The 94,955-nt window shown below is 67.9% G+C and carries 85 protein-coding genes, 1 tRNA gene and 2 pseudogenes (1 of these 88 running past the window's edge); 44 read left to right on the top strand and 44 right to left on the bottom strand.

Annotated elements, in window-relative coordinates; genetic code table 11:
* The coding region (locus tag ACYVF6_RS32990) for a hypothetical protein (protein WP_460526893.1) at nucleotides 1–267 on the top strand (267 nt) is incomplete at its 5' end.
* Here ACYVF6_RS32990 and ACYVF6_RS32985 read toward each other — a convergent pair.
* Nucleotides 262–873, bottom strand: coding sequence for a hypothetical protein (locus tag ACYVF6_RS32985; protein WP_460526891.1), 612 nt, complete (start codon nucleotides 871–873; stop codon nucleotides 262–264). The genes ACYVF6_RS32990 and ACYVF6_RS32985 overlap by 6 nt on opposite strands.
* A 118-nt stretch (nucleotides 874–991) precedes the next feature.
* Between ACYVF6_RS32985 and ACYVF6_RS32980 the strand changes: the two genes are divergently transcribed.
* The gene (locus ACYVF6_RS32980) at nucleotides 992–1,909 is read left to right on the top strand and encodes an expansin family protein (RefSeq protein WP_460526889.1); all 918 of its coding nucleotides are present in this window, start codon (nucleotides 992–994) and stop codon (nucleotides 1,907–1,909) included.
* Here ACYVF6_RS32980 and ACYVF6_RS32975 read toward each other — a convergent pair.
* The gene (locus ACYVF6_RS32975; RefSeq protein ID WP_460526887.1) at nucleotides 1,896–3,014 is read right to left on the bottom strand and encodes a zinc metalloprotease; all 1,119 of its coding nucleotides are present in this window, start codon (nucleotides 3,012–3,014) and stop codon (nucleotides 1,896–1,898) included. The genes ACYVF6_RS32980 and ACYVF6_RS32975 overlap by 14 nt on opposite strands.
* A gap of 81 nt (nucleotides 3,015–3,095) precedes the next feature.
* Here ACYVF6_RS32975 and ACYVF6_RS32970 point away from each other — a divergent pair, with 81 nt between their 5' ends.
* Both ACYVF6_RS32970 and ACYVF6_RS32965 read left to right on the top strand, forming a co-directional pair.
* Nucleotides 3,096–3,824: a PIG-L deacetylase family protein gene (locus ACYVF6_RS32970; RefSeq protein WP_460526885.1), complete on the top strand. Its 729-nt coding sequence runs from the start codon at nucleotides 3,096–3,098 to the stop codon at nucleotides 3,822–3,824.
* A gap of 59 nt (nucleotides 3,825–3,883) precedes the next feature.
* Nucleotides 3,884–4,717 carry an aminoglycoside phosphotransferase family protein gene (locus tag ACYVF6_RS32965; protein ID WP_460526883.1) on the top strand — a complete coding sequence of 278 codons (834 nt, stop codon included), beginning with the start codon at nucleotides 3,884–3,886 and terminating at the stop codon, nucleotides 4,715–4,717.
* On the opposite strand, the gene ACYVF6_RS32960 is transcribed toward ACYVF6_RS32965, so the two are convergent.
* Together ACYVF6_RS32960 and ACYVF6_RS32955 are read right to left on the bottom strand one after the other, a co-directional pair.
* On the bottom strand, nucleotides 4,714–5,694 hold the full coding sequence (locus ACYVF6_RS32960; protein ID WP_460526881.1) for an LLM class flavin-dependent oxidoreductase: 981 nt from the start codon (nucleotides 5,692–5,694) through the stop codon (nucleotides 4,714–4,716). The genes ACYVF6_RS32965 and ACYVF6_RS32960 overlap by 4 nt on opposite strands.
* A gap of 36 nt (nucleotides 5,695–5,730) precedes the next feature.
* The gene (locus ACYVF6_RS32955; RefSeq protein WP_460526879.1) at nucleotides 5,731–6,129 is read right to left on the bottom strand and encodes an SCO5389 family protein; all 399 of its coding nucleotides are present in this window, start codon (nucleotides 6,127–6,129) and stop codon (nucleotides 5,731–5,733) included.
* Between the two features lie 165 nt (nucleotides 6,130–6,294).
* Here ACYVF6_RS32955 and ACYVF6_RS32950 point away from each other — a divergent pair.
* The 4 genes and pseudogenes from ACYVF6_RS32950 to ACYVF6_RS32935 all read left to right on the top strand — a co-directional run bounded on the left by ACYVF6_RS32950 (nucleotide 6,295) and on the right by ACYVF6_RS32935 (nucleotide 10,418).
* Nucleotides 6,295–6,987: pseudogene (locus tag ACYVF6_RS32950) on the top strand (ThuA domain-containing protein).
* Nucleotides 6,988–7,156: 169 nt separating this feature from the next.
* Complete coding sequence (locus ACYVF6_RS32945; protein ID WP_460526876.1) at nucleotides 7,157–8,065, top strand: carbohydrate ABC transporter permease; 909 nt, start codon at nucleotides 7,157–7,159, stop codon at nucleotides 8,063–8,065.
* Nucleotides 8,066–8,124: 59 nt separating this feature from the next.
* Nucleotides 8,125–9,033, top strand: coding sequence for a carbohydrate ABC transporter permease (locus ACYVF6_RS32940; protein WP_460526873.1), 909 nt, complete (start codon nucleotides 8,125–8,127; stop codon nucleotides 9,031–9,033).
* Nucleotides 9,030–10,418 (top strand): ABC transporter substrate-binding protein, encoded by a 1,389-nt coding sequence (locus tag ACYVF6_RS32935; RefSeq protein ID WP_460526871.1) that lies wholly within the window; start codon nucleotides 9,030–9,032, stop codon nucleotides 10,416–10,418. Before ACYVF6_RS32940 ends, ACYVF6_RS32935 begins: the two co-directional genes overlap by 4 nt.
* Before the next feature lie 124 nt (nucleotides 10,419–10,542).
* Here ACYVF6_RS32935 and cpt read toward each other — a convergent pair whose 3' ends face one another.
* The 5 genes from cpt to ACYVF6_RS32910 all read right to left on the bottom strand — a co-directional run bounded on the left by cpt (nucleotide 10,543) and on the right by ACYVF6_RS32910 (nucleotide 14,304).
* Complete coding sequence (gene cpt, locus ACYVF6_RS32930; RefSeq protein WP_460526869.1) at nucleotides 10,543–11,076, bottom strand: chloramphenicol phosphotransferase CPT; 534 nt, start codon at nucleotides 11,074–11,076, stop codon at nucleotides 10,543–10,545.
* 383 nt (nucleotides 11,077–11,459) lie between these two features.
* A complete protein-coding gene (locus ACYVF6_RS32925) occupies nucleotides 11,460–12,281 on the bottom strand; it encodes a class I SAM-dependent methyltransferase (RefSeq protein WP_460526867.1) in 822 nt (273 codons plus the stop codon).
* 111 nt (nucleotides 12,282–12,392) lie between these two features.
* On the bottom strand, nucleotides 12,393–13,181 hold the full coding sequence (locus ACYVF6_RS32920; RefSeq protein WP_460526865.1) for a hypothetical protein: 789 nt from the start codon (nucleotides 13,179–13,181) through the stop codon (nucleotides 12,393–12,395).
* Nucleotides 13,178–13,516 carry a PadR family transcriptional regulator gene (locus ACYVF6_RS32915; protein WP_460526863.1) on the bottom strand — a complete coding sequence of 113 codons (339 nt, stop codon included), beginning with the start codon at nucleotides 13,514–13,516 and terminating at the stop codon, nucleotides 13,178–13,180. The genes ACYVF6_RS32920 and ACYVF6_RS32915 overlap by 4 nt, the downstream gene beginning before the upstream one ends.
* Nucleotides 13,517–13,518: 2 nt before the next feature.
* Entirely contained in the window at nucleotides 13,519–14,304 is a 786-nt protein-coding gene (locus ACYVF6_RS32910) for a CPBP family intramembrane glutamic endopeptidase (protein ID WP_460526861.1), read from the bottom strand.
* A gap of 166 nt (nucleotides 14,305–14,470) precedes the next feature.
* On the opposite strand from ACYVF6_RS32910, the gene ACYVF6_RS32905 reads away from it, so the two are divergent.
* On the top strand, nucleotides 14,471–15,079 hold the full coding sequence (locus tag ACYVF6_RS32905) for a hypothetical protein (protein WP_460526859.1): 609 nt from the start codon (nucleotides 14,471–14,473) through the stop codon (nucleotides 15,077–15,079).
* 19 nt (nucleotides 15,080–15,098) lie between these two features.
* Here the strand turns inward: ACYVF6_RS32905 and ACYVF6_RS32900 are convergent, their stop codons facing one another.
* A complete protein-coding gene (locus ACYVF6_RS32900) occupies nucleotides 15,099–15,617 on the bottom strand; it encodes an NUDIX hydrolase (protein ID WP_460526857.1) in 519 nt (172 codons plus the stop codon).
* Between the two features lie 115 nt (nucleotides 15,618–15,732).
* On the opposite strand from ACYVF6_RS32900, the gene ACYVF6_RS32895 reads away from it, so the two are divergent.
* Nucleotides 15,733–17,073: an outer membrane protein assembly factor BamB family protein gene (locus ACYVF6_RS32895; RefSeq protein ID WP_460526855.1), complete on the top strand. Its 1,341-nt coding sequence runs from the start codon at nucleotides 15,733–15,735 to the stop codon at nucleotides 17,071–17,073.
* A 25-nt stretch (nucleotides 17,074–17,098) separates the two neighbouring features.
* Here the strand turns inward: ACYVF6_RS32895 and ACYVF6_RS32890 are convergent, their stop codons facing one another.
* Nucleotides 17,099–17,791 carry a transcriptional regulator gene (locus tag ACYVF6_RS32890; protein ID WP_460526853.1) on the bottom strand — a complete coding sequence of 231 codons (693 nt, stop codon included), beginning with the start codon at nucleotides 17,789–17,791 and terminating at the stop codon, nucleotides 17,099–17,101.
* Complete coding sequence (locus ACYVF6_RS32885) at nucleotides 17,788–18,930, bottom strand: sensor histidine kinase (RefSeq protein WP_460526851.1); 1,143 nt, start codon at nucleotides 18,928–18,930, stop codon at nucleotides 17,788–17,790. Before ACYVF6_RS32885 ends, ACYVF6_RS32890 begins: the two co-directional genes overlap by 4 nt.
* Before the next feature lie 185 nt (nucleotides 18,931–19,115).
* Here ACYVF6_RS32885 and ACYVF6_RS32880 point away from each other — a divergent pair, with 185 nt between their 5' ends.
* On the top strand, nucleotides 19,116–19,946 hold the full coding sequence (locus ACYVF6_RS32880) for a hypothetical protein (protein WP_460526849.1): 831 nt from the start codon (nucleotides 19,116–19,118) through the stop codon (nucleotides 19,944–19,946).
* A 12-nt stretch (nucleotides 19,947–19,958) separates the two neighbouring features.
* Nucleotides 19,959–20,312: a HEAT repeat domain-containing protein gene (locus ACYVF6_RS32875; RefSeq protein ID WP_460526847.1), complete on the top strand. Its 354-nt coding sequence runs from the start codon at nucleotides 19,959–19,961 to the stop codon at nucleotides 20,310–20,312.
* Between the two features lie 31 nt (nucleotides 20,313–20,343).
* Here the strand turns inward: ACYVF6_RS32875 and ACYVF6_RS32870 are convergent, their stop codons facing one another.
* From ACYVF6_RS32870 to ACYVF6_RS32855, 4 genes are all read right to left on the bottom strand, one after another.
* Nucleotides 20,344–21,108, bottom strand: coding sequence for an isocitrate lyase/PEP mutase family protein (locus ACYVF6_RS32870; protein WP_460526845.1), 765 nt, complete (start codon nucleotides 21,106–21,108; stop codon nucleotides 20,344–20,346).
* Nucleotides 21,109–21,146: 38 nt separating this feature from the next.
* Entirely contained in the window at nucleotides 21,147–21,395 is a 249-nt protein-coding gene (locus ACYVF6_RS32865; protein WP_460526843.1) for a hypothetical protein, read from the bottom strand.
* 104 nt (nucleotides 21,396–21,499) lie between these two features.
* A complete protein-coding gene (locus ACYVF6_RS32860) occupies nucleotides 21,500–22,258 on the bottom strand; it encodes a DUF899 domain-containing protein (RefSeq protein ID WP_460526841.1) in 759 nt (252 codons plus the stop codon).
* A 104-nt stretch (nucleotides 22,259–22,362) separates the two neighbouring features.
* The gene (locus ACYVF6_RS32855; RefSeq protein ID WP_460526840.1) at nucleotides 22,363–23,382 is read right to left on the bottom strand and encodes a sigma-70 family RNA polymerase sigma factor; all 1,020 of its coding nucleotides are present in this window, start codon (nucleotides 23,380–23,382) and stop codon (nucleotides 22,363–22,365) included.
* A gap of 150 nt (nucleotides 23,383–23,532) precedes the next feature.
* Between ACYVF6_RS32855 and ACYVF6_RS32850 the strand changes: the two genes are divergently transcribed.
* From ACYVF6_RS32850 to ACYVF6_RS32820, 7 genes are all read left to right on the top strand, one after another.
* On the top strand, nucleotides 23,533–24,495 hold the full coding sequence (locus ACYVF6_RS32850; RefSeq protein WP_460526838.1) for a class I SAM-dependent methyltransferase: 963 nt from the start codon (nucleotides 23,533–23,535) through the stop codon (nucleotides 24,493–24,495).
* A gap of 187 nt (nucleotides 24,496–24,682) precedes the next feature.
* Nucleotides 24,683–24,758, top strand: a tRNA-Lys gene (locus ACYVF6_RS32845).
* A 331-nt stretch (nucleotides 24,759–25,089) separates the two neighbouring features.
* Nucleotides 25,090–25,548 (top strand): hypothetical protein, encoded by a 459-nt coding sequence (locus tag ACYVF6_RS32840; protein ID WP_460526835.1) that lies wholly within the window; start codon nucleotides 25,090–25,092, stop codon nucleotides 25,546–25,548.
* A 220-nt stretch (nucleotides 25,549–25,768) separates the two neighbouring features.
* Nucleotides 25,769–26,236, top strand: a complete 468-nt coding sequence (locus ACYVF6_RS32835; protein ID WP_460526833.1) for a MarR family winged helix-turn-helix transcriptional regulator — start codon at nucleotides 25,769–25,771, stop codon at nucleotides 26,234–26,236.
* Nucleotides 26,237–26,397: 161 nt separating this feature from the next.
* Nucleotides 26,398–27,582 (top strand): Rossmann-fold NAD(P)-binding domain-containing protein, encoded by a 1,185-nt coding sequence (locus ACYVF6_RS32830; protein WP_460526831.1) that lies wholly within the window; start codon nucleotides 26,398–26,400, stop codon nucleotides 27,580–27,582.
* Nucleotides 27,579–28,130, top strand: coding sequence for an STAS domain-containing protein (locus tag ACYVF6_RS32825; protein WP_460526829.1), 552 nt, complete (start codon nucleotides 27,579–27,581; stop codon nucleotides 28,128–28,130). Before ACYVF6_RS32830 ends, ACYVF6_RS32825 begins: the two co-directional genes overlap by 4 nt.
* A gap of 359 nt (nucleotides 28,131–28,489) precedes the next feature.
* Complete coding sequence (locus ACYVF6_RS32820) at nucleotides 28,490–29,614, top strand: hypothetical protein (protein WP_460526827.1); 1,125 nt, start codon at nucleotides 28,490–28,492, stop codon at nucleotides 29,612–29,614.
* Between the two features lie 293 nt (nucleotides 29,615–29,907).
* On the opposite strand, the gene ACYVF6_RS32815 is transcribed toward ACYVF6_RS32820, so the two are convergent.
* Entirely contained in the window at nucleotides 29,908–31,488 is a 1,581-nt protein-coding gene (locus tag ACYVF6_RS32815) for a hypothetical protein (RefSeq protein WP_460526825.1), read from the bottom strand.
* Nucleotides 31,489–31,764: 276 nt separating this feature from the next.
* Here ACYVF6_RS32815 and ACYVF6_RS32810 point away from each other — a divergent pair, with 276 nt between their 5' ends.
* Nucleotides 31,765–32,562 (top strand): NADPH-dependent F420 reductase, encoded by a 798-nt coding sequence (locus ACYVF6_RS32810; protein WP_460527207.1) that lies wholly within the window; start codon nucleotides 31,765–31,767, stop codon nucleotides 32,560–32,562.
* Between the two features lie 150 nt (nucleotides 32,563–32,712).
* Here ACYVF6_RS32810 and ACYVF6_RS32805 read toward each other — a convergent pair whose 3' ends face one another.
* The 4 genes from ACYVF6_RS32805 to ACYVF6_RS32790 are packed head-to-tail and all read right to left on the bottom strand — an operon-like array spanning nucleotide 32,713 to nucleotide 36,387.
* Nucleotides 32,713–33,876: an ABC transporter permease gene (locus ACYVF6_RS32805; protein ID WP_460526823.1), complete on the bottom strand. Its 1,164-nt coding sequence runs from the start codon at nucleotides 33,874–33,876 to the stop codon at nucleotides 32,713–32,715.
* Nucleotides 33,877–33,926: 50 nt separating this feature from the next.
* Nucleotides 33,927–34,676 (bottom strand): ABC transporter ATP-binding protein, encoded by a 750-nt coding sequence (locus tag ACYVF6_RS32800; protein ID WP_460526821.1) that lies wholly within the window; start codon nucleotides 34,674–34,676, stop codon nucleotides 33,927–33,929.
* A complete protein-coding gene (locus ACYVF6_RS32795) occupies nucleotides 34,673–35,887 on the bottom strand; it encodes an efflux RND transporter periplasmic adaptor subunit (RefSeq protein ID WP_460526819.1) in 1,215 nt (404 codons plus the stop codon). Before ACYVF6_RS32795 ends, ACYVF6_RS32800 begins: the two co-directional genes overlap by 4 nt.
* On the bottom strand, nucleotides 35,884–36,387 hold the full coding sequence (locus ACYVF6_RS32790) for a hypothetical protein (RefSeq protein WP_460526817.1): 504 nt from the start codon (nucleotides 36,385–36,387) through the stop codon (nucleotides 35,884–35,886). Before ACYVF6_RS32790 ends, ACYVF6_RS32795 begins: the two co-directional genes overlap by 4 nt.
* Nucleotides 36,388–36,476: 89 nt before the next feature.
* On the opposite strand from ACYVF6_RS32790, the gene ACYVF6_RS32785 reads away from it, so the two are divergent.
* Together ACYVF6_RS32785 and ACYVF6_RS32780 are read left to right on the top strand one after the other, a co-directional pair.
* The gene (locus tag ACYVF6_RS32785) at nucleotides 36,477–37,130 is read left to right on the top strand and encodes a response regulator transcription factor (protein ID WP_460526815.1); all 654 of its coding nucleotides are present in this window, start codon (nucleotides 36,477–36,479) and stop codon (nucleotides 37,128–37,130) included.
* A 1-nt stretch (nucleotide 37,131) separates the two neighbouring features.
* On the top strand, nucleotides 37,132–38,334 hold the full coding sequence (locus ACYVF6_RS32780) for a sensor histidine kinase (RefSeq protein ID WP_460526813.1): 1,203 nt from the start codon (nucleotides 37,132–37,134) through the stop codon (nucleotides 38,332–38,334).
* Here the strand turns inward: ACYVF6_RS32780 and ACYVF6_RS32775 are convergent.
* The 3 genes from ACYVF6_RS32775 to ACYVF6_RS32765 form a co-directional block, all read right to left on the bottom strand.
* Nucleotides 38,306–39,736: an aspartyl protease family protein gene (locus ACYVF6_RS32775; protein WP_460526811.1), complete on the bottom strand. Its 1,431-nt coding sequence runs from the start codon at nucleotides 39,734–39,736 to the stop codon at nucleotides 38,306–38,308. The genes ACYVF6_RS32780 and ACYVF6_RS32775 overlap by 29 nt on opposite strands.
* Nucleotides 39,737–39,860: 124 nt before the next feature.
* Entirely contained in the window at nucleotides 39,861–41,684 is a 1,824-nt protein-coding gene (locus ACYVF6_RS32770) for an ABC transporter ATP-binding protein (protein ID WP_460526809.1), read from the bottom strand.
* Between the two features lie 50 nt (nucleotides 41,685–41,734).
* Nucleotides 41,735–42,259 carry a thioredoxin domain-containing protein gene (locus tag ACYVF6_RS32765; RefSeq protein ID WP_460526806.1) on the bottom strand — a complete coding sequence of 175 codons (525 nt, stop codon included), beginning with the start codon at nucleotides 42,257–42,259 and terminating at the stop codon, nucleotides 41,735–41,737.
* Nucleotides 42,260–43,028: 769 nt separating this feature from the next.
* On the opposite strand from ACYVF6_RS32765, the gene ACYVF6_RS32760 reads away from it, so the two are divergent.
* The 4 genes from ACYVF6_RS32760 to ACYVF6_RS32745 all read left to right on the top strand — a co-directional run bounded on the left by ACYVF6_RS32760 (nucleotide 43,029) and on the right by ACYVF6_RS32745 (nucleotide 48,047).
* Nucleotides 43,029–43,556 carry a S26 family signal peptidase gene (locus ACYVF6_RS32760; RefSeq protein ID WP_460527205.1) on the top strand — a complete coding sequence of 176 codons (528 nt, stop codon included), beginning with the start codon at nucleotides 43,029–43,031 and terminating at the stop codon, nucleotides 43,554–43,556.
* A gap of 137 nt (nucleotides 43,557–43,693) precedes the next feature.
* Nucleotides 43,694–44,245, top strand: coding sequence for a MauE/DoxX family redox-associated membrane protein (locus ACYVF6_RS32755; RefSeq protein WP_460526804.1), 552 nt, complete (start codon nucleotides 43,694–43,696; stop codon nucleotides 44,243–44,245).
* A gap of 96 nt (nucleotides 44,246–44,341) precedes the next feature.
* Nucleotides 44,342–47,488: an AfsR/SARP family transcriptional regulator gene (locus ACYVF6_RS32750; protein ID WP_460526802.1), complete on the top strand. Its 3,147-nt coding sequence runs from the start codon at nucleotides 44,342–44,344 to the stop codon at nucleotides 47,486–47,488.
* Nucleotides 47,489–47,723: 235 nt separating this feature from the next.
* Nucleotides 47,724–48,047 (top strand): hypothetical protein, encoded by a 324-nt coding sequence (locus tag ACYVF6_RS32745; protein WP_460526800.1) that lies wholly within the window; start codon nucleotides 47,724–47,726, stop codon nucleotides 48,045–48,047.
* Between the two features lie 115 nt (nucleotides 48,048–48,162).
* On the opposite strand, the gene ACYVF6_RS32740 is transcribed toward ACYVF6_RS32745, so the two are convergent.
* The 3 genes and pseudogenes from ACYVF6_RS32740 to ACYVF6_RS32730 all read right to left on the bottom strand — a co-directional run.
* The gene (locus tag ACYVF6_RS32740; protein WP_460526798.1) at nucleotides 48,163–48,414 is read right to left on the bottom strand and encodes a hypothetical protein; all 252 of its coding nucleotides are present in this window, start codon (nucleotides 48,412–48,414) and stop codon (nucleotides 48,163–48,165) included.
* A 34-nt stretch (nucleotides 48,415–48,448) separates the two neighbouring features.
* Nucleotides 48,449–48,838, bottom strand: a complete 390-nt coding sequence (locus ACYVF6_RS32735) for a RidA family protein (RefSeq protein WP_460526796.1) — start codon at nucleotides 48,836–48,838, stop codon at nucleotides 48,449–48,451.
* Between the two features lie 179 nt (nucleotides 48,839–49,017).
* A pseudogene (locus ACYVF6_RS32730) lies at nucleotides 49,018–49,143 on the bottom strand (hypothetical protein); the annotation flags it as partial.
* A 363-nt stretch (nucleotides 49,144–49,506) separates the two neighbouring features.
* On the opposite strand from ACYVF6_RS32730, the gene ACYVF6_RS32725 reads away from it, so the two are divergent.
* Complete coding sequence (locus tag ACYVF6_RS32725) at nucleotides 49,507–50,826, top strand: hypothetical protein (RefSeq protein WP_460526794.1); 1,320 nt, start codon at nucleotides 49,507–49,509, stop codon at nucleotides 50,824–50,826.
* Here ACYVF6_RS32725 and ACYVF6_RS32720 read toward each other — a convergent pair.
* On the bottom strand, nucleotides 50,823–51,401 hold the full coding sequence (locus ACYVF6_RS32720) for a hypothetical protein (protein WP_460526792.1): 579 nt from the start codon (nucleotides 51,399–51,401) through the stop codon (nucleotides 50,823–50,825). The two genes, ACYVF6_RS32725 and ACYVF6_RS32720, sit on opposite strands and share 4 nt — an antisense overlap.
* A gap of 174 nt (nucleotides 51,402–51,575) precedes the next feature.
* On the opposite strand from ACYVF6_RS32720, the gene ACYVF6_RS32715 reads away from it, so the two are divergent.
* On the top strand, nucleotides 51,576–52,016 hold the full coding sequence (locus tag ACYVF6_RS32715; RefSeq protein WP_460526790.1) for a helix-turn-helix transcriptional regulator: 441 nt from the start codon (nucleotides 51,576–51,578) through the stop codon (nucleotides 52,014–52,016).
* A 125-nt stretch (nucleotides 52,017–52,141) separates the two neighbouring features.
* Here ACYVF6_RS32715 and ACYVF6_RS32710 read toward each other — a convergent pair whose 3' ends face one another.
* Nucleotides 52,142–53,326, bottom strand: a complete 1,185-nt coding sequence (locus tag ACYVF6_RS32710; protein ID WP_460526788.1) for an MFS transporter — start codon at nucleotides 53,324–53,326, stop codon at nucleotides 52,142–52,144.
* Nucleotides 53,327–53,395: 69 nt separating this feature from the next.
* On the opposite strand from ACYVF6_RS32710, the gene ACYVF6_RS32705 reads away from it, so the two are divergent.
* Entirely contained in the window at nucleotides 53,396–53,980 is a 585-nt protein-coding gene (locus ACYVF6_RS32705) for a CGNR zinc finger domain-containing protein (protein ID WP_460526786.1), read from the top strand.
* Nucleotides 53,981–54,122: 142 nt separating this feature from the next.
* Nucleotides 54,123–54,764, top strand: coding sequence for a fibronectin type III domain-containing protein (locus ACYVF6_RS32700; protein WP_460526784.1), 642 nt, complete (start codon nucleotides 54,123–54,125; stop codon nucleotides 54,762–54,764).
* A gap of 158 nt (nucleotides 54,765–54,922) precedes the next feature.
* On the opposite strand, the gene ACYVF6_RS32695 is transcribed toward ACYVF6_RS32700, so the two are convergent.
* Nucleotides 54,923–55,072, bottom strand: a complete 150-nt coding sequence (locus ACYVF6_RS32695) for a hypothetical protein (protein ID WP_460526782.1) — start codon at nucleotides 55,070–55,072, stop codon at nucleotides 54,923–54,925.
* A 213-nt stretch (nucleotides 55,073–55,285) separates the two neighbouring features.
* Between ACYVF6_RS32695 and ACYVF6_RS32690 the strand changes: the two genes are divergently transcribed.
* Complete coding sequence (locus tag ACYVF6_RS32690) at nucleotides 55,286–55,729, top strand: VOC family protein (protein ID WP_460526780.1); 444 nt, start codon at nucleotides 55,286–55,288, stop codon at nucleotides 55,727–55,729.
* Nucleotides 55,730–55,769: 40 nt separating this feature from the next.
* The gene (locus tag ACYVF6_RS32685; RefSeq protein ID WP_460526778.1) at nucleotides 55,770–56,270 is read left to right on the top strand and encodes a pyridoxamine 5'-phosphate oxidase family protein; all 501 of its coding nucleotides are present in this window, start codon (nucleotides 55,770–55,772) and stop codon (nucleotides 56,268–56,270) included.
* Between the two features lie 12 nt (nucleotides 56,271–56,282).
* Here ACYVF6_RS32685 and ACYVF6_RS32680 read toward each other — a convergent pair whose 3' ends face one another.
* Entirely contained in the window at nucleotides 56,283–57,062 is a 780-nt protein-coding gene (locus ACYVF6_RS32680; protein WP_460526776.1) for a hypothetical protein, read from the bottom strand.
* 31 nt (nucleotides 57,063–57,093) lie between these two features.
* Complete coding sequence (locus tag ACYVF6_RS32675) at nucleotides 57,094–58,614, bottom strand: hypothetical protein (RefSeq protein WP_460526774.1); 1,521 nt, start codon at nucleotides 58,612–58,614, stop codon at nucleotides 57,094–57,096.
* 63 nt (nucleotides 58,615–58,677) lie between these two features.
* On the opposite strand from ACYVF6_RS32675, the gene ACYVF6_RS32670 reads away from it, so the two are divergent.
* Nucleotides 58,678–59,382, top strand: a complete 705-nt coding sequence (locus ACYVF6_RS32670; protein ID WP_460526772.1) for a TetR/AcrR family transcriptional regulator — start codon at nucleotides 58,678–58,680, stop codon at nucleotides 59,380–59,382.
* Nucleotides 59,383–59,390: 8 nt separating this feature from the next.
* Here the strand turns inward: ACYVF6_RS32670 and ACYVF6_RS32665 are convergent, their stop codons facing one another.
* Nucleotides 59,391–60,245 carry an LLM class flavin-dependent oxidoreductase gene (locus ACYVF6_RS32665; protein WP_460526770.1) on the bottom strand — a complete coding sequence of 285 codons (855 nt, stop codon included), beginning with the start codon at nucleotides 60,243–60,245 and terminating at the stop codon, nucleotides 59,391–59,393.
* A gap of 214 nt (nucleotides 60,246–60,459) precedes the next feature.
* On the opposite strand from ACYVF6_RS32665, the gene ACYVF6_RS32660 reads away from it, so the two are divergent.
* The 4 genes from ACYVF6_RS32660 (at nucleotide 60,460) to ACYVF6_RS32645 (ending at nucleotide 74,627) form a co-directional block, all read left to right on the top strand.
* The gene (locus ACYVF6_RS32660; RefSeq protein ID WP_460526768.1) at nucleotides 60,460–60,975 is read left to right on the top strand and encodes a DoxX family membrane protein; all 516 of its coding nucleotides are present in this window, start codon (nucleotides 60,460–60,462) and stop codon (nucleotides 60,973–60,975) included.
* Between the two features lie 64 nt (nucleotides 60,976–61,039).
* Nucleotides 61,040–61,642, top strand: a complete 603-nt coding sequence (locus ACYVF6_RS32655) for a hypothetical protein (protein WP_460526766.1) — start codon at nucleotides 61,040–61,042, stop codon at nucleotides 61,640–61,642.
* Nucleotides 61,643–61,953: 311 nt separating this feature from the next.
* Nucleotides 61,954–70,512 (top strand): RHS repeat-associated core domain-containing protein, encoded by an 8,559-nt coding sequence (locus ACYVF6_RS32650; protein ID WP_460526764.1) that lies wholly within the window; start codon nucleotides 61,954–61,956, stop codon nucleotides 70,510–70,512.
* Nucleotides 70,509–74,627: a LamG-like jellyroll fold domain-containing protein gene (locus tag ACYVF6_RS32645; protein ID WP_460526762.1), complete on the top strand. Its 4,119-nt coding sequence runs from the start codon at nucleotides 70,509–70,511 to the stop codon at nucleotides 74,625–74,627. The genes ACYVF6_RS32650 and ACYVF6_RS32645 overlap by 4 nt, the downstream gene beginning before the upstream one ends.
* Nucleotides 74,628–74,709: 82 nt before the next feature.
* Here the strand turns inward: ACYVF6_RS32645 and ACYVF6_RS32640 are convergent, their stop codons facing one another.
* Nucleotides 74,710–75,738, bottom strand: coding sequence for an aldo/keto reductase (locus ACYVF6_RS32640; RefSeq protein WP_460526760.1), 1,029 nt, complete (start codon nucleotides 75,736–75,738; stop codon nucleotides 74,710–74,712).
* 55 nt (nucleotides 75,739–75,793) lie between these two features.
* Between ACYVF6_RS32640 and ACYVF6_RS32635 the strand changes: the two genes are divergently transcribed.
* Together ACYVF6_RS32635 and ACYVF6_RS32630 are read left to right on the top strand one after the other, a co-directional pair.
* Entirely contained in the window at nucleotides 75,794–76,510 is a 717-nt protein-coding gene (locus tag ACYVF6_RS32635; protein ID WP_460526758.1) for a TetR/AcrR family transcriptional regulator, read from the top strand.
* Nucleotides 76,503–77,180 (top strand): RibD family protein, encoded by a 678-nt coding sequence (locus tag ACYVF6_RS32630; protein ID WP_460526756.1) that lies wholly within the window; start codon nucleotides 76,503–76,505, stop codon nucleotides 77,178–77,180. Before ACYVF6_RS32635 ends, ACYVF6_RS32630 begins: the two co-directional genes overlap by 8 nt.
* On the opposite strand, the gene ACYVF6_RS32625 is transcribed toward ACYVF6_RS32630, so the two are convergent.
* From ACYVF6_RS32625 to ACYVF6_RS32610, 4 genes are read right to left on the bottom strand one after another with little or no spacing between them, the layout of a single operon-like run.
* Nucleotides 77,161–81,078 (bottom strand): glycosyl hydrolase family 28-related protein, encoded by a 3,918-nt coding sequence (locus ACYVF6_RS32625; protein ID WP_460526754.1) that lies wholly within the window; start codon nucleotides 81,076–81,078, stop codon nucleotides 77,161–77,163. The two genes, ACYVF6_RS32630 and ACYVF6_RS32625, sit on opposite strands and share 20 nt — an antisense overlap.
* 10 nt (nucleotides 81,079–81,088) lie before the next feature.
* Nucleotides 81,089–82,024, bottom strand: a complete 936-nt coding sequence (locus ACYVF6_RS32620) for a carbohydrate ABC transporter permease (RefSeq protein ID WP_460526752.1) — start codon at nucleotides 82,022–82,024, stop codon at nucleotides 81,089–81,091.
* A 5-nt stretch (nucleotides 82,025–82,029) separates the two neighbouring features.
* Nucleotides 82,030–82,980 (bottom strand): ABC transporter permease, encoded by a 951-nt coding sequence (locus tag ACYVF6_RS32615; protein ID WP_460526750.1) that lies wholly within the window; start codon nucleotides 82,978–82,980, stop codon nucleotides 82,030–82,032.
* Nucleotides 82,977–84,527 carry a type 2 periplasmic-binding domain-containing protein gene (locus ACYVF6_RS32610; RefSeq protein WP_460526748.1) on the bottom strand — a complete coding sequence of 517 codons (1,551 nt, stop codon included), beginning with the start codon at nucleotides 84,525–84,527 and terminating at the stop codon, nucleotides 82,977–82,979. The genes ACYVF6_RS32615 and ACYVF6_RS32610 overlap by 4 nt, the downstream gene beginning before the upstream one ends.
* 195 nt (nucleotides 84,528–84,722) lie before the next feature.
* On the opposite strand from ACYVF6_RS32610, the gene ACYVF6_RS32605 reads away from it, so the two are divergent.
* Complete coding sequence (locus ACYVF6_RS32605) at nucleotides 84,723–85,850, top strand: GntR family transcriptional regulator (protein ID WP_460526746.1); 1,128 nt, start codon at nucleotides 84,723–84,725, stop codon at nucleotides 85,848–85,850.
* On the opposite strand, the gene ACYVF6_RS32600 is transcribed toward ACYVF6_RS32605, so the two are convergent.
* From ACYVF6_RS32600 to ACYVF6_RS32585, 4 genes are all read right to left on the bottom strand, one after another.
* Nucleotides 85,823–86,464: a hypothetical protein gene (locus ACYVF6_RS32600; RefSeq protein ID WP_460526744.1), complete on the bottom strand. Its 642-nt coding sequence runs from the start codon at nucleotides 86,462–86,464 to the stop codon at nucleotides 85,823–85,825. The two genes, ACYVF6_RS32605 and ACYVF6_RS32600, sit on opposite strands and share 28 nt — an antisense overlap.
* A gap of 33 nt (nucleotides 86,465–86,497) precedes the next feature.
* Complete coding sequence (locus ACYVF6_RS32595) at nucleotides 86,498–87,199, bottom strand: B3/B4 domain-containing protein (RefSeq protein WP_460526742.1); 702 nt, start codon at nucleotides 87,197–87,199, stop codon at nucleotides 86,498–86,500.
* A 118-nt stretch (nucleotides 87,200–87,317) separates the two neighbouring features.
* A complete protein-coding gene (locus ACYVF6_RS32590; RefSeq protein ID WP_460526740.1) occupies nucleotides 87,318–87,743 on the bottom strand; it encodes a VOC family protein in 426 nt (141 codons plus the stop codon).
* Between the two features lie 60 nt (nucleotides 87,744–87,803).
* Nucleotides 87,804–88,322 carry a maleylpyruvate isomerase mycothiol-dependent enzyme family protein gene (locus tag ACYVF6_RS32585; RefSeq protein ID WP_460526738.1) on the bottom strand — a complete coding sequence of 173 codons (519 nt, stop codon included), beginning with the start codon at nucleotides 88,320–88,322 and terminating at the stop codon, nucleotides 87,804–87,806.
* 269 nt (nucleotides 88,323–88,591) lie between these two features.
* Here ACYVF6_RS32585 and dinB point away from each other — a divergent pair, with 269 nt between their 5' ends.
* From dinB to ACYVF6_RS32570, 3 genes are all read left to right on the top strand, one after another.
* A complete protein-coding gene (dinB, locus tag ACYVF6_RS32580; RefSeq protein WP_460526736.1) occupies nucleotides 88,592–89,788 on the top strand; it encodes a DNA polymerase IV in 1,197 nt (398 codons plus the stop codon).
* A gap of 169 nt (nucleotides 89,789–89,957) precedes the next feature.
* Nucleotides 89,958–90,950 carry a phosphotransferase enzyme family protein gene (locus ACYVF6_RS32575; RefSeq protein ID WP_460526734.1) on the top strand — a complete coding sequence of 331 codons (993 nt, stop codon included), beginning with the start codon at nucleotides 89,958–89,960 and terminating at the stop codon, nucleotides 90,948–90,950.
* Between the two features lie 36 nt (nucleotides 90,951–90,986).
* Complete coding sequence (locus ACYVF6_RS32570) at nucleotides 90,987–91,754, top strand: hypothetical protein (protein ID WP_460526732.1); 768 nt, start codon at nucleotides 90,987–90,989, stop codon at nucleotides 91,752–91,754.
* A gap of 169 nt (nucleotides 91,755–91,923) precedes the next feature.
* On the opposite strand, the gene ACYVF6_RS32565 is transcribed toward ACYVF6_RS32570, so the two are convergent.
* Nucleotides 91,924–93,078: an MFS transporter gene (locus ACYVF6_RS32565; protein ID WP_460526729.1), complete on the bottom strand. Its 1,155-nt coding sequence runs from the start codon at nucleotides 93,076–93,078 to the stop codon at nucleotides 91,924–91,926.
* A gap of 149 nt (nucleotides 93,079–93,227) precedes the next feature.
* On the opposite strand from ACYVF6_RS32565, the gene ACYVF6_RS32560 reads away from it, so the two are divergent.
* Nucleotides 93,228–94,100 carry a LysR family transcriptional regulator gene (locus ACYVF6_RS32560; protein WP_460526727.1) on the top strand — a complete coding sequence of 291 codons (873 nt, stop codon included), beginning with the start codon at nucleotides 93,228–93,230 and terminating at the stop codon, nucleotides 94,098–94,100.
* Between the two features lie 160 nt (nucleotides 94,101–94,260).
* Here the strand turns inward: ACYVF6_RS32560 and ACYVF6_RS32555 are convergent, their stop codons facing one another.
* On the bottom strand, nucleotides 94,261–94,955 hold the 3' portion of the coding sequence (locus tag ACYVF6_RS32555) for a response regulator transcription factor (protein WP_460526725.1). Its footprint extends 22 nt past the window's final position; the window shows 695 of its 717 coding nt (coding positions 23–717); its start codon lies beyond the right edge, outside the window — the gene reads right to left on this strand; its stop codon occupies nucleotides 94,261–94,263.

Below are 94,955 nucleotides of genomic sequence, written 5' to 3'. Positions count from 1 at the left end.
AACCTCGTCGACAACCTCGTCGACAACCTCGTCGACAACCTCGTCGACAACCTCGTCGACAACCTCGTCGACAACCTCGTCGACAACCTCGTCGACAACCTCGTGTCGATCGTGGGCTCGGTCGCGCTCGCGCACCGCGGCCGGATCGCGGTCACCGCACGCCCGGCGGCGGCCTCGACATCACCGTCGAGATCCCGGAGTCTCATCAGGATCAGGGCCCTGCGGCAACCGCGAGGCCCTGGTCCGGGAAACCGGGAAGCCCTATGAGATGAGGTCGGACACCAGGGCAGCGAGGATGAGCAGGACGAAGCCGGCCGCGATCACGACTCCGAAGATCCCTCCGGGCCGGCGCAGCAGCGGAGCTCCGGGGTCCATCGGGCGCTCGTAGGGCCCCGCCGGCGGCGGCGACGGAGGCGGCAGGCTGGCCACCTTGCCGTGGCGCGTGAGGTTGAGCAGCACGGTCAGCGGCGTGATGAAGAACGACATGGCACCCCACCATCCGGCGAGGAGCGTCTCGGACGTCATCCGGCGGAAGGTCGAAAGGCCGCAGTCGCGACAGAACGGCCCTTCCGAGGACAGGAACGTCATCAGGATGATCATGCCTCGGTGACCACGGAACTTGGTTTTGGCGGCGGGTACGCAGCCACAGAACCTGCACTGCAGGACCGGCTGGGCCGGCATCGCCTGCTGCGGATACGCCTGCGGGTAAGCCTGCGGCGCCTGCTGATACGACGCCGCGGGGTAAGCCTGCGGGTGCGGCGACTGCTGGTACGGAGCCTGCGAGGCCTGCGGATACGGCTGCGGCGCCGGCGGATACGGCGGCGGGGCCTGCTGATGCTCCTGGCCCGGTTGGAAGGAAGGGGGCATGCTCACCGGTAAACAATGGCAGACCGTCGTAACTCTCGCACTCCGGATCGGATCTGCTTTTCGCAAAGTATCGTGGACGAGGTCGGGCCGGCCGGGCGCCTGCTTCCACGAAAGGAACGCACCCATGCGCCTGCCTCGCCGTAGCGTGCTCGGCGTCGTCTGTTCGCTGCTCGTGGTCCTCGCCCTGACGCCCGCCCCCTCCTCCGCCGATCCCGTCACCGGCAACGCGACGTACTTCGACGGGCTCGGCTCGCCGTACGGCGGTTGTGGCCTGCCGCAGGCCGTCATCGACTCGCAGGACTTCGTGGCGTTGAACGTCTACGACACGCCGGGCGACTACTCCTACTATCCGCGCCCGATCCCACCCGACCAGGCCGCGCGGATCGGCCTGTACGACAACGGCCGCAACTGCGGTCGCTTCGTCGAGGTCACGATCGGGGACTTCTGCACCGGCGTCAACGACGGTGCGCCGAACCAGCCGTTCTGCCGTAACGGCTCGTGGGTTTCCGATACGTACAACGGTGCCAAGCTGACGATGGTCGTCGCCGACAGTTGTGGAGACTCCAACGCCTGGTGCCGCGACGACCGCTACCACCTCGACCTGTCCAAGCCGTCGCTCAACCGGTTCGTCAGCAACGGCGTGCCCGTGGGCAACCTCGACCAGCACTGGAACAACCGGCGGATCAGTTGGCAGTTCGTCCCGGCACCGAACTACACCGGCGACATCCGGATCGGTTTCCTGCAGGGCGCTCAGGTCTGGTGGGGTGCGATCGCGATCTCCCATCTGCCGAACGGCATCCACGGCGTGGAGTACTTCTCGAACGGCAGTTGGCAGCAGGCACAGATGAACTCCGACATGGGCCAGTCGTACATCATCAGTGGCCTCACGACGGCCGGCCGTGACTTCCGGATCCGGGTACGCGACGTCGCGGACCAGCCGCTGTTCGGCGGCCGGGTCTACGACTTCTCGCTCCCAGCGTCCTGCCAGAGCTCGTGCGGCCCGGCCTACACCGAGGTTCCGTACACCGTCACCAGTACATGACGCTGGTCTGCCCCGACGCCCACGAGTAGTACAGCCGGACGCGAACGACGTACTTGCGGCCCTGGAACAGCTTCGCCCTGATCAGCGCGTTGCGGTCCTCGCCACTGTCGTCGTCGCCCGCGACGAAGCGCAGCTCGCCGTTCACCTCTTCGAACAGCGTCAGCAACGTGTCGGCCTCGCCGAACGTGCCGATCTGGTACTTGCGCGTGCCCGGGGGCCGCAGGTTGAAGTCGGCCTGTTCGCCGGCGGCGAGCCCGAGCGACGCCGACTGATGGGGGGTCAGCGTGTCGTTCTGGTCGTCGTCGAGCGGCGGGTACCACTGCAGGATGTACTGCTTGTCGACCGTCGACAGCGTTCCCGGCGGGTCGATGCCGGCGCGGTAGGCCTCCGGCTCCCGGATCAGGCCGGGCGGGAAGCCGTACTCCATGATGGAGTCGGGGTCCCAGGCCGAGCCGTCGACCTCGTTCTTGTCGAGCTTGCGCAGGACGTTGTTGAACGTCGTGTCGCGGTCCCAGTTGTTGGGCGGCCCGCCGAGGTACTCATAGACCTTGTCTTCGTCCCACACGATGCCGGCGAACGGGTTCTGGTGCTCGTGCGGCAGACCGAGCGTGTGCCCGATCTCGTGCAGCGCCGTGGTCTTGCCGTACGGCGTGGTGAGGTCCCAGCCGAAGTTCATCGTCCGGTTGTTCGAGCCCTCCTGGAGCACGTCACGGCCGACGTAGGACCAGGAGCCGTCGAAGTCGTTCAGGAAGCCGATCCGGACCTCCGCTTCGGAGCGGTCCTGGACCTCAGTGAAGTTCAGGCCGATGCCGAGGCTCTTCCACTCGCCGAAGGCTTGGCGCACGGCGTCCTGCTGTTCCTTCGCGCCGACCCAGGAGACGAACCGCGTCGAGCCGTCGGAGAACCGGATCGTCTCGCCGTCGGTGTCCTTGTCGAAGAAGTAATAGTGGAGAACGGTGCCGTTGGCCCACTTGGCGCGGCCGAGCAGGATCGCCCGGGCCCGGCCGAAGTCGAGGCCGGGCGGCAGGACGGGCTCCGGGCGCGGCTGCATCGCGCAGTACTGCAGAGCCGGTCGCTCCGGTGGTTCGTATTCTGGGTTCGACATGCATCCAAGCGTGCGCCGGTGCCGTCACAGCGCCGTCACCGTTTCGGTACAGCACTCTTCCTGTGGATACGATCCGGGCTCATGAGTGAACTGCAGGCGGTTAACGAGGACTGGTCGACGGCGCTGGCGATCGTGGCGCACCCGGATGATCTGGAGTACGGCGCGGCGGCGGCGATCGCGCGCTGGACGGCGCAGGGCAAGCGGATCGTCTACACGCTGGCGACCAGCGGCGAGGCCGGCATCGACGGCATGACGCCGGAGGAGGCCGGGCCACTGCGCGAGCAGGAGGAACGCGACTCCGCGGCGGTGGTCGGGGTTTCCGAGGTCGAGTTCCTCGGGCATCCGGACGGGATGCTGGAGTACGGCCTGCCGCTGCGGCGTTCGATCGCCGGCGCGATCCGCAGGCACCGGCCGGAGGTCGTGATCACCGGGAACATGGACGAACGCTGGGGCAACGGGAACTTCAACCAGGCCGACCACCTTGCCGTCGGCCGTGCGGTGGTCGACGGGATCCGGGACGCGGCGAACCGGTGGGTGTTCCGGGAGCTGCTGTCCGACGGGCTGGAGCCGTGGCAGGGAGTCCGGCAGTTGCTGATCAACTTCTCGCAGGCGAGCAAGCACGGCGTCGACGTGAGCGACTCGTTCACGCTGGGGGTGGAGTCGCTGAAGGCGCACCAGGCGTACCTCGCTGGGCTCGGCGACAACGTGATGGCCGATCCGGCGACGTTCTTGGAGCAGTTCGCCCGGGAGACCGGCGAGCGGATGGGCTGCCGGTACGCCGTCGCGTTCGAGGCGATCGACTTCAGCTGAGCCGGCTACCTGCGAAAAGCAGTTGTGGTGGTGTCGTCTGGGCGGCAGGCTCGTTACACGTGGACGAGCTCGCGCAAAACCTTGGGTTGACCGTCGTACGTCAGCTGACCGGCGGTGAGTGGGGTGCGTTCCTCGCCCGTTCGGGCGCTGGCGAGACCGTCGTACTGAAGGTGATGCCGCGGCACTGGCTGTTCGGCTACGAGCGCGTCGCGACCGCGGTCCGGTTGGCGGCGACCCTCCGTGAGGAGGGCTACCCGATTCCGCGTTACCTCGACGTCGGCACGGTCGGCGCGGACGTCTACACCGTGCAGGAAACGGTCGCCGGCACGGTGCCGGACACCTTGGCACTGGCGCACGTCCGGAGGCTGCTCGAGTTGTGGCAGCGGCACGAGGGCGGTGCGGTTCGGGCCGCGCAGCGCGAGCTGAACTGGGCCGAGCGGCTCGAGGGGGAGCGCCAGGCGGGGAAGGAGCTGCTGGCGTCGGGGGTGCGGCCGGAGCTCCAGCAGCTCGCGGACCGGGCGATCGCGCTGTTGTCATCAGCCGATCCGGGCGTCCTGCGTACGGGCGACGTCGTGCACGGAGACTTCCATCACCGCAACCTGCTGGCGGTCGGTTCCGACGTCACGGCGGTGTTCGACTGGGAGGGCGCCCACGCCGGCGACTCCAGGCACGACCTGCTCCGGCTCGCGTCCGCGGCGATCGCGGCGGGCCAGGTGGAGCCGGCAGGAGCGGCGTGGTTGCGGGCCGAGGTGGAGCGGTGGGTGCCGGCCGAGGTGCGCGCGATCCTCGGCGCGATCCAGGTGCTCGACGACTTCCGCTTCGTGATGACGGTCACCGGGAAGCATCAGGCCTGGACCGTCAGGTGCGCCGAGATCCTGTTGGACGGTCTCTAGCTCCGGGAGATCACCTCCGCTCCGAGGCGTTCGATGTTGGCCCGCGTCCGGCCGGGGTCGCCGGCGCCTTCGACCATCAGCAGGACGCGTTTGACGCCGGTGGTGGCGATGGTGGCGGCGAGGCGTTCGCGGCAGAGCTCGGGTGGGCCGACCGGGTGGATGGACAGCAGGCGGTCGAGGTAGGCGCCGAGGTCGCGCTCGGGCGGCTCGCTGCCGTCGATGCGGACGTACTCGCGCGTCGTTGCCAGCCAGGCGGGCATCGTGGATCGCAGTGCCTGTTCGGCTTCGGCCCGGGTGTCGGCGACGTAGGCGAGGTGGGCGGAGGCGTGGTCGAGCTCGTGCGCGCCGTGCTGGTCGATCAGCGCCCGCTTCTCGGCGTCGGTCGCATGCATGCCGGTGAGCAGCGGCAGCCCGCGTTCGGCCGCGAGCTGTGCCGTTGGCCTGGAGGTCGCCGCGACCCAGACCGGCACCGGGCCGGCCGGGTGCGGCACGACGCGTACCTCCCGGAACGGGAACGTCCCGCCGCACGACACTTCGCCGGCGCCGGAGAGCCAGCGCAACAGCAAGTCCAGCGACTCCGGAAAGCCTTCTGAGTAACGCGGCAAGCCCGTGCCGAACACCTCGAGGTCGACCCACGGACCACCCCGTGCGACACCGAGGTCGAAGCGGCCGCCCGAGAGCTCGTTGAGCAGCACGGCCTCCTCGCCGAGCGCGACCGGGTGCCGCACCGGGAGCACACAGGCCGCCGTACCGACCCGGATGCGGGATGTCCGCCCGAGCACGTGCGCGGCGAACGCGACGGCGGACGGACAGACGCCGTAGGACAGGAAGTGGTGCTCGGCGATCCACACGCCGTGGAAGCCCGCGCGTTCGGCGGTCTCGGCGTACGACAGGGCGTCGCGCAGCGCGTCGCCGTGGCTCGTGCCGGGGAACTGGCCGGCGAGCAGGAACACGTCGAACCGAACGGGAGCCGGCACGCGCCGGCTCCCGTCCTGAACCAGCTCAGTGCCCACTCAGCAGTCGCGAAGCTCGGGCGACTGGTTGAGCAGTTGGCCGCGCGGCGAGATGAACGCCTGGTAGCGCTCACCGCCGACCGCGCCGAGCCGGAACGCCGCGACCCGGTGGCAGTTCTGGAAGGCGAACTTGACGCCGAAGTGCCGCTCCAGGCCACCGCGGATCGCGTCGCTGGCGAGCGCGCGGAGCAGTTGGCCACGTTCGGCCTCGCTGGGCGGCGGTACCTCGTGGTCGGCGAAGTCGGCGTCGCCGGGTGCTTCGGCGAGGTCCTTGGCGACCTGGCTGATGACGGTCCAGGCATAGGGCAGCGAGTCGCGAACGACGGCGACGAACTCGGCGTCGTCGACCTGGCCCTGCTCAGCGCGTTCGAGCAGAGCGGTGGGTACGTCGAGGGACATGGGCTTCCTCTCGTGAGGGGTGGGGATCGGCCGGCTTGTACACCGATCGATAGTTGCAAACAGTTTTCATAGTCGTTTTCACTCCCAGAAGCAAGCCGATCGCGGCGTGTCGCGGGATGCGGTAAGGATGAGGGCGACGGCGCTCGACGAAAGGGAGACTTGCTCGTGACGCGGATCCTGGTTTTCTCCAAGACCACCGGCTATCGGCACCAGTCGATCGAGGCGGGCATCGCGACCGTCCGCGAGCTCGGCAAGGAGCACGGTTTCGGCGTCGACGCGACCGAGGACGCTTCGGTGTTCGCTGCTGACAACCTGCGCGACTACACCGCCCTGCTCTTCCTCAGCAACTCCGGCGACATCTTCGAAGACGAACAGCGTGCGGCGTTCGAGGCGTACATTCGCGGCGGGGGCGGCTACGTCGGCGTGCACGGCGCGTCGACGACGGAGTACGGCTGGCCGTTCTACGGCGAGGTCGTCGGTGCCCGCTTCGATCATCACCCGAAGCCGCAGCCCGCCACCGTCCTCGTCGAGGACGCCGACCACCCGTCGACCGCCCACCTCGACCCGGCCTGGCCACGCTTCGACGAGTGGTACGCCACGCGGCAGCGCCGCAAATAGGAGAGCCAGTCCGACCCGCGCGAGCGTGGTGTCCGGGTGCTGTTGACAGTCGACGAGTCGACGTACGAGGGAGGCCGGATGGGTGAGGGGCATCCGCTGGCGTGGTGCCACGACCTGCCCGGTGGCGGCAAGGCCTTCTACACCGCGCTCGGCCACACCGAGGAGTCCTATACAGAGCCGGCGTTCCGCGCGCACCTGCTCGGCGGCATCACGTCCGTAACCGGCCCGTCGACTGTCTGACAACCGTTGGCCTAAATCGGCTGCCAGACCACCTCAGGTGTCTCGAATGGGACACATGGGAGTAAATTACGCAATTGTTAATGGGCCGTAACTAGCTTGTGGGCGTATCCTCACCGGCGCGTCGGCCACCGTGTGGCGGTCGATGGCGGGCGATGGAGGTCGGGTAGACGTGCCAAGCAAGACGAAGGTCGCGTGGAGTCCTGAGCAGAAAGCCAATCTGCGCAAGGGCTTGCTGTTCATCAGCCCCTGGGTTGTCGGGTTCGTCGCGTTCGTGCTGTACCCCATCATCTATTCCTTCGCGATCAGCCTGACGAAGTACTCCGGCATGCAGACGCCGGAGTGGATCGGCTTCGACAACTACGCGCGGATGTTCAAGGACCCGTTGATGTGGACCTCGGTCTACAACACGTTGTTCTACTCCGGCTGGGCGGTGCCGATCGGTCTCGTCGTCGCGGTGCTGCTGGCGCTGGCGATGAACCGCAGCGTCCGCGAGATCGCGATCTACCGCACGGCGCTCTACCTGCCGTCGCTGGTGCCGATCTTCGCGCTGTCGTTCATCTTCATCGTGCTGGTCAACCCCGGCACGGGCATCTGGAACCAGTTCCTCGGCCTGTTCGGAGCGGAGGCCAAGGACTACCTCTCCGACCCGACGTCGGCGAAGATCGTCATCATCGCGATGGCCCAGCTCGGTGCCGGCAACGCCGCGCTCATCTTCCTCGCGGGTCTCAACAACATCCCGCAGACGCTCTACGAAGCAGCGAAGATCGACGGCGCCAACCCGTTCCAGTCGTTCACGCGCATCACACTTCCCCTGCTCACGCCGGCCATTCTGTTCAACCTGATCACGGGTGTCAGTGCCGGCCTGCAGGTGTTCACCCAGGCGTACGTCATGACCAACGGCGGGCCCAACAACGGCACGTTGTTCTACATGTATTACCTGTATCGCAGTGCGTTCAGCTACGCGCAGCTCGGATACGCGTGTGCGCTGGCCATCATGCTGTTCCTGGCCGGTCTGGTGCTGGCGCTACTCATCTACCAAGTCTCGCGACGATTCGTCAACTACGACGTCGGAGCTTGAGCGGTTCGCGTACTGATCCGGGCTCGATACAAGGACGCTGAAAGCTAAGGACACTCGTCATGGCGACAACCACGACCGGCCCGACCGGGCCAACGACCCGCGGCGGCTTGCACACGCGCCATGTGCAGAGCGCGAGCGGCCGGCGGTGGCGGCAGATCTGGGACCACGTAGGCGTACGCCTGTTCCTGGTCATCGTCTCCGTGCTGTTCGTCATCCCGCTCTACTGGATGATCGCCACGGCGCTGAAGTCGAACGAGGAGCTCGCGCTCACGCCGCCGACGCTGATCCCGCACAGCTGGGCGTGGCACAACTTCATCGACGCGTTCCAGGCGATCCCGTTCGCGACGTACTTCACGAACTCGACCGTCATCACTGTGCTGTCGGTGATCGGCTCGGTCATCTCGAACGTCATCGTGGCCTACGGTTTCTCGTGCATCGAGTGGCGCGGGCGTGACAAGGTCTTCTACCTCGTGCTGGCGACGCTGTTCATTCCGTTCCCGATCGCTATCATCCCGACGTTCGACCTGTTCGCCTGGCTGGGCTGGGTCAACACGATCCTGCCGCTGGTCGTGCCGCACTTCCTCGGCAGCGCGTTCTTCATCTTCCTGCTCCGGCAGTTCCTGCTCCAGGTGCCACGAGAACAGCTCGACGCGGCCCGGATCGACGGTGCCAGCGAGTGGCGGATCCTCTGGCAGATCGTGTTCCCGCTGGCCCGCCCGGCCATCTCGGCCGTCGCCATCTTCGCGGCGGTCGGTGCGTGGAACGACTTCCTCGGCCCGTTGCTCTACCTGCAGGACGGTGCCAAGCAGACCTTGTCGATCGGCCTGCAGGCGTTCCGTACCACCCACGACGTTCAGTTCAACCAGCTGATGGCGGCTTCGGTGATGATCGTGCTGCCGCTGGTGATCCTGTTCTTCCTGTTCCAGCGCACGTTCATTCGCGGCATCACGCTCGGAGGTTTCAGATGAGTCGCCGTACCGGCGGGACCCCTCGCCGCTTGTCGATGTTCCGGCGGGTCGGACTGCTCGCGACCGCGATGCTCGCGCTGGCCGGTGGCGCCGTCGCGTGTACGGGGCAGCGGAGCGACAACCACATCCTCATCTGGACGTCGCTCAGCAGCCAGGACGACGTGTCGTACCAGCAGAAGATCATCGACGCGTTCAAGAAGGAGAACCCCGGCGTCACGGTCGACATCGTGGGCAAGTCGGGCCAGTTCACCGGTGACAACACCGCGCTGATCGCCGCCGTACGCGGTGGCTCCGCGCCGAACGTCTTCATCACCGACCGGTTCACCGTCGCCAACCAGGCGTCGATCGGCTTGCTGACCAATCTGCAACCGTACGTCGACAAGGACCGTGAGGCCACGGGCAAGAGCCTGGTGAGCGAGTACCTCCCGTTCTCGATCGACGAGGCTTCCTACCAGGGCAACCTCTACGCCCTGCCGTTCGACACCGACGCGCGCGGGCTGTTCTACAACAGGAAGGTCCTGCGCGAAGCCGGCATCAGCGACGCCGACATGGAGTTCCTCGACCCGAAGAACGGGCCGCCCACGATCGATCAGGTGATCGCGCTCGGCAAGCGCGTCAACCAGACCGACAAGAAGGGCAACTACACGCGGATGGGCATCATCCCGTGGGACGGCCAGGCCTTCCACGCGACGTGGGGCCTGATCTACGGTGCGAAGTTCTTCAACCAGAAGACCTGCCAGGTGACGCCGCAGGAGCCGGCGTTCAAGGACGCGTTCGGTGACTTCGCGAAGTGGTCGAAGGAGTTCGACTACCAGAAGGTGCAGGCCTACCTCGCGACCTACCGTCCGCCGAACGCCGACCCGGCGACCTCGCCGTTCTACACCGGCCGGCTCGGCATGGCGGTCGACGGCAACTGGTCGCTGGCCAACATCAAGAAGTACGCGCCGAAGCTCGACTACGGCGTGACGTACCTTCCGGTGCCGAAGGCCGGCGACCCGCCGATGACCTGGGCCGGTGGCTTCGGCCTGGTGATGCCGAAGGGCGCGCCGAACCCGGATCTCACGTGGAAGTTCATGAAATTCTACGCCGGTGAGCAGGGCCAGCGGCTCTACATCAAGGCCGCCACGAAGATCCCGACCTGGAAGTCGCTGCTGAACGACAAGAGCGTGACGCAGGGACAGGGCATCTTCCCCGGCATGATGAAGTTCGCGACCAACCGGCCGGCGCTGCCTGTCGGTGCGCAGATCTCCGACGCGATGGACGCGGCGCAGCAGGGTGTCCTGCTGGGTGAGGAGACGCCGGACTCGGCGCTGCAGACGGTCTACGACCGGGTGCAGCCGCAGATGCAGCAGTTCTGTCCGTTCACGCTGAAGCCCGCGACCTAGGCCGGTCCAGACCACGGGGTGGCTGGTTGGAGGTTCACCGGCTTGGTTGCCGGTGGGGCTCCAACCAGCCCGCAGTTCTTCGCTTCGGCCGCCCTCTCTGCTTCAGCCGCCTTCTGTTTCAGCTTCAGGTGACGTGGGTGGCGATGGCTTTGGCGCAACCGAGCGACTCGGCGTGGGTGGTGTCGACCTCGACGTCGTAGACCATGTCCTTGTGGACGATTTCGGCTTGGCTTCTGGCCATGCCCTGGGTGCGGTCGCCTCTGGCCAGCTCGCGGCCGGCGGCGACGTCGGGGTCGCAGTGGACGCCGACCCAGAGGACGTCGAGGCCGTCGAGGGACTTCTGCCAGCGTTGCCGGCCTTCGCCGCCGCCGAGGAAGACCTCGTCGATGATGACTTTCGCACCCGCGCGTGCCATGGCGGCGATGCCCTCGCGCCAGGCGGCGTCGAGGCGTTTGAAGTCGGGGCCGACCGAGATCTCGCCGGTCGGGCTGATCGTGATGCCGGCGTCGGAGCCTTCCATGGCGACGGGCATCGCCTCGACGAACTTGTCGACGCCGGTTGCGAGCCAGGGTTCTGGGAGGATCGCCTGCAGGCAACGGACGATTCCCGACTTGCCGGAGCTGGAACCGCCGTTCAGCACGATTACCTGTGTTGTCACCGCGCAACCCTAGCTGGCGGGGTTCTGTGCTTTGGGTTGCGGTTTGGCTGCGGTTTCGGTTGGGCACTCGGTTGGGCGACTTCGGGTGCGTGGTTCGGCTTTGTACGCGGGGCGTTGCCCTGGTGGGTTGCCTCCGGCGGGCCGGACACTCAGGGCTCGGAACCGGGGGCTTCCCGGCCCCTCACCCGCCGGACGCGCCACCGAAGGTTTAGCCGACGCTGCCCAGGGCCGCAAGGCTGCCCGGCCTCGGCTTGCCATTGTTTTGGCCTTGCAACCCTGGGCATCGCCGGCCAAATGCAAGCATGTCGCGTCCGACGGGTGAGGTTCCGGGAAGCGGGACTCAGACTGTGCTGGCGCACACCCTTTTGCCTTTTGGCTTGGGGTCAGGGTTTGCGGGCCACGGCGCAGTAGCCGAGGCGGCCGCCGTCGGAGTCGGCGAGGCGGGGGTCCTCGGCGCCCCAGAGGCTGACGTAGGTGACTTCGGCCTTCGCGCCTGGGTAGGGCGGCACGATCTGCATGCCGTCGAAGAACTCGGTCACCTCCTCCTTGGATCGCAAGGTCAGCTTGTTGGAGGCCGCGGAGTAGAGCTCCATGCCCTTCTCGACCTTCGCCGGTGCCTGGTGGTCGGCTGTGGCGTGGGAGATGGCGAGGAAGCTCCCCGACGGGATCATGTCGAGGTATCGGTGCAGCAGCCCGATCGGGTCCTCGAACCTCGGCACGAAGTGCAGCAGAGCGACCGCCAGCAGTCCGACCGGGCGCCTGAAGTCGATCAGGGCTCGTACGTCGGGGTTGTTGAGGATCGTCTCCGGCGACTGGAAGTGTGCCTGGACGAAGACGGTGTTGTGGGTGCCTTCCAACAGTGACCTGGCGTGCGCGGCCACCATCGGATCGTTGTCGATGTAGGCGACCCTGGCGTCAGGGTTGACCTTCTGGGCCGCTTCGTGGGTGTTGTTCCTGGTCGGGAGTCCGGCACCGATGTCGAGGAATTGGTCGACGCCGTTTTCGGCCATCCATGCGACGCAACGCTGCAGGAAGCCACGGTTGGCCCACACGGCGTCGGGCAGATCTGGTTCCAACTGAAGAATCGCCTCCGCTGTACGCCGATCGATCTCGTAGTTGTCCGTACCGCCCAGGAAGTAGTCGTATAACCGCCCAGGACTTGGCCTGGTCGGGTCGACGCCCGGTGGGATTTCGGCCTGGCTCATCGTGGGCCTCCTCCCAACGGCCTGCGGTGGCGTAAGCCTAACGATCGTAAGGGACAACGTGGGAGCGGTGTGCACTACCGCCTATCGCGGCCAACGAGAGTGTAGACGCCGTTACTCCCGGTTGGCGCGCGTTTCGGCACGTTTGATCAGCCAGGCGCCTGCGACGACCATCGCGGCGGCGCCGATCATGCCTCCGACCAGGGCACCTGTCGCGAAGTTGCCGCCGACGAGGCGGCCGCCGGTCAGGGCCACCGCGGCGACGACGGCGACCAGCAGGGCGAGTACGCCGAACAGCAGCAGGTAGAACCGCGCGCTGTAGAACGACGTGCGTCCCGGTGTCTGTCGTGGCTGGTCGATCCGTGCTTCGGGGCCGATCGAGGCGGCGCGGGGGCGTTTGAAGTAGGCGTAGCAGACCCACGTGCCGCACGGCTCCCAGCCGTCGGGTGCGAGCTCGGCCTCGAGCGCGGACGTGCTGTGGTGCGGGCGGACCAGCTCGCGGCGGTACTCCCACCGCTGCGGATGCTCGCGGTCGCGGCGGCTGACGAAGCGGCCCGCGCTGTCGACGCGTTCGACCTCCCAACCCTGGTCGCCGTACGTCTCGAGCTTGCGCAGCTCGCCGAACGCGTCGGCCCGCCACACCCACGGCTCGCCGTCATCGGAGGGAGCACCGGCGGCAGCCGGCGCGGCCGGATCCGGCGACGCGTTCGGTTCCGTCCCGGCAGTCGCGGCCGCGGGCAGCAGCTCGCCGGCGAACTCCGCCACCGGACCGAACTCCGCCTCGGGATCCGCGCCGGTCTCGGCGGCGTACGTCGACAGGTCGTCGATCGTCGCGGTCACCTGGTTGTCCGCCACGCCGCCCGCCCGCAGGTGCTCGGCGAGCTGGTCGAAGTAGGCAGTCATCCGATTCCTCCCTTGCCCAGCAGGTGGCGTACGGACGTGTCGAACGCCAGCCAGAGCGTGCCCTGCGCTTCGAGCGTCTGGCGGCCGGCCTTGGTGAGCTGGTAATAGCGCCGGCCGGGCCCGCGTTCGGACACGCGGTATTCCGCGGAGACCAGCCCGGCTTCCTCCAGCCGGTTGAGTACGGGATAGAGCGTGCCGCCGCGGATCTGGCCGAGCCCGGCGCCGTCGAGCGTCTTGGCGATCTCGTAGCCGTAGCTCTCGCCATCGGTGAGTGCCGCGAGTACGAGCAGGTCGAGGACTCCCTTGAGCCAGCTCGCACGCCGGTCGGTTGCCATCTCTAGCTCGCTTTCGCTGCTGCCGGCACGGCTCCGTCGCCGGCCTTCGCCTGGCGCAGGCGAGGCATGACCACCAGGCTCACGAGGTCGCCGGCCGCGTGGATGAGCATCGGAAGGAACAGGCTCCCGGTGCCGAGGTAGAGCCCGGTCATCGCGATGCCGAACACAGTGACCCGGATCATGCCGGACCAGCCCTGATAGAAGTGCGCGATGCCGAACAGCACGACGGCGATGCCACCCGCGAAGTACGGATGCAGGCCGAACGCTCCGACGCCGAACGCGATCAGGAAGCCGCGGTAGATCAGCTCCTCGCAGATCCCGGCCGTGACCGAGACGGCGACGGCGTACCCGCGTTCGGAACGCGTGGCAGGGAGCATCGCTTCGAACGTGCTGAGGCCGGCCCGCCACAGCTCCAGGCCGGAGCCGGCGATCCTGCGGAACACGAACGGGAGAATCGCGCCCGCGACCAGGAGGCCGACCACCGTTCCGGCCAGCTCGGACGGCTCGGCCGGCAGGACATCGAGCGCCCTGCTCGGCAGCACGAGCCCGAAGTCGGAGAGCGCCGAGCCGGGTGACAGCGCGACGATCGCGACAACCACCGCCGCACAAGCCCATTCCGCGCCGATGATCCGCCGGAAGAAGCCGGTCAGCGCCTTGCTGTCGTACGCGCGGCGCTGCTCCAGCCGCTGGTAGAGCCGCTTGCCGAACCACGGGTCGATGGCCAGGACGGCGAGCAGTGGGATCGCCAGAACGATGGCCACGGTCGAGAACTCGGGCGAGATCTGCATTGTTCCCTCCACTGGTTGCCGGTGCGAGCTAGACGTTAGACCTACCTAGTTAGGATTGCAACCTAGATGGCTGAGGAAACCACCTGTGGTCTGCGGTGTGTAACCGATCTTGACGTCAGGCCGACCTTGCCTCCATGCAGGGAATCGAAAGGCCGAAGGGATCGGTATGCCACGCCGACTGACCATGTGGGTGCTGCTGGCGGCACTGGTGCCGGCGTTCACCGCACTCGTCGCGTGGTGGATCCACAGCGCCTCTCCGGAGGCGACCTGGATCACGGCGCTCACCGCGGCCAGCGCGCTGGTCGCCGCGGTCGCCGGCCTGATCGCGGCATCGGCGGGTGCGCGGGCGGCCGAGGCGGCCCGGACCACCGCTGGCCACGCCCGCGACGCGCTCGGCTACTCCATCAAGCCCCAGGTCACGATCGAGGTCGCGCCGTACGGCATCGCCCAGCGGCAGCCGCGGGTGCGGTGCATGACGGGCTTCGGTGCGGTCGACCTGGAGTACGAGTGCCACTACCGCAACGGGCGGATGTTCGTCGCGTCCCGCGACAGCCTCGGCGGTACCTCCGACCCGGCCGGCCTGGAGTGGACGATCAAGGACGTCGGCCAGATGTGGGACCGCCTGAAGGACACGTACGCGGAGGACCTCAACCGTCAGGTCCTGCGTTACTCCGACGAGCGCCGCGTGATGCGCTGGGAGATCGTCGAGCGCTGCGTGCCGCAGGACCACGGCGAGGGTCGCCGGCTCGAGCGGACCGAACGCCGGATCAGCTGACGGGATCAGCTGACGCGGATCAGCCGGCGGGCGAGCCTTCGGCCGGCCGGCACAGCCACGCGAGCGCGCCGTCGATCGGCGCCAGGCCGGGCAGCGGCTCGGCGGGATCCCACCAGATGCTCCGCGACATCTCTTCGTTCGGCGTGAACGGCAACGGCGACTCGATCCGCCCGTGATAGATCGCCAGGTGCTCCAGCCGGTCGTCGGGCGCGACGCGGCTCAGCGCCACGCCGGCCAGGTCGAGCGCGCCGGGTCGCTGGCCGCTCTCCTCCTCGAGCTCGCGGAACGCGGCCTCGCGGGCCGACTCGCCCGGATCCACCATGCCGCCGGGCAGCTCCCAGGCATCGCGGAACCGGTTGAACACCATCAGGCACCTGCCGTCGCACCACAGGACGACCAGCGAGGCGGCCAGGGGTACGGCCGGATCCCGGTGAGCCAGCAGCGCCAGCCCGGCGTCGTCGAGCTGCTCGAACGCCAGCAGCGCGCACCCGTCGGCCTGCTCGACCGGCAGGCTGTACTCGGTCCGGAAACCGCCCATCGCGTAAGACTCCCCACCCTCCTGGTCAACAGCCGGCCACCTTGTGAGCGAGTTGTTAGGACGCCCATGGCAGGGTATGTCGCGCAAAGCCTTTTTGGGCGTAAAAGGGGATCAGATGCGCAAGTTCGGCTGGCTCGGTGTGCTCTTGGTCGTGCTCGCGGGCGCTGCCTGCGGCCCGACGACCGGGGACGACACGAAGAGCTCCGGGAGCTCGGACGACAAGACCTCTTCGAGCAGCAAGCCGGACGACAGCGGAGATGCCGCCGCCACCGCCGATCCGCCGTTGAAGTTCGAGGGCGAGCCCGTACCGTTCAAGCCGTCGGTGGTGACGGAGGTCGCGCCGAAGGCCAGGGAGTCGTTTGCGACCCTGCGCGACAACACGGCCTACATCGTCGGTGGCAAGGGGATCGGCGCCTACGACCTGCCCACCGGCAAGGAGCTTTGGAAGGCACCGGGTCCGGAGTACGTGAGCGGGCTCCCGCTGGAGGACAACCTGCTGCCGAGCTGGCCGTCCGGACCGCTGTCCCCCGCGCTCTCCGAGGACGGGAAGACGGTCGCCGCCGCGTTTCCGTACTACACCGAGGCCGGTGAGTACGTGACCGTCATGGTCGCCGACGCGAACAGCGGCAAGGTCGAGCTGAAGACCGACATCATGCTGCCGATCAGCTACAAGGACAACTGGAACGGCGACACCACGACGGTCTACGCCAAGGTACTTGCCGTCACGGACAAGTCCGTGATCTTCACGGCCGGCCTCAGCTGGGAGGTCAACAACACCAAGTACACCTACTCCATCGACCGCGACACCAAGAAGACGGTCTGGAAGAAGGTGGGCTTCGGCGCCACCGGCCTGTCCGGGTCACAGGTCATCGGTACGTTCAAGACCGAAGACGACCTCCTTTTCCACGTGCAGGCGCTGGACGCCGAGACCGGCAAGCCCACCTGGGACACGCCCCAGACCCTGGGGGTCTACACGGAGCAGCCCGCGGCCGGAACCGTCTTCGTGACGTACAGCAAGACGTCCAAGAGCGGCGGCATGTACTTCCTCGACGCGGCGAACGGCAAGCCGAAGGGTGCGGAGACCATCGCGTCGGCCATCCCCGCTACGGGGCCGTTCCTCCGATGCACCTTCGACCAGAAGGCGACGCTGATCTGCCTACGTTTCGACTTGTCCGGAGATACCGGGAAGACGTGGATCACCGCGTACGACGCCGCCACCGGCAAGCAGCTGTGGCAGCAGAAGAAGCAGGGCGGCGCCGACGATCCGACCGCCGCCGCCTGGCACGGAGCGGTCTATCTCGACAGCGGCAGCGGCGACACGAACATCCTGGACGCGCGTACGGGCAAGCAGAAGGCGAGCTTCCCGGACCAGGTCCCGCCCGACTACGTGAACTCCTACGGCGGGCTGCGCCTGGAGGAGGACTTCTCGATGACGTTCCTGCCGGTGGCCGGCTGAGCTGTTCTCGTTCGCGCTTCCTCGCTTACGAGCCCGGCTGGATCAGACCGGTCTCGTAGGCGAGGATCACCGCGTGTACGCGATCGCGCAGGCCGAGCTTGGCGAGCACGTTGCTGACGTGGGTCTTGACGGTCTGCTCGCCTACCACGAGGGCGCGGGCGATCTCGGCGTTGGACTGGCCGCGGGCCATCAGCTCCAGCACCTCGCGTTCCCGCCGGGTCAGCGAGCCGAGCTCGGCGGGCCGCGTCTGCCGCGGCCTGCGGGCGAACTCCGCCACCAGCCGCTTGGTGATCGCCGGTGCGAGCAACGCCTCGCCGGCCGCGACCACCCGGACCGCGTTCACCAGGTCGTCGCGGCGGAGGTCCTTGAGCAGGAAGCCGCTCGCGCCGATCCGCAACGCCTCGTAGACGTAGTCGTCGAGGTCGAACGTCGTGAGGATCACGATCTTCGGCAGCCGGTCGGTGTCGTTGGCGCCGGCACCGGGGCCTGCCCGGAGGATCTCGCGGCTGGCTTCCAGGCCGTCCATCCGCGGCATCCGGATGTCCATCAGCACGAGGTCCGGCCGGAAGCTGCGGACAGCCGACACCGCGTCGACGCCGTTGGACGCCTCGCCCACGACCTCCAGGTCGGATTGGGCTTCGAGGATCATCCGGAAGCCGTCGCGGACCAGCCCTTGGTCGTCGACGATCAGCACCCTGGTGGGCGCGGGCTCGCTCATCGGGCGTCGCCGATCGGGAGTCGCGCCGAGACCGTGAAGCCGCCGGACGGATCGGGTCCGGCCGACAGGTCTCCGCCGAACAACCGGGCGCGTTCGCCCATGCCGGTCAGGCCGTAGCCTCGCCCGGCCGCCGAGGGGATCGCGGCCGAGTCGTCGTTGTGGACGTCGATCCGCAGCTCCGCCCGGCCGTACTCCAGAGTCACCCGCACCTGTGCACCTTCGGCATGCTTCATGGCGTTGGTCAACGCCTCCTGAACGATCCGGTAGGCCGAGACGTCGGCTCCGGGGTCCAGTTCTACCGGATCGCCTGCCACGGTGTACGAAACCGGCACGCCCGTGCCGCGGACCTGCTCGATCAGCTCCGGCAGGTCGAGGACGCCGGGTTGCGGGCGCAGCGGCTCGGGTGTCTCGTCGTCGTCCCGGAGGACACCGAGCATCCGGCGCATGTCAGCCAGCGCCTGCCGGCCGATGTCGCCGATCCGGTCGAACGTGCCGGCCGCGCGGGCCGGTTCGCGTTCGACGGAGAGTGGCCCGGCCTCGGCCTGCACGACCATCATCGTGACGTGGTGGGCGATCACATCGTGCAGGTCGCGTGCGATCCGGGCCCGCTCGGCCGCGACGGCGTTGCGCGCCTGCTCGGCTGCGTACGCACGGCGGACTCGGGCGCTGTCGCCGAGTACCCACGCGGAGGCGAGCAGCATCGAGGTGAACGAGAAGTCGACGACGTCGGAGTTCGTCTGCGGCAGCAGGGCGACGACGAGCACGCTGATGGCAGTGAGGACGCCGACCGCGACGGAGAACACCCGGCTGCTCCAGGCGACGAGCGTGTACAACGCCAGCACACCGCCGAGCGGTACGGGCGTGACGAGATCCGGGAACGGCGACGCGCCGTAGAGCGCCGAAAGTGCGCCGACGGCGAGGTTGAGCCAGGTGGGGTACCGCCGGCGGAACGCCAGCGGCAGGTTGATCGCGAGGATCAGCACGACCGCCCAGACACCGGGGTCCGGGATCTGCTCCGCGCGGGTTCGTACGCCCAGCGCGAGCAGCGAGACGACCGTCAGCAGAGCGGCGATCGCCGTGTCCAGCAGCAGCTGACGATCGAGGACGCGGAGGGCGTCGAGCGCGCGGCGCAGGTGCATGCGTCGAGTATCCGCCCAGGTCGGCCGGATGTATCTCCCCCTCCTGGGTGAGTTTCCTGGCGTGGTTCACCGAGCCGGGGGAGGCCGGTTTTCGGGATTGCGCGGGATCCGGTGGAGGTGCGTGCGGACCTACGTTCGCCGCAACCACCTTTTTCTGCTTCTGTTCCTCGCACTCGGAGGTCACGATGGCCGCAACGTCCGGACCCGCTCCCGCACTGCTGCCCCAGCTGCAGGCCTCGCTTCGCCGTTACTGGACCCAGGCACCGCGATACGTCCACCTGGCTTACGTTGTGGGCGCTGTGCTGATGCTCGTCGGGCTGGTCCACGCCGGCATCTGGCTGGTCGTCGGTGGTTCGGCGAGCGGGCCGCTGTCGTGGCGCAAGCCGTCGACGTTCGGGTTCTCGTTCGGGCTGGCGACGATCACGCTCGGCTGGGTTGCCACCCAGGTTCGGCTGCCACGGCGGCTGGGCTGGATCGCCGCGATCGTCCTCTGCGTCTCGACGACGTACGAGGTCGCCTGGGTCGTCGTCCAGCACGCTCGAGGTGTGCCGTCCCACTTCAACGACGCGACGCCACTCGACGAGCGCGTCTTCGAGCTCGGCGCGGTGGCGATCGTGGCGACCATCCTCGTGATCGTCGCGCTGACCGTCGTGGCATTCGTCCGGCCGGCGACCACCGCGCCCATGGCGCTGGCGATCCGGGCCGGGCTGGTCGCGCTGCTCGTCGCCCAGGCGACCGGGCTGTGGATGGTCGTGCACGGCCTCTCCGTCCGCGACTCGGGCGTGAGCATGCTGAGCGACTCGCTCACGACGTACGGCGCCGCGGGCGCGATGAAGGTCGCGCACGCCGTACCCATGCACGCGATCCAGGTCTTCTGCGGAGTCGCGTGGCTGCTGAGCTTCAGCCGCCGTCCGGCCCACCGTCAGTTCTGGCTCGTCGCCGCGACGATCGCGGTGTACGCCGGACTGGTCGGCGTCACGATCGTGCGAACGACGTCCGGCCTGGCGCCGTTCTGAGAAAGTTGGGCCATGACGAAGCGGTTCGAGCAGGCGATGCGGCTCATGCGCCGGCACGACCCGCAGGCCAGGGAGGACGGGTTCCAGCTTCTGCTGGCCCACGCTGGTGAGCACGGCGAGGAGCTGCTGGTCGCGTTCGCCCGCGAGCGCGACCACGGCCTGCGCTGCTGGCTGCTCGAGCTGATCGGCGAGGCCCGTTCCCCCTTGGCCCTTCCGCTGCTCACCGAACAGCTCCACAGCACCGACGACTCCCTGCGCGACCGGGCGATCCGCGGCCTGGAACTACTGGACACCAAGCCGGCGCGCGAACAGCTCTGGCGGGCCCGGGCCAACGGCCTGCTCCCGTCCGACCGCCCGGAACGCTGAGGCCGGACCAGCTCGGTATCGGGTACTGGAGTCACTCCTCCAGCAGGCGCTCGACCTTGGCTTTGAAGTCGGCCATGCCCGCGTGGTAGAAGCGGGGTCCGTAGGAGACGCGGGCTATGCCGAGTTGGCGGAGGGTTGTCAGGTCGAGGGTGTGGCTGGTGTTGCCGTTGATCGGGCCGGGGATCTGGGTGACGAGGGCGGTCAGAGTCTGCTTGTCGGCTACGCCGATCGGGTAGACGCAGTCGGCGCCGGCGCTCAGGTAGAGCCGGCCGCGCCGGATCGCTTCGTCGATGCGGTCTGCCTCGGGGATGTGGCTGGAGGGTAGGAAGGTGTCGACGCGGGCGTTGACCACGATCGGGACTCCGGCGTCGTGGGCGGCCGAACAGACGGCGGCCAGCCATTCGGCGTGCGCACCCGCTTCGGTCAGTCCGCCGGCCTGGTGGTCGGTGTCTTCCAGGTTGCAGCCGACCGCGCCGATGTCCAGCAGCCGGTCGACCAGTTCCCGCGGCCGCATGCCATACCCCGCCTCGGCGTCCACGGTGACCGGGACCCCGACCGCGCGGGCGACCCGCCCGGCCGCGGCGAACATCTCCTGCCAGGGCGCGCCCTGGCCATCGGGATAGCCCAGCATCGCCGCCACAGCGTTACTGGCCGTGGCCACCGCGGGAAAACCCGCCCCGGCCACGATCGACGCACTGGTCGCATCCCACACATTCGGCAACACCAGCAGATCCCCACCGTGCAACTCACGAAGCCGCTCGGCACGAGCCTTCAGGTCCGTCGTTTCGGTAGTCATCGATTTCCTCCACGTCACAAGGGTTTACCGGGTCGATCTCAGCATGCCCGGGCGGCTGTCACGAGCGCGCGCCAGCACACGACGAAGGTCGCGGCGACGACCTCGACCGCCGCGAGCGCGGTAGCCAGCGTCATGACAGCCGAGTGATGCGTGTGCGCCAGCACGTGGGTCGCGAGCATCGCGAGGTTCATCAGCGCGACCAGCGCCCACGTGCGCAGCGAGTCGCCCGTCCAGAGGTCGCGTGCGCAGTAGAGGCAGGCGACGGCCATCCCGATCGTCACCAGCATGGCGATCAGGCTGGTGGAGTGGGCGAGCGAGAGGCTGTGCAGCGCCGCGGAACCCGCCGCGAGCGCTGCACAGGCACGCCTCCCGAAGGTGGCAGCCTTCGATGTCACCTCTTGTCGCCGGCCTTGGTGTAGGTCCGCGACGGCCGCTGGTCGTTGGGGTTGTCCGGGTCGGGATCGCCGAACCACCGCGACGGCACGTGCTGGCCGTACTCGTCGTGCCAGTCCCACCACTCGTACGGCACGGTCTGCGGGTAGCCGTCGGGGGAGTCCTCCCAGGTCTCCTGGCGACCGAGCGCGGTCATGTCGAGGTAGCTCCAGTTGGTGCCCAGCGCCTCGTCGCCGCGGTTGTTGATGAAGTACGTGCGATACACGCGCTCGCCGTCCTGGATGAACGCGTTCGTGCCGTGCCACTCGTTCACGCCGAAGTCGACGTCGAAGTCGTCGGTGATGGTGTACCACGGCATCTGCCAGCCCATCCGCGCCTTCACCCGCTCGATGTCGGCCTGGGACGCACGCGAGGCGAAGACCAGCGTGGTGTCGCGGGCGTTCACGTGTGCGAGGTGGCCGACATTGTCGGCCATCATCGAACAACCGGGGCAGGCGTGGTCCGGCCAGCCGTGTACGCCGGGTTCGAAGAACGCGCGGTAGATGATCAGCTGCCGGCGTCCGGCGAACAGGTCGAACAGGCTGGCCTCGCCGTCCGGCCCTTCGAACGTGTAGGGCTTCTCCACTGCCAGCCACGGCATCCGCCGGCGTGATGCGGCCAGCGCGTCGCGGGCGCGGGTCACCTCCTTCTCCTTGACGAGCATCTGCTGGCGCGCGGCTTCCCACTCCTGCTTCGACACGATCGGTGGTGTTTTCATCTGTGGTTACTACCTTCCGGTTTCTCGTCGAGCCGGCCGGTCTGATGAGCGCCCGGCTACTTGTACTGACACCGGGCGATCGGCGAACTGGTCGGTTTCTTCGTTCAGGCGCGTAGCGTGCGGGGGAGTCCGAATCTCGGCAGCAGTGAGTTGTCGTGGAAGCGGGTGAGAGCGGTGATCTGGCTGCCGGTGAGGTCCAGTACGAGCACACCGTGCGCGTGCAGGATCGGTGAGCGGGAGTCGCGTAGGTAGTAGCCGAACGCTGGTTGGCCGTTGGCACGGGTGGGGATCAGTACAGGTTCACCGGTGGGGAACGCGACGGTGGCCAGGAACTGCCCGATGGCGTCCGGTCCGTGGTATTCCACCGGCAGCGGCGGCATGGACAGCCGCGCGTCCTGGGTCAGTAGCGCGACGATCGCGTCGACGTCGGCAGCCTCGAAGGCGCGGGCGAAGTCCTCCACGATCCGGCGTTCCTGGGGCGAGTTCGGCAGCGGAACACTCGCGCGGTCACGGTGTGGATGTTCGCGGGCCAGGGCGGCGCGGGCCCGTTTCAGCGCGTTGGTCACCGAGCTTTCGGTGGTGCCGAGGATGTCGGCGGCCTCGGCGGCCCGAAACCCCAGCACGTCCCGCAGCACCAGCACGGCGCGCTGCTGGGGCGGCAGCTGCTGCAGCGCGGTCAGGAACGCCAGCGACACCGACTCCCTGGCCTCGTACCGTGCCTGCGGCCCGGGCAGGTCGTCGGGCAGCTCCTCCAGCAGCACATCGGGATAGGGCTCCAGCCAGCTCGGCTCCGCCCGGCGATACGAGGGCTCAGGCAACGCGACCTCCGACTGATAGGCCGCCAACTCCTGCGGACGGCGGGCATCGGCGCGCAACGCGTTCAGGCACCGGTTGGTCGCGATCCGATACAGCCAGGTCCGTACCGACGCCCGGCCCTCGAACCCACCGATGCCCCGCCACGCCGCCAGCAACGTCTCCTGCACTACGTCCTCCGCGTCCTGGATCGAGCCGAGGATGCGGTAGCAGTGCACCTGAAGCTCGCGGCGGAACGGCTCGACGAGTGCGCGGAACGCCTCGCCGTCGCCGCTGCGTGCCAGCGCCAGCAGGTCATCGGTCGAACGCATAGCGGCTTCCTTCTCCTCGGGCATCCGGTCTGACACCCCCTGTAGAGGTAGACACAGTCGGCGCCCGAAACTGGTCGGCCGGCCCACAGATCACCGGCGGTAGCATCGGGGCGACTCGGGTGGCTGGGCGGCGGATGACTGGAGGTGCGGATGGCGGCGGGCGACACGGCGGTCCGCCGTTGGCACCTCGGGCTGCCCGAGACCTTCGCGCCGGACGACGGCGTCATCGGGTACTCCCACGACGAGCTGACGTCTGCGGCGCCGCACGTCGCGGAGGTGCGCGGCCTGCACGACGTACTGGCCGACCCGAAGCCGCCGCGGGCGTCGGAGGTGGAGGTGCACCTGCCGTCGTACCGGCCGCGCACGCTGGTGCCGGTGCTCGCCTGGCTGGCGGCGCGGATGGCCGATCCTGGCGGCGAGGTGCGCTGGCCGCTCGGGAAACGGCAGGGGCCCGACTCCGTACTACGGCTGCTGGAGGCCGGTGGCTGGAAGCTCGAGAAGCAGAAGGCCGGCAAGCAGCTCGTCGTCCTGCGGGGGACCGCGCCTGAGGCTGACGGCGTTCCGGAGCCGCCGGAGCCGGCCGGCTTCGAGGCCCAGCTCGGCGCGCGTGAGGTGACCCTGCGCGCCGACTACGGCGTCTTCTCCCCACGCCAGGTCGACGACGGAACGCTGGCCCTGCTCGACGTCGCGCTCCGGCAGCAGCCGGTCGACGTGGTGGCTGACATCGGCATCGGCTACGCCCCACTGGCGATCGGCCTCGTCCTGAACGGCGTGGCGGCCGCCGCAGTCGGCACCGACGTCGACTGCCTGGCGATCTGGCTCGCGCGGGGCAACGCAGCGGCGCTGGACGTCCCCCTCACCCTGACCTGCGACCCGGACCCGCTCTCCGTACCCATGACTCCGCTCACCGTGTGCAACGTCCCGACCCACATCCAAGCCCCCGGCTCCGCGCGGCTGATGGCGGGCCTGGTGGCCCGCGCCCAGCACGGCAAGCTCCTCGCCGTCGTCCACGAGAGCCTGCAGGAGCGCTACGCCCGCTACTTCACGTCCGCCCAGATACCGCTCACCCACCACCGCGGGGAGCACCACGTCATCCTGGAAACAGTCAACTGACTGCCAGGGCGCATCTCCTGACTGTGTCAGAAACGCCGACGTCAATCTGGCCGGTCAGCTGACCGCGTTCAGCCCGGGCCGGCCGCCGCCTCGGTGGGCGTCTGACTGTGCGTAACAGGTCGAGCGCCTGACCGGAGAAACCTCTGTTCCAGCTTTCGCCCGGAGCGGGTAAGCTCTCCACCGTTCCGGGCCGTTAGCTCAACCGGCAGAGCATCGGGCTTTTAACCCGCTGGTTCTGGGTTCGATCCCCAGGCGGCCCACCACCGGACCGAGTGGTCTGTACCCGCCCCACCGGCATCGGGTCTGGTTCCTTCCAGGTCCGAGCTCCACAACGCTTGGTATCCCGGTCCGACCTGCTGACGGGCCGAAGGTCCGGTCGCGTGCACCCGGCGCCGCCCGTTCGAGGGCTATCCGACTCTGAGCAAGCTCGTGGTGCGGCTGGTCCGCGCTGCATCGGCCGCCTCCGTCGCTCGAGTCCGGCTCAACCAAGCCAGACGTGGTAGGTGTCGACCGACGTCGCTGTGAGGACTCCACGTCGATAGCCTGAGCCGTGCTCAACGGGGCGTAGAAAGAGTTCGATCGGGAGGGAGCAGCGTGTCTGACCACGAGCCGGCCGTCCCGGCACAGGCCGCGCGGCCGAACCCTAAGCTCACCGAGTTGACTCAGCGCTTGAGTGGAAAGTGGCGGGTCAAAGGTCCGGGAATCAACGGGAAGGCCGAGTACAGGCCGGTACGGCAAGGTCATCTTCTGGTCATGAACGTCGACTTTGTCGTCAACGGCACCGAAATGAAGGTCATTCAGCACGTCACCTACGATCGAGATACCGACATGCTGCGGGCCCGTTACATGGACACCATGGGCGATGAGTCCACCTACGCATGGGTGCTGGACGGTCAGAATCTCCGCGTCAGCCTAGGTGACGAGAAGTCGGATACGTTTTTCAACGCCAGGTTCAATGACGACAACTCCGAGTACGTCGGCACGTGGCACTATCCGGACGATGGTGACGGTAACGCAGCCGAAGAACAGATCGTATACACCCGAATTGCGTGAAGCGAGCTTCGGCGCCGCCTTGACGTAGGGCAGCCATCGTGCCTCCCTGCCCGCGCCATATCGGCCCAACGGCTTACGGGAGCGGGCGATCCGAAGGATCAGCTCCGCGGCGCCTGTCACCAAAACGGTCGTCGATGTCATCTGACCCTCAACCTGATGCGCGTCAGAACGCAAGATTAATGCTATAGGCAAACAGTGCATGTGTGCAATAATTAGCGACATGCCGCACACATCGACTCCGCCGAGAACGACAGACGCGACCTTCGACGCCATCGTCGAGACCGTCGCCGACGCGAGCCGAACACTGGTCGCGATGACGGCCCGTTCGCTTGCCGGGCTTTCGGAGGACGTCACCCTGCCGCAGTACCGGCTGCTGGTTGTGTTGACCACGCGAGGCCCGCAACGCATCGTGGATCTCGCGGCCGCGCTCGCGGTGAACCCGTCCACCGCGACCCGGATGTGCGACCGGCTCGAACGCAAGGCGCTCGTCGAGCGCCAAGCAGTGCCGGAAGATCGGCGGGTTGTCCAGATCGTGGCCACCAGGGCCGGTCATCGGCTGATGGCCAAGGTAATGAAGCGTCGGCACGTTGAGATCAGCCGGATCCTGTCCAATCTCTCGGATCGGCAACGCACGCAGGTGGCAGTCGGACTGCGCCTGCTCGCAGACGCCGCCGGCGAACTCTCGTGAGCCGTACTCCGCATCCTGCCCACGCCGCGGCCGGCCGCGGCGTGCTGGTGGAGTTTCGCAGTCGGCGCACGGGACGTCGCTCCTGTCCTGCGCAGGATCCTCGGCCAAGCGGCAGGTGGGCCGCGGACCAGGAAAGGCAAGCGAGAGGCAGGTGAGGGGTAATGCAGGTCGTGATCTGTGGGGCGGGTATCGCGGGGTTGACGCTCGCGGCCCGGCTGGACGCGCTCGGCGCCGAGGTCGTCGTACTGGAGAAGGCGCCCGGACCTCGAACACAGGGCTACATGATGGATTTCGCCGGGCCCGGCTACGACGCCGCGGAAGCGCTCAGCATGCTGCCGCGGCTGCGTGAGCTGGCCTACGACATCGGTGAGGCGACGTATGTGGACGAGCGCGGCCGGCGGCGCGCGGGAGTCGACTACACCCAGTTCGCCAGGACTCTGCGCGGGCGGCTGTTGACCATCATGCGTCCCGACCTGGAACAGGCTCTGCGGGAACAGCTTTCGAACCGCGTCGAACTCCGGTTCGCCGTCAGCATCGCCGACATCGACAACCGGCCCGACGGCGTGAACCTCACCTTGACCGATGGGGGCAGCCTGGACGCTGACCTCCTCGTGGGCGCGGACGGCATCCACTCCATCGTCCGCCGGATGGTCTTCGGTGCGGAGGAGGAGTTCCTCCGCTATCTGGGCATGCACACCGCCGCCTACCACTTCGACGATCCGGTGACCCATGCGGAGGTCGAAGGCAGGTTCTGCCTGACCGACACGACGGGCCGGCAGATGGGTGTTTACGGACTGCGCGACGGGAGAGTCGCCGTCTTCGCCGTGCACCGCACGGCCAGCCGAGCACTCCCGGCCGACACGCAGGCAGCCGTCCGGGAGGAGTACGCCTCGCTGGGCTGGCTCGTGCCGCGCGTCCTCGCCCTGTGCCCTCCAGCCGGCGAGGTCTATTACGACCTGGTGGCCCAGGTCGACGTGCCGCACTGGAGCTCTGGCCGGGTCACGTTGGTCGGCGATGCCTGCCAGGCGGTGTCCCTGCTGGCCGGACAGGGCGCCACGCTCGCCATGGCGGCCTCGTACCTGCTGGCGGAGTATCTGGCCGGCTGTAACTCGATCGAGGCCGCACTCCAGCGGTACGAGCAGGACTGGCGTCCCGTCGTGACCGAGAAGCAACAGGCCGGACGTAACGGCGCCCGATGGTTCCTGCCGAAGTCTCGGCTGCAGCTGGGTGTACGCCGAACCGCGTTGAAGCTGATCAAGGTGCCTGGAATCGACCGCTATGTCGCCGGAGCCGTGCTGGGCAAGCCCACCGCACTGATCAGCCAGCTCGCGGAAACCGCACGATGACGAGCGAATCTGGGTGCGAAGAGCTAACCGCCGTCCAGCTTTGTCATCGAATCGCAAACCCGTTGGCCAAGCGGCCGCAACAGCACACCGGAAGAGTGTTCGTGGGCGGTCGAATGGGAGGCGACGGGATGCGATCCGACGGCCATGGGTCGGCACCGGACGACGGCCGGGGCAAGGCGACGATCCACCTCACCGACGAGACGCTCGTCGACGGCATGGCCGGGCTGAGGTGGCAACTTCGAGCCATCCTGGTCGAAGGCGCCCGGCATATCGTCGTGGATGTCAAGCGGGTAAGGCGGATCTCCTCCGCGGTCATCGGTGCTCTGCTCGGGGCGCATCGGGTGTGCCGGGCGCGTGGAGGCGGTGTCGTCCTGCGGAACCCCGACCGCAGGACGGTTGATCTGCTCCTGCGCCACGGCCTGCACTATGTCTTCGCCATCGACGGCGCCAACGCTCGATTGACACGACGTGAGTACGCTGTCCCTCCGCTGCGGGCGAGGAGGCTGGGGGTGTTGAGACTGTCCTGCTGTCAGGTTGCGATCTCATGACAGGACGGCGGGTTGCCCGGATGCCTTGCAAGCGGCGCCGCAGCCCGATCCGCGTCTAAAGGCGCCACGCATCCTGCGAATGACGCCTTGCCCCTACCTTCTCAGCGCCGGTTCGCGTCGATTGGATGCACGTGTCCTGCTGGTGGTGGTGGTGGCGCTGGCGCTGATCCGTCCGATCGAGCTCACGGACCAGCTCGTCTCCCAATAGGACGAATCAGCCCAAATCGTCCTCATCTGACCTGCCGGTCGCGTGACCGGGCGGATGGATAGGGTTCGGACTCCTTTGAACGCTTCCGTCCACCACGAGAATCTGGGGTAGGTGCATGTTCGGTTCAGCGAAGGCGTGCGGGGTTCTGCTCGTGCTGGCACTGACAGGGGGTCTTGCGGCCTGTTCATCGGACGCCGATCAGGCCGACGCGGTACCCGAACGCACTCAGAGTCAAAGTCGGTCCAAGCCAGTGGCCAGGCAAGATTTCTCCCGACGAGACTTGCTTGTCACCGCGGTCTGCACGCCGGGCAACGGCGGCGGCGGAATCGTCTCCGTTGATGGCTGGAGTCCGCAGAACTTGAAGAAGGTGGCACACGCGGAGTTCCAGCTGCCGGACACGGTGGTCACCAAGACTGAGGAGGTCAGGCCCGGCACTGCTGTCGATGACCTGTGCTCGCCGGACGGACTGACCGACAGCAACGACATCCTCGCCGTCGGATCGCTCTTTGATCAGAACTTCACGAAGCTGGCTGTGGTGATTCAGGACCCGAAGAGCATGGCGACTCATGTCGGCTATGTCGACCGTTCGGGCAAGCTCACCGACCTGACCGGACAGGAGGGCTTCGGGAACACCCCGCACGAGGACAACGCGGTCATGGCACCGGATGGCAGCGAGGTGTGGTTCACCCGTGAGGTTGACGAGGAGGAGCGGGTCGCGAGCCGGCCACTTGCCGGAGACCATCAGGTCGTCGATCGACAGCAGGTCGAGTCTGTCGGCGAAAGTCATCTGTTCGTGGTCGGGACACCGGCTACGGCGGTGCTGGGCGGCGGCCCTCGAATCTCTCCAGACGGAAAACGTCTCCTGTCCGGCGGCGGGGTTCTGGAAATCCCGGCGGGTCGCCGTGTCATCGACGAAGATCTGGTCGACCAGGCGACGCCGGTGTCCTGCGGCGAGCCTGATGCTGGTAGCGCGATCAGGTGGATCGACAACGACACGGTGTTGTGTGGCAGCGACCTCATCGGCCAGAGATTCTCAACGCTCGACCTCGCCCCGAACGCGACGCCCAGCGCGCCGATCCTTCCCGGCAACGATCACAAGAACTTCGTGCAGGTCGTCTCGCCGGATGGGAAGCGGTTCCTGTTTCTGTCCGTGAACGAGAACGCACGTGACCACTACCTCTCCGACCTCGAACCAGGCTCCACACCCAAGAAAGCCGAGCCGAGCGGAGAGTTCTCCGCCCTGGGCGTTGCGGTGTTCTTCCTCGACTGGCGCTGAGAGCCGCGCAACCTCGCTCGGTCTCGGGCTCGTATGTACGGGCAGAGGCGGTGGCGATGGATCGCTACGCGGGGTTCGACGAGTTCGTCTCGGCTCGAGGCCAAGCTCTGATGGGCACGGCCTACCTGCTCACGGGTGATCGGCACCTGGCGGAGGATGGTCGCAGTCCTGACGCGGACCGCCGAACTGCGCGGCATTCCAGCGCCGGGCCTGCAACCGCTGCAACAGCGCTGGAGCGCCGATCGCCGCGCATACCTCCAGCTGTCCTCCTGTCTGGAGAGTCGAACGGGTGCTCAGAAGGTCGTGTCGCGGTCACGCATGACGAGCCCTGGAATCGTTGCGAGGATGTCGTACACCTCGTTGTAGACCGAGATGTCGTTCATGAACGCGAGCAACTGCCGGTAGTTCATGCCGACCGTACGGGTGAGCACCTGGTCGTAGAGCTGGCCGGCGGCCTGGCTCTCCTCCTCCGTCGCCCGCAGCGAGAATCCGTACAGGGCAAGGGAGGTGTCGTCGAGGTGCTCCTGCGTGACGACGAACCTGGGATCGTCTGGATCGTCGAGCGCGGCCTCCATGAAGTCGCGGTACTTCGCGTAGAGATCGTTGGCGTAGAACTTCTCGTCGTCGGACGCCTCGACGCCTTCGGTGCGGCTGATCACGGTCTCGGAGTTGAGGTAGAGCACCTGGATGAGCAGCCGGCCGACCAGCGTCAGCGCGAGGAACTCGTCGCGGATCCGGTCGGCGAACGCCGTGGTCGCCGTATCGGGTAGGTCGTACATGTCCGGGATGATCGGGATCACGAAGCACGGCCCGGCCAGGACGTAGACGGGCCGATCGTTGTTGCCGCCCGCGCAGACGACTGACCCTGAGTCGCCGAACCAACCTCCGTTGGCGACCAGGTGGGCTCCGCTGATCCACATCGGGTCTGGGACCCCGGGAAAGCCGTGGGAGACGGGGATTGTGAAGTCGAGCCCGATCACCTCGGTCGCTGTGTAGCGCGTCGCACTGCCGACTTTGTCGACGTGCATGCCAAGCTCCGCGCGCCGGACAGCTTCATCGGCGAGCAGCGTGACGTTGAGCTGGCGAAGCACCTCGCCCATGTCGCAGATCAGAATGTTGGCAGCGGTGTCGCCGGCGAACAGCAACCCGACCGCCGGATGCTGTCGGGAGATCGGCGGCATCAGGCCGAGTGCGACGTTCTTGCTCACCAGTGTCGGATCGATGACCTCCGCGATCGCGCAGTCGACGTTGCCAGGGTTGGCCGGATCGAACCGCAGCGGGATGTAGCGCTTCAGGTTGGCGATGCCGTTCGCGGGGTCGGGCTCGAAGGTCCGGGGCTGGAGAATGAGCCGTCCGGGGAACGCCTGGTTGAGGTTGGCGAGCACGTGGTTGTTGCTCAGCAGGCACAGGGTGCCGTCGGTCCGGTCGCGCACCAGGCAGCCGAACGTTCCAGAACCCACGTTGGCCTCGTTGGCGATCGTGCAGCCCTGCAGAGCTGGCCGGATCCGCTGGTAGATGGGCTCGAGCGGTCGCCAGAACGTGTTCGTGTCGTCACGCACCATGGGTTCACCGTCGGCCGTGGCGGCGGTTGGACCGGTGCGGAACGGGCCGGCCTCGATGATGTCGACGCCGTAACGCGTGCCGTCGATGTCGAGGTGTTGTGGCAGCATGCGCGTCCGGGCGACGTGAGCCTCGGGCCGTTTCTTGGCGACGGCGGCTATCACCACGGGTTCGTCGGTGGGCTCGCCGCCGCGGTACCGGTATCCGACCCCTACCCCTGTGATGTTGCGGTCGGAACGGAACGCGTCCACGAGCCTGTCCCGGCCTCGCCAGAGCGTACTGCGATGGTCGCGGTCGAACTCCTCCTGGCTCATCGCCCTGCCCCTTCTCCGACCTGCCGGCGGACAGCGGCGAGCACCAACGCACAAACCACAAGGCACACGTACGAACGACGTCTCGGTCTACCCCACACGACCCCGTCCCTCCCCACCCGCGGACGACTACTTGTCGACTCGGCGCCTGTTACGGCGGCCTCTGGGACAAGATGACAACTACCGCTGGCGCGCCGCTGGCGCCGGTGTGGCCAGCGCGGACTGTCGACGGCTGACCGATGAGAAAACTCGCTGTCGGCGGTCTACAGAGGGCTTTGAATCAAGCTTGGCTCGGAAATCACTTCTTCTGGACCACGCCAGGACCAACGCTCCAACCATCGACTAGTAAGGAGGAGCAGCCAGATGAACATCGGCGTTATAGGTACAGGACCCGTTGGGGCGACGCTTGCTCGGCGGCTCGCCGAGCTCGGCCACGATCTCTTGATCTCGAACTCGAGAGGCCCGAGCAGTCTGAGCCAGTTGGCCGCCGAGATCGGCGCGAGGCCCGCTTCTGTCTTCGAGGCGGCCAACCTCGCAGACATCGTGATCGTTGCGATTCCAACGAAGGCAGTCACCGAGCTACCCAGAGACCTCTTTGCCAACGTGGACGACCATGTCGTGGTAGTCGACACCTGCAACTATCACCCCGAGCTTCGCGATGGCCGGATCGACCCGATCGATAGCGGCATGCTCGACAGCGAATGGGTGGCGCAACAACTCGGACACCCGGTGATCAAGGCGTTCAACCACATCTTCGCTGACAGCCTGTTCGAGAAGGGCATGCCGGCGGGAACCGAAGGGCGGATTGCTCTCTCCGTCGCCGGGGATCCACTGGAGGCCAGAACGACGATGCTTCGCCTGGTCGACGATCTCGGCTTCGACGCCGTCGACGGAGGTGGGCTGGGTGACTCCTGGCGCCAACAGCCAGGAACACCGGCATACTGTCAGGATCTCCATGCCGCCGACCTTCGGCTCGCACTCGCCGAAGCCGAGCGCAGCCGGATCGCCAACTACCGCCGCGGAGAGGAGGCCCGCATCAAGCGATCCATGGCAGGACAGAGTCCCTCGCGTCCTTGAACGCCGTTCTCAACTGCTTCGCCTTGCAGGAGTGGGCTTGGGTGATCGGCGTGTGGGCCATCGCCTCGATGTGCCCTGTGGCTGCGCGGACCCAGCCGCGCCGTGTCTCGACCGACTCGTCCGATGGCCGGACCTTCTGGGCGATTCAGTTCAGGCTGTGCGTAGGGCCTCGGTTGGTGAGAGCCGCGACGCTTTCATGGCGGGAAGTAGTCCAGCGAGCGCACCAATGACGAGGGTCGCGCCGATGCCACCGGCCCACGCCAGCGTTGGAATAACGATGGCCCAGTGTTTGCCTGCGGCGTAGATAGCGGTGGCGACGATCCCCGCGGCGATACCTACCGCGCCACCGGCGAGGGCGAGCGCAATCGACTCTGACAGAAACTGGCTCCGAATATGGCCACGTGTCGCGCCGAGCGCACGGCGGAGTCCGATCTCCGAGCGGCGTTCGAGCACAGCGATGATCATGATGTTGGCCACCCCGACCGCGCCGACGATGAGGGCGACCACGCCGAGACCGAGGAAGAGGTTGTTGAACGCCCCTTGCGCCTTGGCCCGCGCGGTCAGAGCGGTGGACGGCTGGCTGATGTCGACCTCGTTCGGCGCCTTGGGGTCGGCAGTTTGGGCGAGCACAGATCGCACTGCGGGCACGTGATCGGTCTGGGCGCGTACGTAGATTGTGCTCGGCGGCCCGATCGTCGGTTCGCCGCCGACCATGCTGTGGTAGCCGAGATAGCCCTGCGCCGCCGGATAGCCAACGAGTGCACTGGAGTCGATCTCGGGTGCGAGAACGGCGGGGTCCAGGATTCCGGCGACGTAGAACCACTGGCCGCCTAGCCAGATTCGCTCGCCGGGGTAGACGCGGCTGACCCCGAGCCGACGGGCTGCGTCGGCGCCCAGCACCGCGACTGGTTGGGTCGCTGTGGCCGGGTTGAGCCAGCGGCCCTGCGCCACAGTGGTCGCCACGACCGACGGCAGGTCCAGATCTGCGGCCCTCACCTGGAGCGCGTTGGTGTTGACGGCCGGGACGAGCGGGCTGCGATATACGTTGGCATCCGCGACGGTGCCGGTGTGGGCCACACTTTCGACGGACCCGAGATGAGAGATCCGGTCCGGCGCTTCGAGCGGCAGTTGCGCGCTTTCCCCGGAGAACGTCTGACCGTTGGCAGCGGTCAGCAGGTTCGTACCGAGCCGGTCGATTTCCGCGAGCAACCCGGCCTGTGAGGAGGCCGAGAGCCCGAGCACGGCAACGATGGCTGCCACGCCGATGGAGATGCCGAGCGCGGACAGCGCGGAACGCAACGGCCGGTTGCGCATGCCTACGCTGGCGACCCGCCAACGATCGCTGAGGGTGAGTCGAGCGAAGGTCATGGCCGCCCCCCGTCGTCGGAGATGATCTTGCCGTCGAGGACGTGGACCTGGCGAGGCAGCGAGGACGCCAGGCCGGTGTCATGGGTGATGATCACGATGGTGGCGCCCTCCGCGTTCAACTGATGGAGCAACTCGACGATGGTGGCGCCGGTAGTGCTGTCCAGGTTGCCGGTGGGCTCGTCGGCGAGTACGACAGCGGGTCGCCCGACCAGGGCGCGAGCGATCGCGACCCGCTGCCGCTGACCACCGGACAACTTGGTCGGACGGAACCCCGCGCGGTCGGACAGACCGACCCGGGCAAGGGCCTCGGCGGCCCTGGCCTGCCGTTCGCGTGCCGGCACACCGGCGTACAGCAGACCGTCGGCGACGTTGTCCAGCACTGTCGTGTGCTCCGCCAAGAAGAACTGCTGGAAGACAAACCCGATGTGACGTGCCCGTAGCTCGGACAGCCGGCGGTCGGACAGGCCGGCGATGTCGACTTCATTGATCGCGACGACGCCACTGGTGGGCCGGTCGAGCGTGCCCATCACGTGCAGCAGGGTTGTCTTGCCCGATCCGGACGGCCCGGCAACGGCGACGAGTTCTCCCTGCCTGACCGTGAGGTTCACCCCGCGCAGCGCCAGGACGGGCGGCTGCTCACCGTACGTCTTGGTGACCTCGCGGAGCTCGAGCACAGCAGCGGGCTGCCGATCCGGCGAGTGCCCGTCGTACGGCCGAGGCGGTGCGACTGTGTTCTCTGTGGTCATGTCGCCGGCACCACCACACGGTCGCCGGATGCGAGCGCACCCTTGACCTGGACGAGCCCGTCAGCGTCGTCGAACAATCCGAGCGTGACCGGGACGGTCTTACGGACGCCGTTGCCGGCAACGGTCTCGACCGCGAATCCGCCGCCGGGCCGGCCGATCAGGGCGGTGACCGGCACGATCAGCGCGTGCTCGACTCCACCGGTGGTGACCTGGACCCGGACCGGTGCCTGCTCCAGCGATCCGGCGTCCTTGGGCCGCTCAAGCCGGAAATAGACCGGGATCGCTGTCGCACCCGAGTCCGGGCTCGACGCCGAACTGTCGCCGGAGGATCCCGGCACGTCGGCAGCCGATTCTGCGACCGTACCGATGCGGGCCACTACGGCTGGAGTGGTGGTCTGGTCCGGCAGCGTGACCTGTGCCTTGTCCCCCACGGAGACTCCAGTCTGCTGACTGGCATCGAGGTCGACCTGTACCTCGCGCTGGGTGGACGTCGCGGTCAGCACCTGCTCCGCCGGTTGTGCGCCCGCGCCGGTATGGACGGTCAGCTTGCTGATCCTGATCGGGCCGGGCAGGTATACGAAGTCGCCGAGCGCGATCGCACCCGACTGGGGCACCCCGAGCTTCTTCTGCAGCCTCTTGACCGCCGTGCTTGTCTGCGCGCCGAACGTGTCTGAGTGCGGATCGAGATTCGCCTTGCTTGCGTAGCCGAGCCGGACGAGGTTGTCGTTGAGCTGGGCGATATCAGGACCGGTTTCGTTCTCTACCAGGCTCCGGTACGCCGGCGTGCTCCCGCACAGGAGCACGATCGGCCGGTTGTCCACCAGGTAGAGCACCTGCCCGCACTCGATCACGTCGCCGCCGCTCGGCAGGTCGGTGTAGACGCCGCCGGCCTGGTTAGCCACCGAATACTCTGTGCCGTCGGAGTTGGCCGTATAGGTGAGGGTTCCGTCGGCGTTGATCTGAGAAGACAGCGGCCCTTCCCGTACGGTCGCCGTGGCCGGCGGTGCGGCGGGTGGACCTGCGGCATTGGCTGTACTGGGCCGGATCTTCTCGACCACGCCGTACGGGTCGTACCGCACGATCGCGCCTGCTGACGCGGCGGCCAGCACCAGCGCCGCCACCATCACAAGCGTGCCGCGGCGTCCGAACCCTCGACCAGCTGGCCGGCGGTGGGACTCGTGCTCGGCGGCCGGTGGAGCAGGCGTGCTCACTGACCACCACCGAGCATGCCTGACGGCGCCAGATCCCGGCAGGCCTGCACCGCGGACTGGAACGCCGGGGAGTTCGGGTCGACGTTGCCGCTCATCACCATGCGCCCGCCCTTCGGGTCGGGGAAGTCTGGTACGCCGTTCTTACGCATGCAGGCCGCGAACTTCACCCCCGCCGCCTGCGCATCCGAGCCGGGAGCGGATGTGAACAGGCCGGGCGGCTCCAGCGACTTGCACGCCTGCTGTGCGGACTTGAAGCGCGAGGAGGTCGGATCCAGATCGGTACCTTTGCGTACGGTGAGTTGGATCTCGCCGTTGACCGGGTCGGGAAAGTCGGTGATGCCGTGCTCGCGCATGCATTGGGTGTACTTCACTGCCTGGTCGGAAGCGCTCGTGCTGGTCTGAGCTTTCGGCGTCTGCTCTTCGCCGCTGCAGCCGACCAGGGCCAGTCCGAGTGCGAGGAAAAGTAGTGGACCCGCCAGATGCTTCTTCGTGAACGTCATGAAACGTATGTCTAGGCGACGGACGGTCACAGCCAGGTGCCAGCGGCTGTGACCTGGCTGTAACCACCGCGCTGGGTAGCCTCTGCGATGTGAGAGTGCTGGTGGCCGAGGACCACCGTGAGCTGGCCGAGTCGGTCGCACGGGTGCTACGGCGAGAAGGCATCGCGGTCGACGTTGCCATCGACGGCCTACAGGCACTGGAGGCCACGGCCGTGACCAGCTACGACGTGATCGTCCTCGATCGTGACCTGCCCGAGGTGCACGGCGACGACGTCTGCCAGGCCGTGCTGGCGAGTGGATCGCATGCCAGGGTGCTGATGCTGACCGCCTCGGCCACGATCGCCGACCGGGTGGAAGGCCTGGACCTGGGCGCTGACGACTACCTGCCCAAGCCGTTCGCCTACGCCGAACTTATCGCGCGGATCCGTGCGCTGGGCAGGCGTACAGTCCCGCCCATCCCACCGATCTTGGTGCACGGTGATCTGTCGCTCGACCCAGCGGCGCGGGTCGCCACCCGCGCGGGTCTCCGGCTGGCACTGCGCCCGAAGGAGTTCGCCGTCCTGGAATACCTGCTGGCCGCACAAGGCCGGGCCGTGTCCGCCGAAGAACTGCTCGAACGAGTATGGGACGAGGCGACCGACCCGTTCACCACCACCGTGAAGACGACCATCAACCGGCTGCGTTCCAAACTCGGGGAACCGCCCCTCATCACGACCGTCCCGCGCGGCGGATACCGGATCTGACATGGCGATGCGCCTGCTCGAACGGCTCCCCGCCGGCACCGTACGGTTACGGCTCGCGCTGCTCTACAGCGCGATGTTCGCGTTGTCCGGCGCAGTGCTACTCGCGATCACGTACCTGCTCGTCCAGCGATCAAGCAGCCAGCGAGTCCTGTACCAGAACGGCGGAGGCCCGCCGCAGCTGTATGAAGGCCACGTCGACCTCCCCGAACCGTACACCGCGGCTGCGGCCGCCATGCGAGAGTTCAACGAGCGCCAGCACGCCGCCCAGCTCCACGAGTTGCTCGTCCAGTCCGGGACCGCCCTGGCGATCATGTTCGTGGTCTCACTCGCACTCGGCTGGGTCGTCGCTGGCCGCGTCTTGCATCCGTTGCGGACGATGACCACGACCATTCGCGAGATCTCGGAACGCAACCTGCACGAACGGCTCGGGCTGACCGGCCCGCGCGACGAGCTGACCAACCTTGCCGACACCGTCGATGATCTGCTCACGCGGATGGAGGCCGCGTTCGAGGCCCAGCGGCGGTTTGTCGCCAGCGCGGCTCACGAACTGCGCACACCGCTCACGCTCGAACACGCCCTGCTCGAGGAGACCCTCACCGACCCCGCCGCCGGCCTCGACTCCTGCCGCACGACGTTCCGCAGGCTGCTCGCCAACAGCGAGCAACACACCGATCTGCTCGACGCGCTGCTGACCCTTGCCAGCAGTGAGCGCGGCCTCGAGCGCCGGACACCGGTCGACCTGTCCGAACTCGTCCGCCGGACGCTGAGGCAGGCGAAGCCGGAAATCGATCGGCACGGCGTCACCGTCACCGCCCGACTCGACAACGCCTCGGCCTTGGGCGACGCCGCTCTACTGGAACGCCTCATCGTCAACCTGCTCGACAATGCCGTACGACACAACATCCCCCAGGGCTCATTGGTGGTCTCCACGACCACCGAATCCGGATCGCCGACGCTCGTCGTTGCGAACACGGGGACGGTCATTCCGCCGGATCAGGTGGATCGGCTGCTGGAGCCGTTCCAGCGGCTGGCTGCGTCCCGCACCGCCCACGACGGCGGCCACGGCCTCGGCCTGTCCATCGTTCGTGCCATCGCGACCGCGCATCAGGCGAGCCTCACCGTCACCCCACGCTCAGCGGGCGGACTGACCGTCGAGGTCCGGTTCCCTGAGTTCCTCACACATAGTCGGGGACAGTGGGGGTGACGTAGAGGTTCATGTCGGTGTAGTCGAACGTGACCGCGAACGGTTTGAAGAACTCGTGGGTGACGTTGGCGATGGTCTGGAACCGGAACCCGTCCGGGCCGTCGCCGGGGAGCTGTGCCGTCGCGATGCCTGGGACGTGCCGCCCCACCGCGTCGCCGAGCGAGATCCGGTCTGGCGAGATCGAAGGGTGCAGCCTCCGGCCGAACTCCGTCAGGTGCTCGTAATCGACTTCGATCCCCGCCTGAACGGCGGGTGACGGCACCCACGGCCCGGCGCCCTGGGTGCGGACTGCAACGCCGATTCGAGGGCCGCCGGTATCGCAGGAGACCATTCCCGGACCGAAGTCGTTGAGGCTGCCGAGCGTGCACGGAAAATGGGTGCCTGCAAGCCACAGCGGCAGCGCTTCGGCACCGGCGTGCCTCGCCGCCGCCTGGAACTTTCGTGATCGGGCCTTGCTCTTTCGCCGCAGCACCAGCCCACGGCCCGCGTAGTCGAGTGTGGTCAGGAAGTGGTAGAAGAGCACGCTCCCGATTGAGCCTACGGGCCGCGGACCCTCGGGTGCGGTGGGCAACTTGGCATTGCTCCACTGCACAGGGACGTTACGCAACTCAATCTCGCCGATCCGGAAAGACTCCAGAACCCCATGGAACATGGTGAAGGACTGGCCAGGGGTCCCCGCGGTGATGGCCGCCAGCGGGCGTAGGCCCAACGCGTCGCCCAGGACTTGTGAGAAGCCGATGCTGCCGGCTCCGGTGTCGAAGAGATAGTGCTGCAGTGGCCCGCCGTTCGCCGAGGCTTCGATCATTGGCAGCGGATCCATCTTCACGATGGGCACACGGGTGGTTTCGGCGCCGTGGATTTGGTACGGGATGCCAGTGATGGCGGCGTACTGCTGGGCGGCCGCAGCGTCGGCCGGGTCGCCGGTCTGGCGCAGCAGCGGCACCGCGCGAGCGAGTTGGTCCTGGCGTACGAAACAGTCCGCGAGCTGCCGGCGGGTGAAAGTGTCGGTGGGCGCCAGAATGAGTGCCTGGGACAGGAAGTTCTCGGCGTCGCCGAACCGGTTGGAAAGCAGGGCGATGTAGCCGCGCTGGGCAAGAGCGTGTGCGTTGGCAGGGTCGTGGCGCAGCTGCCGCGCGTAGCCGCGGTCCGCGTCGACGAACCTTGCGGCCGCGAACAGCTGATCCGGGTCACCAGGAACGTCGGACGCAGCGTCGGCCGACGAACCGACCAGCGGAACGACGGCTCCCGCCGCAGCGGCCAGTCCGGCGCGGCGCAGAAACTCCCGCCGCCCGACGGCCTTGGAACCAGTCAAGGTCATGGATCCCTTTCTAGAACCGGTCGGGTCACAGCCGGGTGTCAGAACCTGAGACCCGGCTGTAACCCGACCCCAGCGCGCGATCATCCGCGCTGTGCCTCATACTTCACATCGCGCAGCCTGGCCTGAAAGCGGTCGACGATTGTGGCTGCCTGGCGGACCGGTTTACTCGCCGTCGCCTCGTTTGCTCTTGCCAGGAGTGAGCACTGCTTCACGATTGGGCTTGAAGATGCGACTCCTCCTGGGAGGAGGCCTTGTAGCCGGACGCCTGCAGGGTGAACAACCGGGCATACTCTCCCGCGGTAGCCATCAGCGTTGCGTGGTCGCCTTGCTCGACGATGTGGCCGTCTGAGATGACGGCGATACTGTCGGCGTCTCGCACAGCGTTGAGCCGGTGCGAGATGAGGAGACTGGTATGTCCCTCGCGGTGTCTTCTGAGCGAGCTGTGGATCTCGTGCTCCGCCTCGGCGTCCAGTCCGGACGAGGGTTCATCGAGGATCATCAGGTCCCGGCCCTCGCGTACGAAGGCACGGGCCAGCGCGACGCGCTGCCACTGCCCACCGGAGAGGAGCACGCCCTTTTCCGGGTTGTTCTTGTCGGATTCCATGAAGAATATGCGAGACAGCAGCGTGTCATATCCACGCGGCAACCCGACAAGTGTGCTGTGGATTCCGGCGCGCCCTGCGGCGGCCACGATCCGAGCACGATCGTCGAACGCGTCAAGGTCGCCGAGGCCGATGTTCTCCGCGGCCGTCATGTCGTAGCACATGTGGTCCTGGAACACCGCGCCGATCCGCTGTCGCAGTTTGGTCACGTCAACCTCACGGATGTCTACGCCATCCCAGCGGATCGCACCACGGGTGGGGTCGTACAGCCGGCACAGAAGCTTCACCAAGGTGGACTTTCCGGCGCCGTTGAGCCCGACAAGAGCGAGCGTCCTGCCGTACGGGATCCGCAGGTTGACACCTCGCAGCACCCACGGATGGTCGTCGGAGTAACGGAACCACACGTCGTCCAGCTCGATATGTCGCCAGCTGGCCGGCAGGGCCCGCGGTTCCGAGGAGACAGGCAGGTCCGGACCTGCCGTGGTGACCGCGGTGTAGTAGCCGAACATCTGCAGCGCCTGGTGGGTCTGTGCGACCTCGCCGGCCATGGCTGCGAGCGTTCCCTGCACAGCTGCGACAGCAGCCACGAATATCGTGACGTCGCCCACGGACAGCGCCCCCGCCTGCGCGGCACGTACCGACCACAGGAGCGCTATGCTGGAAATCAGGGCCGCCAGCAGTCCCAGCCCGCCTCCGGCCGCGAGTTGTCGCCTGTCCATGGCACGCCTCGCGGCATTGGCAGCCCGCCGGGCGGTCAGCATTCGCCCGCGTAGATACGCGCCGATACCAAGGAGCCGCACCTCCTTGGCCGCTGTCACAGTGGAAAGCAACTGACCATAGAAGACCTCACGCCGCTCGGTCGGCGAGATATCCCAGAACATGCGCGACCGACGTCGTGACAGCGCGACTTGCGCCACGAGCATCGGTATACCGGACAACAGGACAAGGGTCGCCAGTGCAGGGCTGAGCAGCCACAGCGAAACGACGAAACCGCTGACGGTCATGATCGCTCGGCCAATGCCCAGCACTCCGTTCACGGCTTGGTTGGGCATGTCGCTAGCCCGCTGCGCCAGCCGGAGCCGGTCGACGAACTGCGGGTCCTCGAAGCGCCCCAGTCCAACAAAACCCTCCACCGCACCGAAGAGCCGGTCCTGTGCGAGAACCCCCACCGCACGGTTGACCTGGGCGCCGAGGTACTGAGTGAACTGCGGCGTCACGGTGGCGACCAGGCCTGTCACCGCCAACCCGGCGGCGAGCCCAAGCAGCCGGCCCAGCCCAGCTCCAGAGGACAGGACGTCAATGACCAGCTTCAGCAGCCATGCGCTGATCACAGGCAACCCGGCCGTTGAGAGCGTGAGGATCAGGTACGACACAAGGCTCCCGGGCGCGGCCACGGCAGCCAGCGCGTACGCACCGACGATCAGCCGCACCGTGGACACCACCCGAACACCCCGCGGCCGCAGGCGCCGAACACGCATGATCAAGCGGCCACCGAAGGCGTGGTCAGGTCCACGTTGGTGACCCTGACCGTAAGCTGGCCGGCTTTCGTGGGTGCGACCATGAGGATGCTCGGATAGCGGTTGGCCTGGAACGCCATGCTCATCGCGCCTCTGTGCTCCTCGACCACCACCCGAGCCACTGGGCGAAGGCCTGCGACGAACTCTTCGTCCGACTCGTTCACACCAAGGACGACGGCCAGCACCCCGTCGCGCCCGGCGGGTGCCGACCGCGCGTACTCGACCAGTAGAGGCAGCTTGTCCTTGCACGGTGCGCAGCCCGCCGAGAGAAACGCCACCAACGTTTCGCCCTTCAACAGCTCGTTGCTAACCAATTGTCCGTCCACATCGGTCGAGGTGAAGTCACCGACCGGATCGCCCACTCCCAGCGAAGGTTGTGATCCAGGCATACCTGGAATGGCGGACAACTGTCCGGAGTGGTCTCGCAGCCGTCGGATGACGCCAACGGTGAGGATCAGGTCCAGGGAACACAGCAGCCCGACCAGCACTACCGCCGCTGCCAGGATATCCATCTGCATCTCCTCTATTCATCACGTCGACCAACCAGGAGGACAGTCGTCGTCGACCTGGGGCCGCAAGTGCTCGTGCTTCGGTCGGATGTTCGGGTTGTCGTTCTGGCACGAAAGTGTCCGTTGCAGAATGCATAGATCTTGCATATGGTCGCGGGTCTGCCTCTTCACCGACTCGTTCTGCATGCCCAGGAATGTGCCATGTGCAGGTTGTATGCACGCTGTGTCCCATCCTGAACCTGGCTTGAACGCTGCCTGGCCCGATGGTGGGTCACCCGAAAGGAAGGACGCCACATGCCGAAACTGCTCGAACGTCCGGTCGACTCCGTCTCGTCAATGATCGAACGGCTCGGCGACAGCCTGCTGAATCGACTCGTACCGAGTCAGAGCGCGGCGGCGGGTCACTGCACCTGCGGGTGCGATTGGCAGCACTGGGACTGTAAGAACTGCACCCGGTGCTGGGATTGCTCCGACTGCGAGAGCGGCGGAGGGTGCACCCACTGCGAGTACGTCGGAGGTTGTTGCTGACGGGTGAAGCACGACGCCCGGGTTCGTAATCGGTGGTGCCGCGCAGTGCGGTGCCTGCCAGATCCCATTGCGGCGGAGTCATGGTCCGCCGCAATGGGCCGGCTGACTGGCCGACAGTCGCCTTCCGCTCGGGGTTGCGCCCCCGTCAGGAGAAGGCTGCGCGAACTCCTGCTCATGACCACTGGTCTGCAAGGGAGGTTTGGTGGCTCTGCGGGCACTGATGGCTGCGATCGCAGCTGGACTGTTCCTTCGGCGGCGCTACCTCGTCGTTGTCGTGTCCGGGGCGAGCATGGAGCCGACGATCATCGCCGGCGAACGGGTTCTCGTCCGACGGGTTCGGATCGGCGCGGTGAGGCCGGGTCAGATCGTTGTCTTCGAGGGGACACCGGACGAGACCTGGAAGCTCGACGGCGATATGCCGCCGGCCGATGGAGGTGCGCACAAGCAGCCGGCGATTCACCCCGGCCCGGACAACACATCGCAGCACACCATCAAACGGGCCGTCGCCGTTCCCGGCGATCCGGTTCCTCGAGACGTCTGCCCGGTCCTCCGCGGTGTCCAGGAACCGGCCGTGCCCACCAATTGCCTTGTCGTCCTCGGTGATGCGCGCGACCAGTCCTACGACTCGCGTCATTACGGCTACGTACCAGCCGAGCTGTTGGTGGGCGTGGTTGTCCGCAAACTCGCCGTTCCGCGGCTCCCACTCGAATCCCAGCGCACCGATAACCGCCCCGGCCGGCACCGGTGATCCTCAGATGGTCAGCGCACAATGAAGAACAGATCGGATTGCACAAATTTCGCACATGTTTCCGGATAACTGGACGAATGAAATCCGCGTTATTTTGAGGCGGATGGCTTGTGGTCCCCTGAATATGAGAGGTGCCGGTGCAATCTCTGGAGATCGGATGTCGCTGTCTACTCGGCATCGTCTTCCTGTTGGCGGCCGTGAGTAAGCTGTCCGGGCGTAACGGGTTCCGGGCCTTCACCACCTCCATACAGAACATGCGCCTGCTACCCGTAATCCTGGTGCGCCCCGTGGCGTTGGCTGTGGTCGCGATCGAAGTGGCGATCCCACCGCTGTTGGCGGTGCCGCTCGCGACCACCGCAATTGCCGGCTTCGTCGTGGCCGGCGTCCAACTCACCGGGTTCAGCGTCGCGATCATGCTGTCCCTGCGACGAGGTCACCGGGTGCCATGTCGATGCTTCGGCTCGTCGAGCCTGCCGCTAGGCCCGCGGCATGTGGTGCGTAATGCCCTGCTCGTGGGCGTGGCCGTGCTCGGCGTCGTGGTGTCGGTTGGCAGCAGCCAGAGTCCGATGGCCACCCTCGTACTTGCCGGCGGAATCGGCCTTATCCTCGGCGGTCTGGTTGCGGCCCTGGACGACCTGATCACGCTCTTCCAGCCGCACTCGACGGCGGCTCGCGAGGGTACCGCGTAGCCACAGCGCCCTGTTCCAGCCCACACCAGATGCCACCGGGCATGCCGACAATCGACGGGGCAGTCGAGTCCAGGAAGCAGTGGCATAGTGATGCTCATGGGCAACGCGAGAGTCGGCGTCAACAATAGTCGTGCGGCCGTAATGGACTTCCGCGTTCTGGGAAGGCTTGGTGTTTCCTTCGATGGCCGAAGCATCGATTCTGGTACGCCAAAGCAACGCACGGTGTTAGCTGCGCTATTGCTCGACGCCAACGAGGTCGTCTCCAATGATCGCTTAATAGACTCCGTATGGTGGGATCCACCACCGGCGGCACGGGCGAATCTTCGTGCCTACATCACGGGCCTGCGACGCTCTCTGCATGTCTCGTCCGACAAGAGCTCTCGCCTGCATACCGAGCGCGCGGGCGGATATCGGCTTACCGTGTTCCCGCAAGAGTTGGACTTGGATCAATTCAAAGGCCTGGTCTCTCAAAGCGAGGAGGAGCTCAATCGAGGCCGCCTGCACACGGCGGCGAACAAGCTGTCGGACGCTCTGCGGCTTTGGCGTGGGCCGGTGCTCGATGGCCTTCTGGAGCGTGGCCCAGCCCTGGAAGCCAAAGCGGCGTCGCTTGAAGATCAACGCGCCTCGGTCGCCGAGCGATGGGCTCGACTCAAACTCAGTCTCCGGCAGCCGGATCCGGTTCTCCCTCAGCTTCGTGTTCTGGTCAAGGAGCATCCGTTGCGTGAGCCTTTGTGGGCACTCTTGATGCTCGCACTTTGTGCGGCAGGCCGACACAGCGAGGCGCTTTCGGCGTATGCCGACCTCTGCGCGATTCTTGCCAAGGAGTTGGGTACCGATCCGAGCCACGAACTGTGGCGCATGCATGAGGAGATACTTCAGGGCAACGATCCCTCAGCTCAGCTCACGGTCGCCGCCGACTTGAGACCCGCGCTGGTTGAGGTGCCCGGCAGGCAGTCCGAACCCGGAGCCCTCGCGATCGCGGAGCCAGTACGGCCGCATCAGTTGCCCGCAGGCGCTGGCACCTTCATCGGCCGCTCGTCCGAACTCGCCTGGGCAATTGGGCGGCTTAGCGAACCGGACGAGCGGATCGGACCGACGATCGTCGCCATCGACGGCGCCGCTGGAATAGGCAAGTCGGCGTTCGCTCTACAGGTAGCACAAGCTACCTCGGCCGTCTTTCCGGACGGACAATTCTATGTAGATCTTCAGGGCGCATCGAGCGGCCTGAGTCCGCGAGCCGAGGCTGACGTTCTGGCTCAGTTTCTTCGTACACTCGGCGTCCGTCCCGCAGACGTTCCCCAAGACATCGCGCAAGCGGCAGGACTGTTCCGCTCGCTGCTCTCCGGGCGCCGCATCCTGATTGTGTTGGACAACGCCGCCTCACTGGAGCAGGTTCGCCCATTGATACCGGGAAACTCCGGAGGTGCGGCCCTCATTACGAGTCGTGAGCACCTCGCCGGATTGGCGGAGGCAGTACGCATCCCGCTCCGGTTGCTCTCGTGGACGGACGCTGTGACATTGCTCGGCACGCTCTGTGGTGGCCCCCGGCTCTCGGCGGAGCCAACCGCCGCGGCACGACTCGCATCTCTCTGCGGATACCTTCCTCTTGCCTTACGGATCGTCGGTGCGAGGCTCGCCTCGCGGCCTGACTGGTTGCTAGCCGCATATGCCGATCGATTGCAGGCCGCGCGGTCGCGCCTGGACGAGTTGGCTGTCGCGGATCTGGCGGTCCGTCCAAGCCTGGAGGTGACGTACAACGGCTTGACCGAGCAGGCTCAGCAGACTTTTCGCCGGCTGGGCTACTTCCGTCCAGTCAAGTTCTCGCCGTGGGTGGTAGCAGCACTCGCGGATTGCTCCTTAACACAAGCAGAACAGCTGCTTGACGAGCTCGTCGGCGTTCACTTGGTCGAGACCTCAGGACGTGTTGAGCCGCAGTACCATCTGCATGACCTTGTCCGGTTGTACGCCCAGGAGCTGGCAATGGCCGAACCCGACCATGCCCGCACCGCAGCTGTTCGACGACTTGTCGGAGCGTGCCTGAGTCTGGTCGAACTGGCGAATCTACAGCTGCCAGTGGACTTTCTCGGTGTCACCAAGCACCGGCTCGCACGTTGGAGTCTCCCACGGTCCGATCTCGAGAGACTCACCGCGGATCCACGAGCATGGTTCGAGCGAGATCGTGCCGTCCTCTGCACCGCCGTCGAGGACGGGCTTGAGGTCGGAGCGGTTCGCCTCGCCGGACACCTCGCCGTGTCGTTGTCGGCCTTCCTACGAATCGATGGCCACCTGGACGTCTGGCGGCGGGTGCAGACGAAGGCCCTCGAGGCGGCGCTCTTGGCCAACGACCGACTCACCGAGGCCAGATTGCGCCGTGAGCTCGCCGAGTTGGACACTCTTCTCGACAGGTACACAGAGGCGATCCATCACTTCGAGGCGGCCTATGCTATCTGCAAGGGGCACGATCGCCGGTATGAAGCAGCCTGCAGTGCCGGGCTTGGGTATCTGTACCGTCTACAAGGTGCGTACGATTCGGCGCTCAAATACTTCGGTATCGCACGAGACCTAACGCTGGACACGGCAAATCTCCACGGCTTCGTCTACGCCTCCAACGGCATCGGAGTCGTTCACCTCGAGCGCGACGAGATCGTTGGCGCCGCCGACCGATTCGAGGAATGCCTGCGGCTGAGCAGGCAAACAGGATACGTCTCGGGAGAAGCGCAAGGACTTCGCTGTCTCGGCTACATCGAGCGCCGACGTGGCGACCATGTGCAGGCAGCGCGAAACTTCTCGGCAGCCAAGGAGATCAGCGACCGGATCGGCGACCAGCTCGAGTCCGCACATGCGGCCTGCTGGTTGGGCGAAGTGCTCGTTCAGCTGGGAAGACCGTTCGAAGGTCGCCGACTGCTTGCGGAGGCACTGTGGGTGGAACGCAAGTACCACAACACGTGGGGCGAGGCCGCCGTGATGCGCGCGCTTGCCCGTGCACAGCTGACCGCCGGCCAGCCAGCGCACGCGTTGCGACGCGCGGAGGCGGCTGCCGCGATCTGGCAGCGCCTCGGTTCTCCGTACTGGCTTGCGACTGGACTCGACACCCTGGCCGACGCCCAGGACGCGCAAGGCGACCAAGCCGCAGCGCAACTGAGCCGGGCGAGAGCCTCCCAGCTAAGAGCTCGACTCGGTACGCCCGACTCGAAGGAAGTGGGGGAGGCCGAGCCAGCAGCCGGCAGCGGCGAGGCCGAGTGAGCTGCCACCCACGAGCCACCTGCGGCGCCGCTGGTCCTCCCGCTGCTGAAAACGATCACCCGGCTGCCGGGTCGGAGAGGCGTGAGCAATGCCTCGCGCAGCCACTGGAAGGTGATTCGTACGTCGCCTTCCCAATTGACGGAGAACGTCTCCCAGATCTGACGCCGGCCTCGGGCAACCGCGGGTGCGTGGCTCACTTGCTCCGGTCATCGAAGGGCTCTGCCATCATGACCGCATGGACGTGACTCTCGATCGGGAAACCGGGGATGGCGACGAAGCGCAGGTGGTCGTGAAGCTGCAGACGCCGGATTGGGAGCTCAATATCCATGCGGCGGCAGAAGCCGTCGCGGAACTCGGGGCGATCCGCGAGACCAACTGGGCGGCCAGGCGTTGTCTCCACATCGGCTACTCCGCCGGCGCACCTGTGCACTGGGCGGCGGAGGGCGAGACAGCGACCATCCTGGTAGGGATGGACGATGAGAGTTGGGACTTCGCTGTCTTGGTCCCGACCGCGATCGTGGATCAAATCGTCGCAGACGTAGCAGCCAGACGCTGGTGAGCTGCACGCCAGGCGGCAGGGCCCGTCACCAGACCAAGGCACGCCAAGCACGAGGCGCCGCCCGGACCAGAATCGGACGGCGTCTCACCCTGCTCACTTGTCAACGGGCTCCAGATCAGCTGTAAGCCTCGTTCTGGTCTTGGACGCGCTGTTGGTCGTCGGACAGGATCTGGCCGTCGACAGCTACCAGGTCGAGGGAGTGCTCGTGGAGAAACGTGATGAACCACGGCAGCTGATAGGCCTCGGCCACCGCCGCGCTGATCTTCTTCAGCATCGTGCGCTTGACGTCGGTCGGGACACCCTCAGGAACGTGTGCGATGAACGCGGGCCGGGCCGGTTCGGAGCCGAGAAGTCCGTCCTGGCTCACGCTGTCCTGGACGTTCGTGGGTTGGCGCCTTTGGCTAGTCCATTGCGGTCGCTTCGATCGCGACGAGCAGCTCGGGCCCGGCGAGTTGGGACACGCCGAGCACGGTGGTGGCGAAGCGCTGGCCTCCGAATCGCGCCGTCACCAGGGGAAAGTTCTGAAGTAGGGCGTTGACGTCGGTGGCGTAGAAGTTGAGCCGGACAACGTTGGCGAGGGTCATGTCGGCGTCAGCGAGGACGGTTTCGAGGTTGTCGATCGCGCGCTCGAGCTGGGCGGCCAGGTCGCCCGGATGCTGAGGGTCGCCGTTGGCGTCGACAGCGTCTTGTGCACTGCAGATGAGTTCTCTGCGATGCCCCTGGACGAGCTGCGCTTGGTCGAAGCCGAGCTGAACCGAGAACGGCCACGGGTTGATAGCTGTGCGTTCCATTACTGGTCCTCTCCATGAGATGGCTTGTACCTTCTCGTCGGCGAAGCCCGGGTCGAACAGAGAGCGCCGTCCGGGTCGACGTCGACCGTGAGGCAGCTGTCCGGGGTGTCTTTTGCTGAGCCGGCTGGTTTGAAGGGCCCCTTATAGACAGCCGAGGACGGGATTTCTCATCGGTCCGCTCACGCTGGAGGTCGAATGAGGCGTGTTCGCCACGCGTCGATGTCGACGTCGGCGAGGTCGGTGTCGTCCAGCAGGATCCGGCCGGAGGCGGGTCGGCACCTGCCGGTGAGGAGTCTGACCAGGGTCGTCTTCCCCGCGCATGTCCGATGACACCCATAGTTCTCAGGTCGACCACGTGCTCAGCTGGTGCTTCGGCATGGTCCGGACGAACGAGCACGGCGGAGTTTTCGCCTGTTGGTACAACAGCGGCGAAACCCTTCTCTCCCTGCCCGAAGCAGCCTAAGGTTGAGGGGTGGGCTCTTGTGCCAGATCTGGGCACGAGCCCCGGGGAGGGCGCTGTGCATGATCGGATCCGGCCGAGGCGGCCTGAGCGGGTGGGGTCGACGACTCCAGATCCACGACCGACTCCGCTGCCCCATGACGCGATACTCCGCCTGCAGCGCACCGTTGGAAACGCCGCGGTCGCCCTCACCGTTCAGCGGATTCCGGTGAACAAGCATGACATGAAGGTGCTGAAGAAGGTGCCGGACAAGAAACAGCGCAAGGAGATCAAGAAGAGGCTCGAAGCGCTGCCGAGCACGAGCGAACGGCTGTGGCGCAACCTGACCGACTGGTTCGGTCCCACCGATCAGAACCTCGATCTCCAGCTCGCCTACCTCGCCAACCTCTACTCGTTGCTGTTGAAGGGCGCTTCCCTGGAAGAGATCGGTGAGGAACGTAAGGCCTATGCGTCCGCTTTCACCATGGGCGGTACGACAGGACAGGGAAAGCAGGAGTCGAAGGGCAAGGAACCAGAGAAGGAGAAGGAGGTCGAAGATCGGCGGAGCGAGAAGCCGAGAGGACGGCCGGTGTTCGGGCCCGGGTTCTCCGTCGAGCCGAGCCAGCTGACCTCCGCCCGGACCACCCTGCAGCGGCCGGCGTCCTTCTCCGACTTCCCGGCCAACGACCAGCCATTCCTTCTCACTGTCTTCGATGCGTACAACAAGGGAAGGATCGCTGACTGGGGGACGCTCTACGAGCAGTACTACAAGCGCTCCGAGACCAAGGCCGCGCTGAACAACCCGCCGTCGCCAGACGACTATGTCAGGCTGATCCGGACGGCCGACAACCTCGGCGGTGGGCCGCTGCCCCGGGCCGGAGCGGTGCGCGCACAGATGAACAAGGCGACCCAGCCGGGATCGCCCCGCACACCGGGGGAGGTGGAGAGTGCCGCCTTGATCTCTCACCCGGACGGCTATCCGATCGCCGAACCCACTCAGGGCTCCATCGGCTGCCGGGTCTACCTCAACGTCCTGCCCCGGTGCGCCCCGTTGGTGTACGGCGAGGTCCGCCAACTGCCGGAGGTGACCTGGGCCAAGCTCGGAAGCCACGAGTCCGCCACCACCGTTCGAGACACGATCGTCCTCTACACCGAGGACAAGCCGTCGGCGATGCAACTGTGCGGTCGGTTGCTCGCCTTCCAGCAGCAGCCGGTCGGCGGCGGCCAGGGCGCGACCAAGGCGAGCTTCTTCGTCGACGAGATCGTGCACTTCACACAACCGATTCCGGGTCTCCCCGGCGTCGGCGTCGGCGAGGACCTGTCCCCGACCAGGTTGACCAAGGCCTACGGCGCAGACCTGAACCTCTCGTTCTCCCAGCTCCGTACGATGCTCGTGTTCAAGGCTCTGACCAAGTCCGGAAACGACCAGAGGCGCTTCGAGGCGGAGCTGGTGAGGAACTTCCAGGCAGCCGAGATCAGTCCGGCGCAGCCCTGGCAGGAAGGTAACCCCGACAAGCTGATCGCGGTGCTGAAGGACCTTCTGGGTTAACGCAGCTCCAGACCGAGGTCCAGCGCCGGGCGGAGAGGCCGCCCGACGCTTCGAGGCGGGTTCCTACCCAGGCGCTGTCGGTGAACGTCCCATGCCTCCTGAGGCGGTCGCAAGATCGTATTGACGCTCGGGTGGGGCAAGGCCCCGCGGCTGGGCAGTTCGCGATCGTTTTCGCCGTTGCCGAACGCGCACTCCCAGACATACCCTGCCCAATCGACCGTCCGATCGGGATCGAGGCCGGCTTGGCGTTCAATCACCTCGATCAGGTTCTCGACCAGGCGCAGTGTCAATGGGGAACGCGACATCGGCTCGCCTGAGACAAAATCCACGACATGGTACGCAGTGCCGTCGACGGTCTCGCCGGCCGCGAGCCATCGCGGCGTCGGATAGCCGGCGGCCCGGATCCTGTCGATGAGCTGCGGCAGATGCCCAATTCGGTGCGCCACGTCGGTGTTGAGCTTCAGAACTGCACGCCGGTCACCGCTGTCAGACAACAGCCAAGCTCCTCCGAACCCGTCCTGGCACCGCTCGCGAAGAACAAACCGAACGCCGTGCGCTTGGTTGATCTCATTCACAAGCTCTTGCGTGGCGTGCCGTGCTCGACCGGATCGCCGACCGGCTGGCCGGCGCGCTCACACCGGCTGGCCGCGGCCACCCGTGGCCGGAGCTCCTGCCGCGATCCTGGAGTGATCGCAAACCGGCTCCCTACCGCTGGACAGCGGGGCGGTTGGCGGGGCACCCTGTCAGCTGTGAGCAGTAAAACCGATCCGCGCCTGCGTGAGCTTCGCCTGCTGCGGAAGGTCCGCGACCGGATCGATCGGGAGTACGCGCAGCCGCTGGATGTGGAGGCGCTGGCCCGTGGTGTCCATCTGTCGGCGGGGCATTTGAGCCGGGAGTTCAAGGCGGCCTACGGCGAGTCGCCGTACAGCTATCTGATGACGCGGCGGATCGAGCGGGCCAAGACCTTGTTGCTGCGGGGTGACCTGTCGGTCACCGATGTCTGTTTCGCGGTCGGCTGTTCTTCGCTGGGTACGTTCAGCACGCGGTTCTCCGAGCTGGTCGGGATGTCGCCGAGCACCTACCGTCGGGTGGCGCAGGGCGAGACCGAAGGCATCCCCGCCTGCGTCGCCAAGCAGGTCACCCGGCCGATCCGGCAGCAAGCGCCCTCGCCCGTCCGCGCCTCGCGCTGAGACCCGCACGCTTGGCATACGACCGGCGCCCTGGGTAGACCCGGCCGCTCGACGTGGAGACGCAGGCTCGCGATGTCCACCTGTCCGCCCGGCCAAGGCCCTGCTGCTGCCCCGCGACCTGTCGGTCACCCGGCCGATCCGGCGGCAAGCGCCCGCGCCCGCCCGCGGCCGGCCGCGTACGCCAGCATCGGGTGAGCGACTGCCAGCACAAGACAGGTCGCCGCGAGCGTGCACCACAACCAGGCCGGTCCCGCGGACTGCAGCAATCGCGTGCCCGCGACCGGCGCCGCGACGGCGGCGATGCCCCAGCAGGTGCCGTACGCCGCGAGGTAGCGGCCGGTCGCCGCGGGCGGAGCGAGGTCGGCGACCAGCGCGAACGCCCGGCCCATCAGCAGCAGGTCGCCGGCGCTCCAGCACACCGTCCAGATCGCGAACGCCGGAACGCTCGTCGCCGTCGCGTATCCGGCGAGCCCGGCCGCCAGCAGCAGGTACGAGACGACCAGCGCGGCCGGGGTGGCCAACTCGTTCACCGCTCGCAGCCGGAGCAGCGGCTGGCCGGCGATGATCGTGAGCGCCGAGACCGTACCCAGCAGGCCGGCGTCGGCGGGTTCCAGGCCACGGCTTGCCATCGCCAGCGGCAGGCAGGTGATCGCCGCCATGTAGACCAGCGCGGCCAGCGTTCCGGCGACCCAGAGGCCGATCAGACCGCGGTCCCGCCACGGACTCGCATCGCCGGCTGCACCCGCGGCTTCGCCTGGCGGCCGACGCCTGTCCGCGGGCAGGGCGAGCCGGATCATCAGCGCGCAGGCCAGGCACGTCACCGCGTCGGCGACGAACAGCCAGCGCAGGTCCCATCGGCCGAGGCCGGCGGCCAGCAGCCCCGCGCCCATGCCGGCACCGGCGAGCGCGGCGTTGAGCAGGCTGTACGCGCGTACCCGCAGGTCCGACCCCGCCACGTCGGCGATGATCGCCTGGCTCGGCGGCTCGTACAGCTCGAACGCCAGCCCGAGCAGCACCGCGAACCCGGCGACCGCCGGGAGCGTGGTCGACCAGGCGATGCCGAGCTGGGCGACCGCGCACGCCACCAACCCGAGCTCGATCGTGCGCCGCTGCCCGAGCCGGTCGGCGAGCCAGCCGCCGGCGAGCCTGGACGGGATGGTCGCCAGCCCGAACCCGGCCGAGACCAGCCCGGCCGTCGCGGCACTGACGCCGAAGTCCGTACTGATCAGCATGGTGAGGAACGCCAGCGAGAACGCGCCGAGCCGGTTGATCGCGCGGGCGGCGACCAGCAGCCAGATCACCCGGGGCATGGCGCGAAAACCTCCGTCACTGCCTAATCGGATATGGTCAGTTACGGCGTAACCATATGACGATTGGAAGTGACTGGTCAAGTGATGTTCGACAGTCACGTGGCGACGCTGCTGGAGGTCGCGGTCGCGCTCGTCAACGGCCTGACCGACGGCACGCGGCACGGCCGCCCGTTCACGGCACCGCGCGACGACGAGCTCGGCGCGGCGGTCACCGATCTGCTGCCGTCGGCCGAAGCTGTGCCGGCGGACCAGGCCGCGTACCTGGCGGAGACGGCAAGCCGCATGCGCGCCGTCTTCCAGGCCGCCGCCGACGGCTCGTTCGACACGGCGGCCGCCGACCTCAACGCCCTGCTACGTAAGACCGGCGCGCGTCCACAGCTCGACCGGATCGGCGGCGACCCGTGGCAGATCCACTTCCACGGCTACGAGGACACCTACGCCGTCGGCTGGAGCGCGGGCTGTGCCACCGCGCTCGCGCTGGCGATCGGCAGCCCGCTGGCCGGGCGCCTCGGCGTCTGCGCCGCCGGCCAGTGCGACCGCGTCTACGTCGACACCTCGCGCAACGCCACCCGCCAGTTCTGCTCGACCGCCTGCCAGAACCGCGTGAAGGCCGCGGCGTTCCGCGCCCGCCAGGCCTCCGGCCGCGACGCCTGACCGCTCAGGTCGTTGTCTCGACGCGTCCGCTTGCGGTCACGCGCAGATCCGTTGTGGCCGCCCTTCCGTAGTACCTGGTGAAGGCTCAACCACCACACGACCACGGCGGGGCGCGGCGTACCCGCCGAGGAGGGTAATCGTCTTGCTGAACCGTCGAGGATTCTTCGTCACGACCGGCGCCGCGCTCCTGGCCGGCGCAGCGGCGCTGGGCACCGCCCCGGCCGCCCTGGCGAACGTCGACCCGTCGAAGCCGCCACTGGACGTACGCGTCGCGCGTGTCTCGGGCAACACCGTCACGCTGGCCTGGACGCCGCCGGCCAACAACAACTTCTGGTGGATCTACATCTACGACAACGACGCGAAGGAGTTCATCACCGACGCCGGGAAGTCCGAGGCCACGCTGCAGCGCCTGCGCTCGGGGACGACCCATACCTTCACCGCGATCTACGGTGAGTTCACCGACGACCCGAAGAACTCCGGGCCGAACTTCCTGGAGTCAGCGCCGAGCGCACCCGTCGAGGTCACCCTGCCACCAAGCACCGACACCACCGCACCCACGACACCGGGCCGCGTCCGGCGGGAGGCCACGGGAGACGGCACGGTGTTCCTCACCACCTGGGACCCCTCGACCGACGACGTGACACCGCAGGCCGAGATCCAGTACGACATCGTCAACTGGACCGGCTTCACCGAGTTCTACGGCGGCACGTCCGGCACCACCGACTGGGGCGCCTCCAGCGTCCGCGCGGTGGACGAGGCCGGCAACCGCTCCGCCACCGGCTGACCCTCGACCGCCCAGACACCCGCCGGCCGCCGGGCCAGATCCTCCCCGGCGGCCGGCCTGCGGGGAGATGTGGCGCCCACGTTCGAGGCGTGGGCGTCTGTGGCCGGTGACCCCGCCGACAGCTGGACACCGCGGGCCAGCGCCTCCACATCCAGCGGCTACGTCGCCGCTTTCAGCCGGGACAGGGCGAGGGAGACTGCGGCGAGCACGAGCCCCGCGCCGAGCGCGACGGGATCCAGCCACGGAACGCTCAGAACGTAGCCCAGCAAGGCGATCACCGTCGTCGCGGCGAGTCTCTCCACGCCCACGGCCGGCGCACCGAGGCGGCCGCCCACTGGCTGGGCGTCCTCGCCGAGCTCCGAGACCTTGCCCCTGATGCCGCGGTGGCTCTGCTGACCGCGCGCCGCGATGAGTTGACGGCTGGAAAATACGTTCTGGCCCGGTGTCGAGAACGCGGCGCCGGCTCCGTCCTTGGTACATCAGCGGCCACACCGGCCGCGCGGTGAAGAAGGAGATCCACCATGGCGATCAAGCGGATGGAAAACGTGGGCATCGTCTTCGACGACCTCGATGCGGCAGTCGCGTTCTTCCTCGAACTCGGTATGGAGTTGGAGGGCAGAGCGCAGGTCGAGGGCAGCTGGGCGGACCGCTGCGTCGGGCTCGACGGCGTCCGCTGCGATATCGCGATGTTGCGGACGCCGGACGGCCACAGCCGGCTCGAGCTGGCGAAATACCGCAGTCCAGCGGTCATCGGGACCGGCCGGGAGAACCCTCCGCACAACACGGTGGGCATGCATCGCGTGATGTTCGCCGTCGACGACATCGATGACGTCGTTGCCCGCCTGCGGAGCAAGCACGGCGCCGAACTCGTCGGCGAGGTGGTGCGGTTCGAGGACAGCGTCCGGCTCTGTTACGTCCGCGGCCCGGAAGGGATCTTCGTCGGGCTGGCCGAACAGATCAGCTGACCGCCCGTCGCGACCTACCAGGAAAGAAGGAGAGACGACCATGCAGCAGGAAGAAGTCACCGAGGTTCTGAACCGGCCGATCAGTCAGGAACTGCTGGCGCGCGACCTGACCCGGCTGGCCTACGTCGCCAAGGACGGCACGCCCCGCAACGTCCCGATCGGGTTCGCCTGGAACGGCGCGGAGATCGTGATGTGCACGGCGAAGAACGCGCCGAAGCTCCGGGCCCTGGACGCCAACCCGATGGTGGCCCTGACGATCGACACCGAAGTGCACCCGCCCAAGATCCTGCTCATCCGGGGGCGGGCCGAGCTGGACTACGTCGACGGCATCCCGGACGAGTACCTCGAGGCGAACACCACCTACCAGATGACGCCCGAGCAACGGGTCGAGTGGGAGGCGGGGGTGCGTTCGCTCTACAGCGACGGCATGGTGCGGATCGTCGTTACTCCGACCTGGGCGAAGCTGATCGACTTCGAGACCACGCTGCCGAGCGCGGTCGAGGAGCTGGTCAGACAGCAGGAGGAACGTCGGAACGCTTGAGCGGCCGAGGTCTCAGGTGGGGCGGCTGTGGAAGAGCAGCGGGTGCAGCAGCGCGGCCAGGTCGCGGTGGTCGCGGACGGGACGGGCGAACGCCACGCGAACCCAGCGCCGGTCCGGCGGCGAGGACTCCGGCGCACCGGTGGCGGCGGTGAAGCCGTACCGGTCGACGCGGACGGTACGTGGAGCTGCCACGCACGCCAGCCCGGCCGCGCTCAGGGCACAGCGCAGGTAGCTCTCGATCTGGGCGGTGTGGTGGTCGGACAGGTCGAGCAGCAGGTCGCGCTCGATGGCGTGGAGCGGGTCCGCCGGCGCGGTGCGATACGCGTCCAGGTCGAGGTCGTGGATCGGACGGTGGAGTCCGGCGTCGTGCACGAGCCAGTCCGACGGTTCGAGCTGGACGCGCTCCACCTCCAGCCGGCCGATCGTCGCGCCGTGACCGACGTCGAGCAGGTCGTTGGCCGGGTTGGCGTCTGCGAACTCCAGCTTGGCCGCGGCCACCTCGGCCTCGCTCAGCCGCCGCAGCCGGCCCGCGATCCGCACCGCTCCGAGCGAGGGCGCGCCATCGACCGGCGGAACGTCCTGGACGTACAGCAGCGCCGTCGGCCCGGGCGCGCCGGGCAAGGGGAGCGCGGCTGCCAGTGGCGAGCCGTCCTTGGCCAGCACCAGCGGCCGCCCGGACGAGTCGCCGGCATGCTGGACGTCCTTCAGGCGGGTGCCGAGCGCGATCCGCAGTGAGCCACGCAGCGGACCCCGAGCGAGCGTACGAGCCACTTCGGCGGCGGACGGTCTCATAGCCACCTCCCTTGGTAAGGGTAGCCTAACTTCACCCCGCACGCGACCCCACCAGTGGCTGTCCCGCCACTGTCCCTGGCTCGACGAAGACCGGCGTGTCCGTGACGTCGAACGTGATCCGCCCGTCGCCCACCTCGACCGGGTGAGGGTCGCCGAACGCGTCGACCGCGCCACCCTGCCCCCGACCACCACCCCACTGCGGCGCCGGCCAGGGCAGGGCGATCCGGACCGCGGGCTGGTGCTCACCCTCCAGTGCGTCACGGTGGTCCCAGGCGACGAACAGCGGCGGGCGCCCTGAACGCTCGACCTGGAACGCGTAGATCGTCCCGCCGGCAGCGACCGGTGTCACCCGCCGCACGCCCTCGAGCAACCCGGCCAGCAACGCGAACGTGTCCGCCGCCGGATGCCGAACGCTCAGCTCCTTCCCGTCGTACGCGAGCAACGGCAGCTTGCCGAACATCAGGTGCATCATCATCAGGTGGTCGACCGGCCCGGGCACCTCGTTCGCGAGGTTCCAGTACGCCAGCCGGCGTACTCCCGACGACAGTGCGAGCAGCGTGCGCGCGACCAGCTGCCGGCAGTTGATCCGGTGCCGCGCGGCCTCCAGCTCCGGCGGGCAGCCGGTCATGAACATCCGCACCTTCGGCGGCAGCGAGTCCATCCGGTCGTACAGCGCCCGCAGCGCCCGGCGCTCCGGCGTCTCCTGTTTCGCCTGCTCCGCAAGGGAATCCGTGCTCTGGGCCACCGGCGGGGGCGCGGCGAACGCCTCCATCATCACCGCCCGCATCGCTGCCTCGGCCTCTGGGAACTCGAACGGTACTGGCCCGCCGTGCTCGCCGGCGACGATCGGCTTGAGGTAGCCGTGCGCGCGCATCAGCTTCCGCGCGGTCTCCACGAACTCCGGCACACGCACCGGATCGCCGTACAGATGAACGGAGAAGACGTCGAACGCAGCACGCCCCATGTCGGTGAGGTGCTCGAAGAACCGGCGCTCCGGGCTGCCGGCGGCCGAGCTCAGCACGTCGTACCCACAGCCGCCGAGCACGACCAACGCCTCCGAAGACAGGGAGGACGCCGCGGCCTTGACCGCCCCGTGGAACGTCCGCAGCTGGCTGAGGTACTCCTCCGCGGTCCCCGCGAACAGCAGGTCGTTGCTCGGTTCGTTGTCGCACTGCCAGTAGCGCACCCGGCCACCGCAGTGCCGCACCAGCCGCTCGACGAACTCGCCGTACGCCCGCTGGTCCTTCGCCGGCGACGGCGGCAGGAAGTCGGTCGGCTGCCGGGTCGCCCATCGCGAGCTGGAGCAGACCGTCACCCAGAGCTCGACGTCCTCGGCGCCTTCGAGCTGGGCGAGCAGCGCGTCGACCGCCTCCCAGTCGTAGCGCCCGGGCGACGGCTCGACCTGGCTCCAGAAGACGTACGCGCGGATCAGCCCGGCGCCGAGCGAGCGAGCCTGCGGCACGAACTCGTCGGGCCGGCCGAACAGGCCGTACGAGATGCCGCGCACGACGCCCAGCCGGACGTCGGAAAAGTCCTGTGGATCTGCGGACACGAGAAACCAGCCTCCAGAAAGTTTATATAGTAAACCGGAAGTGTAGCTGATAAACTTCGATCCATGCCCGAGCCGTTGAGCGTGATCTGGAACCAACCACCGCCGCCCAGGCGGCAGCGCTCGCTCGGCCGCGAGGAGATCGTGGCCGCGGCGATCGACCTCGCCGACGAGCAGGGCGTGCGGAGCTTGACGATGAAGACGCTGGCGGCCCGGCTCGGCTCCTACTCGCCGATGGCGCTCTATCGCTACGTCTACAGCAAGGAGGGCCTGATCGACCTGATGCTCGACGCGGCCGTCGCGGAGGTTTCGCTGCCCGAGCGGCCGAGTGGCGACTGGCGCACCGACCTGTGGACGCTCGCGATCCGGACGCGGCAGATGACGCAGCGCCACCCTTGGTACGCCCAGTTGGTGCACAGCCGCCCGCCCGCCGGCCCGAGCGGCATGCTGCGTACGGAGTTCGTGCTCACCGTGCTGCTGGAGCAAGGCGTATCGACCGCGCTGGCGATGACCTACGCCGCGTTGCTCGACCGGTACATCGTCGGCAGTGGACTGCAGGAGGCCGAGGAAGCGAGGTTCGAGCGCGCGCAAGGCCTGACTGACGCCGGCAGCCTGTTCGCCGCGATCGGCGCCGTCCGCGACCTCGCCGCCGCCGACGGCCAGGTGCCTCACCTGACCGAGTGGTTGTCCAATCCGTCCGGGCCGACCGCCGAGGAACAGTTCGAGCTCGGCCTGACGTTCCTGCTCGACGGCATCTCGGCCCGGATCTGAGGCGGATCCTAGGCGCCCCCTGGTCGGCCGTTCTTCAGCAGCGCGACCACCGGTGCGAGCTCGTCGAGGAAGCCCGAGTTGATCGTGACGTAGGAGATGCCGAGCTCCGCTCGCCAGCGCAGCAACGTCTCCGCGCCCTGCTCGGGCGAACCGGGCAGCACGGTGACCGGCTTGGCCGCGAGCAGGTCGGCCATGCTCACGCCGGTGAAGCGTTCCAGCCACGGTGCCGGCTTGTCTCCGGCAGCGAGGAGGTTGAGCGCGAGCTCGATCTCGGCGAGTCGTTCACCCGCGGCCGCCCGCAGCCTCGCGATCGTCGACTTCGCCTTGCTCTCGCTGGATGTCGGACCCCACGCCAGCGTCACGATGTCCGCCTCCCGGGCGGCCAGCGCGAGCATCTTCGGCCCGGCGGCGGCCAGCAACAGCGGGGGACGTACGGGCCGGCCCTTCAGATACGCCACGGTGTCCGCGAGTCGCCGGATTCGTTCCTCGGTGGTGCCGTAGTCGACGCCACTGAGGGTGTACGCCTGCTCGCCCGCATCCGGCCGTCCGGTGCCGAGGCCGAGCTCGAACCTGCCGCCGGAGAGTGTCTGCAGCGTTTCGGCCTGCCAGGCAAGCATCCTGCGGTCACGGAAGGCGTCGACGGCGACGAACGTGCCCACGTGGAGGCTCGTCGTCACCGCCGCCGCTGCCGACAACATGGTGATCGGGTCGAGGCCGTGCTGCGGATCCGGTGAGACGAGCGCGTCGTAGCCGAGGTCCTCCGCCTTCCGGGCGAGCTCGGTCCAGCCCTTCACATCGGCAGCCCCGCCGACGACTCCGAACCGGAACGGGCGAGTCTGCTTCTGTCCTGTCTGCTCTGTCATGCCACGACTCTGCCGGTCAAGCAGGGTCCGCGGCATCGCACCGCCGGCGCATCCCGCCTTACTCCCGCTGGCGTACACACCACGCCGAACGGCCTCCAACACGCCGGCCAGGGTGCAGTCGAAGTGGCGCCGCTCGGCCGACGCGCGCGCTGCCGTTCCCGGCGAGGCTGAGTCCAGTCAACGTGAACCACCCCTACGGACTGGAGCTGAAACGATGTCCACCTCGACCGACTACAAGCCTCGACAGCAAGACCTGCCCGCCATGCCGGCAGGGTTCGACCGCGCACTTGGGTGGGCGGCAGACCTGCTTGCCCGGTACAGCGTTGATGTCCTGCGGATCAGCCTCGGCATTGTGTTCTTCGCCTTCGGTGTCCTGAAGTTCTTCCCGGGCGTGAGTCCCGCGCAGGACTTGGTGATCCGTACGATCGAGAAGCTGACGTTCGGCGTCCTGTCGGGCGAGACCGCCTTGCTGGTAACGGCGATCACCGAGTGCTTCATCGGCGTGACGTTCGTCAGCGGCAAGCTGCTGCGTACCGGCCTGGTCGTGCTGGGCGGCGCGCTGGTCGGAATCATGTCGCCGCTGGTGCTGTTCCCCGGCGACCTGTTCCCTGGCGGAGTCCCCACGCTGGAAGCGCAGTACGTCTTCAAGGACATCGTGCTGGCGGCCGCCGGCCTGGTGGTCGCCGCGAAAGCGCTGGGGGTACGAATGGTCCAGCGCCGGCCCGCCTGACGTGCTGAGGTGTCAGGGCCCCTCCTGGTGGTACTCCCGAGGTACCGGCGACCAGGAGGGGCTCATGAAGCTGTACGCGGAGCGGCCAGTTCGGTTCATCGTCCAAGTCATCGTCGACATCGCAGCCATCGGAGTCGGCGTGCTCCCCGCCCGGTTCGCACTCGACCTGCACGACCAGTTGCAGCGGTTGCGGACTCCCGGCGAACGCCTGGTGGACGCCGGCGGCGGGCTCCGCGACACGTTCGGGTCAGCCGCCAGGCAGGCTTCGGAAGTTCCCGTCGTCGGGGACAAACTGGCCGATGCGTTGGGAACCGGCTCGAAAGTCGGAGACCAGCTCGGTGACGCCGGGCGCTGGCAGATCGAAGCGGTCGACGACCTGTCGTTCTGGCTGGCGATCGTCGTCTTCGCCTTGCCTGTCATGTTTCTGCTGCTTACGTGGCTTCCGCTCCGGCTGAGGTTCGCGGTGCGAGCAGGGGCCGCCCATCGGCTGCGGAAGCTCGGAGCCTCGGGACTCGACCTGCTCGCGATGCGCGCGCTGGTCAACCAGCCGTCGCGGCGAGCACGCGAGACCGCAAGCCTGCTTGAACGTTGGCGAGAGTCCGATCCGGACGCGACCGCCCGGCTGGCCGGGATGGAGCTCAAGCGGCTCGGCCTAAAAGTGCGCTAAAGCGAAACTACAGATCCCGCCCTCACCCTTTGCTCATTGGCTGATCGTGCCGGCAGTCGGCCGGCCGTCATTGGGGAGGGGCCATGCGATCGCGCTGGGCGAAGAGACCGCTGGTGGCTTTGATCGGCCTTGCGTTCATCGTGCAGGGTTGTCAGTCTTCCGCAGATACGCCCGTTTCACAACCCGGCCTGCCACCGGGAGCGAGTAGTTCGCCGCCACGCCAGCAACCGGCCACCAAGCTCCGTGCCGGCGGTTCGACCGACACCACCGTTCCCAGCGCCAAACGGGCGATCGTACGCCCACCCGGCGCGGTGCCGGACAACGTCAAGCTGCCGGCGGTCACGCACCCGAAGCCGGCCGGGCAGACCCGGCTGACCAAGGTGCCGACCCGGACGACACCCGCGAAAGCCCAAGGCTTCAACGCGAAAACCAGCGTCGCGCTCCCGAAGGAACGCACCGCGACGACGGAGACGTACGCCAACGCCGACGGCACGAAGACCCGTCGCACCTACACGACGCCGGTGAACGCCCAACGTCCGGACGGCACCTGGGCACCGATCGACCTCACCCTCGCCCCCAACGGCAAGGGGCGCCTGGCACCCAGGCTGGCTCCCAGCCCGGTCGACTTCGGCCCGACCGCCGCCGGCCCGAGCCTGGCTCAGCTGGCCATGGACGCCGGTCACAGCATCGCGTTCGGCCTGCAGGACGCGACAGACGCTCCGGCCTCGCTGTCCGGCGAGCACGTGACCTACCGCGGCGCCCGCCCGGACGTCGACGTTCGACTGGCGGCGACCACCACCGGAGTGAAGGAAGAGCTGATCCTTCGCTCGCCCAAGGCCCCGACGGTCTACGACTTCACGCTCGATCTCCGCGGCCTGACGCCGACGCTCGACCGTGTCACCGGTGACATCCGCCTGGCCGACCAGCAGGGCAGGCCGCAGGCCGTCATTCCCGCCGGCTGGATGCTGGACGACAACGGCGTCGAGTCGCGGGCAGTGACATACAGGCTGAGCCGGGCCGGCAACGCCTGGCAGCTCCGGGTCACCCTCGACGCGACGTGGCTGAAGGACCCGTCCCGTGCCTATCCGGTCGTCGTCGACCCGTCGGCGACCACCATCAACACCGACCTCGACGACACCTACGTCGTCAGTGGCTCGCCGGGCAACCGTTCCGGCGAGGACACGTTCCAGATCGGCAAGACCGACGGCCGCTCGCGGGCGGCCTACCTGCACTTCGCGGGTCTGACCAGCGGGCTCCGCAACCAGTACATCGTCGGCGCCACAGTGAATCTGACCAACATCGAGAGCGCCTCCTGTACGCCCAAGCCCGTTGACGTCTTCGCGGTCGGCGCGCCGTGGAGCGGCTCGACGCTCACCACCTGGCCGGGCGCACCACTCGGCCAGCATCTGGCTCAGGCGTCGTTCGCCTACGGCCACAGTCCGGGCTGCGCGGCCGGGGGCCGGGCCAGTTTCGTCCTGCCTGCCGACCTCGTGACCGACTGGACGCACGGCATCGTGCCGTTCCACGGCCTGTCCGTTCGCGCGGCCAACGAGAGCGACACGGGCGCCTACAAGCGATTCACCTCCGGCAACGCGTCGGGGACCGCGGCGCCCGGCCGTCCCTACCTCGACGTCACCTACTCACCGCAAGGCGCCGCCTACCACGTCGACGAGGTGCTGCTTCCCACCGCCGGACACACCGGCCGGCTCAAGGCGACCGTGACCAACCGCGGTGCGACCACCTGGACTCCGTCCACGCACAAGTTCGCGTTCATGTACAAGCGGAAGGACGGCACGGCGGTCAACGGCTGGCAACAGACCGCCGTCCCCAGCAATGTCGGCCCGAACGCCAAGGTGCTCATGGACGTGCCGATGCCGCCGGTGCCGGCGCCCGGCCTCTACGACGTCTATCTCACGATGTTCGACGGCGCCACCGACTTCGGCCTGCCATCGACCTACGGAGTGTCGTACGGCATCTTCGAGATCAACGTCCAGAACGTCAAGCCGAGCGTCAACTACGAGCAGCCCGGATCGGGAGGGCGGGCCGGCACGATCACGCCGACCCTCTACGCGGAAGGCGTCGACACCGACCACTGGCCGAACAAGGGACTGACGTTCCAGTTCAGGATCTGTACCAAGGACGACGGCACGACCGGCTGCACGCAGTCGGACTGGACGAACGCGACCTGGGCACCACCGCCTGGCACGTTGCAGTGGAGCAAGACCTATTTCTGGTGGGTGCACGCACACGACACGGTCGATCCGGGCGACTGGGTCGGGCCGCTGGTGCTGACCACCGTCGTGCCGCAGCCGGAGGTCACCTCGCACCTCGGTGGCACGCCCAACAGCGAGCCGGCTCCCGGCCTCGACCCGCAGGTCGGCAACTTCGGCATGGAGACGACCGACCACTCCGTCGCGACCGTCGGCCCGGACCTCACGATCGCCCGCACGTACAACAGCCTGGATCCTCGTACGGACACGGCGTTCGGCCAGGGCTGGACGTCCAGGCTCGACACCCAGCTCGTCGAGGACGTCGACGGCTCGCGCAACGTGGTCGCGACCCTGCCGTCCGGCCGGACCATCCGGTTCGGGCGCAACGCCGACGGGACGTACGCGCCGCCCGAAGGCGAGAACCTCACGCTCGTGTACGCCAGCGGTCCGGGCACCTACACGCTTCGCGACTCGACCGGCACCCGGTGGGAGTTCAACGTGTGGGGCCGGCTGCGTGCGATCGTCGACCCGGCGGGCCTGGTGGAGGAGCTGGAGTACGACGACGCCGGCCCGACCGGGAAGCCCAAGAGCATCTACAACCTGGCCAGCAAGCGCCGGCTCTACCTCACCTGGACGGGCGGTCACGTCACGAAGGTGACCACCGACCCGCCGGCGTCCGGCCAGCCCGGGCTCTCCTGGACCTACATCTACGACGGACACAAGCTGACCAACGCGTGCGATCCGGGCGTGGCACCGAACTGCACGAAGTACGACTACCAGACCGGCTCGCACTATCGATCGGTCGTCGTGGACGATCGCCCGCGAGCGTACTGGCGGTTCGGTGAGTCGACCGCGAGCACAGGCGCACAGAACGTCAACGCTCGTACGCCCGGCGCGGACAAGGGCACGTACACCAGCGTGACGCTCGGAGCGCCGGGCGCGCTCGCCGGCACCGCCGACACGGCGGCCTCCTTCGGTGGGCCCGACGGACAGAGCCGAGTCGTGCTGCCGTCCAAGCTGCACAGTCCGGTGATGTCGGTGTCGGTCGAGCTGTGGTTCAAGACGACCAGCGGCGGCGTGCTGATGTCCTATGCGGACAAGCAGTTCGGCCAGGCCCAGACGAAGTACGTGCCGGTGCTGTACGTCGGCGACGACGGCTTCGTGCGCGGCTCGTTCTGGGCGCCGACCGCGGAACAACGGCAGCTCGTCTCGCAGCAGGAGGTCAACGACGGCGCCTGGCACCACGCCGTGCTGGCCGGCGCGATCAACTCGCAGAAGCTGTATGTCGACGGCGTCGCTCAGCCGGGAACCATCAGCGGGCCGATCGACCACGACGAGATGCCGGAGCTCGTCGTCGGTGTCGGGAACACGAAGTTCTGGCCGTCGGGCAACGACGGCACGTACTTCTTCACCGGCTCGATCGACGAGGTGGCCGTCTACACGCACACGCTCGGCGACACCGCGGTGGCTCAGCACTACGCAGCCGCACAACCGGTACAGCAGCTGACGAAGGTCACCCAGCCGCAGGACAACCGCGTCGCGACGACGTTGACCTACGACGACATCAACGACCGGGTGGCGACCTACACCGATGCCGACGGCCGCGACTGGCGGCTGGACCCGACGAGCCAGAACGAAGCGGTCCGCAAGGCGACCTTGCACGGGCCGTATCCCGACTGGACATACGAGTTCGACGCCGACCACGGCGGCCGGCTCACCAAGACCACCACCGACAGCAAGGTGCGGGACTACAAGTACAACTCCGAGGGGTTCCTGTCGGAGCAGATCGACGAGAACCGGCACGTCGGCAAGTTCACCACGGACGCCCGCGGCAACGTGCTGTCGAAGACGACCTGCCGGGCGACCGACTCGTGCCAGACAACGTACTCGACGTACTTCCTCAACGCCGGCAACCCGCTGGACCCGAAGAACGACGCCAAGCTGTCCGACTCCGACGCACGGTCGTCCGGCCCCGACGACACGAGGTACCGCATCAGCTATGGGTACGACACCGCCGGCCGGCAGACCTCGACGACGTATCCGCGGCCGATCGGCTCGTCGACCACACCCGTCGAGACGTGGAAGTACTCCAACGGCACCGAGGCCGCGGAGGGCGGCGGACTCACACCGGCCGGCCTGCTGATCGAGCAGAAGGGCAGGCGCACCGATGAGGTCACGACGTACAAGTACCGCTCGAACGGCGACCTCGCGGAACAGGTCGACCCGGTGGGGTTGCGTACCCGCAACGACTACGACGGCATCGGCCGCAAGCTCAGCGAGACGAACGTGTCCGCGGCGGGTTCGGAGTTCGGCACCACCATCTACACTTACACGCCACGTTCGCAGGTCGAGACCGTCACCGGACCGGCGACGCGCAACTCGCTGAGTGGCGTCGACCAGCGGCTGATCACGTCGTATCGGTACGACGCGAACGGCAACGTGCTCGAGGAGACGCAGACCGACACCGCGGGCAAGGATCCCGCGCGCAAGACGTCGTACGACTACGACGCGCACAACAAGCTGGCCGCCACGACCTATCCGGACAGCCGCAAGGAGACCATCGAGTTCCGCAACGCAGGGATGGAGGTCCGCCGGACCGACCCGCGCGGAACCGTCTGGATCCAGTCCTACGACAGCCAGGGCAACCTGCTGCGCAGCACGGCAAGCGGCCCGGGCGTCGACCCGCAGGACCCGTCGGCGACGGTGCTCACGCTGGAGACCCGGACCTACGACAAGGCCGGGAGGCTGTGGACGAGCCGCGACGCGATTGGGCGCGTCACGACCTACACCTACTACGACGACGATCTGCTCGCCACCGTCACCACGGCGAACGTGCAGCAGGAGAAATGGGAGTACGACCCCGCGGGCAACGTGACGCGGCGGACCTCTGCCGGCGGGCGGGTCCTCGAGACGACGTACGACGACGGTGGTTTCCCCGCCACCGAGACTCTCGACCCGGGCGGAGTGGCGCGAAAGGTCGCCTACACAAGGGGTCCGGACGGTCGATCCGTGACCGAGAGCCACACCGGCGCCGCCGAGTCCGGCCGGACCGAGACGACCAGCTACGGCTACGACGCGGCCGGCCGGCTGGTCCGCGAGGACGTGGCGCCGACGTCCGGCGACACGCTGCGGATCAGCTACACCAGGGACGAACGTGGCCTGGTGACCGGCAGGACGGACCGCAGGAGGCTCACGACCAACTACGGTTACGACGCGTACGGCCGGCAGGTCAGCGAGACCCAGCCGGAGGTCGAGACCTGGGTGAACGGTCAGCTCCGGACTGGTGTCCGGCCGCAGACCGTCAACGGTTACAACGCGTTCGGCGACCTCACGCACCAGCGCAACGCCAATGGTGCACTGACCGTGCTCACCTACGACAAGCGCGGGCGGAACACCTCGATGCAGCTGCCCGCCTACACACCACCTGGCGGGCAGGCGATCCAGGCGGTCTCGGAGACGGCGTACGACGAGCTCGGCAACCCGTCCACGTCGACAGACCCGCTCGACCGGGTGACCGAACGCACCTACGACCCGTACGGTCGCGTGCGGACGGAGACCAAGCCGAAGGTGGGTGACCTGCCGAGCACGACGACCACCACGTACACCCGTAGCGGTGAAGTCGCCTCGGTCGTGGACGCGAACCAGACCCAGCGGCTGTTCACCTACGACGACTTCGACCGGCTGAAGACCGCGACGAGCAGGGACCGCTATCCCGAGCCCGCCTTCTACATCACGGAGTACGGCTACGACGACGCCGGCAACCTGGCGTCGGTCAAGACGCCTGCGGGTGGCCTGACGAAGTACGACCACAACAAGGCCGACGAGCTGATCTCCGTCACCGATCCGGAGAACAAGGTCACGCGCTACGACTACGACATCCTCGGCCGCGAGGCCAAGGTCGTGCAACCGAGCGGACTCGAGACCCGGACGACGTACGACCTGCTCGGCTACGCCAGGACGTTCGTCCAGCTGTCCGGCAGCCCGCTGACCGAACGCCGCCGGTGGACGCAGGACTTCGATGCGAACGGCAACCTCGCCAAGACCACCTCGTCCGAGGGACGGGTGCGAACCTACGGCTACGACTCGGCGAATCGCCTGGTCTGGCAGGACGAACGAGCCGACGCGAGCAAGACGATTCGTACGGCGTTCGGCTACGACCCGGCGGGCAACCACACGCGCCTGGTCGACGGCAGGCAGAACGCGACCACCTACACCTACACGCCGTGGAACCAACCGGAGTCCACGATCGAGCCCGGCAACGCCACCTGGACCACGGCCTACGACGCGGCGGGACAAGAGGCGCGGCGCGAGATGCCTGGCGGCGTACGCCAGACGATGACCTATGACCCGCAGGGCAACCTGCGCCGGGTGCAGGGCACAGGCGCCGAGGCCACGAGCACGGACAGGACGTACGACTACGACGCGGGCAACCGGCTGTCCGGCTTCGGGGGCTCGGGTGGCGGAACGACCCTGACCTACGACGACCGCGGCAACCTGCTGACCCAGCGCGGTGCGGCAGGCAACGCGACCTACAGCTACGACGCCGACAGCCGGCCGGCCACGCGCAGCGACGCGAGTGGCTCGAGTACGTTCCGGTACGACCTGGCGGGCAACCCGAAGGCGGTTTTCGACGGCCTGTCCGGGCAGACGATCGACTACACCTACGACTCGGCCGGGCGGCTCGCGTACACCTCCGAGAGCGACCTGGGGCAGTACGTCAAGCGGGTCAGGACCTACGACAACCTGGACCGGGTCGCGTCCGACAGCGTGACGGAGCTCGACCCGGGTGGAGCCGGCGCACGGGTCGTCACGGGCACGGAGTACGGCTACGACCTCGACGACAACCTCACCTCGAAGTCGGCCCTCAACAACAACCAGCGCTCGGCGAACTCCTACGGGTACGACGGCCTGGACCGGTTGAAGACCTGGACCGCGCCGTCCGGAACCCAGACGGCCTACGAGTGGGACGACGCCGGCAACCGCACCAAGGCCGGATCGACGACCTACACCTACAACGCCCGCAACCAGCTCACGACCGACGGCTCGGCGACCTACACGTACACACCGCGTGGAGGTCTCGCCTCGGTGGGCACACGAACGATGAAGTACAACGCGTTCGAGGAGCTGGTGCAGGACGGAAGCACACAGTACGGCTACGACAGCCTCGGCAGAGTCGCGAGCAGGAACGGGACGGCGTTCACCTACAACAGCATGGCGAACGATGTCGTGTCCGACGGCACGCGGGTGACCAGCCGCGGGCCGTCCGGCGAACCCGTCGCGGACAAGGCGATCGCGGCTTCGACGACGGCCAAGCTGCTCTACGCCGACCAGCACGATGACGTCACAGGCCGGTTCCGCGGGCTGGAGTCGTTCGGCCAGAAGACGTTCGACCCGTTCGGCAACGTGGTCGGTTCCTCGGGAGAGCAGGCCGGCCTCGGCTACCAGGGCGAGTGGACCGATCCGTCGACGAACGCGGTCAACATGCACAGCCGCTGGTACACGCCGGGCACCGGGACGTTCGCCAGCCGTGACACGTGGAAGGCGCCGACGAACCCGTCGGTGGCCGCCAACCGGTACTCCTACGGCAACGCCAGCCCGATGCTGAACACCGACCCGAGTGGCCATTTCGTCTGGATCCTCATAGCCGTCGTCGTCAGCGTGGGCATTGAGGTGGCGAAGGCGCAGAACGCGGGGACGGCCGACGCGCCGACCTGCCACGGGTCGTGCGTCAAGAACGGCAACAGCAAGAACTACCCGAAGGGCAGTAGCGGCTACACCTCGATGTTCCCCGGCGGGCCGTACCAGCCACTTCCGTGGGCCACTGGTCCGGGTGGTGGTTCCGGTGGACCCGGCGGCGGTGGCAAGGGCCCTGGCGGCGGAAAGGGTTCCCCTGCCGTCAAGCCGCCGCCTCCGCCCCCGCCGCTGTGGTGGATCAACCTCTACGACCCGCCGCGGCGACCCGATCCGGGCACGACCACGCCGTTCCGCCCGCCGACAAAGCCCTCGACCGACGACGACACCGACGTCATCGACAAGTCGGACGACTACGACGACGAAGCGAACAAGCGGACCGAGGACGACGAGCCTCCGGAGGGCATGCCCGATCCGCGAGTCTCGCCCCTGCCGGGCCACCACATCGGCGACCCGGAAGGACACGACGACCGTGTCGCCGGCTGCCTGAACGGCGCGTACGAAGAGGGGTACTACCGCTACTACCCGCTCGACCCGCCCAAGGGCGGCAGGGCGACCGGTGCGGAGGCGTGCCTGATGCCCGGCAAGTTGCCGGGGACGGGTGCCAACCGGAAGTCGCCGGGAAGGGCGTCCGCGGACGTCAAGGACTACAACAGCAAGGTCCACGACAAGGGCCACCTGATCGGCGCCAACCTCGGCGGTCGCGGAAACGTGAGCGAGAACCTCGTCCCGCTGTACAAGGACGCCAACCAGCGCGAGATGTACAACAACTTCGAGAAGTGCGTCAGAGAACGGGTGGACGCGGGCGAGATCGTCCACGTGACGGTGGTTCCGCAATACAACGACAACTCCGGTGTACCGGTCGGCGTGACGCTGCAGGCCGTTGGCAACAAGGGCTACGTCCGGACGATGTCGATCCGCAACAAACCCGACTACGGTCGCCGACCAGGGATGGAGTACTGCGCATGAGTCGCTGGACACGTTGGAGAAGGCCGGCCGTCGCGCTGGCCGCGGGGGCTGCGATTGCCGGCGCGCTGGTGTCGCCTCCCGGAGCGATCGCCGAGCCGCCACCGGTCGACGCGGTGTCGAAGCTGGACTCCGCGGTGAGGCTGGCCGCCGGTTTGATCGACGAGTCGCCGAAGAGCAAGGCGAGAGCCGTTCCGCTGGCGAAGGACGGCACCGGCCGGGTCGTTGTGTACGTGGAGGGTGACGACTCCCGCGCGCTCACCAAGGCAGTCGTCGCGGCGGGCGGCGAGGTGTCGGATGCCGACTCTCACCGGGTGCGCGCCGCCGTACCCCCGAAGGCGTTGGTGAAAGTCGCCGGCTCGGCCGCCGTCCGGGAGGTTCGCCGGCCGGAGCAACCGGTTCCGCTCGAAGTGATCTCCGAAGGCGTCCAGCCGTCCAACGCCCTTGCCTGGCACGGCGCCGGCAGCGAAGGGGCCGGAGCCAAGGTCGGCATCATCGACGTCGGATTCGGCGCGCTGGAGTCGACGAAGCAGAACGGTGACCTGCCGGACAACACTCCGATCTTCGCCGGGCAGTGCGACAACGCCGGAGGCAGTACACACGGCACGGCAGTCGCCGAGGTCGTCCATGACATGGCACCGGCCGCGCAGCTGTACTTCGCGTGCGTCGAGGACTCCATGGGATTCGACGACGCCGCGCGCTGGCTGGTGGACCAGGGTGTCGATGTCGTCAACGTCTCATTGGCGTTCCCCGGAACCGGTCGTGGTGACGGTATCCCCTTCCCCAGCGATGCCGACTGGACGCCCGCCACGGTCGTCGCCTGGCTGAGAGGGGAGGGCGTGACGGTGATCGCGGCCGCCGGCAACGAGGCCAACAAGCACATGTCGGGCGTGACGGCCGACAACGACGGCAACACCTGGATGGAGATCGCGGGTTCGACGGAGAACCTCGGCTTCTCGGTCGGCGGCGGCCGCTCGGTCACCGTCGAGCTGAAGTGGGACGCCTGGCCGCGGACGACCCAGGACCTCGACCTCTACATCATGGACGAGGCCAGGAAACCGGTCGACCTGAACGACCCGCAGCTCGGCGGCCGCTACTCCATCCGTTCGCAGAAGACCACGGATGGCGGCCTGACACCGGTGGAGACGTACACGTTCACCAGTGCCAGCGCGAACGACTACTTCATCTACGTGAAGAACAACGGTGCCACAGCGGGGCAGCGCTACGACCTGACCGTTTACGGCGACGTCAGTGGCCTCTCGGATGTCAACTCAGCCATGAGCATCGCCGAGCCGGCGAGTTCGCCCTGGGCGCTGGCGGTCGGCGCGATCACACCGGCCAGTGCCGCCTCCGGTGGCGGTGCCGAGGACTACTCCAGTCGCGGCCCCAGCATCGATGGGCGGATCAAGCCGGACCTGGCGGGATTCAGCGGCGTGAGCACCTTCAGCGCCGGCGTCAAGACGGGCACGTCGATCGCGGCGGCACACGTCGCGGGTGCGGCCGCTGTCTACCTCGGCGCCAACCCTGACCTGGATCCGGCGGAGCTGGAAGCCCTGTTGCTGGACAGCTCGAGCCGCCCCGGCCGCGGAAACACGCTGGGATTCGGCGTTCTCAACCTCGGCTCCCCGCGAACGCCGCAACCACCCGCGGGAAGCCTGTTCACACCGCAGACCAGGCGGGTGTTGAACACCAACGACGGAACGGGCGGAAAACAAGGGCCGTTCGCGGCGAACGAGACGTTCACGCTGGCGATTCCCAACCTGCCCGCGGACACGACCGCGGTCGTGCTCGACGTCACCGGCAGTCTGGCCTCCGGAAGCGGTGGCAGCCTGCAGGTCTACGCCGACACCCCGACCGAGGCCGGCACGCTGGCCCTGCAGGCCGAACGTAGCAACCAGACGGTAGCCGCCATCACGCTGGATCCGGTGAACAAGGTCGTGCGGATCCGCAACGGAGGTACGTCACAGAGCCAGGTGATCGTCGACCTGCTGGGATACTTCAGCACCTCGTCGAGCACGTCGGCGTACTTCCCGCTGCAGCAGCCGTACACGATGCTCGACACCCGCACCTGGACCACGCCGTCGCCGAAGCTCGGGAACGGCGAGGTGCAGACGATCAGGACGCGTGGCGTCGGTGGCGTTCCGGCCAACGCGACGGCCGCGGTGGTGAACCTCACCGCCTCGGACGCGAGCGCCGCTTCGTACGTCGAGGCGTACGCGAAGGACTCGACCGGCAAGCGCGCGCTCAACGTCTACCCCGGCGATCGCCTGACGAAGCTGGCCGTCGTGCCGATCGCCGACGACGGCTCGATCCGCGTCAAGGGCGGTGGCGGCGAGGCGCACGTGGCCGTCGACCTGCTCGGCTGGTTCGGTCCGGGCAACGGTGCGAAGTACGTGCCGATGCGTTACACAGAACGCGTCTTCGACACCACGACCGGTATGACGACGCCGCCGTCGGCGTTCGGCAGCGGGCAGAAGCGCGACTTCCGGGTCACGCTGCAACGCCGGATTCCGCGCGACATCACCGCCGCGTGGTTCACGATGCGCGCGACCTCGCGAAGCACCGCGCCGAGCCCGATCAGCATCGCGTCGAGGGACTTCCCGTGGCAGGGGCACACCACGATGCCGGTGCAGTGGTACTCCACGGAGACCACCCACGTCTCGGGCAGCGTGCAGAGTGGCAGCACGCTGACGCCGCTCGGCGCGACCGGGATCGTCTCGATTCGCAACGAGTTCGGGACCGCGGCGATCGGACCGCTGCGGGCGACTCCCGACCTGACGGTCGCGCTGCAAGGCTATTTCGTCGGTGGCGCACCCGTGGCGGCACCGGCGGCACCGGCCACGGTGGGCGAGTGGAAGCTCGACGAGGCGTCCGGCACGACTGCTGCTGACACGAGCGGCCGCGGCCAGACCATCACCATGCAAGGCGGAACGAGCTGGATCGGCGGGCGGTTCGGCCGGGCCGCGTGGCTGGACGGCACGAGTGGGTTCGGCAAGACGGCCGGACCTGTCGTGCACACCAACCAGAGCTTCACGGTCGCCGCCTGGGTCTACCAGACGCAGAAGAGCAACTACGCGACGGTCGCGTCGCAGTCCGGCACCAACCGGTCGTCGTTCTACCTGCAGTACTACCCGACCCAGGACCGGTGGCGGTTCGTGGCGCCGGCGGCCGACACCGCGGCCGAGCCGGCGTACGCCTCCGCGATGGACTCCCGGCCGGCCCGGGTAGGGGAGTGGACGCACCTGGCCGGCGTCTACGACGCGGGTGCGCACCAGATCAAGCTGTACGTCAACGGCGCGTTGGCAGGGCAGGACGACGCCACGATCTGGGACGCCGGCGGGCCGCTCGTGCTGGGCGGGGCGCTCTCGGGGACGACGGCGTCGAACTTCTTCCCGCGCGGAGTCGATGAGCTGCGGGTCTTCGACAAGGCGCTCACGGAGTCCGAGATCCGGCAGGTGCACAAGGTGACGCCTTCGGTTCAGGTCGGCCGGTGGTCGTTCGAGGAGGGCACCGGCACCGTGGCGCAGGATGGAACCCCGCAGAACGGGGACCTGACGCTCAGCGGCGGCGCCACCTGGACGACGGCCGCCGCGCTCGGGCAGTCGGCGCTCCGGCTGAACGGCTCCACGGCCTACGCCGCCGCTCCCGGCCGGACCGTGACCACGATGGACAGCTTCAGCGTGTCGGCCTGGGCGAACCTCAGCACCAAGACCGGCTGGCAGGCGGTGCTGTCGCAGGACGGTGGCACGATGGCGCCGTTCTTCGTGCAGTACAACCCAGATCTCGACCGATGGATGATCGGCGGCATGGTGAGCAACGCCACAGATGCCGCGGCGCTGCCCTCCGGCTACTCGCCGAAGGGGGTGGCTGTGAACCAGTGGACGCACCTGACCGGGGTGTATGACTCTGGTGCGCGCCAGTTCCGCCTCTACGTCAACGGGACGCTGGCGGGGTCGGCGGACGGCGTGACGCTGTTCGACGGCACTGGTGCGTTCAATGTCGGCCGGGTGAGGTACAAGGGCAACTTCACCAACTACTTCAACGGTTCGATCGACGAAGTGCACAGCTACAAGGGCATCCTGACCGACGCCCAGATCACGGCGCTGGCGACCCGCTAGGAACCAGCAGCGGTCAGCGCCGCCGTGCCCGCGGTGGATCGGTGCAGCCCCCACCGATCCACCGCGTGGGCATGCCCTGGGCTCAGCGTTCGCTGTCGAGGTTGGCGAACTGCGCGTCGTCGTAGCGCCGGCCGGCAGCCGCGCCGGGTGGGACGGCGGCCTCGATCGCCCGCAGATCCTGCTCCGACAGCGTGATCTCCTGTGCTGCCAGCGATTCGGTCAGCTGCTCGCGCCTGCGGGCACCGATCAGCGGAATGATGTCGTCGCCGCGGGTAAGGACCCAGGCGATCGCCACCTGTGCCACCGTGACGCCCAGGCCGTCGGCCACGCCACGCAGGGCTTCGACCAGGCGAAGGTTCGCCGTCAGGTTCTCGCCCTGGAAGCGTGGGCTGCGGTTACGGAAGTCGCCCGCCGCCAGCTCGCGCGACGGGTCCCAGCGGCCGCTGAGCAGACCGCGCGACAGCACGCCGTACGCCGTGATTGCCACGCCGAGCTCACGTGCGGTCGGCAGGATCGATGCCTCGATTCCCCTGGACAGCAGGGAGTACTCGATCTGCAGGTCGACGATCGGGTGCACGGCCGCCGCCCGGCGCAACGTCTCCGCGCCCATCTCCGACAGCCCGATGTGGCGGACGTAACCCGCCTCGACCATCTCGGCGATCGCGCCGACGGTCTCCTCGATCGGCACGTTGGGGTTGAGCCGGGCCGGCCGGTAGACGTCCACATGGTCGGTGCCGAGCCGGCGAAGCGTGTACGCCAGCCGGTCCTTCACGCCAACGGCGTCAGTCTCTGCCGGCGCGTGCTGGAATGCACCCGACGGGTCCTTGCGCCCGCCGAACTTCACGCTGATCAGCACGTCGTCGCGGTTGCGTGTGCGCAGCGCCTCGCGGATCAGCAACTCGTTGTGGCCGGAGCCGTAGAAGTCTCCGGTGTCGAGCAAGGTGACGCCGGTGTCCAGCGCCGCGTGGATGGTGGCGATGCCCTCGGCCTCGTCGGCTGGGCCGTACGCGTCTGACATGCCCATCGTGCCGAGGCTCAGCGCCGAGACGACTGGGCCCGTGGTTCCAAGCTTGCGTTGCAGCATGATCTCCCTTTCCAGTGGTAACGTCATGACCGTATCACCGATACCAATATGGCGCTAACGCTCGAGTGTTACCATCGATTGCATGGGCGTGGAGGAGAAGCCGGACACCAGGCAGCGGATCGTCGATGCGACGTCCCGGCTGCTGGCCGACGGTGGTCGCGACGCGGTGACGACGCGCGCGGTAAGCGCGGCCGCGGGTGTGCAGCCGCCGACGATCTATCGGCTGTTCGGCGACATGCGCGGGCTACTCGACGCGGTGGCCGCGCACGGCTTCTCCACCTACCTCGAGAAGAAGATCGCCCGCCCACCGGCCGGCGATCCGGTCGACGACCTGCGCGAGGGCTGGGATCAGCACGTAGAGTTCGGCGTCTCGAATCCCGAGCTCTACTCGCTGATGTACGGCCAGACCCATCCAGACCAGCAGTTCGAGGCGGCGGCCAAGGCCGCGGAGCTGTTACGCGGCCTGGTCGAGCGGATCGCGGCTGCCGGCCGGCTGCGCCTCGGAGTCGAGGAAGCCGCGCAGCTGCTGCACGCGACCGGACTCGGCGTGGTGCTCACGCTGATCGCCACGCCACCCGGCCAACGCGATCCGGAGCTGTCGCAACGTACCCGTGAGGCAATCCTCTCCGCCATCACGCTCGACCCGCAGCGTGGGCGATCGAGCGCACGCAAGCCCAGCGCGGCCAGCCACGCGGTTGCGCTGAAGGCCGCGCTGCCGAACCTCGGCGACGTGCTCTCCGAAGCCGAACGCGGCCTGCTGGCGGAGTGGCTCGACCGGATCGGCCGCAGTCGTGCCTGAGCCGAAGCCTGCGCGGCCTTACGTCGTGCTGTCGGCGGCGATGTCGATCGACGGCTACCTCGACGACAAGAGTGACCAGCGGCTGTTGCTGTCCAACGACGAGGACTTCGACCGCGTGGACGAGGTCCGCTCGAGCGTCGACGCGATCCTCGTCGGTGCCGGCACGATCCGCGCCGACGACCCGCGGCTGCTCGTCCGTTCACCCGTCCGCCGGGCGTCCAGGGTGGCGCGAGGGCTGGCCGAGAACCCGGTGAAGGTCGCGCTGACCGCGCGCGGCGAGCTCGACTCGCAGTCGCGGTTCTTCACCACCGGCGACGGCGAGAAGCTCGTCTACGTTGGCGAATCCGCGCTCGAGCCGGCCAGGGCGAACCTCGGCGGCGTCGCCACCGTGGTCGCCGCGGGTGATCCGCTCGACCTGCCGGCCGTGCTCGCAGACCTGTACGCCAGGGGCGTCCGCCGGCTGATGGTCGAGGGTGGCGGCCGCGTGCACACGGAGTTCCTCACCGCAGGCCTGGCCGACGAGCTGCAGCTGGTGGTCGCGCCGTTGTTCGTCGGCGACCCGAAGGCTCCGCGGTTCGTGGCGGCCGGGCGTTATCCACCCGGCCGCCTGCACCTCACCGAGTCGCGCCGGATCGGTGACTGCGTTCTGCTCAGCTTCCAGCTGTCGTGAAGTTCGCCCGCAGGTCGAGGTCGGCGTCGACAGTGACCGTCAGCGCCGGCGAGGTCGCCACCACGGTGCCGTTCGCCGTCCAGTTCACGAACGTGTAGCCACGCGCGGCACGGGCCGTCGCGGTGACCTGGCTGCCGTGCTCGTACCTGCCCGGCTCGGTCTCGTTGCCGGTCAGCGCGACCGTGCCCGCGCCCGCCGGCGCGACCGCCGTGGTCACCGCGTGCTGCACGAGGTTGATCGCCATGATGTTGTACAGCCGGGCCGGTCCGCTGCTCGTCGTGCCGTTGTAGCGCAGCAGGTTCGTCACCGTCACCTGGCCTGAGCCGACCTGCACGGTGTGCCCGTCGGCGCCGAGGTTGTCGGTGCCGAAGTCGTACGCGGTCACCTCGCCCGACTGCACGACGAGCCCCTCGTGGAAGCCGTAGCCGAACGCGTTCAGCACCGTGAGGCGACTCGCGCCGTCGACGGTCACGAGCTCCGACCGCGTGCGCATGTACGTGTCGATCACCTGCGGGAAGATGTCGCGCTCGGCCACCCAGTTCGGGCGCAGGTAGCCGACACGCGCGATCGCGTTGCCGTTCGACAGCAGGCCTTCGATGCGCCCGCGGTCGCTCGCGCCGACGTGCACGGTGTGGTTGAAGAACGCGCCGGTGAGCTTCCGTACGACGAAGCCGTCGTTGGCGTGGGTGGCGAAGTCGACACCGTTCCACGCGTTCGGCATGCCGGCGTTGACGACGTAGGTCTCGTTGCCGTCGCCTCGGACCGCGTACGGGTAGGGCACGAGTCCTTCGGCGGCCGCCGGGTTGTTCTCCGGATAGAAGACGCGCAGCCCGCGTACGCCCGCCCGGTTGCCGGCCAGCGTGAGCAGCGCGGTCGCCGACTCGGGGTTCGTGGTGCCGCGGCCTTCGAACGCCATCAGCACGGTGCCGCCGCTCGCGCCGAGCTGGTCACGGTTGGGCACCGCCGACGCGCCACGCAGCTCGACGTTCGCCGGAATCCGAAGGTGAGTGGAGATGCGGTACCAGCCCGCCGGCAGGTAGACGATCCCGCCGCCGTCGGCCCCGGCCTGGTCGAGCGCGCGCTGCACAGCCTGCGTCGCGTCCTGCACTGGCAGGTATGCCGTGCCTCGCGGTGCGTTGAACGGCGCCTTGGTCGCGTCGTACAACACGGCCCGCGCGGGCTTCGGCAACGGCCTCTGTTCGTACGTGGGAGGCGTGCCCGCAAGGATCGGAACCCTGCCGGCCGTGTCGCCGATGAGCTTTGCTCCGGTGACCTTCACGAAGCCTTCCGAGCCGTTGTCGATCGCGTGCGTGCTGCCTTCCAGGACACCGCCGGAGAAGACGAGCCCCCAGCGCGAGTCGAAGTTCTCGACCTTCAGTGCCACGTCCGTCCGCCGGATCTCGGTCTGCAGGAAGCTGCCGGCGAAGCTGATCCGCTGGCCGGGGACGATGTGGATGCCGACCTTGTAGTCGGCTGCCGAGAGCCGGTAGAGCTGCTCCCACTCCAGGTCGCCGAGCGCGAACGCCGTCCCGTTGGCTCGCGTCCAGGCGTCCAGTGCGGGCCGCGCCGGCGGACGGAACTCCTTCGGCGCCGATGCCCAGTAGGCATTGGAGAACGTGACGTTCTCCCAGGTGCCGACGTCGGCGCCGTTGTAGGCTCGCGCGCCCTCGAGCAGCGCCGTGCCCTTGACGTTGCGGATCGTCGACGACTCGTGCACCTGCCCGGAGCTCGGTGCCGCGCCGCCGTCGCTCGGCATCGTGCTGATGCCGATTCCCTTGTAGGAGTTGAGCATCGTGACGTCGGAGACTGTCGCCATCATGTAGTTCTCGGTGCCGATCCAGGCGCCACCTGGGATCTCGAAGGTGAAGTTGTACGGCACCGGCTCGGTGGCGCTCTGCCGCGGATAGTACGTCGTCACGCCCATCACACCGGCGCTGCCGCCGATCCGGAACAGCGCCGGCCCGTCGGCGCCTGGCGGCAGGTCGGCCACCACGACCGTTCCGTAGCCGCCACTGCCGGCGTCGGGATCACGCCGGTCGCCGCGGACAGTGCAGAACGCGTGCACCTCGATCGTGTCGCTGACCTTGTACGTTCCGGCCGGCAGCCAGACCGTGCCGCCACCGGCGTCGTAGCAGTCGTAGATCGCGCGCTGGATCGCCTTGGTGGAGTCCTGCCGGCCGGTACGGTCGGCGCCGTAGTCGAGCACGTTGTAGTCGGCGACCACCGCGTCCTCGGTCGGGAACGCCGTCTTGACCAGCGCCGGTCTCGGCGGCACGATGCGCAGGTTGCGGATCTCCAGCTCCCTTACGGAGAAGGAGTCGGAGCCTTCGCCGTACCCGTGCGCGACCAGCCGGACGTAGCGCGCGGTCGTGGTCGCGAACCGCGTCCGGGACGTACTCCCACCGCCGGTCGCGCCCCAGCGACCGGCAGCGGAGTAGGCGGAGCCGTCCTCGGACAGCTCGATCGTGTAGTCGGGGGAGTAGCCGGCTCCCCAGGCCACACGCACCTCGTTGACCGGCTGCGCCCGGCCGAGATCGATCAGCAGCCACTCCCCGCCGGCACCCGCCGCGCTCGTCCACGCCGTGTTGTCGTCGCCGTCGATCGCCTGCCCGGCAGGGCTTCCACTCGCGCTGCTGCTCGCCGTCGCGGTCGCGTCGCCGGTGAGGTTGGTGTCGACCACCTTGTCCAGGAACGCCTGCAGTGTGTCGTACAGGTCGTGCAGCGCCATCTTGACCTCGGCCTCGGGCGCGTCCGGATCGTCGAGAACGCCTTGCGCGGAGTCGATCGCGCCGGCGAGCGTGGCCTTCGATCCGACGGGATACTGGCCGTCGCGGTCGCCCTCCCTGGCCGTCCGCAACGTGCGCGACGCGTCGCCGGCGAGCGCGCGGAGGCCTTGTTTCACGTCGAGCTCGGCGGCGACGACCGCCACCTTCACCGCCGCGACCTTCATCTCCACCGGTGAGCCGCCGAGCGCGATCCGCAGGTCGGAGCCATTGGACCGGTTGGTGAGGATGGCGTCGTCCAGCCCGAACGTGTGCGTCTTCCAGGTCTTGGTGTCGCCGTAGGCGAAGACCGGCGAGTTCTTGAACTTGTCGCCGAGTTCCTCACCCGGCGAGTCGTACTGCAGCAGGAACGACCCGTTGCCCTCGTCGAAGTAGTCCACGCTGATGAGCACCCTGTTCCGGTTGTCGTACAGGAAGGTGTCGTCGACGTTCAGATAGAAGTACAAGGTGCTCGGCGCCGGCGAGGTGCGGTTGCTCTGCCAGTACGACCGGCCGTCGAGCGTTCCCGTGACGAGACCCTCGGCCTGGTCGCCGGCGCGTACCGAGATCCGGTCCTGCCTGGGCACCGCGCCGAAGTCGACGCGGGCGCCGGCCGTGCTGACGCGGATCGACGACACCGTGATGTCCTGCGCCGCGGCCGGGTCGGCGAGGCCGAGCTCGAGATCGGCACCATTGATCCCGTTGCCGAACCTCACGCCGGTCAGGTAGAACGTGCCGGTCTTCCACTGGCCGGTGTCGCCCAGTGCGAGCGTCGCGCTCGGCTGCGGATCGCTACCGGTGTCGTACTGCATGGCGAGCTCGCCAGTGCCGGTGTCGAGGTACGTGACGCTCACGCTCACGTCGTCGTCGGCGAGGCCGTCGACGTACTCCTGGTCGAGGTCGAACAGGAAGTAGCGGGTGTCGGCGGCGTAGTTGGTCTTCCAGTAGTTCGTACCGGTCTGCAGGCCCTCGGCGTTGTCACCGGCGTGAGCTTGGATCCCAAGCGTGGTCGGCGTCGCGCCCAGGTCGGCGCCGACGCCGCTCGGGTACATGACAGGCTCCGCGGCTGCGGGGAATGGCGCCAACGCGGCAGCGGCGACGGCCAGGGCCGCCAGTAGAGGGAGCCGTACGGACATTGGGTCTCTCCTAACCCTTGACCGCTCCGAGAATGATGCCCTTGACGAAATAGCGTTGCAGAAAGGGATAAGCCAGCAGGATCGGAACCGTCGAGAAGATGATGGTCGCCGCCCGGATGTTGTCGGCCGACACCACGATCTGCTGGAGGTCGTTGTTCGGTGCGTTGGATCCGCCCATGCCGAGCATGCTCTGGTCGATGATGATCGAGCGCAGCACGACCTGCAGCGGAAACTTCGAGCTGTCGGTGAGGAAGAACAACCCCGTGAAGAAGTCGTTCCAGTGCGCGACACCGTAGAACAGGCCGATCGTCGCGATCACGGGCTTCGACAGCGGCAGGATGATGTGCCACAGCACGCGCAGGTCGCCGGCGCCGTCGATGCGTGCCGACTCCTCGATCTCGCGCGGGATGCTCCAGAAGAAGTTGCGCATCAGGATGAGGTTGAACGGTGACACCAGGCCGTAGACCACCAGCACCCAGATGCTGTTGATCAGGCCGAGCTGCTTCAGCAGCAGGTACGTCGGGATCAGCCCGGCGCCGAACAGCATCGGCACGATCACGATCCACATCAGGATCCGGTAGCCGGGAATGTGCGTCTTCGACAAGCCGTACGCCGCCGTCGTGGTGAACACCAGGTTGAGCGCGGTGCCCACGACGGTCGCGAACACCGTGATGCCGAAGCTTCGCATCAGAACCGGCGTCTCGAAGATGTACTGATACGCGTCGAACGTCCACGCCTCCGGCACCAGCATCAGCGGATGCTCCGCGATCGCCGAGCTGCCGCTGAACGACTTCGCCAGGATGTTCAGCATCGGCAGCAACGTCAGGAGGCCGAGCAGGACCAGCACGGCGTAGATGAGCGCGTCGGCCCACCAGGGATTCCTGTCGAGCGCCGATCGCCGCCTGGTGACCTCCTTGCGGCTCACCAGGCCGGCGTCGGGGTCCATTCTCGTCACCATATGGAACGCTGCCCCATTCTGCGTAGCACGAGGTTCGCCGCCAGGATCATGACGAGCCCGACCACACCCTTGAACAGGCCGACCGCGGTCGCGAGCTCGAACTGCGCGTCGAGCAGCCCGACCCGGTAGACGTAGGTGTCGATGATGTCGCCGACCTCGAGTACCGCGCCGTTGTAGAGCTGGAACACCTGGTCGAAGCCGGCGTCGAGGAGGTTGCCCAGCGACAGCACGAGGAGCACGGCCATCACCGGTCGAAGACCTGGCAGCGTGATGTGCCAGATCTGCCGCAGTTTGCCCGCGCCGTCCACCCTGGCCGCTTCGTACAGGTTGGCGTCGATGCCCGAAAGCGCTGCCAGGTAGATGATCGCGCCCCAGCCGAACTCCTTCATGATGCCGGTCAGCACGAGCACCGAGCGGAACGTGTCGGGGTTGGTGAGGAAGTTGACCCGATCACCGCCGGCGTCGACGATCAGGGTGTTCAGGATGCCGGTCGGCCCGAAGAGGTTGACGATGATGCCCGCGAACACCACCCAGGAAAGGAAGTGCGGGAAGTACGTCACCGTCTGCACGCCGCGCTTGAACCACATCCGGCGAACCTCGTTCAGCAGCAGCGCGAAGATGATCGGCACCGGGAAGCCGAACACGATGCGGTACAGGCTGATCAGCAGCGTGTTGCGGATCAGCTCGGGGAACTTGTCGGACGCGAACAGTGTCTCGAAGTGTTCGAACCCGACCCATGGGCTCTCCCACATCCCCGAGAAGACCTTGAAATCCTTGAACGCGATCTGCAGGCCGATCATCGGGACGTAGGCGAAGACCACGAAGTAGACGATCGTGGGCAGGACCAGCAGGTAGATCCAGCGAGATCGCCAAGCCAGCTTGGCCTTCGCCTTCGCTCTGGCCGTGATCCTTCCTGGGACAGCGCTCTGGGTCGCGAGCTTCATGAAGCGGCGTAGTCCGGTCGCGACTTGTCCTTCTGCAGGGAGTTGACCTCCTCGAGGATCTTGCCGCCGCCACCGGACTTCCACTTCTCGACCGCGTTGTCCCAGTCCTCGCGGGTGACCTTGTGGTTGATGATGCTGCTCTCGGCGACCTTCTGGATGTGGTCCTCGTACAGCCGCGTGCCCTGCTCGGCCTCGGTCGGCGAGATCACCGTGGGGTCGCGGAAGTCGGGGTACTCCTTGCCGGTGTACGCCTCGAACTTCTGCTTGATGTAGTCGAACCGGTCGCTCACGCCGGCGGCCTCGAAGCTGAGCTTCGTAGCGTCCCAGTCGAGCTTCTCGGAGAAGTCGCCGAGGAACGACAGCGGCTCGATCTGCGGGCCCTTGTAGGCGTTGGCGCGGTCGACGTCCGGAATCGGGACGTTCTTGCCGGCCTTGACGTGGTAGGTCTTCCCGGGCAGGCCGAAACGGCGGAAGTTCGAGCCGTCGGTCAGGGTGTACTCCAGGAAGTCGAAGAAACGCCCCGGGTCCTTCAGCTTCGCCGACACGTAGAAGCCGCGGTCCATCGGGAACACCTGGCGGCTGCCGCCGAGCTCACCGAGCGGCGAGACGACGCCGATCCTGCCCTTCTTGTCGACCTTGGCGAGGTTGGTGACGATGTCGGTGTACGCGCCCCAGTGCTCGACGGCCATCACGGCCTTGCCGGCCTTGAGCTTGTTGGTGGAGAAGTTCGGTTCCTTGTTGACGCCGTAGTCGGGGTCGAGCAGTCCGCGCTTGTGCAGGTCCTGCAGCCAGAAGTAGAGCTCGATCTCCTTCTCCTTCATGAACCACGGGATCAGCGTGTCCTGGTCGTTCGGGTCGGGCTCCCAGCCGCTCTTGGCGACGCCGAACGACGTGGCGAGCTCCTTGGTGTGCCACTCGTACCCGATCGTGAACGGGATGCGGTCGGGGTACTTCTGCTTGATCCGCTCCAGCGTCCGCACGAAGTCCTCGAGCGTCTTCGGCTCCTCGAGGCCGGCCTGGTCGAAGAGGTCCTGGCGGTAGTAGAGCGAGAACGGCACCTGCGGCCAGATCAGGTTCGGGATGAAGTAGGTGTCGCCCTTCTCGTCCTTCAGCAGCTCCCAGATATTGTCGGGCACCGCTTTGCGTACGGCCGGGTGCTTCTCGAGGTGCTCGTCGATCGGCGCGAACGCGCCCTCGTCCTGGGCCTCCTTCCACACACCCGAGATCGGGCCGAGGCCCCAGAGCACGTCGGGGATGTCGCCGGAGGCGAGGATCGTGTTGACCTTGGTGTCGAAGTCGATGACCGGGATGATCTGGACGTCGATATCGACCTTCGCGCGCCTCTCCAGCTCCTTCTCGTACGCGCCGTTCTTGGTGTAGGTCGCCGGGCCCCAGGTCGGGCGCAGGTAGGTGAACGTGAACGGGCCCTTCGAAGCCGAGCCACCGTCGTCGCCGCCGCAGGCGCTCAGCGAACCGGCGGTGACGGTCGCCAGTAGGGCACCGGTGGCGCCGGTGAGGAGCTGTCGCCGGCTGAGTGGACTGACCATGAATGCCCTCCCTGTTGCTGATCTCGTGCTCGGAAACATAGTGTTAACGTGTTAAGTCGTCAATCCTGCCTACCTGGCCGATCTGGACAGCTCGACGATGCGCGCGGAGGGGTTAACGTGGTGAATTCCGGAAGTGATGAGGCGTCCGGCGATGCGGTGATCAGGAGTTCGGCAGTCAGGGGCAGAGTTGGCGGTGTGACGCCAGACGAGCCACGGATCCCCGCGTACCAGCGGGTCAAGCAGGCGCTGCGGGAGACCATCGCCCGCGGCGACTACTCGCCGGACACTCCGTTCGTCACCGAACGGCGCGTGCGCGAGGAGTTCGGCGTGAGCGCGACCACGGCCGTCCGCGCCCTGAACGAGCTGGTGACCGAGGGCGTGCTGATCCGCAAGCAGGGCAAGGGCACCTTCGTCGCCGAGCGCGCCGCTTCGCCGGCTTCGGCCGCGGCGTCGGCGCGCCGGTCATCGGGTGAGCAGCCGCCGGCCGTCGCGTGCATCCTGCAGGGGCACGGACCACATGTGAGCGCGCTGCTCGGCGGGTTGGAGAACACCTGCGCGGACCTCGGCTACCGGCTGTTTCTCACGCACTGCAACGACGATACGGAACGGGAACGGACGGCGCTGCGCGAGGCACTCGACTCCCACGCCAGCGGCATCGTGATCTATCCGGCCGAGGGGAACGCGAACGTCGAGGCGTATGAGGAGGTACGCGCCAGCGGGGTGCCGCTCGTGCTGGTCGACCGTTATCGCTCCGACGTCGCGACCGACGCGGTTCTGGTCGACAACCTGGCAGTCGGGTTCGAGGTCACCAAGGCGCTGATCGAGATGGGGCACCGGCGGATCGCGACGTTGTGGGACGAGACCGAGTGCACGAGCGTACGTGACCGGTTGACCGGTCATCTGCAGGCTCTGCGCGAGAGCGGGATCCCCGTCCGGCCGGAGCTTACGGTGATGCGGCGGTACGCGCGGCGGGAGATCCTGGAGACATTGCTGAACCTCGCCGAGCCGCCGACCGTGCTGCTGTGCGCGAACGGCTATGCGCTCGCGCGGGTCGTCGCGGACCTGGTGGAGCTCGGCATCGACGCGCCCGGGCGGGTGGAGCTCGCGGGCATGGACCAGGCCGGACCTTTCGACATCCTGCCGCTCACCGCCGTCGCCGCCGTCCTGCCGTCGCGGGAGATGGGAGTGGAGGCCGCCCGGCTCCTGCACTCGCGCATCTCAGGCGCCGAGCCGTCCGGCGACGTACGGCACCTGGTGCTGCCGATCGCCCTGCGTACCCGCGACTCCGCGCCGGCTCACCTGCGGGTGGTGCTGGGCACGTAGGCCGGCTGCGCGGGTTGCTTCCGCGCGGCGACGAGCACGATGCCGACGACGGCGTTGACCAGGAGCGCGAGGATTACGAACGGCACCGCCGCGAGGTAGGTCAGGCGGAAGCTGGTGGTGGAGGCGATCGCCTGGTTGACGAACGGGGCGATCACCACGGCGACGACTCCGAGCACTGCTGTCACTGCGGCCACGACGGCTCGCCGGCTGGTCGTGCGTAGCAACGCCGTGGTCACGCCGGCAGCCGCGCCCGCGCCGAGGCCGGTGACGACCCGGCCGGCTGTCAACAGGCCGGCGCCACTGGCGAACGCGATCAGCAGCACGCCGGCGAGCATGAGGAAGACTGCCGGCAGGGTCACCGCTGTCTGAGCCCGCGCGCCGAACCGGAGTCCGAGCGGAAACGCGATCGCGGCCGCGACGAGGTAGGCGAGGAACGCCTGGATGAGGAACGCGGTGCCCGACAAGCCGAGATCGAGCTGGATCGGCGTCGTCGGATCGGTGCCGAAGAACACCACCGTCAGCTGGAACAGGCCGATGATCGTGGCGAATGCGGGCCCGATCAGCGTCCAGGACGGGCGGGATGCGTCGTTCCGCTCCGGCGGCATAACGGACATGCCTCCGACCATAGCCGGATCGGACGTTACGCGTCAGCCCGGAAATTCGAAGCTGGGTTGGGCGGGGGTGAGGATGGTGCCGGCCGGACGGATGGACCAGCAGGCGGCGAGCTCGTCGGCGATCGTCTCGATCAGCTTGGGCAGGTCGGCGTCGCCGGTCTCGTGCATCGCCTCGGCGACGATCAGGACGCTGCCGGTCTCGGCTCGCACGGCGGAGTGGCCGCTCTGCCGGTTGGTCCAGCGGCGTGCGTGCGCGCGGTTCGCGTCGTCGGCGAAGATCACCTCGTTCTGCTCCGGGTGCTCCAGCTCGCCTTGGAACGTCTCGTAGGCCTCGTCGCCGTGGGCGTAGCGGACCTCGATCACGCCTGTCAGTTTCCCGACGTCGAGCACGGCGACGGGGATCGCGAACGCGAGAGAGATCGCGTTGCAGAGGTCGACGAGGGGGTGCAGGCGGGGGAGCTCGCGTTCCTTCTTGTATCGGCGCAGGAGCGACTCGGAGGCGCAGCGGTACTGCGTGGGCTTGAGCCCCATCCTCGCGAACGCGCGGCGCCAGGCCTGGATCTCCGGCAGCTGGCTCTCGGAGCCGGCGTCGGCCAGCCGCGCGTCCGCTGTGGCGTAGTACGTGCCGAGCCGGCCGTCGACGCTCGCCTGCGGGTGGATGCCGTCGGCGAACAGGGCACCGGCGGCCAGTTCGGGGTAGTCGCGCCAGATGTCGCTGGAGTGCTGGAAACGCATGGACCTCAGCCTGCCGGGCTCGCGGGCGGGTTGGAAAGGTCCAATCCGGCGCCGAAACGGCGGTCCAAGCAGCTTCCGCGGCTTCGGCGGCTTCGGCGGCTTCGGCCGCTTCGCCTGCTCAGCCGGCGGCGGAGGTGCCGCCCCAGTCCTCAGGCGCAAGGTCGGCGATGGACTGGGAGAACGTCCAGCCGTGGCCGGCGAGGTCGGTGGCGCTGTACTGCCGTTCGCCGTAGCTGTGGTCCTCCGGCGGGCCGCCGACCTGGGCGCCACGGGCGACGGCATGTTCGTAGTGGGCGTCCACGTCGTCGACCTGCACCATCACGATGTGCGTGTGCTGGCCGGGCTGGGGGAGCGTGCGCCCGCCCGTCGCGTCGGCGACGACGATCACGCCGTTGCCGTACGTCAGCCGGGCGCGGTGGTCGCCCGCCCGCCACAGCTCGGCGAAGCCGAACGTGTCGCAGAGCCAGTCGATGGCCTTCGCGACGTCGGGATAGACGAGTGCGGGTACGACGCTCGCCGTACCCATCGTGCGGTTGGTCACCATGCCACCGATGCTGCCGCATCATGTCGGCTCGTGCTTGGAGAAAATCGGCGCAGGCCGCTCTCAGCGCCAGTCGCCGCGCCCGCGCAGGATCTCCACACCGTCGCCTTCGAGTTCGTCGCAGTACGCCAGGCGCCCGGTCATCGCCATCACCAACGCCACCGTACGGCCCGACACCAGAGGGCCGGCGCCCGCCGAGAACGGGCCGTCGCTCGCGACCAGCCGCAGATCGCGCACTCGCCTCCGTGCGACCACCACCTGATCGGTCCCGCGGTAGTACTCCGCCACCCGCGTGACCGTCTCGATCGGATAGTCGCGCCGGATACCCACCGGCCGGCGGATGTCCTCCGCGTGCACGATCGTCTCGCCCAGCAACGCGAGCGCCGGCAACGGCGGCTTGGTCCGGCTCGTGACGACCTGGCGGAACCGGGCGAGTGTCTCGGCCGGGTCCGCGCCGAGTTGCTCGGCCAGCCGCATCGCCACCTGCCGGTCGAAGTCGAACCGGCACCGGATCACTCCCGCCAGCCACCGAACCGGCCCGAGGCTCGCCGACGCCGTGAGGTGGGCCAGGACCTCCCGCACCGACAGTTTCCGTACACAACGACCGCGTGTCCCACTGCTCGTCGCGCAGGCCCGTGAGGTCGGTCGCGAGCGCCGCCCGCTCGGCGTGGACCAACGTCCAGACGTCACCGGCGCGCATGCCGTTCCTGCCTGTCATGCCGTTCATCTCGGACTCCCGTCCTTGCTCGAAGTGCTTCCGACGGCGAACGAGACTCCGGCGGGCGCGTGGATTCGTCGCTCCCGCACGAGATTTCTGGCGAGTGTCGGTGGGCTTTGTTAAGCTCGAACACGTGTTCGAGAAGGGTCAGGCGCACATCCTGCACGCCGACCTCGACTCGTTCTACGCGTCGGTCGAGCAGCGGGACGATCCCCGGCTGCGCGGCCGGCCGGTGATCGTCGGTGCGGGCGTCGTGCTGGCCGCGAGCTACGAAGCGAAGCGGTGCGGCGTCAAGACGGCGATGGGCGGTGCGCAGGCCCGGCGGCTGTGCCCGGACGCGGTCGTGGTGTCGCCGAGGATGTCCGCTTACTCCGACGCCAGCAAGGCCGTGTTCGAGGTCTTCAACCACACCACACCGATGGTCGAGGGACTGTCGATCGACGAGGCGTTCCTCGATGTCGGTGGGTTGTGGCGGCTGGCCGGGCCGCCGATGGAGATCGCGATGCGGCTGCGCCGCGACGTGGCGGAGCAGGTCGGGCTCCCGATCACGGTCGGCGTCGCGCGTACCAAGTTCCTGGCGAAGGTGGCCAGCCGGGTCGCCAAGCCTGACGGGCTGTTGTTGGTCGAGCCCGGCAAGGAGCTCGAGTTCCTGCACCCGCTGGCCGTGGAGATGCTGTGGGGCGTCGGCCCGGTGACGTCCGGCAAGCTGCGCGACCACGGCGTGACCACGGTCGGACAGGTGGCGCGCCTGTCCGTGGCGACGCTGGTCGAGCTGACCGGTGAAGCGGCGGGACGGCATCTCTACGCCCTTGCCCACAACGAGGACCCGCGCGTCGTGACGCCTGGCAAGCGCCGCGGCTCGATGGGCGCCCAGCGGGCGCTCGGCCGTGGCCTCACCTCGCCGGCGGTCATGGACTCCAGCCTGGTCGGCCTCGTCGACCGGGTGACCCGCCGGATGCGCGCGGCCAACCGCATCGGCCGCACAGTCGTCCTCCGCCTGCGCTTCGACGACTACACCCGCATCACGCGGTCCCACACGCTGCCGCAGTCCACCTCGCACACCCCACTGGTGCTGGCGACCGCGCGCAGCCTGCTGGCCCAGGCGATGCCACTGATCGAGGCGCGCGGCCTCACCCTGATCGGCATCGCCGTCGCCAACCTCGACAACGCGCCGCCGATCCAGCTCACCCTGCCCTTCGACCGCCGCCAAAACCCCGCGTTGGACGCCGCCCTCGACAACGTCCGCGACCGCTTCGGCTCCAAAGCCATCACCCGCGCCGTCCTCCTCGGCCACGACGACGACTTCACAGTTCCGTTGCTCCCCGACTAGCGCCTGCCGGGAAATAAGCCGTCCGGTGGCTTCTTTCCGTCCTACGGTCACGGTCATGTCTTCAGACAGCCGTCCTCATGCAGGCCCTCGACGTCATCCGCTCGACCTCGTGACCGCCGGCGATCCACCTCTTGGCGGGACGTCAGGTCTGCCCATACGCTCTGGTCGCATGCGCGTGATCCGATCGCTCCCGCATCCTGACGACCTCGCCGAGCTGGTGGAGCGGGACTACCACATCCCGGCGCCGGTCAAGGGCAAGTTGCTCGGCAGCGGGTTCAACGACAGTTACCTGATGACCGACGCCGGTGGCGGCCGCAGGGTGCTGCGCGTCTACAACCGTGACAAGTACTGGGTCGGCTCCGAGTCGGACCTGCGGTTCGAGCTCGACCTGCTCACCCATCTGGCCGCGGCGGGATGCGGCGTCATCCGCCCGTACCCTCGCTCGAACGGCGATCCGCTCGGCAGCCTGCACGCGGCCGAGGGTGAGCGCCACTTCGCGCTGTTCACCCACGCGCCCGGAATCCCCCTCCACGATCGGAAGCCGACGACCGGGCAGTGGCGCGACTTCGGCGCCGAGATCGCGCGCATCCACCAGTCGATGGACGAGTTCCAGACCGCCCACAGCCGTTACCGGCTGGACGAAAGCATGCTCGTCGAGCTCGTGCTGGCGGGCCTGCGGCCGTTCGCCACGACCGGCCAGGCCGCCGCCGACCTCGCCGAGCTCCGCAAGCTCGGCGACGAGCTGACCGCCGAGATCCGCCGGCTGTGGGCGATCCCCGGTGCGTCCGGCATCATCCACGCGGACCTGCATCGCGGCAACGTCCGCCTCGACGACTCCGGCGCGTTCACGGTGTTCGACTTCGACCACTGCGGCTTCGGCCTGCGGGCGTACGACCTCGCCTGCCACTATCGCCGCCCGGACGCCGATGCGGAGGAACGCGAGCAGTGGACGCTGATCCTCGACGGCTACCGGAGTGTGCGCCCGCTCAGCGCGGACGAGCTCGGCAGCTTCCCGGCGATGGGCGCCTGCCGGAGGCTCTGGGATCTCGGCGACTGGCTGGCCGCCGCCAACCGGACCGGCGACGCCTGGATGAACGAGCGGGTGATCGCGCGGCTGCTGGCCGACGTACGGAAGGCCGTGGCGATCTGGCGGGAGAGGTGACGTGACGTCGGCCGCCGGATCGGTAATGATCGGGACGTGAGTCAGGTCGAGGAGATCGCGGACGAGCTGTACGCACTCGTGCCGCGCGAGTTCACCGCCGCCCGAGACGAGCGGGTACGCGCCGCCCGCGCGGAGGGCGATCGCGCGCTCGCCACGGCGCTCGGCAAGCTGCGCCGGCCGAGCCAGTCCGCGTGGCTGGTGAACCTGCTGTCCCGGCGCGAGCGCGAACGGGTCGAGGAACTGCTCGAGCTGGCCGAGGACTTCCGCTCGGCGCACCAGCACGCCGATGCCGCCCAGTTGCGAGAGTTGTCCACACGACGGCAACGTCTGATGTCCGCCCTGATCCGCGATGCCCGCCGCCTGGCCGCCGAGGTCGAGGTGAACCCGAACGCCGACGCGGTCCGCGAGGTCGAGTCGACGCTGGAGGCCGGCCTCGCCGACCCGGCGATCGCCGAGCGGATCCGCGAAGCGCGGCTCACCGAGCCGGCGTCGTACTCCGGCTTCGAGCTCGGCATCACGCCGATGTTTCCAGCGCCCGCGACCGCGGCCCCGGACGGCGGCGGGGCCGAGGACGCGCGGAAACGAGCGCTGGAACAGGCCCGCGAAGCCCTGGCCACCGAGGAAGAAGCGACCACGACCGCCACCCGCGACCGCGACGACCTCACCGTCCAGGTCGAGCAAGCCCGCCACGAGCTCGACCGCCTGGAACGCAAGCTCTCGAAGTCGGAGCGCGAGTTGGAGCAGCAGCAACGTCGCCTCGACCGCGCCCGCGCCGAGTACGAACGCGTACAGCAGGAGGGCTGACCAGCGGCGCCGGCTCGTGCTGGGAAGGGCGGTCCGCCTGGACCGCCCCGCGCCGCCGGGGCACGACCGCGGGCGGGTGGGGCAGCAGCCCTTGTGGGTGGTGGCTGGCAGGAGCGTTCCGCCCGGACCGCGCCCACGAGGGGCACGGGCGTGGGCGGCAGCAGTATGGCTAGCTGGCGCTGCCAGTGCCAGCCGTCCCGGCGATTCGACGGCCGGTGCTGAGCAGGAGCAGCAGCGACGCCGCCGTGAGCGCCACGCCGTACCAAACGACTCCCCGGACGCCCAGGTGGTCGACGAACAGGCCGCCGAAGAGGGCGCCGATAGCGATCGAGGTGTTGTAGGCCATGGTGTTGAGCGACATCGCGGCCTCGAAGGTGTCCGGGGCGGCCTGCAGCGTGACGTTGACCTGGCACAGCTGCCACGCACCGAACGACACGCCCCAGACGACCAGCGCCCCGATCGCGCCGGGCAAGCCGCCGCCGACGACGAGCAGCAACAGCAGCGCCACCACCAGCCCTACGCAGGCGGCGACGAAGCTGCCCCGCAGGCTCCGCGTCACCGTGTGCCCGGCCACGAAGTTCCCCGCCGCGCCGCTGAGACCGTAAATCATCAACAGGCCGGTGATGAGGGCGGGCGTGGCGGACAGGCCGGATTCCAGGAACGGCCGGATGAACGTGTACGTGCCGAAGTGGCCGAGCACGAACAGCACGATGACCAGCATCACCAGCCGCAGCCGTACGTTCCGGAGCGGAAGCCCGAAGACCTCCCGCACCGACACCGCGTTCTGCGACGGCAGCGACGGAAGCAGCACCGCGACCGCGACGAACACCAGCAGACTCAGCCCGCTCCAGATCAGGAACGTGGTACGCCAGCTCGTCAGGCTTTCGAGCAGCGTTCCCAGCGGAATGCCCACCACGGTGGCGATCGAGATACCCGACATCACGATGGCCGCCGCCCGCGCCGCGTGGCGTTCCGGTACCAGCCGCATCGCCATGCTCACGCCGATCGCCCAGAAGACGCCGCTGGCGAATCCCATCAGGAGCCGCGTGGTCAGTACCAGCGGGAAGCTCGGCGAGATCGAGGTGACGAGGTTTCCCAGCGTCAGGAGAGCGAGCAGGACGGACAGCAGCACGCGCCGGTTGACGCGTCTGGTCCACGCCACGATGAACGGCACGCCGAGCCCGGCCGAGACTCCGTACAACGTGACCATCAGTCCGGCCACACCCACGGAGACCCGGAGGCTCGTGCTGACCGGCGTGAGGATGCCGACGGGCATCAGTTCGGTGGTGAGGAACGCGAACAGGCTGGCCGTGATCGCGGCCACGCCGAGCCACGGCCGTATCGGTGAGTGCGGGCGTTCGCTCCGGACTGTCTGAGTGCTTGGACTTGTCACGCCTGCAATCTGACCTGGCCACGATCGATGAGGCCAACACATTGTTGTCATCGCATCGATCTCGATACAAGATGGATCGCGTGGAGCTCCAACAGCTGCGTTACGTCGTCGCCGTCGCCGAGACCAACAGCTTCACGCGGGCCGCGGAAAGCTGCCTGGTCGTCCAGTCCGCACTCAGTCATCAGATCGCCCGCCTGGAACGCGAGCTCGGCGCGCGGCTGTTCGAGCGAACGAGCCGCCGGGTACGGCTGACCCCGGCCGGCGCCGCGTTCCTGCCCGCGGCCAGGCAGTGCCTCGAGGCCGCCGAACGCGCGGCCGCCGAGGTCTCCGCGGCGATCGGGGAGGTACGCGGCCGGCTCGCCGTCGGGGTGATCTCCACCGTGGCCGCGGTCGACGTACCGGCCGCGCTGAAGGAGTTCCGCGGGCGTCATCCGCAGGTACGAGTCAGCCTCCGCATGGGCCCGAGCGAGGAGCTCTGCGAGCAGGTCGAACAGGGCACGATCGACGTGGCGTTCGTCGGTCTGACGACCACCGCGCAACCCGCCGGCGTCGAAGCCCGCGAGCTGGCCCGCGACCGGCACGTGGCAGTGGTGGCGCCGGACCACCCGCTGGCCGGCGAACCGGCGGTCGACCTCGCCCGGCTCTCGGCCGAACTGTTCGTCGACCTGCCCGCCAACTCCGCCGGGCGCGCACAGTCCGACCTCGCCTTCGCAGCCGCCGGCCTCACCCGCGACGTCGCGTTCGAGGTGACCAGCGCCCACCTCATCGCCCAGCTCGTCGGCCAGGGCCTCGGTGTCGCCATGCTGCCGTCGGCCTACGCGCCACAGCTCGCCGGCGTGGCCACTGTCGAAGTGACGGGCGGGCCGGCTCGCGTGGAGTACGTGGTCTGGAGCCGCTCCGGCCCGACGCCCGCTGCCGCGGCATTTCTCGGCATCGTCGGCGTCGAGCCCTAGCGCGTCAGCCGGAGATCAGGCCGAACGCCGCAGTGGTCGAAGGAGCGGATGGGCAGGCTCTCCGGCGTGCGACAGCGCGGGCGTCCGTCGTCGGACGGGCCGGGTCGTGAGGTTCCGGTCGGGCCAAGCTCGCAGCTTCCCGGCGAGCCGTGGCGGACCCTCAGTCGTCGAGGAGGCCGGCGTCGTGGGCGAGGAGGGCGATCTGGACGCGGTTGTTGAGGTCCAGCTTCGCCAGGATCCGGGAGATGTGGGTCTTCACCGTCGGCACGCTGAGGTAGAGCGTCGCGGAGATCTCGGCGTTGGACTTGCCTTCGCCCACCGCCACGGCGATCTCGGTCTCGCGGTCGTTGAGTACGGCCAGTCGCGTACGGGCGACGGCCCGCCGCCGGTCCACCGGGGACGACGCGACCCGCGTCATCAGGCGGCGCGTCACGTCGGGGGAGAGCACCGGCTCGCCTGCCGCCACCCGATGCACGGCCCGGACGATCTCGGCCGGCGGGGTGTCCTTCAGTACGAAGCCCGCCGCGCCCGCGCGCAACGCCCGCAGGACGTGCTCGTCGGCGTCGAACGTGGTCAGCACGATGACCTCCGGCGCGGCCGAGCCCAGCGCACGCAGCTGTTCGGTCGCGGCCAGGCCGTCGACAGTGGGCATCCGGATGTCCATCAGCACGACGTCAGGCGCCTGCGAGGCCACCACCTCGGCGACCTCCGAGCCGTCGCCTGCCTCGCCGACGACGGAGATGCCGGACGCGCCACCCAGCATCATCCTCAGGCCCGTACGCAGCAACGGGTCGTCGTCCACGATCACGACGCGGATCGGCCCGGAAGCCCCGGAAGCCCCAGAAGGCCCGGAAG

The organism is Flindersiella endophytica, assembly GCF_054779015.1.
The sequence above is the reverse complement of the archived record's forward strand: the minus strand, read 5'-3'. Positions and strand labels throughout refer to the sequence as shown.

Coding starts and splice junctions, on each gene's coding strand:
- ACYVF6_RS32640 (WP_460526760.1), bottom strand. CDS start 75,738: ATGACGTTACCACTGGAAAGGGAGATCATGCTGCAACGCAAGCTTGGA.
- ACYVF6_RS32830 (WP_460526831.1), top strand. CDS start 26,398: ATGCAGGTCGTGATCTGTGGGGCGGGTATCGCGGGGTTGACGCTCGCG.
- ACYVF6_RS32975 (WP_460526887.1), bottom strand. CDS start 3,014: ATGTCGAACCCAGAATACGAACCACCGGAGCGACCGGCTCTGCAGTAC.
- ACYVF6_RS32865 (WP_460526843.1), bottom strand. CDS start 21,395: ATGCTGGTGACGATCGGGATGGCCGTCGCCTGCCTCTACTGCGCACGC.
- ACYVF6_RS32615 (WP_460526750.1), bottom strand. CDS start 82,980: ATGAAGCTCGCGACCCAGAGCGCTGTCCCAGGAAGGATCACGGCCAGA.
- ACYVF6_RS32750 (WP_460526802.1), top strand. CDS start 44,342: ATGGGCAACGCGAGAGTCGGCGTCAACAATAGTCGTGCGGCCGTAATG.
- ACYVF6_RS32935 (WP_460526871.1), top strand. CDS start 9,030: ATGAGTCGCCGTACCGGCGGGACCCCTCGCCGCTTGTCGATGTTCCGG.
- ACYVF6_RS32660 (WP_460526768.1), top strand. CDS start 60,460: ATGTCCACCTCGACCGACTACAAGCCTCGACAGCAAGACCTGCCCGCC.
- ACYVF6_RS32855 (WP_460526840.1), bottom strand. CDS start 23,382: ATGCGTTCGACCGATGACCTGCTGGCGCTGGCACGCAGCGGCGACGGC.
- ACYVF6_RS32815 (WP_460526825.1), bottom strand. CDS start 31,488: ATGAGCCAGGAGGAGTTCGACCGCGACCATCGCAGTACGCTCTGGCGA.
- ACYVF6_RS32760 (WP_460527205.1), top strand. CDS start 43,029: ATGGCTGCGATCGCAGCTGGACTGTTCCTTCGGCGGCGCTACCTCGTC.
- ACYVF6_RS32680 (WP_460526776.1), bottom strand. CDS start 57,062: ATGAGACCGTCCGCCGCCGAAGTGGCTCGTACGCTCGCTCGGGGTCCG.
- ACYVF6_RS32590 (WP_460526740.1), bottom strand. CDS start 87,743: ATGGTGACCAACCGCACGATGGGTACGGCGAGCGTCGTACCCGCACTC.
- ACYVF6_RS32925 (WP_460526867.1), bottom strand. CDS start 12,281: ATGAGCCAGGCCGAAATCCCACCGGGCGTCGACCCGACCAGGCCAAGT.
- ACYVF6_RS32790 (WP_460526817.1), bottom strand. CDS start 36,387: ATGACGTTCACGAAGAAGCATCTGGCGGGTCCACTACTTTTCCTCGCA.
- ACYVF6_RS32835 (WP_460526833.1), top strand. CDS start 25,769: ATGCCGCACACATCGACTCCGCCGAGAACGACAGACGCGACCTTCGAC.
- ACYVF6_RS32645 (WP_460526762.1), top strand. CDS start 70,509: ATGAGTCGCTGGACACGTTGGAGAAGGCCGGCCGTCGCGCTGGCCGCG.
- ACYVF6_RS32600 (WP_460526744.1), bottom strand. CDS start 86,464: ATGTCCGTTATGCCGCCGGAGCGGAACGACGCATCCCGCCCGTCCTGG.
- ACYVF6_RS32895 (WP_460526855.1), top strand. CDS start 15,733: ATGCGCAAGTTCGGCTGGCTCGGTGTGCTCTTGGTCGTGCTCGCGGGC.
- ACYVF6_RS32800 (WP_460526821.1), bottom strand. CDS start 34,676: ATGACCACAGAGAACACAGTCGCACCGCCTCGGCCGTACGACGGGCAC.
- ACYVF6_RS32980 (WP_460526889.1), top strand. CDS start 992: ATGCGCCTGCCTCGCCGTAGCGTGCTCGGCGTCGTCTGTTCGCTGCTC.
- ACYVF6_RS32940 (WP_460526873.1), top strand. CDS start 8,125: ATGGCGACAACCACGACCGGCCCGACCGGGCCAACGACCCGCGGCGGC.
- ACYVF6_RS32900 (WP_460526857.1), bottom strand. CDS start 15,617: ATGGGCGGTTTCCGGACCGAGTACAGCCTGCCGGTCGAGCAGGCCGAC.
- ACYVF6_RS32655 (WP_460526766.1), top strand. CDS start 61,040: ATGAAGCTGTACGCGGAGCGGCCAGTTCGGTTCATCGTCCAAGTCATC.
- ACYVF6_RS32885 (WP_460526851.1), bottom strand. CDS start 18,930: ATGCACCTGCGCCGCGCGCTCGACGCCCTCCGCGTCCTCGATCGTCAG.
- ACYVF6_RS32620 (WP_460526752.1), bottom strand. CDS start 82,024: ATGGACCCCGACGCCGGCCTGGTGAGCCGCAAGGAGGTCACCAGGCGG.
- ACYVF6_RS32610 (WP_460526748.1), bottom strand. CDS start 84,527: ATGGTCAGTCCACTCAGCCGGCGACAGCTCCTCACCGGCGCCACCGGT.
- ACYVF6_RS32890 (WP_460526853.1), bottom strand. CDS start 17,791: ATGAGCGAGCCCGCGCCCACCAGGGTGCTGATCGTCGACGACCAAGGG.
- ACYVF6_RS32880 (WP_460526849.1), top strand. CDS start 19,116: ATGGCCGCAACGTCCGGACCCGCTCCCGCACTGCTGCCCCAGCTGCAG.
- ACYVF6_RS32860 (WP_460526841.1), bottom strand. CDS start 22,258: ATGAAAACACCACCGATCGTGTCGAAGCAGGAGTGGGAAGCCGCGCGC.
- ACYVF6_RS32775 (WP_460526811.1), bottom strand. CDS start 39,736: ATGATCGCGCGCTGGGGTCGGGTTACAGCCGGGTCTCAGGTTCTGACA.
- ACYVF6_RS32685 (WP_460526778.1), top strand. CDS start 55,770: ATGCAGCAGGAAGAAGTCACCGAGGTTCTGAACCGGCCGATCAGTCAG.
- ACYVF6_RS32905 (WP_460526859.1), top strand. CDS start 14,471: ATGCCACGCCGACTGACCATGTGGGTGCTGCTGGCGGCACTGGTGCCG.
- ACYVF6_RS32915 (WP_460526863.1), bottom strand. CDS start 13,516: ATGGCAACCGACCGGCGTGCGAGCTGGCTCAAGGGAGTCCTCGACCTG.
- ACYVF6_RS32805 (WP_460526823.1), bottom strand. CDS start 33,876: ATGCGCAACCGGCCGTTGCGTTCCGCGCTGTCCGCGCTCGGCATCTCC.
- ACYVF6_RS32665 (WP_460526770.1), bottom strand. CDS start 60,245: ATGACAGAGCAGACAGGACAGAAGCAGACTCGCCCGTTCCGGTTCGGA.
- ACYVF6_RS32690 (WP_460526780.1), top strand. CDS start 55,286: ATGGCGATCAAGCGGATGGAAAACGTGGGCATCGTCTTCGACGACCTC.
- ACYVF6_RS32780 (WP_460526813.1), top strand. CDS start 37,132: ATGGCGATGCGCCTGCTCGAACGGCTCCCCGCCGGCACCGTACGGTTA.
- ACYVF6_RS32970 (WP_460526885.1), top strand. CDS start 3,096: ATGAGTGAACTGCAGGCGGTTAACGAGGACTGGTCGACGGCGCTGGCG.
- ACYVF6_RS32875 (WP_460526847.1), top strand. CDS start 19,959: ATGACGAAGCGGTTCGAGCAGGCGATGCGGCTCATGCGCCGGCACGAC.
- ACYVF6_RS32910 (WP_460526861.1), bottom strand. CDS start 14,304: ATGCAGATCTCGCCCGAGTTCTCGACCGTGGCCATCGTTCTGGCGATC.
- ACYVF6_RS32595 (WP_460526742.1), bottom strand. CDS start 87,199: ATGCGTTTCCAGCACTCCAGCGACATCTGGCGCGACTACCCCGAACTG.
- ACYVF6_RS32825 (WP_460526829.1), top strand. CDS start 27,579: ATGACGAGCGAATCTGGGTGCGAAGAGCTAACCGCCGTCCAGCTTTGT.
- ACYVF6_RS32625 (WP_460526754.1), bottom strand. CDS start 81,078: ATGTCCGTACGGCTCCCTCTACTGGCGGCCCTGGCCGTCGCCGCTGCC.
- ACYVF6_RS32920 (WP_460526865.1), bottom strand. CDS start 13,181: ATGACTGCCTACTTCGACCAGCTCGCCGAGCACCTGCGGGCGGGCGGC.
- ACYVF6_RS32670 (WP_460526772.1), top strand. CDS start 58,678: ATGCCCGAGCCGTTGAGCGTGATCTGGAACCAACCACCGCCGCCCAGG.
- ACYVF6_RS32575 (WP_460526734.1), top strand. CDS start 89,958: ATGCGCGTGATCCGATCGCTCCCGCATCCTGACGACCTCGCCGAGCTG.
- ACYVF6_RS32635 (WP_460526758.1), top strand. CDS start 75,794: ATGGGCGTGGAGGAGAAGCCGGACACCAGGCAGCGGATCGTCGATGCG.
- ACYVF6_RS32735 (WP_460526796.1), bottom strand. CDS start 48,838: ATGGAACGCACAGCTATCAACCCGTGGCCGTTCTCGGTTCAGCTCGGC.
- ACYVF6_RS32710 (WP_460526788.1), bottom strand. CDS start 53,326: ATGCCCCGGGTGATCTGGCTGCTGGTCGCCGCCCGCGCGATCAACCGG.
- ACYVF6_RS32850 (WP_460526838.1), top strand. CDS start 23,533: ATGGCGGCGGGCGACACGGCGGTCCGCCGTTGGCACCTCGGGCTGCCC.
- ACYVF6_RS32955 (WP_460526879.1), bottom strand. CDS start 6,129: ATGTCCCTCGACGTACCCACCGCTCTGCTCGAACGCGCTGAGCAGGGC.
- ACYVF6_RS32870 (WP_460526845.1), bottom strand. CDS start 21,108: ATGACTACCGAAACGACGGACCTGAAGGCTCGTGCCGAGCGGCTTCGT.
- ACYVF6_RS32745 (WP_460526800.1), top strand. CDS start 47,724: ATGGACGTGACTCTCGATCGGGAAACCGGGGATGGCGACGAAGCGCAG.